A 115,343-nucleotide genomic window follows, 5' to 3' on the forward strand; every position below is an offset into this window, starting at 1 on the left:
AATGATTGGCTTGCTTGGCATTTTCCGCATTTTGTTTCACTGTTGATGCCAGTTCATCCATACTAGAAGCGGTTTTTTCAAGGTTAGCAGCCTGGTCTTCGGTACGACGACTGAGATCCGCATTGCCTTGAGCAATCTCCTTGGCAGCAATGTTGATCGATTCAGCAGCCGCTTTCACTGTGAGCACTGGTTCAATAATCATATCCAGGGTGTTATTCATGCCCTCAACAATCTTGCGGTAATCGCCAGGATGTTTTTCAGCATTGGCCCGTACAGTCACACGGCCTTCACGAGCAGCTTCAGCAAGCATCTGCGCATCCGCATTCAATGCTTTCAGGTTGCTGCGTACTTTTTCAATCGTTTTATTGATGTCGGCTTTCTGCCCAGGGAACTGCTCCAGTGGTGCATCAAAGTTACCATCGCCAAATGCTTGCACGCAGGCCATGGCTTTTTGGTTCAATTCAATGTGTCCGGCAACGATATTATTAATACTCTCTGCCAGCACTGAGAATTGGCCTTTGAACATATCGGCACGCAAAGTCATGTCGATATTGCCTTTTTCGTGTTCGGCATTGACCCAGTTAACAGAGTCCACAATGCCCTTCAGGTTGCCACGGATTCGGTCCACACTCTTGTTCATGGCGACTTTTTTACCTGGCATCGCTTCCAGCTGAGCAGTTAAGTCACCGCGGCCGATGCTGTCCATCACGGCAATGAATTTCTCAATTTCTGTCACATAGGTATTCACCATCGTATTGAGTCCAGTCGCAATGGTTTTAAAATCACCATCAAAATGCTGGGTATCCATACGTGTTTCTGTTTCGCCATTGGCATGATCGGCAGACATGGCTGATATTTCATGAATCAGTGTCTGGATATTGTTTTTTAATCCATCAAACCCTTGGTTAAGCACTGCGAGATCACCAGGCATTGCTTCGAGTTGTGCATTAAAATTGCCCTGCCCCAGTGCCTGTATAGACACGCCGGTCTTATGCAGCGTCTCGACATGCATGTTCAGCAGGCGATTCATGGCTTTTGCCATGTTGCGGTATTCGCCAGTAAACGCATCCAGATCAATCATTGCATGGATATTGCCTTTTGCATGCTCTGACTCAACAGATTCCATTTGCTGCTTCAAAGCGCCAAGCGTCTCTTTTGACAGGTTCAACGCACTAATCAGACCATCTTGTTCCAGCGCTGATGTATGGCTAAAGTCGCCATCCGCAATGGATTGTGCTATTGCACGTGCTTGGCTTGTAGTACGTTGGACTGACGCGACGAACAGCAAACTGGTCATCACCATGATAGGCACCATAATGCCGTACACAATCCAGTAATTATTGATAAGCAAAGGCGAGACCATGCAGATGCCAACGCTGGCAAGCAGGATCCCAAGCTGGGATGATAATTTTACATGGGAGAATTTCCCCACCAAGGCACTCCAGTTCTCTCCGGACATGTGTGCTACTCCTTTTTGATTCCAAATCCACTAATCGCCAATTCGTTTTTATTTATCGGCTTATGTCAGCGATTATTCAACATTTAAGGTGGATTTGAATCGCATGTAAAAAGGGAAATATACGCTCTGTTGCTGTAATTGCAAGCCTAAAGAAATCAGAATTGGCGAAATAGATTCTCAAAGCCAAGTGAAAAAAACAATCACAGAAACGCAATCCTGCCGAATCGAGTCAAGCTAAAAAATGACTCGTTGAGACGGGTGAAAAAACAAAACCGACTGCCTTGCAGTCGGTTTTGTTTTGTTTCATGTGGCTCTTTAGAACTCTTCCCAATCACTGTCATCGGTACCCGTTTTGGCCGTCATCTTGGGACTGCCGGACGAGGGATTTGGTTTATCAACATATCCCGTTGGCGCCGAGACTGACCTGCCACTGGTACGATGGTTATCAGCACCCGGCCTTGGGGCTGAAGATAGGCTGGCACTAACAGGCTTGAAGCCTCCATGATTGATATTGCCAGACCCACCTCCAATCCGCCCTTCGAGTTTGAACTGGCTGATAGCATCTGCCAACTGATTGGCTTGATCAACCAATGATTCAGCCGCAGCGGCTGCCTCTTCTACCAAGGCCGCATTCTGCTGTGTAGTTTCATCCATGCTGGTCACAGCCTGGTTCACCTGGTCAATCCCCGTGGTCTGCTCAGTAGACGCTGCTGAAATCTCGCTGATAATATCAGCCACACGCTGGACTGAGGAAACGACCTCTTCCATGGTGTTACCGGCATTCTCAACCAGCTTGGTCCCCTCGGTGGTTTTATTCACAGAGTCAGTAATCAGTTCTTTGATCTCTTTCGCAGCACTGGCTGAACGCTGTGCCAGGTTACGTACCTCGCCTGCCACCACCGCAAAGCCACGGCCCTGCTCCCCTGCACGTGCCGCTTCTACCGCCGCGTTCAAGGCCAGGATGTTGGTCTGGAAGGCGATACCGTCAATGACAGAAATAATGTCTTCGATCTTCTTGGCGCTTTCGTTGATCGCACTCATGGTGGCAACCACTTCATTGACGACCTCACCGCCTTTTACAGCCACGCCGGAGGCAGTCAGTGCCAGCTGATTCGCCTGTTTAGCGTTCTCAGCATTCTGTTTCACGGTAGAGGCCAACTCTTCCATGCTGGCCGCAGTTTGCTCCAGGCTGGAAGCCTGTTGCTCAGTACGGGCAGACAAGTCTGAGTTACCGCTGGAGATTTCATTGGCGGCAGTGGTGATGGTTTCCACCGCTTCTGTCACGGCAATGATCGGCTCTACGATCATGTCCAGGGTGTTGTTCACCCCTTCGATGATCTTGCGGAACTCGCCATTGTGTTTGTCGACATCCGCACGGACCGTAATACGGCCATCGTTTGCAGCTTCTGTCAGCAAGTCAGCATCAGCAACCAGCATGTTGACCGCATCAATACAGGTATTGAGGTTGTTCTTCAGCTCATTGAAGTCACCGTTGTAATGGTCGGTAATCCGTTCTGGGATATCGCCTTTGGAGATACGGTCTACGTAGTTCGCAGCCACATTCAATGGGCCAATCACCGAATCCAGGGTGTTGTTCACGCCTTCGACAATCTTGCGGAAGTCGCCATTGTGTTTGCCAGCATCGGCTCGGGTTGAGAGCTGGCCATCCACTGCTGCTTGTGACAGCATATTGGCGTCTGCTACCAGGGCGTTGACGGCGTCAATACACTGGTTCAGGTTGTCTTTAATGGTATTGAAGTCACCATTGTAGTGATCTGTGATCTTGGCTGGGATATGGCCTTGTGAAATGTCTGCCACGTATTTTGCAGCCACATTCAATGGGTTGATCACTGCATCCAGGGTGTCATTGACCCCTTGGACAATCTTGCGGAAATCCCCTTGGTGCTGGCTGGCATCTGCACGGGTAGACAGGCGACCTTCTACCGCAGCATGCGCCAACTCATCAGCATCATTCACCAGGCGCTTAATATTGGCGCGCACCTGTTCAATCGCTTCGTTAACAAACGCTTTTTTACCTGGGAACTGCTCAAGAGGCATGTCCAGATTGCCCTCACCAAAAGCCTTAACAACTTCGATGGCGCTTCGGTTCATAGCGATGTGGCCAGCAACCATGTTATTGATGCCTGCGGCCATTTCACCGTAGCCACCCTTAAAGCGGTTCTGGTCAACGGTACACTCAATATCTCCTTCGTCATGCTGCTGACTCACGTATTTGAGAGACTGTACCAGGCCATCCAGGGTGCGTTGTAGAACGCGGATGGAATAAGCCACACTGGATTTGTCATCGGCCGGCAAATCAATCTTCTGGTTCAGGTTACCCTCAACAAAGTTGTGGGCAATGACTGTCAATTCAGCAGGTTCCATCCCCAGTTGCTTGAACAGGTTACGCTTGATATAAAAGCCCAGAGAGACCACACCTGCCAATACGGCAATGGCAATCCCAATCAGCATGAGCACTGCTGTATTCTTCATGCTAGCTGCCTGCTCTGCACTTTGTTTGGCGAGCTGGTTGTTAAACTGTCTGTGTGTGCGAATAGCAGCTTGTACACCTTCAATTGCGGCCTGATTGGCAAGCAGCACATCCCGGGCTTCTGTTTTCTTGTTAGACAGGGATAGTGTTAACGCACTACTCCCTAACTCATCATAGGCTTTAATCGCCGCATAATCCGCTTCGAGCAGCTTTTTGTCCTGCGCGTCACTGATAAAATTGTCATAGCGCTTTAATGCAGTCATCAGATTGGCATGCGTTTCCGCCACGCGTTTCTCAATTAACTGCATTTTGTCATTATCTGTATTCAGCATATGCTGCCAAATCAGACTATTCAATTTCTCAAATTCGCTCAGCGTGTCATCAAGTATCTCTATGCTTGGCGCTGCCATTTCATTGGCAAAGTTGGTATATTTAAACACCCGTTCTGTTTGAAAATAGCTGATTCCGGCCAGCAGGAATAAACCCAAGGCGGTCACAGCAATCAGAATGTACATTCTCTTAGCAACACTCATAATTTAGACTCCACAATCCAATTTAATATCAATGCCTGTATTGGCTTTCTTATATTCTGCACTAATCTTTTTCGCCAGCATGTATTAATAAAGAGGACTTTAACCAGTTTATTCTTGTTAAAGTTTTGCTCAATGCTGACGTGTCCGTATGATCAAACTTTATAAAAAATCCCCCTATTTTCAGGGGGATCGCCTACTTAAAAAGAGAGGTTATTTTTTTGCTTTTGAAGCGTCAGCAACCTCTACCTTTTTCTTAGCAGCATTTGCCTCAGCAACGGCGTCGCCTTTCATGTGTGAGGAAGTCAATTCTGCACTACCCTCTTCATAACACACGCGACCCATCATCGAGACTGTGCATACCTCTGCAGCAAATGCGGATACAGAAAGTGTAGACAATGCAGCGATAGTCAAGGCTGTTTTCAAAGTTTGTTTCATAAAGTCTCCATACAATTTGAGAAATGGTGGTTATTGATTACCACCTGAGTTCTTTTACGGTGTTTTTTGTATGATCTTTAGATGCGAAGACAGATTTAAATGCTTGAATCGATGATAAAAAACGGCTGTCCTAGCAGCTACTTTTTATTTGGAAGTTAACCCTAAAATGCCTCCCAATTGCTATCAAAAATTGTAGCCATCCAAGACTTAGAGGAGGTATAGCTTGACAATGGGCACAAAAAATCCCCTTGAAGGGGGATTTTTAGCTCAAGAAATGAATTATTTCTTGGTTTTCTCAGCTTCGGCAACGTCTACTTTTTTCTTCGCTGCTGTTGACTCAGCCACTGCATTACCTTTCATGTGTGCAGCTGTCAATTCAGGGCTACCTTCTTCGTAGCATACACGCCCCATCATCGACACAGTGCAGATTTCAGCCGCAAATAGCGGCGTCATCAACGTTGATAATGCAATAATGCTTAATGTTGTTTTTAGGTGTTGTTTCATAAAGTCTCCATAAAATTTTTAACCATGGTTGAGGTGGTTTTTCACTACCACTTATTGTTAATAACGACAGACCCTATATTTTCTTTAGCGTTGTTACACAAAAATTACAATTCTATTTATTCATCATAAGTCCCTTTTTCCAAGTTGCTTGAAAGTGACTGATTGATGGTAGCTTTTGATTGTGAAACGGCTGACCAAGGCTCGCAGTTTTGACACCTCAACCAATGATTCTGCTAATGCTGGTGCTCCACTTTATCGAAGCCACTGAAATTTAATTGATGTGGCTTTCTTCACAGAGTCAAAGGCGCTAGTACTCATTCCAGTTATTGTCATCTGTACCAGTTCTGGCCTTTGGCGGCTGACCTAAGTAAGCTGGGCGCGCCTGATCTATTCGCACTGAAGGGTGCCCAGTTCGCGACGACGTATAGCCAAGGGATATCGATGCTGAGCTACCCAGAGCATGCTGTTTGAAACCGAATGCTTCTTTGTTATGCGATACCTCACCAATCCGCCCCTCTAGCTTAAATTGACTGATGGCATCGGCTAACTGGTTAGCCTGGTGTACCAGTGATTCAGCTGCCGCTGCCGCCTCTTCTACCAAGGCCGCATTCTGTTGCGTGGTTTCATCCATGCTGGTCACCGCCTGGTTCACCTGGTCAATCCCTGTCGACTGTTCGGTTGAGGCTGCTGAGATCTCGCTGATAATGTCAGCGACACGCTGGACGGAAGAAACCACTTCGTCCATGGTGTTACCCGCATTCTCAACCAGCTTGGTCCCCTCAGTGGTTTTATTCACAGAGTCAGTAATGAGCTCTTTGATCTCTTTCGCAGCACTGGCCGAACGTTGCGCCAGGTTACGTACCTCACCCGCTACCACCGCAAAGCCTCTGCCCTGTTCACCTGCACGCGCGGCTTCTACCGCTGCGTTCAAGGCCAGGATGTTGGTCTGGAAGGCAATACCGTCAATGACAGAAATAATGTCTTCGATCTTCTTGGCACTTTCGTTGATTGCACTCATAGTGGCAACAACCTCGCTAACTACCTCCCCGCCCTTCACGGCGACACCTGACGCAGTTAATGCCAGCTGGTTAGCTTGCTTGGCATTCTCAGCATTCTGTTTCACGGTAGAGGCCAACTCTTCCATGCTGGCCGCAGTTTGTTCCAGGCTGGATGCCTGTTGCTCGGTACGGGCAGACAAGTCTGAGTTGCCGCTGGAGATTTCATTGGCCGCGGTAGTGATGGTTTCTACCGCTTCTGTCACCGCAATAATCGGTTCTACAATCATATCCAAGGTGTTGTTCACACCAGCAATGATCTTGCGGAAGTCTCCATTATGTTTGTCGACATCTGCACGTACAGTGATACGGCCTTCTTTGGCAGCTTCCGCCAGCAGGTTGGCGTCATTCACCAATGAATTCACTGCATCAATACAAGTATTGAGGTTGTTCTTCAGCTCATTGAAATCACCATTGTAGTGGTCGGTAATCCGCTCTGGGATATTCCCTTTGGAAATATCTGCTACATATTGGGCCGCCACGTTAAGTGGATTAATGACGGCATCCAGAGTGTCATTGACGCCTTGTACAATCTTGCGGAAGTCGCCTTGATGCTGGCTGGCATCTGCACGGGTAGTGAGTTTGCCATCGACGGCTGCTTGTGACAGCATGTTGGCATCGGCAATCAGGGCATTGACGGCGTCTATACACTGGTTGAGGTTGTCTTTAATCGTGTTGAAGTCACCATTGTAGTGATCGGTAATCTTGGCCGGGATATTGCCTTTGGAGATGTCCGCCACATATTGGGCTGCGACATTCAATGGGTTGATCACCGCATCCAGCGTGTCATTGACGCCTTGAACGATCTTGCGGAAGTCGCCTTGATGCTTGCTGGCATCTGCACGGGTGGACAAACGCCCTTCTACCGCTGCGTGCACCAACTCGTCGGTGTCATTCACCATGCGGTTAATAGTTTCTATACACTGGTTCAGATTATTTTTAATGGCGTTAAAATCACCTTGATAGTCCGCCGTAATCTTTTCTGGAATTTCACCTTTTGCAATCTGTTCCACGTAGCTCGCAGCCACCCCCAAAGGCGTCACCACCGCATCCAGTGTTTCGTTAATTCCTTCAACTACTTTGCGGAAGTCCCCTTGATGTGGCTGGATGTCTGCCCGTGTAGAGAGATTGCCTTGCACAGCAGATTGTGCCAGGCCATGGGTATCATCAATGAGTAACTTAATCGACTTGACCATACTCTGCATGGCCGTCATTAACTGGCCAGTTTCATCCTGGCTATGCACTTCAATTACCACATCTGTTCTACCCAGTGATAAGTCTTGTGCAACCTGCGCGGCTTCACGTATCGGTTTTGCAATTTTTGCGGCCGAAAACCAGATCACAGCAATCCCGGCTGCCGTCACCATCAAACCTAACAATAACTGCCATAACGCCGCTTGATTCGCGCCGCTGGACAATCGTTGATCCAGCGCTTGCGCTTCTGCCAGCACCACAGCCGTTGGCACTTTAATCAGCACAGACCAGGGTTTGCCAGTACGACCCAACATAATGGGGGCTAGCGCCATCATTTCACCAGCCTGTTGATCAATCGCGGCCATATTGCGGCCAGACTGAATCTCTTGCAGATACTTTGCGCCGTTGTCGCCAACAATCTTGCCAAACGGTTGACCAATCAAGCCTGGATTACGGCTGTCAGCAACGATCAGCCCCATATTACTGACGATAATCACTTCGCTTTTACCGTCAAATAGATTCTTGCTGGCGCCTTCAGCGGTTTTTTGCACAAAGTCCAGATTGTAGTCGGTCCCGGCCACACCATAAAATTTGCCGTTCTTGATAATGGGCACCGACAGTGTGGTCAGCCACACAGATTTTCCCTGCACAATATATGGAAATGGGTCCAGGACACTTTCGGTCTGGGTTGCTTTGGGGCCAAGATACCAGCCGCCTTTCATCACCCCATTCGGGTGTTTATCCAGCGTGTCATACTCCACCAGTGGTTGCACCGCAATCCGTCCGCTTTCATCACGGTTCCAATACGGCGTAAACCGTCCGGTAAGGCTATTGTTGCCATCCCTACCGGTTTTAAAAGTGTCATCTTTACCATCAAGCGCATCCGGCTCCCAACAACTATAGGTGCCGTTGAACTCTGGATTTTGTTTCAGCACATTAAGCAAGATGGCATTAATCTGGTCACGCCCTAGTGCCACCGAACCTTCTTTGCTTAACACAAAAGTATGGGCCATGGTACGTGCCGCATCCAGTGCGACATCAAACTTGGCCTGGATTTTTCCAGCTTCTGAGCCGGCCAGATTCTTCAAGCTGTTTTTGGTACCTTCGTTGACTAACAACGATACGTTTTCAGACACCAGTTGCTGATTATTTTTAGCGGAAAGATAAGAGGAACCGACGAGGATGCTGCCGCTGACCAGAATGGACAGCCCGGCCATCAGGACGATTTTGCCCTGAATAGATTGAAAACGCTGAGACAACTGCATATTGACTTCCTTTGCATAAAAATAAATGGGGGGCGTGCATCGCTGACGCATTGCTCTTCCGAGTTATTTCTAGCTAGAAGTCAATAAATGACCATAAAGCCAATTTTTATATGAATAATAAAGTCTGTTTAGAAGACTCTTTATTCACTGTTTATGTAATGATTATCCCGCTAACGATCAAGATTCAAATCGAATGTGAAACGTACTTTTATGGTTCTGTTTAAAGTCATTCACAGGCATGATGGTTTACAAATCCTACCCGATGATGCCCTTACAGAAAAAACGGCTGCCAAAGCAGCCGCTTCTGGATGAGTGAGGTCAGAACTCTTCCCAATCCGAATCATCCGTGCCGGTTTTAGCCCTTGAACCCTGGCTGGAATATGACTGATGCGGTGGCATCGAAGGCGGACCACTCCGCGCGGGGGCATGCCCTCCATGTGACCGCTGGGCTGGCGAACTCACTGCCTGTCGTTTAAAGCCTGACTTGACCTGATGGCTAGACCCACCTCCAATCCGCCCTTCGAGTTTGAACTGGCTGATAGCATCTGCCAACTGATTGGCTTGATCAACCAATGATTCAGCCGCAGCGGCTGCCTCTTCTACCAAGGCCGCATTCTGCTGTGTAGTTTCATCCATGCTGGTCACAGCCTGGTTCACCTGGTCAATCCCCGTGGTCTGCTCAGTAGACGCTGCTGAAATCTCGCTGATAATATCAGCCACACGCTGGACTGAGGAAACGACCTCTTCCATGGTGTTACCGGCATTCTCAACCAGCTTGGTCCCCTCGGTGGTTTTATTCACAGAGTCAGTAATCAGTTCTTTGATCTCTTTCGCAGCACTGGCTGAACGCTGTGCCAGGTTACGTACCTCGCCTGCCACCACCGCAAAGCCACGGCCCTGCTCCCCTGCACGTGCCGCTTCTACCGCCGCGTTCAAGGCCAGGATGTTGGTCTGGAAGGCGATACCGTCAATGACAGAAATAATGTCTTCGATCTTCTTGGCGCTTTCGTTGATCGCACTCATGGTGGCAACCACTTCATTGACGACCTCACCGCCTTTTACAGCCACGCCGGAGGCAGTCAGTGCCAGCTGATTCGCCTGTTTAGCGTTCTCAGCATTCTGTTTCACGGTAGAGGCCAACTCTTCCATGCTGGCCGCAGTTTGCTCCAGGCTGGAAGCCTGTTGCTCAGTACGGGCAGACAAGTCTGAGTTACCGCTGGAGATTTCATTGGCGGCAGTGGTGATGGTTTCCACCGCTTCTGTCACGGCAATGATCGGCTCTACGATCATGTCCAGGGTGTTGTTCACCCCTTCGATGATCTTGCGGAACTCGCCATTGTGTTTGTCGACATCCGCACGGACCGTAATACGGCCATCGTTTGCAGCTTCTGTCAGCAAGTCAGCATCAGCAACCAGCATGTTGACCGCATCAATACAGGTATTGAGGTTGTTCTTCAGCTCATTGAAGTCACCGTTGTAATGGTCGGTAATCCGTTCTGGGATATCGCCTTTGGAGATACGGTCTACGTAGTTCGCAGCCACATTCAATGGGCCAATCACCGAATCCAGGGTGTTGTTCACGCCTTCGACAATCTTGCGGAAGTCGCCATTGTGTTTGCCAGCATCGGCTCGGGTTGAGAGCTGGCCATCGACGGCTGCTTGTGACAGCATGTTGGCGTCTGCTACCAGGGCATTGACGGCATCAATACACTGGTTCAGGTTGTCTTTAATCGTATTGAAGTCACCATTGTAGTGATCGGTAATCTTGGCTGGGATATGGCCTTGTGAAATGTCAGCCACGTATTTGGCCGCCACATTCAATGGGTTGATCACTGCATCCAGGGTGTCATTGACGCCTTGGACAATCTTGCGGAAATCCCCTTGGTGCTGGCTGGCATCCGCACGGGTAGACAGGCGGCCTTCTACCGCTGCATGTGACAGCATGTTGGCATCCGCAATCAGCGCCTGCACAGCATCAATACACTGGTTGAGATTGTTCTTGATGGTATTAAAATCGCCTTTATAAGCTTCCGTGATTTTGGCTGGAATTTTGCCTTTGGAAATATCGGCGACATATTGCGCGGCAACATTCAATGGAATAATGACGCCATCCAGTGTCTGGTTGATACTTTCTACCAACACCTTGTACTCGCCTTCAAACTGCTTGCTTTCACCGCGAGCACTCAGGTTACCGGCACTTGCCGAAACCGCAAGCTGTTTGGATTCCTTAACTAGCGTATGTATGGTTTGATTCAGTTTCCCTGCCGAAAGAATCACTTGGTCCAGCTCATCATATGGCGTCATGTCTTGTTGTATTGACTTGATATTGCCTTGCACCAGATCGTCCATCATCTTTTGGGCAGTGTTCGATTTGGTAATGATGTCCCTTGAAACGATATAGACAGTCCAAAGCACCAGGCACAAACTTAATCCGGCGATGGCCAGGGTAATATACAACTGCTGATTTTCCCCTGTTCCGCGCTTTTGCAGTGTGGCCTTCAATCGGTCCAAAAGCACATAATAGCGCTCATAAGCAATATCAATCTGAACGCTGGCCTGCTTGAAATACTCTTGAGAATCATACGACAGTGATTGATCATGCAAAATGGCCTGGCTCAATAATTGTTTTAGGTGCTCTGTGGCATCCAGCAGTGGTTGAATTTCCTTTGTATGACTTTGGTCGTAACGCGCCAATACATGCATGTTGTGCATAAACCGGCTATCAGTCTGCTCTATCGTGTTCACCAGGCCTTCCAGTTTCAGTCGCTCGTTCTCGCTGATCGATTGCTTGGCCAACACGCCAGCACCCAACCCTCGTACTTGCGCCATGACTTCAATCAGCGGAGGCACTTTCAACACTGCAGTGTCCATCATGTAATAGGACTCTTCCTTGGGATCCAGTGTTAACCCACTAATATCTGCCTTAATGACGGTGGCTTCTATCAGGAAATTAATGATTGCCGAGTGCTGGGCAAAACTTTCTTCCTTGCTGATTGCGGCGCTGGATAACCTGAGTGCCTTGTAGTTCTGGATGATGGTTTGCCATTTACCGGAAAACTCAACCCAATAGGGATCATCATGGCTCAACAAGTCTGAGGTGTCATGCAACAGGCGAATCGCTTCAATGTCCTGTTCCAGTTTGGACTCAATATCAGCGATCTTGGGCTGCAACTCAGTTTTGCCAGCAAGGTAATTTGCCATGAGTCCACGATGTTTCTGCATATCTTCAATCATGCCCATCAATGGTTTGATTAAATCAATGCCCTGGATTTCTGACTGGGTTGTTTGAAGATCAGCCTGATTCTTGAAAATATTGACCGCAGCCAGGTAGGTCAACGGCAATAAAATAATACATGCCATCAACGTCAGTTTTTTGGTGATTGAAAGCCTGTTAAGCATGACGCATCCTCTAAAGGTGAATTAATCGAATGCCATCAATCGATTAAACATTGAGAAAACGTAAATATGGGCATTCCAGCGTGAGAGGTTTCATTTCCGTGGCATGAAATGAGGCATACTTCGTTGCATGCACCTCAATCGTGTTGCATCTGCATATTGTTCTCGCCGTTTGGCGCGTTGTATTGATAGGCAATGGGATTGCCTGGATCAATACCCTGCATCTCAATGGTCACTGCCTCGTTGCAATTAACCACTTGGATAGATGGTGTGGACATATTAAGTGATGGGCATACATTTCAATTGCGGAAAAAAGCAGATGTTTTTATTTCAATCTATTTGGTATAGATTTTTATGCTGTTTTCATTGGATACCCGCATTGAAAATGACAAACTCCCCAGCGCTGCATGGCAACGACCGGGGAGGCTGTATGTGAAAGGATTAATGAATGCTAGAACTCTTCCCAGTCATTATCATCAGTGCCGTTTTTTTTGAAAGTAGCAGCGGTGGGTTTCGATATTGACGGGGGATGGCCTGCGCCCGAGATGACCCTGGATAAATTATCAATAGCCACATGCGTTTCTTTCGACTTTCTTGAGAAGTCCCCGCCAAGCAAGAATTTGGCTTTTTCGGTATTTTTCGCTTCGACACATTCAATAATGTCTCCAACACTTCGGTGGAAATGTGCATGTGCCTCTTTCAAATCACGATACTCTTTGCGATGACTGTGTTGTTTGCCTTCGCCATAAATCCATTTGCCTAAATCACATTTGTGATCGCTGGCGGCCTCTGCATGATTGATCGGCTCCTTATTGCGGCCGTTCATGTAATCAATCAGACGTGTTTTCCACTTTGCATGTGCTGTACTGGCATCATCCAGAGAGAACTTTTTTGTAGAAGCCCCTCCTTGGAAATGGCTTGTATGTAAATTAGCTTTCGCAGAAACACGTCGATGCTGAGGTTGGCTCGTGACCGCCCCCAAATGCCGCCCTTCCAGTTTAAACTGACTTACCGCATCTGCCAGCTGATTGGCCTGATCCACCAGTGATTCAGCTGCCGCTGCCGCTTCTTCGACCAATGCCGCATTCTGTTGCGTGGTTTCATCCATGCTAGCCACGGCCTGGTTCACCTGGTCAATCCCTGTGGTCTGTTCAATAGAGGCCGCAGAAATTTCACTGATAATGTCAGCCACACGTTGGACTGAGGAGACGACCTCGTCCATGGTGCTTCCGGCATTTTCAACCAGCTTGGTGCCTTCTGTGGTTTTATTCACAGAGTCTGCAATCAGCTCTTTAATCTCTTTCGCAGCACTGGCTGAACGCTGTGCCAGGTTACGTACTTCCCCTGCCACTACCGCAAAGCCACGGCCCTGTTCACCAGCGCGTGCCGCTTCTACCGCTGCGTTCAACGCAAGGATGTTGGTCTGGAAGGCAATGCCGTCAATGACAGAAATAATGTCTTCGATCTTCTTGGCACTTTCGTTGATCGCACTCATGGTCGCGACAACCTCGCTGACCACTTCCCCGCCTTTGACTGCGACACCTGACGCAGTTAAGGCCAATTGATTTGCTTGTTTGGCGTTGTCGGCATTCTGTTTCACGGTAGAGGCCAACTCTTCCATGCTGGCCGCAGTTTGTTCCAGGCTGGACGCCTGCTGCTCGGTGCGCGCAGACAAATCAGCGTTACCGCTGGAGATTTCATTGGCGGCAGTGGTGATGGTTCCCACCGCTTCTGTCACGGCAATGATTGGTTCTACAATCATATCCAGCGTGTTGTTCACGCCTTCGACAATTTTGCGGAAATCGCCTTTATGCTGGCTGGCATCAGCCCGTACGGAAATACGGCCTTCGCCTGCAGCTTCGGTCAGGCCATTGATGTCCCCAATCAGCCCTTTCAGGTTCGCGCGAACTTGCTCAACCGTATCGTTGATCTCGCCTTTTTTACCTGGCCAGCGCTCAAGTGGAATGTCAAAATTGCCTTCACCAAACCCCTTCACGACTTGCATGGATTGCTGGTTCATGTCCAACAAGCCAGTGACCATGTTGTTGACCGACTTGGCCAGCGTACTGAAATCGCCTCTAAACATGTCGTCACGTAGCAAGGCATCAATTTCACCTTGTTCATGCGCATTACTGACCCAGTTCACGGAATCAATCAAGCCTTTGAGGTTACCGCCAATCTTCTTGACACTCTTGTTGATAAACGCTTTTTCGCCGGGGAATTCTTTGATAGTAGCGGCGAAGTTACCTTCACCAAATTGCAAAATGCAATCAGTCACGGTTTTATTTTCTTCAATATATTCTTGCACCATGCCGTTCACCCCTTCAGCGAGTGAACTGAAATGTCCTTTGTATTTGGCAGGGTCAATAAAATAGCTGATATTGCCCTGACGATGGGCAGCAGACATCTGGTTTAAATCAGAAATGATATTGGTCAAATTGGCTCTGACTTGTTCAATATCACGGTTGATCTCAGCTTTTTTTCCTTTGAATGTCTCAAGCGGAATGCCAAAATCACCATTGCCAAAGCCGTTAATCACAGCCATCACCTTGCGGGTCGAGGCATGTTGGTCATCCAGCATTTGATTGACCCCTTCGGCCATGTCTTTAAACATGCCTTGGTGTTGAGCACTTTGGATGCGGCGATCAATCTCACCATTGGCTTGCGCATGCGCGACATCCTTCATTTCGCTGATGACTTTTAGCACATGTTGCCGCATGCGTTGTAGCTGGTAGGCAACACTGCTTTGGTCATGTTCAACCAGAGGTACGGCAAAATCAGAATCTCCTTCGCCAATTTTTTTAGCAAACTCAGTGAGTTCCAACGGATCCGCGCCTAAACGGTTAAGCAGGGATTTAGAGATTGAAATAGCCATCCATCCAGCGATAACAATGGCAATCCCCAACGCAATTTGCATGAGTATGGAAAAACCGGAAGCGACAGACTTGGCTTGCGCTGAAGCCTTGTTGTTCAATGCCTCCTGATAATCAATAAACTGGTTAATGGTTTTTAGCCACTCTACAAACAAGGGCTTGGCTTCACTCATTAACAGACTTTTCGCTTGCTCCTCATCACCTGCATGGCGTAAGGCAATCACACGCTCAATCACCGGTAATGTTTTAGCCTCGATAGACTTGATGTGCGTGAGAATTTCCTTTTCATCTGCCGTAACAGCCGTATCCTCTTTAAAAATAGCATCCAGCTTGGCCGCACTCTCTTCATAAGCCACCGCCAATCGGCGGATATCACTGATGGACTTGTCCACGTCAGCACTGGATGCCTCAAGCGTCACATCACGTAAACTAATCGCCCGGTCATGCACGCTGCCGCGAAAATTGATGGCATAGCGCTGTTTAACGCTATTCACATCATTGATTTCTGTCAGCGTATCGTCGATTTCACTTACACGGTCAATCCCAATAACAGTTAATCCTGCCATCAGCAGAATCATGCTACCAAAGCCGACCATCAGGCTTTTCTTTACTCTCATGTTTCCAAACATTTACCCATCCTCAGTGTTTGATGACGCCTCTGACAAGTGCCTGTTTAGAAAGTAAAAAGATCAATATCATGCATATCGCCAGACATGTCTTTCCAAAACAAACACCTTTTCGAAAATATATTGCTATATTGCAGTTTTCCGTGCCTCAAGCATCCCTGAAAGAAACACTTAAAACCTATCCTTTTTAGGTGTTTGATTTATCCCCTTAAAATGCAAATATGATCTAGTCGGCATCATAAAAAAACCGGCTGTTTAGCAGCCGGCTTGTTATTGAGATGAATGACTAGAACTCTTCCCAATCCGAATCGTCAGTGCCTGTCTTTGAATGGACTCTGGTCGCACTGGCGGAAGGTTTCGAGGTCTGCTGTTTTTTGACATGGCCAGAGCGCGAATCAGCAGCAGGCCTCGGTGCTGAATATCCACGGCTATCAGAAGTTGATTTGGGCGTTGCAGTGAAGCCGGTATTACCTTTTCCTTCCAGCTTGAACTTACTGATCACATCTGCCAGCTGATTGGCCTGATCAACCAATGATTCCGCCGCAGCCGCAGCCTCTTCTACCAATGCCGCATTCTGCTGGGTGGTTTCGTCCATGCTGGTCACCGCCTGGTTCACCTGGTCAATCCCTGTGGTCTGCTCAGTAGACGCTGCTGAGATCTCACTGATAATGTCAGCCACTCGCTGTACAGAGGAGACGACCTCGTCCATGGTGCTACCGGCATTCTCAACCAGCTTGGTGCCTTCTGTGGTTTTATTCACAGAGTCGGTAATCAGCTCTTTGATCTCTTTCGCAGCACTGGCTGAACGCTGTGCCAGGCTACGGACCTCGCCCGCCACGACCGCAAAACCACGGCCTTGCTCGCCTGCACGTGCCGCTTCTACCGCCGCGTTCAAGGCCAGAATGTTGGTCTGGAAGGCAATGCCGTCAATGACAGAAATAATGTCTTCGATCTTCTTGGCACTTTCGTTAATCGCGCTCATGGTGGCAACGACCTCACTGACTACCTCCCCGCCCTTCACGGCGACACCTGACGCAGTTAATGCCAGCTGGTTAGCTTGCTTGGCATTCTCAGCATTCTGTTTCACGGTAGAGGCCAATTCTTCCATGCTGGCCGCAGTTTGCTCCAGGCTGGAAGCCTGTTGTTCAGTACGGGCAGACAAGTCTGAGTTACCACTGGAGATTTCATTGGCGGCAGTGGTGATGGTTTCCACCGCTTCAGTCACGGCAATGATCGGTTCTACAATCATGTCCAAGGTGTTGTTAATGCCATCTATAATGTTTCGGTAATCACCTGGGTGCCGTGACACATCTGCGCGTAAAGTGACACGTCCTTCCTTGGCTGCTTCAGCCAGCATAACGGTATCAGCATTCAAGGCTTTCAAGTTGGCTCGTACTTGCTCAATGGTGTCATTGATAAAGCCTTTTTTACCAGGGAATCGTTCCAGAGGTGCATCAAAATCGCCTTCGCCCAAGCCCTTCACACAGGCCATGGCTTTTTTCTTCACGGCAATATGCCCATCCACCATCTGATTAATACCACTTGCCATGCTGCGATAAGCACCATCAAACCTGGACACATCAATCTGAACGTCAATATCGCCAGCATCATGCTCGGCACTCATGTGGTTCATTTCAGCGATCAACGTATTCAACGCGTCAATACACTGGTTCAGGTTGTCTTTAATGGTATTGAAGTCACCATTGTAGTGATCAGTAATCTTGGCTGGGATATGGCCTTGTGAAATGTCTGCCACGTATTTAGCCGCCACATTCAAGGGTGTAATCAACGCATCCAGTATCTGATTGATACCCTCGCCGATTTCTTTGACAAATCCCACCGGCAGCTTGCTGATATTAACACGCTCTTTAAGATTACCTGCCGCAGCAGCATTGACCAGCCTGAACACTTCCTGCTGCCCTATATGCTCCGCTGTTTTATCTTCCCATTGCGTCATGCGGCCAAGATACTCTCCTTGAGCATTGAATGCAGATATCACGGCAACCTGTATTTTCTTACCGTAAAGTGAAAGCTCCATCAACTTGGGTGTTTTTGAGACCTCTTCAAATGTGGAGCGAATATCCTCAGGCAGATAACTCGCCAAATTCTGACCAATCATGCCCGCTACTTTAAATTCGGGGTGAGTCTTGGCAATCTCATTTGCCATCTCCTCCCAAAGCTTACGCGCCGAGTCATTCATGTATTGCAGTTGCTGGTGACTGTCACTATAGGTAAAGGCGGTAGTACTCTGATCGAGTGCTGCTTGTAATCGACCTGCTTCTTCTGCCATTTTTCTGGAGTCGTTCACATCAAATCCGATCTTGATTTGCATGGATTTGAGTGTCTTCATCAAACTGCCAACTTCATCATTGCCACGGGTATCGATTTTGCAGTTGAGCTCTCCACCCGCCAGGCCTTGAATGGCATCTGTCATGACAGAAACGGATTTTTTCAACTTGAGCGTGAACAAGCCTCCAGCCACTAAGGCTGCTGTCAAACCTAGCCCCATCCCTAACCAGGCATCAGGATGATGACGATAGAGATCAAAACCAGACATCACAACGACCGGAGTCAACATTGCGGCTGAAAGCTTATACAGAATCGGCAAGTCTTGCACTTTTGCAATCAGCGTTTCGCTCCAGGCAGGCTTTGGCATTTTACCCTCGCGCATTTGCTGATAGAGCCTTTCCGCCTGCTCAATCTGCGCACGGGTCACTTTATTACGCACAGACATATAGCCAATCACGGTGTTGCCTTCACGGATGGGTGCCACATTGGCCTCAACCCAGTAATGATCACCATTTTTACAACGGTTTTTCACCAAGCCATTCCATGGTTTTCCTGCCTTCACCGTACGCCACAAGTCTTCAAATGCCGCGGCTGGCATATCCGGATGACGAATAATGTTATGATTTTTTCCGACCAGTTCGGACTCGCTGAATCCGCTGATCTCAAGAAACTCCCGATTGATATAGGTAATTGCCCCTTTCAAATCGGTTTTGGATACGATAGAGGCCCCCTCTTTAAGCTCAATCTCTTTTTGAGTGACTGGTAAGTTGATTTTCATAATCATATCTCTTTCGCAAACTTGTACTTTCACTAGGACGAAATTACATTTTTTACTTCTATCATTCAGTCTAATCCATTGCTGTAAAATCAAATGCGCAAAAGAAACGGGTATTGTTGCTTTTAATACCTCCTTTAGCAAAAGAAAAAGCCGACCAGCAGGTCGGCTTTTCAAGAGGTCAGACAATCAGAATTGGGGCGCTGAAAGCAGTATTGACGATGCATCACATTGGATAACCAATCAGTAGAGAGGCCCAAAGTTTCAATGCCTCAATGAGCTTTTCAACCATCGTATGAATTGTATCCATCATGCGCCCCTTTTTTTGACCGCATTAAATCATTAGAACTCTTCCCAATCCTGATTATCGGTGCCAGTTTTGGCAGCTTTAACGGGTGGGTGACTGGTTGCAGCAGCCGGCTTGGGCTGGCGCGCAGGCATGGAGGCTACTGGCGCGCGACTGGTCGCCGCAGGGCGGGCCGCATGCGACGTTTGACTTGAGCCACGCAGTTTAAACCTGTTCACTGTATCCATGAGGTTAGATGCTTGCTCTACCAGTGATTCCGCTGCGGCTGCCGCTTCTTCGACCAGGGCAGCATTCTGTTGCGTCACTTCATCCATATGGTTCACGGCATCATTGACCTGGTTAATCCCGGAGCTTTGTTCTGCAGATGCAGCCGTAATTTCGCTCATGATATCGGTCACGCGCTGTACTGAAGTGACGACTTCATGCATGGTTTCACCAGCTGTTTGCACCAGTTTAGTCCCATCAGCCGTTTTATTCACAGAGTCGGTAATCAACTCCTTGATTTCTTTGGCTGCACTGGCTGAACGCTGGGCCAGGTTGCGTACTTCACCAGCCACTACCGCAAAACCTCTTCCCTGCTCGCCGGCACGAGCGGCTTCTACCGCAGCGTTTAAGGCCAGGATATTGGTCTGGAAAGCGATTCCATCGATGACAGAAATAATGTCTTCAATTTTGTGGGCACTTTCATTAATGGCGCTCATGGTAGTGACGACGTTACCGACGACGTCACCGCCGCGAATCGCCACTTGCGAAGCTGCTTCTGCCATCTGATTTGCCTGGCGGGCATTCTCGGCATTCTGTCTGACTGTAGAGGCCAATTCCTCCATGCTGGAAGCTGTCTCTTCAAGATTAGATGCCTGTTGTTCCGTCCGACTAGAGAGATCATTGTTACCGCTAGAGATTTCATGTGCAGCCGTATTAATGGTTTCACCTGCTTCACGTACACGCACCAATATATCGCTGAAAGTATCCAGCAATTGGTTAATGGCGACCATTGTTTTCACGGCTGAACCTTTGGCTTTAGTCTCATCCAATCTGGAAGAAAGGTCGCCATCTACAGCATTTTCAACGACGGTTTTAATTTCATTTTCAAGCCGTTTTTCTTCTGTCAAATTCACCCACTCAACCACACTGCCAATACGTTCGCCACTTTCATCCATCAATGGGTTGGCAGTCAGACGGAAAAACATACTCCCGATTGGCAGCTCAGCCACATGCTTGCCGGTCAGGCTGGCCAGAAGATTGCGTTGATGTGCCGGGCTTTTGTGGAACAGGTCAAAGTTTTGACCGATCAGTTTGTCCGGATTAAAAGACGGGAATAATTCTTTAAAAGTACTTGCTGACTCGCGCATTAGTTCCAGTGTGCTTGAGTTCATATAAGTAATGATGCCGTCATTGTCAGCCACCATCAGGTTGTTTGAAGATGACTCCAGCGCCTGTTTGATCATGGCGGCTTCACGTGCTTTTGCCTTTTGCGCTTTATCTGCCAGTACCGCTTTTGTAATATCTGTTGCGTACTTAACTACTTTGTAAGGTTGGCCATCCAGTCCAATAATCGGGCTGTATGCCGCTTGCAACCAGATATCCTGGCCTTGTTTGCCATAGCGATGATAAACCCCGGCGTCCTCTTCACCGCGTCCCAGCTTTGCCCAGAAGTCTTGATATTCCTGGCTATTTTTGTAGCGCTCGCTCACAAACATGGCATGATGTTTACCAACGACTTCAGCCAGGGTGTACCCAGTGAGTTTGAGGAAATTGTCATTGGCATGCAGAATGTTGCCTTTCAGGTCAAACTGTATCACGCCTTGTGCTGCGTTGATCGCCGCCACCTGACCTTGCAGGTCTAACGCGAGTTGCTTCTGTTCTGTGACGCAGTACGAATACACTTTAACTTTGGCTGGCTCACCAGCATCGTCCTTCACTGGCACATAACTGGAGCTAAACCAATATTCCTTGCCTGATTTGGAAACACGACAAATCTCAAGCTTGCAATTCTGGCCTTGCCGCAGATTTTCCCACATTTGCTTATATTCATCGCTTTGTGAGGTCGATGCTTTAATCAGCATAGAAACATGTTTTCCAATCACCTCTTCGTGACTGAACTCAAGCGGGGCTAAAAACATGTCATTGCAGGAAAGAATATGGCCCTGCATATCGCACTCCATGACGCCAAAAGACTGATTCAAGGCGCTTTCTTCTTCCTGCAAAAGCAGGTTACGTTGTTTGTCAGCTGTGATATCCGTTAAGTAGGCCACCACTTTACGCAACTGTGTGCCTTGCATCACAGGCGCGTAATACCCCTGAAACCAGGTATCCTGTCGGCCTTTATTGACCAGCTTGAATGAGCCTACTTGAGATTTGCCTGACTGCAAGGCAGCCCAGAACTGTTCGTACTCTGGCGTATTGGATTCAGACTGGGGCAACAAGCTACGATGATGCTGCCCTACCAGTTCATTTGTTTGGTATCCCAGTGATTGACACAGATTGTCGTTGACATGGCTAATTTTGCCCTTGGCATCCAGCTCAACAATCGCTCTCGCTTTGTTGATTTCTGCCCTAAGTGCACTAAATTCAGCCACTTGGTTTAATGTATCCTGATAACCCCTAGTGCCTGCTGCCAACTTGTTAATGATGGTAGAAAACATTTTTTTATCCTTGAATTAGCTCTATTAAAGAGTGGCCGAATTTATGTTTTTTATTATGGTTGCCGGTTTAGTATTAATGTACCGCGCTATCTATCAGTTGCATTTCATCACTGGTCATCAGTTTCTCGATGTCAACCAGGATCAGCATTTCTTGCTCAATGGTTGCCAATCCAACGATGTATTTTGTGTCTATGCGGGTCACCAGTGAAGGCACTTCACGTAAGTGCTCCTCACGTAACTCACGGACATCGGACACGCCATCCACCACAATGCCAACAATGCGGCCATTGAGGTTGAGGATAATCACCACGGTGAATTCGTTATATTCGACCTTGCCCAAGTTAAACTTGATACGCAGGTCAACAATCGGCACGATCTTGCCGCGCAAGTTAATGACGCCCTTGATAAACGAAGGCATGTTGGCGATCTGGGTGACTGCATCATAGCCGCGAATTTCCTGTACCTTGAGAATCTCGATACCATATTGTTCGCTGCCCAGGACAAAGGTCAGGTACTCGCCAGCGGCTGTTTTCAGGCCGCTGCCTGCGTTACCGCTTAAGGCATTGTTCATTTCTGTCGTAGTGCTCATTGCATATACTCCTTATGCATTGATGTGATTTTTTGAGGTTGGGTAATTCTGGCTGGAAAAAGCAACGCCACCAGTCACGTAATTCGTGGTTTGCCCCATTTGGATGATCGCCGGGACATCCAGGATCAGTGCGACTGAACCGTCGCCCATGATGGTAGCGCCAGAGACGCCGGGAATACGTTTGAAGTTGGTTTCCAGGCTCTTGATCACCACTTGCTGTTGGCCGACCAGTCGGTCGACAAACAAGGCAGATTTTTTGCCATCTGCTTCCAGGATCAACAACACACCATCGGTCGGGTTGGTGATCTGGGTCGGGTGATTAAACAAGGCATGCAAGGCAATAATCGGCAGATATTCCCCACGCACGTGCACCATCAGGCCTTCGCCAGTCACCGTTTTCAGGTCCTCGGCGCGAGGCTGCAGTGTTTCTACAATCAGGTTTAAAGGCACGACGTAGACACTCTTGTCCAGAGAAACGGACATGCCGTCCAAGATTGCCAGTGTTAACGGCAATGAGATCGAAATGGTTGTGCCATAGCCCAATGCAGAACGGATCTCGATATTGCCGCCCATGGCAGTAATATTCCGTTTCACGACATCCATGCCCACACCTCGGCCCGAAACGTCAGTCACCACTTCTGCGGTAGAGAACCCTGGTGCAAAAATCAGGTTATATACTTCTGCATCTGTCATGCTTTCGTTGACAGGCAGGCCATTGGAAGCGGCCTTAGCCAGGATTCTATCGCGGTTCAAGCCGCCACCATCATCCGTCACTTCAATCACAATGCTACCGCCTTTATGTGCGGCAGACAGGGTCAGCGTTCCGTTCTCTGCTTTGCCCATCTGTTTACGCACTTCAGGTTTTTCAATGCCATGGTCGACACTGTTACGTACCAGGTGGGTCAATGGATCCACGATACGTTCAATCAAGCTCTTATCCAGCTCTGTGGTTGCACCACTGGTGACGAAATCCACTTTTTTGCCGAGTTTGCCAGCCAGGTCACGCACCATGCGTGGAAAGCGTGAAAACACGAAATCCATGGGCATCATACGAATAGACATGACAGACTCTTGCAGGTCACGCGTGTTACGAGTGAGCTGGCTCACGCTATTGATCAGCGCTTCGTTATCCATAGGATCCAGCGCATTGACACGTTGCTCAATCATGGCTTGTGTAATCACCAGTTCGCCCACCAGGTTAATCAACTGGTCAACTTTTTCGATGCCCACACGGATAGAGCTGCTTTCAGCATTTTGGGTAGCGGCAGGTTTGTCAGACTCGCGACGGGACTGGTTGCGGCGCTCTTCCTGTGCAGCAGGTGCTGCTGCCACAGGTGCGGCTGCGACCTCTTCTTTCGCTTTAGTCAACGCAGCGGCGGCATTGTCATCACCAATCATTTGCGCTTTGGGTGCATCAGGATGTGGCTTGAATGGGGCGAAGAAACCATATCCCTCTTCTTGCTGCTCCTGGCCATTTTCGGCAAACAGGCCATAGCCCATTTCTTCCGCCACTTTTACTTTACCATCATCGGCAGTGCCTTCAGCCGTTTTGATAATAGGGTCATCATCAAAGAAACCATAGCCAACATCGGCGTCTGCTGCCGGAGTGGCGGCCTCCACAGCCACTGCGGCCGGGGCAGTCGCTGGCGGTGCAGTTTCAGCCGTAACTGCTGTTTCACCAGCCACCTGGATCACTAGGGCATCGGCATCTACAATAAAGGAGCAAATAGAGACGATATCATCAGCGCTGGAATCGGTTTTCACCAGTAATGCATGCGCATTCTCACCACGTTGATAGGCGGCGACTTCACCCAGCAAGGCCAGCTCATCCTTCAGATTGACCAAGTCTCTTTCAGTCACCTGAGGTAAGCCAACGTCATACAGGGTAATGCCTTTTGCTTTTTCTTCATCTGTAATCGTCAGTGCGGGTTTTTCAGTGGCGACGACGAGTACTTCAGGTTCTGGCGTAGAGGCAGCAATCACCGGGTCGGCAGGAATCGCACTGTTACCTTCCGACAGTGATTTGAGCATCATGGAAACATCACTCACTTGCTCAGCATTGACTTCAGAACCATGGCGATGGCCGTCAACCTGCATTTTGATCACATCCTTGGCGGCTAAAAAGGCATCGACGTGTTCTGTGGTCAGCGCCATTTCATTCTTACGGATTTTATCCAGCAGGTTTTCCAGCACATGGGTAATTTCCGCCATGTCCATAAAACCAAAAGTCGCAGCGCCCCCCTTGATGGAGTGTGCCGCCCTGAAAATAGCGTTTAATTGCTCATTATCAGGAGACTCTACGTCAATACTCAGCAACAGGTGTTCTGCTTCAGCCAATAACTCTTCGGCCTCGTCAAAGAACACCTCATAAAACTGGCTCATATCCACTGTCATTGTTTACTCCAGTCCTTTACCTATCGATGCCTAAGCACCGATTACTTTTTGTACAACCTCAATCAGGCGTTTTGGGTCAAAAGGCTTGACCAGCCAGCCGTTGGCGCCGGCAGCTTTACCTTTGGCCTTCATCTCATCAGAAGACTCGGTAGTCAGCATCAGGATAGGCACGCGTTGGTAAGACGCCAGCGTACGTAAATTGGTGATCAGTGTCAGGCCATCCATGACCGGCATGTTTTGGTCAGTCAACACCAGGTCCACGGTTTTCTCTTTGGCCTTGTTCAGGCCATCCTGGCCATCCACTGCCTGCACAACATCATAGCCGGCGGCCTTTAGGCTAAAAGCCACCATCTGACGCAATGATCCGGAGTCGTCTACTGTTAAAATTGTTTTCGCCATGTTTGATTCGCCTTTTTCACTAATTTGTTAACGCCATTGTGATTAAAATAAATCGATGTCACCGGTAGCCAAATCCTGCTGGTTGACCGACTTGCGTAAATTGCCGGTCAGATGCTGGCTACCCTGATCAAAATTCTGGTTGAGCTGCATGATGAAATTCCTGATTTCTTCATGCTCGTCCTCTGCCGCCATCGGAAACTGATGGCTGGAAAGCTCATGTAATAATTCTTTCAACCCGTTCACGCGGTTAATGGTGCGCTGTAACAACTGGTTGGTCATGTCCTGAAACTGCATGCCGGTGACCACCTTGTTCACTTCCTGGCCAATATTGTCCTGGAACACCTGTAATTGCTGCATTTCTTCTGGCAGCAATTTACCTGCATCGGCCAACAGTTGTAATGCGGATTGCTGCTCCAGCAATTGGGCATATACCGTCATAAAACTTGCACTCAGTTTTTCGATCGCTTCATTGAGCAAAAAGGCTGTCTGCTGCAGATCGGTTTCGATCTCGAGCAAATGCCAGTCGCCATGACGCGAGACCGCGGCCAGTAATTCTCGTAGTTCTTCTATGGGCAATGTTTTCATAGTGGTCCTATCTTGCCTGATTCCCCTGGTTTTCAATCAAGAAATAAACCATGTAAAAATGATTCATTTCTTGTACGTAACGGCTAGCCACGTTCTATTGCGTTGGCTATTCCGGTTTTTTCTGCAATGCTTCCACCTGCGATTTATCCTGTTCACTCACAGAAATCTGTTCGTTATCCTTGAGCAAGTCCTCTTCGGTTTCTTTGTTCATGACGATGAGACTGATACGCCGATTAATCGGGTTAAACGGATTTTCCTTATCCATCATGATGGCTGAACCCAGGCCGACTACCCGCATGAGTTTGGTTTCATCCATGCCTCCCGCAATCAACTCGCGTCGAGAGGCATTGGCCCGGTCCGCTGACAATTCCCAGTTACTGTAGCCCTGATCTCCATGCGCATAAGCTGCTGCATCGGTGTGGCCAGACAGGCTGATTTTGTTATCTACCCCGTTCAGGGTTTTGCCAATTTCACGCAAAATTGTTTTGGCGTAAGGCTGCAATTCCGCTTTGGCGTTTTCAAACATGGGACGGTTCTGCTCGTCAATGATCTGTACGCGCAAACCTTCACTGGTGATATCCAGCTTGAGTTGGGACTTGAACTGTTGCAGCGTCGGGTTATCTTCAATCGCCTGCTCGATTTTGGCCTTGAGTGCTTCCAGTTTGACTTTTTCGGCTTGCTTCAACGCTTCTTTAACATCTTCAATTTTGACAGTCTTGAGTTTGCCCGGATCGCCTTCTACCGGTTTCACCTGGCCTTGTTTCTTGGTGACATCCTTACCACCCGTATTTCTCAATGCCGAGTCACTCTGGCCCAGTGACGGGCCCATGAGTACCATGTGCAAAGGCGTTTGAAAGTATTCAGCAATGCCCTCTTTTTGCGCTTTCGAAGTTGAGCCTAGTAGCCACATCAGCAAAAAAAACGCCATCATCGCTGTAACAAAGTCGGCATAGGCAATCTTCCAGGCACCACCGTGATGGCCGCCGCCGTTCTTTTTGATCTTCTTAACGATAATCGGGGCAATACGTTCTTCAGCCATGACGCTCTCCTGGCGGTCTTAATGTAATTACTTGGATTTGGCCTGTTTGACGTGCTCTTCGAGCTCGGTAAAGCCAGGGCGCTCGGTTGAGTACAATACTTTGCGGCCGAATTCCACTGCAATCGGTGGCGCATAGCCATTCAGGCTAGCCAGCAATACAACTTTAACGGTCTGGAAACTCTTGCTGGATTCTTCCAGCTTCTGTTCCAGCAAACCGGACAAGGGACCAATAAAACCATATGCCAGTAAAATACCGAGGAAAGTCCCTACCAGCGCATGGGCAATCAGGATACCTAGCTCAGCGGGTGGCAACGCCACGTTTTCCATGGTGTGTACCACCCCCATCACCGCAGCCACGATACCAAACGCTGGCAAACCGTCACCCAGTTTGGCAATACAATGCGCGGGTACATGGCCTTCCATATGGTGCGTTTCCAGTTCGTTATCCATCAGGTTTTCGACCTGGAAGGCATCCATATTGCCTGACACCATCAGGCGAAGGTAATCGCAAATGAACTCAATCAGGTGATGGTCGTGCTGGATGGAGGGATATTTACTGAACAAGGCACTGGATTCAGGATCCTCAATGTCTTTTTCAATCGACATCAGCCCATCCTTGCGGATTTTGGTCAGGATTTCAAACAGCAAGGCTAGTAAATCCATATAGAGCTGTTTGTTATATTTGGAACCTTTAAACAAGGTTGGGATTGATTTCATGGTGGCCTTGATCGCTTTACTGTCATTACCGACAATAAAGGCACCAAACGCACCACCGAAAATCATCATGACCTCCAGCGGCTGCCACAATGCGCCCAAGTGTCCACCGGCCAGTGCATAACCCCCAAAAATCATGCCACAAACGACTACGTATCCAATGATGACAAACATGCTTTACTCCGCTTTTAGCATTTAATATGGACAGCATATCAACCTGGCATGAAATTCATTTTTCCAAATAAAAGGGATTTAGCTAGCCAAATTGGTTGGCTAAGTGAACGAAGATCGCAGGGGTGAAATTAAATTTGGCAGAAAAATATGGAAGCAAAAACACACACTATTGTTGATGCGATCTTGCTAGGGCCTGTTAACGCTATTTCGATTGTCGATGTTGCCTCTGTCATCAGTGTTATCAAGGCGTGAGAAGCGCAGTTTGGTGATTCCCAACAAGCGTCGAGCAATGCGCAGAGCGCAGATGACAGAGGTAACCCTGCGGGCTGGAGTCATTGATTCGCTTCGCTGTCTATCGCTTATCCAGCAAACTACACTGCTCTCTTTCCGCCTTGCGTAACGAATAAATGCTCTCCAGCAGTGGCAACTGAAATAGCGTTAACAGGCCCTAGGAAAAGATGCATAACGAAACCACTCAAAATATCGTGGCCATTATTGGCTGGTGCTACAAGGATATTAGCCTATTTGATAAACGTACAAGGCTGGTGCGTTGACGGCAGGGTAAATGATTCGACTAGCATGGACATCAGGCACCGGAAACTCAGAACTGACAAACAAACTGCCTGGCTGCATCTCTTGTTGTACTTTTTGCCAGACGTCGTTCATGACCGCAGGCGAAAGATAGGCAAAGACCACGTCTAATTCTGCAAAATCCAGTTGGCGGTAGTCACCCAACGTAAACTTGACACTGGTACCTGAAAAGATGGCCCGTACAGCACTGATGGCCCACGGTAATGGTGCAATTTCGATGCCTGAGACATCATCGTGAATACGCTGTTTGGCGAGAAACATGGCAATATCGCCGATGCCACTACCAATATCCAGTACTTTCAGTGAGTGATCATCCGCATGTTGCTCCAAGATACGGTGCATGGCTCGCCAGGTGGACGGAAAAGAGGGATAAAACGGAACGCGGGTGTTATACACTGACCAGTAAAGCGCCAGGGTCATGATAAACCCGGCAAAATACACACCAGCAGGCAATGCGACCTGCTGCATGAACACGACAGCCAGCGGGAAAATGACATGGATCCAGCGCCACCACACCGGCATACCGGCTAATTTTGCCAGTAGGCTGACCATGCATATATGCAACAACAGCCAGCACCAGAGGGAATCCAGAGGAATCCCCAGGCTATGCAACTCAAACGCAAATACGCTGTTGATGACGCTGCCTGCGAGGCTCGTCAACAACAGCATACTCACACACTGGATCAGCAAGGCCTGCGCCCATAATCTTTTTGGCAAGAGACGCTGCATCCATGCTTGGGATGGTAACGCCTCTGCCGAGAGTTTTACTGAATGCATGCTAATCCTTCATTTCGCAGGAATCATCACCTGCTCACTACTTAAGCAGTCATAGACACCAGTTTGTAGCTGAGTTCTTTGGCTTTTTTGGTTTTGCCGGCACGTGAAGGCACGTGGCACAGGTTGCATACATAGTTCTGATTCAGGTCGTAGCTGTTGACGATGTATTGACCGCCACAGCAATGACAGACTTTGGTTGTCAGCATTTTGCTTTCGATAAAACGTACCAGCGTCCAGGCACGGGTCAGTGATAATACTGGTTCGTCTTGTTGGGCTGGATCAGGATTTTGTACTTGCTGTATATACAGGGTGTAGGCTTTAATGATGGCCTGGATACCGTCTACGCCAGCGTACTCCACCATAAAGCGGTAGATGTTATAGAAAATTGAAGAGTGGATATTAGGCTGCCAGGTCAAAAACCAGTCAGTAGAGAATGGCAACATGCCTTTAGGTGGAGAAACGCCTTTCATCTCTTTGTACAGCTTGATCAAACGCTCACGTGACAAAGTGGTTTGTGATTCCAGCAGTTGCAGGCGTGCGCCCAGTTCAATCATTTGCATGGCCAGTTGAATTTGTTCAGCCTCGTTGACTACACTCTTCTTTTGCATGATAACCCTCTTTTCTATTTCTAATCGTCAGATGGAAACGGGACAACCGTTATATAGTAGATTCTGCAGCCTGGGCAGACATCAACACTGCTGTGTGCAAGTGCGCTTGGGCTGGGTCTTTGGCGTAGCTGGTCAACATGCCCAGGATTTCGCTATCATCAAAACGGAAGCGAGTCAGCAACATATTGGTGTTACAGAGTTTAAGGAGTTGCAAGTTAGTCAGGTTTTCCAACAGGTCTGCGATTTCCTTATTAATACCAAGGCGGAAGATGGCAGTCGCTTTGTCAGCGCGGATCAGTTGTTGGGCCAACATCAGGTAGTTCAGGTTGGCATCCTTGATTTCAGCGAGTAAATCGTTTTGCATGTTCATGATCTTTTCTCCGTTTTTTAGCGTTGATTTAAGTACGCCTGAGCGTTAGGCGTACTTTGCGCGCAATCATGAACTGCAACAAGCAGGCTTTGTCGGTTTCTTTTGTAAGACAGACGAAAACGGCCACGTAGGTGTTTGTCTTACAAACGCTTACGTGGCTACTATCATAACTATAAATATCAATAAGTTATGATTTATATTTAAAGTTAAACTGCAATAAAAGTATGACTATCTTCGCAGTGTCTTGTCCTTTCCAATTCAAAAAATAATTAAAGTTTTCCGGTTGTATTCCGTAAACAACTGTTTTTTGTTTGCTTTAGTTTGCCTTTTCTCTTTCATCAATGCTTTTTGCCCTATCCCGGTTAACGACAGCACAAACTAAAACTTTAGGGTCGGGTTATAAAAAAATCTCAAAAATTTCATAAGGCATTGTTTTAAATATGAAAATAATTTTTTATTTTGCACTTATTAACATTTAAAGCAATGTAAATGATGGAAAGCGGTCAATAAGCCCTTTTATTCCCATGATAAAAATGCACTTATCTGTCCAATAATCACCCTTAAGAAATGCAACCTGTGTTGTATCCGTGAAACGAAAGAGTTTAGGACATGGCAGCTGAAGACAGCGATATGGAAAAAACCGAAGACGCGTCCCCCAAGCGATTGGAGAAGGCACGCGAAGACGGCGATGTTCCCCGGTCGCGCGAATTGGCTGCGTGTGCTGTGCTGTTTACCAGTGGTATGGCGATCATGATGTTGAGCCGCCCCATGGGGGATGCCATGAAGAATGTATTGCGGCAAGGTCTGAGCATAGACCGGGCCATGGCATTTGAACCGCAGCTGTTGATCGTACATATGGTGAAAGTGATTGAGCAGGCGATGTGGGCTTTTCTACCACTGGCAGTGATTATTGTTTCTGTGGCGGTGGCTGCCCCTATTCTGGTCGGCGGCTGGGTAATGTCACAGAAGTCTGTGGTGCCTAATTTTGGCAAACTGAACCCAATGAAGGGACTGGCTAACCTGTTCTCCAAGAACTCACTGGTTGAATTAGTGAAATCGATTGCTAAAACAGTGCTGGTGGCCTCGGTCGGTTATGCAATCGTCAAGAAAGACTTGCAGCCGATGCTGGGGTTGTCCCAGATGCCGTTGGAAGCCAGTATCAGCACTGTGCGCGATTATATGGTCACCGGATTTCTGACCATCGCTTCTGCATTAGTACTCATTGCCGTGATTGATGTGCCCTACCAGCTTTATCAATATGCACAGAAACACAAAATGACCAAACAGGAACTCAAGGATGAGTCCAAGGAATCTGAAGGTAGCCCTGAGATTAAAGGTCGTATCCGCCAACAACAACGCGAGATGGCCCGCAGAAGAATGATGAGTAACGTACCGCAGGCTGATGTGGTGATTACCAACCCAACCCACTACGCGGTCGCGATACGTTATAAAGAAGGTGAAAACGGTGCCCCTGTTGTGGTGGCCAAAGGGGCGGATGTGATTGCCCAAAAAATCAAGGAAATTGCTGCTGAACATCAAGTCATGACCTTGGAATCCCCAAAACTGGCACGTGCCTTGTATGCCCATGCCGAATTGGAGCGCGAGATTCCACAAACGTTGTATTCAGCGGTGGCTGAAATTCTGGCCTATGTGTTTCAACTGCGTGTATTCAATCAGCATGGTGGTGTGCGTCCGGTCATGCCGGTTAATGTACCAGTACCAGATGCATTGGATCCACATGCATTGAATGCCGCGCCTGCGACTGCAGCCGAGATTGAGTAATTGAAGGTTTAGGAGTTTAAGATGAACAACTGGCAACAATGGATGGGAAAACTGGATGGCCGCGCAGTCGCGGCACCACTCATTATTGTATTGCTGTTGGCCATGATGATCCTGCCGTTACCGGCCATCATGCTCGATGTGTTCTTCACTTTTAATATTGCGCTGTCTATCCTGGTACTGATGATAGGCTTGCAAACCACCAAGCCACTAGACTTTATCGCCTTCCCTACCGTGTTGCTGATGACCACCATGCTGCGTCTGGCATTGAATGTTGCTTCTACCCGTGTAGTACTGACTGAAGGCCACGCCGGACCGGATGCCGCTGGTAAAGTCATTGAGGCATTTGGTCACTTCCTGATCGGCGGTAACTACGCGGTTGGTATCGTGGTGTTTGTGATTTTGACCATTATCAACTTTACCGTGATCACTAAAGGTGCTGGTCGTATTGCTGAAGTGGGCGCACGTTTCACCTTGGACGCAATGCCAGGTAAACAAATGGCGATTGACGCTGACCTGAATGCCGGCCTGATTGGTGAAGATGAAGCCCGTCGCCGCCGTAAAGAAGTTGGCCAGGAATCCGAATTCTATGGCGCCATGGATGGTGCCAGTAAATATGTACGTGGTGACGCGATTGCTGGCATCATGATCATCCTGATCAATATTGTGGGTGGCCTGATTGTCGGTATGGTGCAGCATGACCTTAGTTTTGGCGATGCAGTTAAAAACTATACCATGCTGGCGATTGGTGACGGCCTGGTGGCCCAGATTCCTTCGCTGGTGATTTCTATCGCTGCCGGTGTGGTGGTTTCCCGTGTAGCCAACAATGAAGATATCGGCGGCCAGTTGATTACTCAATTGTTTGAGAATCCACGCGTCTTGACTATCACTGCGGGCATCATCGGCGGTATCGGCCTGATTCCAGGCATGCCTCACCTGGCGTTCCTGGGCTTGGGTGGCTTACTCGGTGGCATGGCCTATTCTGTCAAACAAAAACAAGAAAAAGCCAAACAACAGGCTATTCTGGAGCCTAAAGCAGAAGACAAGCTGGTCCCAGCCAGTGAAGCCGAAGAAGCGACCTGGAACGATGTGCTGCCTGTAGATACCATTGGACTCGAAGTGGGTTATCGTTTGATTCCACTGGTTGACAAAGGCCAGGGGGGCGAGCTGCTCAAGCGCATTAAAGGTATCCGCAAGAAATTCGCCCAGGAAATCGGCTTTTTGGCGCCTACAGTGCACATCCGTGACAACCTGACATTGAAACCGAATGCGTATCGCATCACGATGAAAGGTGTGGAAATGGCCACGGGTGAATCCAACTATAGCCAGATGCTGGCGATTGACCCAGGTGCCGTGACCGGCGAGCTGGAAGGCGCTAAAACCACCGACCCGGCTTTTGGCCTGCCAGCAGTATGGATTGAGCCTGAACGCAAAGAATATGCGCAAAGCCTGGGCTATACGGTAGTAGATGCTGGCACTGTGATTGCCACCCACCTGAACCATATCATTTCACTGAATGCCGGTGAACTGCTGGGCCGTCAGGAAGTGCAACAACTGTTAGATCATTTAGGCAAGGATTCCAACAAACTGATTGAGGAAATCGTCCCCAAAATGATCACTCTCTCCAGCCTGCAGAAAGTACTACAAAACCTGCTCAACGAAGGCGTGCATATTCGCGATATGCGCTCCATCCTGGAAACGATTGCCGACCACGCACAATATACACAGGATGCCAACGACCTGACCGCCATGGTGCGTATCAAGCTCGGCCGTGCCATTGTGCAAGACCTGTTCCCATACAGCAATGAAATTACCGCCATGACGTTGGATGGACAGCTTGAGAAAATGTTACTGCAAGCCTTGCAAAACAATCAGTCCAGCCAAAGTGTGATTGAACCTGGCATTGCCGAGAGACTGTCACAACAGACAGAAGTGGCAGCCAGACAACAAGAGCAAATGGGCCTGACGCCGGTATTACTGGTCGCTGCCCCACTACGCCAGGCTTTATCCAGATTTTTAAGAAGAACTGTCCCGCATCTCAGAGTGTTGTCACATGACGAGCTGCCAGACAACAAATCCATTCGTGTCACCAGTTTAATCGGAGCGCAATAATTATGAACATCAGAAGATTTTTTGGCAAAAATGCACGTGAAGCCTTGGCGCAAGTCAAGCAAGCATTAGGTGATGATGCCATTATTGTCGCGAACCGCAGTGTCAATGGTGGTACCGAAATCATGGCCATGCTGGAAACCGATATTGCGACTACATCGGGCCAGGCCGCAGCAGCAACATCGATGGATAACAGTCGTAGTCTGCTCGACTTTGTGACTGCCAAGGATCAGCCTCGCCAGGTAACGCCTCAGGCAAGCACTGCGCCTGCCATGCCCGCGAATGCCCAAGCAATTGAAGAAACAGCGGTACACGAATCAGCCATTATGGATATGCTGAAACAGCACAATCAACAGCAGGAACAGGCTTACCAGGTAGCCACACAAACCCTGGAAGAAAAAATGATGGGCATGATGCAGGAAATGCGGCAGATGCGCAGCCATTTTGAAACCCAGATGAGTGCCATGACCTGGCAACACCATTTGCAACACAGCCCGGCCAAATCCAAGGTGCTGAGCACTCTGCTCTCTGCCAGTTTCAGTGCTGCACTGTCGCGCCAGATTGCCGAAAAAATGCCTAACCATATTGATGTGAACAAGGCCCCAATGTGGGCGAAAGAAGTGATCAGCCGCAATCTGCATACGCTGGACGATGAAGATGCACTGCTGGACCGTGGCGGCATTTACGCCCTGGTGGGCCCAACCGGTGTGGGTAAAACCACCACCACGGCCAAGCTGGCAGCCCGTTATGTGATGAAACATGGCACGCAAAACCTGGGGCTGATCACGACAGACAGCTACCGGATTGGTGGTTACGAGCAACTGCGTATCTACGGCAAGATCCTGGGTGTCATGGTGCATGCCGTCAAAGATGAAGAGGACCTGAAAATTGCCCTGAATGAATTGAAAAACAAGCACATGATTCTGGTAGACACCGTGGGTGTCAGTCAGCGTGATCAGGCAGTGACTGAGCAGCTGTCAATGTTGAGCCGCGCCGACTCACCGATCCAGAAATTATTGTGCCTGAATGCAACCTCCACAGGCGACACTTTGACTGATGTGATGCGTAGCTACAAAAAACATGACATTGCTGGCTGTATCGTCACCAAACTGGATGAAGCCGCTGCTATCGGCAATGTGTTGGACGTGCTGATTCGCGAACGTATGCGCCTGTTCTATACCACCAGCGGGCAGCGCGTGCCTGAGGATATTGAAGTGGCAGACAAACAGGCACTGGTAGAACGCGTGTTGACACCACATCAGGCCAGCCTGCCTTATCAATATCTGGATGAAGAGTTACCCCTGGTGATATCCAGTATGATGCAAACGGCCGCACAGGAGCACTAGCATGTTTAATTACCGTGACCAAGCAGATGGTTTGCGCCGGATCATGGCCAAGTCCTCTGCCCGTATCATCAGTGTGATTGGGGCCAATGGTCAGCCTGCGACCGCCTGGATCCGCAACTTGGCCATGAGCATGCTAATGCCAGAACAGCGTTTGCTGTTGATTCATGCCCATCGCCAGCCTGCGACGCCCTACTCTTTACAGGCCATCGCAGCCAATAACAGCGCTATCAAACGTGGAATTATTAAACATCCGCAAGGGTATGATCTCAGCTGTTTGGCTGAAAATGACCTGTTAACCTCGCCTTTATCACAAGATTTAAAAACACAACTAGACGGTATAGTGAGACAACTTGCATATGACTACGATACCGTCATGATTGAAACACAGCTGGATACACAAGCGTATGACCTGACATTGCCCGTCAGCGCTGAGCATGAACTGGTGATTCAAATGGACAGAAGCGATACCGCCATCAAAGCGGCTTATGTGACCATTAAACATATCAGCCAGCAGCATGGTGACGTCCCGTTGAGCGTCGTCGTCACTGGGGCGAGTCATGATCAAGGCCAACAATACTTTATGCGTTTGAATCAGGTTTGCAAACAGTTCCTGGGCGTGACGCTTGAGTTTCTCGGCGCGATACCGGCCGATGAAACCAGATCAGCGTCAACAATGTCGGGCCACAGGGCTGACAATGCTTTACCTAATACTCACAAACCAGGCCAGACAGCATTGGCTTTTAAATCAGTGGCACATCGTCTCGAAAAGCAACGTAACACGATGCCTTCACTGGCAGTTGCCTGACGTAGAAGAGGAAAAACATGTATACCGCTAAAGGCACAACTCACAATACCGACCAGATGCTCAAACAGCATAGCGGCCTGGTCAAGAAAATGGCTTACCAGCTGAAAGCCAAACTGCCCTCATGCGTTGAGCTCGATGACTTGGTTCAAGCTGGCATGATAGGCCTGATGGATGCCATCCAGCGTTACGAAGATACGCATGGTGCACAGTTTGAAACCTATGCTTCACAGCGTGTACGCGGTGCCATGCTCGATGAATTGCGTGGTGCCGACTGGTTGCCGCGCGGCATCCGTAAAAACATGCGTGATATCGAAGTGGCCGTACAGCAACTGGAACAAAAGCTGGGACGGCCACCGACTGAATCAGAAATTGCCAAGCACATGAACTTCAGCCTCGAAGACTACTATGATGTGCTGAGCGATTGCCAGGGTCACCAGCTGATTTATTATGAAGATTTTCAGGATGACGACGGCGGCGAACATTTTCTGGACCGTTACGTCGATGACGACAGCAGTGATCCGGTGAAAGCGCTTTTGGAAAGCGACTTCCGCGAAGCTTTGATTGACTCGATTGAGCATTTGCCTGATCGTGAAAAAATGCTGATGGGCCTGTATTACGAACAGGAACTTAACCTGAAGGAAATCGGCGCAATCATGAATGTGTCGGAATCCCGCGTATGCCAGCTGCATAGCCAGGCGGTCGCACGCTTGCGCGCCTCCATGCGCGACAGGGCCTGGACCGGAGTCGCTTGATGGATTGGGGTAGCCTGGCCGGCCTCCTGATTGCCCTTTCCGGTTTGGTACTGGGTCAGGTGATTGATGGTGGTCACCTTAACTCATTGATGCAGCCGGCAGCGTTTGCGGTGGTGATGCTGGGTACAGCAGGTGCCGTACTACTGCAAACCGAGCTCAAGTCATTTATCAAAGGCCTGCGCATGTTGCGCCTGGTCTTTGTGCATCCGCACGACGACCGGAAAAAGCTCGCGATCAAAATCAACCAATGGAGTCAGCAAGCCCGCAAGGAGAGCGTGCTGTCACTGGAAAATTATATCAAGCGAGAGCAAGATCCATTTGTACGCAAGGGATTGCAGCTCCTGGTCGATGGCACCCCTGCTGACCGTATCCGTGAAGTCTGCGCCATTGATATGTATTACTATGAGATGCAAGAGCGTGAAGCCGCAAAGGTCTGGTCTGCCGCCGGTGGTTATGCCCCTACTGTCGGCATTCTTGGTGCGGTATTGGGACTGATCCATGTCATGGAAAACCTCTCTGATCCGGCGAAAATCGGGAGCGGCATTGCCGTTGCATTCGTAGCCACCATTTATGGGGTTGCCCTGGCAAACCTCGTTTTCCTGCCCATTTCAAACAAACTCAAAGGCCATATTCAGCATGAAATGTCGCGCCGCGAAATGTTGCTGAACGCCTGGGTCTCTATCGCCCGTGGCGACAACCCAAAACTGGTCAGTGAGCGTCTTGAATCATACCTGCATCTGCGGGGATCGTAATGTACAGACGCAAAAAATGGGACGATGAGGAAGAAAGCCACGAACGCTGGCTGATCTCCTATGCCGACTTTATTACCTTGCTGTTTGCTTTTTTTGTGGTGATGTATGCCACCTCAACCATCAACCTGAATAAATACCGTGCGCTTTCTGACGCGGTGGTGACGGCTTTTCAAGGCAAGCCAGGCCAGGTGACGACACTGGATGCGCAAACACAAACCAACTTGCAGAATCAGAGCTCTCTGCTTAAACCGTTGCCTTTAAGTTATTTGTACCAGGAAAAAAAGCAGCGCGACCAGGAAAAGGTTCATGCGATTGGCCAGCAACTAGCCAACACTCTTACTCCTTGGATTGAGCAGAAGTTGATTGCAGTGTACCAATCCGATCTTGGCATAGAGGTGGATATACAAAGCAGCCTGCTGTTTAATAGTCTCCAGGCCACCTATACACCACAGGCGCTGGCGGTATTGAATGCTGCCAGTGGCCAATTAAAAAATGAATATCGCACCATACAGGTAGAAGGTCACTGCGACAGGCATTTGTTTAATGGTCAGACGGATGCAGAAACCAAGCGTTGGGAACTGAGCGCAGCGCAAGCTGCACATGTGACCGCCAGCCTTGCGGGGCTAGGCATTGCCAGCAAATGGTTATCCGCAACGGGCATGGCAGAAACCAAGCCGGTTTCAAGTAGTGACAACGAGTTTGCCCAGGCGCTGAATAGTCGCATTACCCTGCGGATTTTAACGGCAGAAAGTAGTACACAGCAGAGTAGCAATATCGCGAACAGGCAAGAGATACAGCCAGCGATAACGCCCTCCCCGGCCTTGTCTGCGACTGAGCCACAAGTCTCGCCCGCGCAAGCCACGCCTTAAGTCAGTCTCACTTGCAACCATTCGCTAAATGCTTCTATCGGCATCGGTTTGCCGAATAAAAAGCCTTGATAACGACGGCAACCGTTATTCGATAACAACTCCAACTGTGCTTGCGTCTCAACACCTTCGGCAATCACATTGAGGTACATGCTTTGTGCCATCGCAATAATTGTACGCACAATGGTGCGGTCGTGACTGTCAGTGACGAGGTCATGCACAAACGAACGGTCGATTTTAAGCTGGTACAGCGGGAGTTTCTTCAGGTATTGCAAAGAAGAATAACCCGTTCCAAAATCGTCTAATGAAAACTGTATGCCCAGCTGGCTAAGTTCTTCCATAATCAACACAGCATCGTCTACGTTCTCCAGCAACAGGCTTTCTGTTAACTCCAAGCGCAATGCGTTCGGATTAATCTGGTGGCGCTGGATACATGCTTTGACCATGTCTACGAAGTCGGCCTGACGAAACTGGCGTGCACTGATATTCACCGACAAGCTGAGCTCCCGGGTATTTAAAGATTGCTGCCAGCAGGCAATCTGAGCACAAGCCTGGTCAAGTACCCATTGACCCATCTCAACAATGAGGCCACTGTTCTCCGCAACCGAAATAAATGCCAATGGGGAAATCACCCCGCGTTGGGGATGGTGCCACCTGAGCAAGACCTCTGCCCCGAACGGCCGCCCGGTATGGTCTACCTGAACTTGGTAATACAGACGTAATTGTTGCTGGGCAATGGCTTCACGCAAATCAGCTTCAAGCATGACCTTGGTTGCAATTTCGGTTTGCATTCCCGGCTCATAGAGACAAGCTTGATTGCGCCCGGCTTGCTTGGCCTTGTGCATGGCAATATCAGCTGCTTTCACATAGTCAGTCTCGCCAGGATCTGTTTCATTAAAACTACATAAACCCATACTCGCCGTGATCGACAGTTTCTGTGCCCCTATCTTGAACGGGCGCTGAAACACTTTTTGCAACTGGCGCTGCATGTGCCACATTTGCTCTGCAGCTTCGTCAGCATGAGATGCAAGACCAGACAAGAGCACGACGAACTCGTCTCCGCCCATGCAGGCGATGAAGTGGGGTTCAGCTGCCTTCTGCAAGCGCTCTGCGACTTGATGCAATAGCTGGTTTCCTGTGGTGTGGCCATGCGCCTCATTCACCCATTTAAAGTGATCGAGGTCTATATAAATCATTCCCCATTGGCCATGGGTTGCCTCTTTGCGCAATTGATGCAGGTGTTCATACACCTTTCTACGATTAGGCAAACCCGTGACAGGTTCATAGTAAGCCAGGCTCTGGATAGACTCTTGAGATAAATGGCGGTCAACGACAATACTCACGAGTTTTGCCGCCTGCTCTATCATGGACAGCTCAAACGCGCTCGGTGTTTGGGGTTGCCGATAATACATGGCAAACGCGCCCAGCACCTCTCCTTCAGCGCTTAAAATAGGTTCAGACCAGCCCGCCTGTATGCCAGACGCCCTGGCTGCTTCACGGTGATTGAGCCAGTACGGGTGCGTCATTACATTTTCTACAACGACGCGCTGTTTTGTCGCGATCGATGTCGCAAGCGAACCATTCCCCGTATCCAATTGCAGCTGGCGCAATGTTTGCAACATTGCCTGTGGCAATGAAGATGCAATCACTGTTTGCACCAGTTTGCCCAGGTTTCTCGTTAGCACAATCGCGCAATACACTTCTGTGTGTATGCGCTCAATATCATGCACAATTTTCTCTAAAATCCTGAGCGCATCCTGCTCTTTTAAAATCAGTTCCAGCAGAGAAAATTTAATGCGTTCATAAGCAATCGCACGTAATCTTTCCTGTTGGAAATCAGCCGCAGACGGAGTCTCATGTGTTGTCTGGCGAATCAATAGCAAGCAGCGCGACTCGCCAGTCACTGATTTAAAATAATGCGCACAGCATTCCAGCCAGCGATTCTCACTATCATGGTATGCCACGTGCAACGTACGATGCCTGATGTCAGGCGCTGGCGGAGACAAAATCGCCCTGACTGGGTCATGTGCCACCAAAGGAAGATATGTCCAAAGGTGACCTTCCAACGCAGGTGAATGACTGGCCAGCACTGAGAGGCAATGGCCCTGGTCGTCTGTTTCTACTGCAAGATAAAAACCGGAAGAATCAACTTGCGAGCACCATTTTTCAAATGAATGGTTCAAGTCATGGTCTGCCAAAACGACACCATTTGGCACGAGATTTACTGTAGACATCGCATACTTTCACAACCGCAGTGCAAAATCCAACTGCCGACACATAGGCACCCCTCTGCCTGTCGGTTGTTAAGATGCCACACCCCCGAAGAATTTTAGTTTGAAGCCCATCCTGAGGAGGGCTCCTTTTATATTGACAGTAATGTGTCCAAAAAGCCGTGTGTTGTCAAGAACAATGGCTGCCGACTCGTGACATCAGCTGCATTCAGTTAGATGTTTTTAAAGCAGGTCGCCATCTCGCAAGTATCAACATGGCAAAAACGATGCTGTATATCACTGGCTCAGTGACATCTTTTTTGACCAGCCACCAATAATGCAGCAGCGCCAGGACAGCGATGACATAAACCAGCGTGTGCAGGCTTTTCCAGCGTTGTTTAAGCATCTTGATCGCTTTCTGATTGGAAGTCGCAGCCAGCGGTAAGGTCAGGACGAATGCAGTGGCACCAACGAGCACATAAGGATGCTTGATAATGTCTTTCGCAATCGCTGGCCAGTCAAACTGGTAATCCAGCCATACATAGCTGGTCAGGTGCAGGCAAGCATAGGCAAACATCCACAAGCCCAGCAAACGACGTACTGCAATCAGCCAAGGCTGTCCGGTGAAATGCCGCAAAGGAGTGATGATCAGCGAAAGTAATAAAAACACCAATGCCCATGTGCCCGTAGAACGTTCGATAAACTCGATGGGATTGGCACCAAGATTTTCTGTCACCCCCAGAATGACCAACCGCAAAATAGGCAAGCTGGCACCAAACCAAATCATGGCTTTAAGCAGGCGTATCAAGACTATTGGTTTTTTTAAGGACAGCCTGTGAAGTATTAACATGAAAGGACCTCTAGAAATACTTTTTCAAGTCCATGCCGGCATACAACTGGCCCACTTCATCATAGCCATTAAACATCCTGGTTTTGATGCGTCCCGCAAACAACCCCGCACCGATGCGCTTTTCAGAGGACTGTGTCCAGCGCGGATGATCCACCGACGGATTGACATTGGCATAAAAACCATATTCGCGGGGACTAGCCTTCATCCAGGTGGTATTGGGCATGTGTTCAACAAAACGAATTGTACTGATCGCCTTGGCTCCTTTAAACCCGTATTTCCAGGGCACGACAAGGCGTACCGGCGCACCGTTCTGATTGGGCAAAACTTTGCCATACAAACCCACCGCGAGGATGGTCAATGGCTGCATGGCTTCGTCCATGCGCAATCCCTCAGTATAGGGCCAATCCAGCACAGGAATGCGGGCCCCTGGCATATGCCGCGGGTCGTTGTATGAGATCAATTCAATGTACTTGGCATTGCCCGTCGGCTGCGCCCAGTCAATCAGGGCTTTCAGCGGCAGCCCTAGCCATGGAATCACCATAGACCAACCCTCCACACAGCGCATACGATAAATACGTTCTTCTAGCGGCGCAAGCTTCATAAGCTGTTCAAGGCTGATCGTTTTGGCTTGCTTCACCGCGCCTTCGATCTTGATTGCCCAAGGGCTGGGTTTAAACAAGGTGGACTCACGTGCCGGGTCTTCCTTGCCGGTGCCAAATTCATAATAATTGTTGTAGCCGGTCACATCCTCAAAGCTGGTCAGCTTCTCTTCCTTGCCATAAGCGGTTTTCTGGAAATCCAGGCTTGAGGCAGCTTGCAGATGGGTGGGAAATAACACACTCGTCGCAGCCACACCTGCTACTTTCAGCAACTGACGACGCTGTTCAAACATTTCTTGTGGCGTGATTTCTGAGGGCAAAATTCCGCTGGGATTACGGCGGTTGTTATCTAATAGCATAGAGGTTCCTGTATGTCATTGATGATGCTTGTTTGTCGCGTATGACACGGAAACCTTACAGCAGATTCCCCAAGGGGGTCATTGCGTTTAAGATCTGGGCACCTCAAAAGAAAAAGGGCTCATCGTGAGCCCAATAAATTAATCACCAAGAATGATAATGCAACCAGATTCTGTTAACTCTGTCATCAGTGCACTCAATGTTTTGATGGCAGTTTGAACGTTAAAATGCGGTCGCCCTGTTTAAAGCCAAACAGGGAGTTACCGCCGCTCACCACCGCAATATACTGTTCACCATTGACTTGGTAGGTAATCGGCGGCGCATTCACGCCGTATTCAGATTGATATTGCCATACCCGTTGCCCGGTCTGGCTGTCATAGGCAGAAAACCTGCCATCCCCCTCCCCGCAAAACAAGATACCGCCTGCAGTCGCCAGTACACCACCGACCAATGGCTGGCTGGTTTTTTGTTGCCAGGCAATCTGGCCAGAACGCAGGTCAATTGCGCTTAACACGCCCCAGCGTTCATCGTTAGTGGGTTCGCTGGCGGCATAACGTATCGGTTTTTCGCCTGCCTTTACTTGAGTTTCGTGCACGGTGTATTTTATCGGGCTGTGCATGGCGGCCACATAAACGGTTTGCTGGTGCTCATTCAAGCTCACCGGTGACCAGTTGGCACCGCCAAGAATCCCCGGATATATAACGGTTCCCTCCGCACTTGGTTTTTTGAACAAATTAAGCTGCGGGACAAAAGCGGCAGATTTAGCCAGGAACCGACCCGTGGCTCTATCATGAATGTAAAACCAGCCTGTTTTACTTGCCTGGCCAACGGCAGGGATGCTTTTGCCTTGGTAATGATAATTAAACAGTACTGGCGGACTGGCCAGATCATAGCCCCATAAGTCATGTGGCACTTGCTGGTAGTGCCATTTGTATTGACCTGTCTCCGTGTCCAGGGCAACTAATGACACGGTATAAAGATTGTCTCCAGGCCTGGAAACATCATTCATTTGCGGCGAAGGGTTGCCAGTACCAAAATACAGTGTATGGGTAGCAGTATCAATCGCTGGCGTACTCCAAGCAGAACCGCCGCCAAAACGTGCCGCATCCGGGTATTCATTCAAGGCAGCCTTTTCTGATGAAATATCCCGGTCGAATTGGCTACCATCAGCTGTTTGCGTTGTAAACTGTCCTTCCCAACCCTGTTGCGGAATGGTATCGAACTGCCAAATCTGGTGACCATCGTTGATATCAAACGCTGCCAGGAACCCGGGGCGGCCGTAACGGCCAGTGACACCAATCACGGCTCCAAGTGGAGCGTCACTGCGTGGATTATCAATATGCAGGCCATAGCCCACACCTGTGATGCCGATGATCACCTTATTCCGATAAACCACAGGCGCCATGGCAATGCCTACGCCTGTGCCGCCCGTCACTTTGCGGGTTTTGTTTGGATCGCTGCCGTTCAATGCATCCTGGTGCTCAGTGTTGACCTGACTTCCGGCAACATCAATATCCCATAGCTTTTTACCGCTTGCAGCATCCAAAGCGATCAGTCTGGCATCGACAGTCCCTATAAAGACCTTACCTGCTGCGACGGCAACCCCTCTATTGGCTGGTCCGCAACACATGTTCCACTCAGCCTTGCGTGTATGCGTGTATTTCCATACTTGCTTGCCAGTAAAGGCATCTAATGCTAATACATGGTTAAAAGGCAAGCTGACATACATGATGCCATTCACCACAATAGGTGTGGCTTGAAAGGTAGCTTTTATTCCGGTTTCCACCGACCATGCAGCTTGTAATTGCGCCACGTTGTGTTGATTGATTTGTGTTAGGCTGGAAAAACGTTGTGACTCCAGATTCAAACCATAACTTGGCCAGTCAATGTTGCTATCACTAGTGACAACCGGTTTAACTGTATGCGTGCAAGCGAATAGCAGACAGGATATGCCTGCAACTACACCAGATAACAGAAGGTTTTTTAGGACTGTTTTCATATCATGCAACTCATAGACTATACAGGTTAGTATACACGTTATGATGATCCTGTTGAAACGCTCACTGGCCTCTTTTGAAAATTTTTTTTAATTGGTGAAACTAAATCTGGTTGGGAACAGCCATAGACAAGAATTGTTAACTTGTACAACAATCATAATCATGACAATTACATCGACAAAAACATCAATTGCATTACAACTGGCTGAAAAAGGATTACTGTCTGATGCAGTGATCCGCATGGGAATACGCAAACTTTGCCAATCCAGGTTACGCGAAATCGCCGAACAGGATTGCGAACGAACACAAGCTAACCTGATTGCATTTATAGAGCAGATGCAGCTTGCCGAGATTGCACCATTACCAGAAAAAGCGAATGCCCAGCACTATGAAATCCCGGCAGCCTTTTATCAATACTGCCTGGGTATCAACCGCAAATACAGCAGTTGCTTCTGGTTGCCTGACACACAAACGCTGGATGAAGCAGAGGAGCTGGCACTGGCACAAACCTGTGCGCATGCGCGCCTGGGTGGCCCCCTGCAAATTCTTGAACTAGGGTGTGGTTGGGGTTCACTGACCCTGTGGATGGCCAGCCATTATCCCGATGCCCAGATTACTGCCGTGTCAAACTCTGCTTCGCAACGCGAATATATCCTGCAACAAGCAAAAGATCGGGGGTTGTCCAATATTCATATCATCACCGCTGATATGAATGTCTTTGATATTGATCAGACGTTTGACCGGATTGTTTCAGTAGAAATGTTTGAACACATGCGCAATTACGCTCTGTTATATGCCAAGGTGGCTCGCTGGCTCAAGCCAGGCGGCCTCTTTTTCAAGCATATTTTCGTACACCGGAGCGCCGCCTACACTTTTGATGTCAAAGCAGAGGATGACTGGATGAGCCAGTATTTTTTTAGTGGCGGCATGATGCCCAGTGATCAATTGCCCCTTTACTTTCAGGACGATCTCAAAATCATTGATACTTGGCGCTGGAACGGGACCCACTATCAAAAAACAGCCAATGCCTGGCTGGAAAACATGGACAGCCATCATGCCGAACTGACACCGGTTCTACAGTCAATTTACGGGCAAGCGGATGCAGAGCGCTGGCGTCAACGCTGGCGTATATTTTTCATGGCATGTGCCGAGTTGTTTGGTTATAACCAGGGACAAACCTGGTGGGTCAGCCATTATCTGTTTTCAAAGAGATAAGCGAAAAGACTGAATATGCCCTCCTCCAAGCTGATCATCTTTAATTTTGTTTCATTTCAACTGCTGTGGTGGGCATGCGTGCTCTCTGCCGGGACTGGCAAAGAAGACACCCTGCTTTGCCTGATTGGTTTACTCACCTTGATGCATTTACACTGGATGGAAGGCTGGGAGCAATCCCTCCCTTTGATACTCACCGCGCTCACCGGCTGCATATTCGACCAAGTGGTCTATAGCATGGGCTGGGTCAGTTTTGATCTTCAGTCCGAGGCGATCAGTTATATCCCCAGCTGGATGATTGCATTATGGCTGGCTTTTGCGTGTACACTTAATGTTAGTATGCGCTGGTTACAGCATCAATTAGCCCTTGCCGCGCTACTGGGCGCCATTTTTGGCCCATTAGCGTATTTAGGGGCTGAAAAGTTAGGTGCTGTTACCTTACCCGGCCCAACATCAGACTTGGCCTGGATTGCACTGGAATGGGGTCTGGTATTGCCACTACTGCTCTGGATCCGTGCCACGTTCAACGCAACCCTGCAAGTGAGGCCAGTATGATTTACAGCTATGCTTTGATTGCCATTATTGCGTTTGCACTGACAGGCTGGCTGTTGAGTTTTGCGACGCATAAATACAGCCACGTCGATAGCATGTGGAGCCTGTTCATGCTCATGACGGCTTGTGTCAGCGCCATATTCATGCCGGATTTATCCCTGCGCGCCTGGCTGGTGCTGGTTGCCGTGAGTCTATGGGCATTCAGGCTGAGCATTTTTCTCACCTGGCGTAACTGGGGGAAAGAAGATCATCGGTACGATACCATCCGCAAAAATAACGAACCTCACTTCTGGTTAAAAAGCCTGTACATCATCTTTGGATTCCAGGCCCTCCTGGCCTGGGCAATTTCTTATCCTCTGTATGTGTCTATTACCAGCCATTCACCCATGCAATGGCTGGATGGTGCCGCAATAGTGTTATTTGTCATAGGTTTTTATTGGGAAGCCGTTGCCGACTGGCAATTAATGCAGTTTCGCCGCAAAAATATGGGCGCAGATGGCGTGCTGCAAACCGGACTCTGGCGCTACAGCCGCCACCCAAATTACTTTGGCGAATGCTTGATCTGGTGGGGGTTTGCCTTGTTTGGGGCCGCAACCGGTAATCCTTGGGTCTGGTTTTCCCCTGTGATCATGACCTTTTTGCTGCTCAAAGTCAGCGGAGTCAGCCTGATGGAGCAGACCATCCATAGCCGTCGACCAGGCTATGCCGAGTATGCCAAACGTACCAACGCATTTATTCCCGGGATTCCAAAATGAACGCGCGTATGATTGCTATGATCAAATACTTCGCAACCATCTTTGTCGTGTTTCATTTTATTGCTGTCGCCGAGGCTAAAGAATGGTCATTTGAGGTGTGGCTAGATAAGCAAAAGATTGGTACGCACAGTTTCACATTGAATCAAAACCAGTTACAAAGCCGGGCAAACTTCAAGGTCAAGGTGCTTTTTATTAACGCCTACCGTTACCAGCACCAGGCGGATGAAACCTGGCAAGGGGACTGTCTAAACGAATTGCGTGCCCATACCGAAGAAAATAAAGAAATCACAGACGTCATGGGCACGCAGCAAGGCAACCAATTTTTGGTTGATAAAAATGGGAAAAAGCAAACCTTACCTGCGTGCGTCATGACGTTTGCCTACTGGAATCCGGAGATTTTGAAACAACAACGCCTGCTTAATCCGCAAAATGGCGAATATCTGGATGTCAGTGTGATGGATGAAGGTAAGCAAGTCATGACAGTGAAAGGGCAACAAACCAATGTGCACCAATACCGTCTGAGAGGACGATACCAGGGCAAGGATAAATTGAAAATCACGCTGTGGTATGACGACCAGCAGGAATGGGTCGCTCTGGAATCCGTCACCCCAGAGGGCTATAAGATTATTTATAAACTTATTTAATCAATATGTTAAACAATTTTATTAAAGTGATTTGCATCATGAGTTTTTTAGGATTATCTGCTTGCCAATCTATGCCTCCCATCAAAACGGTGGCAGAAGTCGATCTTGACCGGTTTATGGGTGACTGGTTTGTGATTGCGGCAATCCCGACAATCATAGAAAACGACCCTTACAATCCGGTGGAACGTTATGAAAAGAATCCTGACGGCTCCATTGCCACCACATTCAGCTTTAATCAAAGCAGCTTTAACGGCAAATTAAAAACCTACCACCCCACCGGGTTTGTGGTGCCAGGGACAGGTAATGCAGAATGGCAGATGCAATTTATCTGGCCATTCAAGTCCGAATACCTGATTGCTTATTTGAGCGAAGACTATCAGCACACCATTATCGCCAGAAATAAACGCGATTACGTCTGGCTGATGTCACGCCAGCCTCATTTAAACCGCGAGACTTATGACGATTTAGTGTCCAAAATCCAGTCTATGGGTTACGACACCAGCAAGTTGCGGGCGTTTCCCCAGCAGCGACCAACAAAAAAATAGACGAATAAAAAAACAAGTAACAAATGACTTATCCCAGGAGAGGGGATTCCATGTCGCAGAGAATATACAGCTGTTTATGGCGGTTGATTGGCTGGCTCGATAATCACCGTTACCAGGCGCCAGCCTATGCGAATGCCAACAGCATAGATTGGTGGCGGGTGTTGCCGTTTGTCTCCCTGCATATTGCTTTAATTGCACTCTACTGGGTAGGCTGGAGTCCATTTGCAGTTTTTTTCGCCATTCTGATGTATCTCATCCGCATGTTTGCAGTGACTGGTTTTTACCATCGCTATTTTGCCCATAAGACATTCCAGACTTCACGTGCAGGACAGTTCATATTTGCATTGATTGGTGCCACGGCGGTACAACGTGGGCCCTTATGGTGGGCCGCACATCATCGCAATCATCATGTGCATGCTGATCAACCGCAAGACGTACATTCTCCGCATCAGCATGGGTTGTTATGGAGTCATTTAGGCTGGTTCCTGAGCCATGCCAATTTTAAAACCCAACTGGAACGGGTCAGGGAGCTGACCCGTTATCGGGAATTATGCTGGCTAGACCGGTTTGACAGCCTGGTTCCCATCGCGCTGGCTGTGTCGATTTATGCATTGGGTGATCTGCTAGCGCATTACGTGCCACAATTACACACCAATGGCTGGCAATTGCTGGTTTGGGGATTTATCGTATCTACGATTGCCCTTTATCACGCCACCTTTAGTGTCAACTCCCTGGCGCATGTCTGGGGAAAACGTCGTTATGCCACACGTGACCATAGCCGCAATAACTGGCTGATAGCGATCATCACGTTAGGGGAAGGCTGGCACAATAACCACCACCACTTTCCAGGATCGGCAAAACAGGGTTTTTACTGGTGGGAAATAGATTTGACCTATTACGGCTTGAAGTTACTGGCAAGCATGGGGCTCATCTGGAACCTTAAGCAGGTACCTTCGAATGTGCGTGAGCAACACGGCGAGATGAGGGGTTAACCATGAAAATTGCCATTATTGGCGGCGGGATCGCCGGCAATACCCTTGCCTATTATCTGCATCAAACCCATCAAATTACCCTGTTTGAAGCCAATGATTACCTAGGTGGGCACACCCACACGCACCAGGTTCAGGTGGCAGGTCAAACACACGCTGTGGATACCGGTTTTATTGTATTTAATGATAAAACCTATCCGCAGTTCGAGCGCATCCTGCGTGAAACCGGTGTTGCCTGGCGCGATAGCACCATGAGTTTCAGCGTGCGTAATGAGGTGACCGGGCTGGAATATAACGGCACCTCCCTGAACAGCCTGTTTGCGCAAAGGCGCAACCTGCTATCCCCTGCTTTTTATCGCATGGTGCGTGATATCTTGCGCTTTAACAAAGAATCCCTGTCACTGCTTGCGCCAGGCAATGAAATTCCACTGGGCGATTACCTGCAACAGCATGGATACTCACAGCAATTTATCCGCGACTATATCGTGCCCATGGGCGCTGCCATCTGGTCAACGGATGCGGAACAGATGTTGCAGTTTCCTGCCCGTTTTTTTGTGCGTTTTTTTCATCATCATGGCATGCTTACCATTGATGACCGCCCGCAATGGCGCACGATTGTTGGGGGCTCGGCTGCCTATCTGGAAAAAGTAACAGCCGAGTATCGAGAACGGATTCAATTGAATACATCTGTCGTGTCCATCAAGCGACTACGTGATGCGGTCACTGTCCACACTTCGGATGGCAAGTCACAGCAGTTTGATTATGTGTTTTTTGCTTGCCACAGCGATGAGGCATTAAAGATTCTTGGCGATGAAGCCACCGCAGCAGAAAAACAGATATTGGGCGCGATTCCCTACCAGGATAACACCGTGTACCTGCACACCGATGCCAGCCTGATGCCCAAACGTAAACTTGCCTGGGCGGCCTGGAACTATCATGTGACCGACAAGCCTAGTGGTAAAGTGCAAGTCACCTATAATATGAACATCCTGCAAGGCATACAATCTGCACAGCCCTTACTGGTAACACTCAATTACACCGATGCCATTGATCCTGCAAAAGTCATCAAAAAACTGCATTATCGACATCCTCTCTACACGCTAGAAGGAGCGCATGCGCAGACCAGACATGGAGAGATCAGTGGACACCACCATACTGGTTATGCCGGCGCTTATTGGCGCAATGGATTTCATGAGGATGGTGTGGTGAGTGCAATCAATGCCATAGAGCACTTTCAAAAGGCCATGGTATGACAGCCAATCAAGCGGCACAGTTACAACAATCCCCATGTGAGAGTACCGCATTACATAGTGCCATTTATACTGGCTGGGTGAGTCATCAACGCTTGCAGCCCAAACTGCATGGCTTTAAGTATCAGCTATTTATGCTCTACCTTGACTTGGAAGAACTGCCATTTTTGTTTAAAAACAATAGATTGTGGTCATATCTTAAAGTTAATCTTGCATACTTCCGACGACAAGATTATTTAGGGCCTGCTGAAAAACCATTGGAACTCTGCGTACGTGACCTGGTGGAAGAACAAACAGGCACACGTCCGCTCGGGCGCATAGGCCTGCTGACCCATTGCCGCTACTGGGGTGTTTGCTTTAACCCGGTGAGCTTTTATTACTGCCATGACCTGGATGGCAACCTGCAGGCCATCGTCAGCCATATCACTAATACGCCATGGAAAGAGCAGTTTGCTTATGTCCATGACGTCAAGCAAGACCACGCTTTACTGTTCAAATTACAGAAAGACTTTCATGTCTCACCGTTTATGCCCATGGATATCCAGTATCAATGGCAGTTTTCGCCCCCCGGTGAGACCTTGAATGTGCATATGCAAAACTGGCAGCAAGACAAGGCCATGTTTTATGCCACGCTCAAGATGCAACGCCAGCCCTGGCAAGCCAGCACGCTCAATCGCATGTTGCTCACCTATCCCTGGATGACATTGAAAGTCATTCTGGCAATTTACTGGCAAGCGCTAAAGCTATGGCTGAAAAAAATTCCTTTTTATCCTCACCCGGACCCACACGCTAGAATCGGAGATTAATCATGACGACGATGCCATCCCCTGCTCCATTGGTCGTTGACCCGCTGACCAAACCATTAAAATCCAAAAGTCGCGCTAAATGGGTGGCCAATTTAGCCAAATCGCAGGTGCTCAAACGACTACAACAACTCAGTATAGGCCAGTTAACGCTGATTGATGGTGCGGATCAATATGTGTTTGGGCAAGCAGTGAATGAAGCGCCTGCCGCCACCATTACAGTCCTGGATCCTCGTTTTTACGGTGAGATCGCCTTTGGTGGCAGCATAGGCGCCGGGGAAGCCTACATGCTAGGTTACTGGCAGGCTGATTCTTTAACCGACGTAGTACGCTTAATGGTACTGAATCAGTCGGTGATGGATACGCTGGAAGGCGGTTACCAATGGCTGAGCAAACCGTTATTGAAAGTCTTTCATTGGCTAAACAGCAATAGCGAGGCCGGTAGCCAGAAAAATATTGCGGCGCATTACGACCTGGGCAATGCTTTGTTCCAGTTATTCCTGGATCCCACCATGATGTACTCCTCGGCTATCTTTGACGAAGAGACTGCCAGCTTGCAAGCGGCTTCAGAACTTAAACTGAAAACCATTTGTGAAAAACTACAATTAACCCCTGCTGACCATGTGATTGAAATCGGCACCGGTTGGGGTGGCTTTGCCATCTATGCAGCCAAGCATTACGGCTGCCATGTCACGACGACCACGATTTCCGAACAACAATACTCCCTGGCAAAAGAACGCGTGATCGCAGAAGGCCTGCAAGACCAGATTACGCTACTCAAACAGGACTACCGTCATTTGCAAGGGCAATATGACAAGCTGGTCTCCATAGAGATGATAGAGGCTGTGGGCCATCAATACTATGACACTTACTTCAACAAAGTAAGCCAGTTATTGAAACCCGATGGCGTGGCGTTGATTCAGGCCATCACCATTGCAGACCAGCGCTACGATAGCGCTATCGGTTCGGTAGACTTTATTCAGCGCTATATCTTCCCTGGATCCAATATTCCATCCAATACCGCCATGCTAGTCAGCATGACGCGCGCCAGCGACCTGCGGCTGGTTGATTTGCAGGATATCGGCTTACATTACGCCACGACATTGCGTCACTGGCGGGAGAACTTCTTCGCCAATATTGAAGCAGTGAGGCAGCTGGGATATAGCGAAGCCTTTATTCGCATGTGGGATTTTTACCTGAGTTATTGTGAAGGCGGCTTTGCTGAATGTGCGTTGGGCGATGTACATCTGTTACTCGCAAAGCCTGGTTACCGGATCAAGCAGCGGGTGTAAGGTGCGCATGCGCATGATAAACTTGCGACCATGAGTACACACGCAGTATTGGAATGGCGGGATGGCCTGCCCTATTCCACAGCATTCGATGATGTCTATTTTTCCGTCAGCCCGGAACACCCCCAACATGGACTGGCTGAAACACGTTATGTTTTCTTACAGCATAACCAGTTGCAACAGCGCTGGCAGCAATTATCCACCGACAGACCCAGCCATTTTGTGATTGTTGAAACCGGTTTTGGCAGCGGGCTTAATTTCCTCTCTGCTTTACAACTTTGGCGCGAGACTGCACCGCCACAGGCTCATTTACATTTTGTCAGTGTTGAAATTGCCCCGTTTACCTTGCAAGACCTGCAAACGGCACATGCCCATTTCCCTGAGCTCGCTGAAGTCAGCCAGGCACTATGCAAGCAATATCGCTTGTTACAGCCTGGTTTTAATCAGCTTGAATTACCCGAATTTTCTGCCAGTTTGACGTTATATATCGGCGATAGTGCCCAATTATTGCCTCAGTTAAACTTCAAGGCGGATGCCTGGTTTCTGGATGGCTTTGCACCGTCTAAAAACCCACAAATGTGGCAGCCTTATCTATTTGAATGCATGGCCAGGTGCGCTCATCCGCACACAACCTTTGCAACCTTCACAAGCGCAGGACTCGTTAGACGGGGCTTGCAGTCGGCAGGTTTCCAGGTCGAAAAAACACGTGGATTTGGCAACAAGCGTGAGATGCTATGCGGGCAATGGCCAGCTGCTGTAATGAGCCAACCCACGCGACCACATTTGCCTAAAATAGCCATCATTGGCGCCGGCATTGCTGGTTGCAGCAGTGCATGGTTCCTGGCTAATTTAGGGTGTGAGGTGCACGTGTTCGAGCGGGCAGCGACCATCGCCAATGGCGCTTCTGGTAATCCACGCGGCATGCTCTATCCACGTTTAAACGCAGAAAAACCGCTCAATGACCACTTAGCCTGGCGCAGTTACAGCTTCAGCCTGAGGCATTATGCCAACCTTGATTTAGGAAACGATGGCTTTCAGGTGTGTGGTTTGGTACAGCTTGGCGGAAGTCCAAGAGAACTAAAACGCGTACAAAAAGTGGCTGCCAGATATGCTGACTTAGGCTTGTTACAGAAACTGGATGCGCAACAGGCCAGTGTTCAGGCCGGGGTCACATTGGCGCATGACAGTCTGTTTTTTGAGCATGGTGCCTGGGTGAATCCAAACATGGCTTGCATGCGCATGCTGCAGCACAAGAATGTCCACTTGCATGTGAGCCACGAAGTCACCGGCTTGGTCAAGCAAGCTTCTGGCTGGCAGTTGCAAATGAATGATGCCAAGTTGAGCGAGCATTTTGATGCAGTGATTATCTGCAATGCGGCCGAGGCCAACACGCTGCTGCCGGATAGTGGCATGTGGTTGAATCCTGTACGCGGGCAGATGGGGATGATTGCTGCACAACCGTCAATGAACAGCCTAAAAACCATTCTTTGTGGCGATGGCTACCTGACCCCTGAACATCAAGGCCAACACGCAATGGGGGCAACTTTTGCGCCGGGAGATAATGACACGGGTATTCGCGAAGAAGACAATCTGGATAATCTAGAGATGGTGAGTAGGCTAAGCGCAGACTTTAATCAAGCGCTGCACGCAGAAATCACTTTTGCACGCGCGTCGTTACGATGCGGATCGCCTGATTACCTGCCTTACGTAGGCCAGGTATTGCCGCTAGAGCCACTCAAATTACAAAATGCGCCCATCGAAAGAACTCAGGATTTGCCCTCTTCTCAAGGACTCTATGCGCATGTTGCGCATGGCAGCAAAGGCCTGATGACAGCGCCTTTTTGTGCGGCGATATTGGCAAGGCGCTTATTAATAGACTTTGGGCACGCTCTGCCACAACTCACTGAAGACAGTTTCTGGCATGGCTTGCACCCGCAGCGCCATGTGTTCAAGCAATTGGGGTGGCAATCGTTGATGCAGCCTTTTAGTGACAAGGTGCCGACATGAACTCTACTATTGAGCGATTACAAAAGAAACTGCAGCTTTCGCCGCAAGACCCAGAGCTACATTATGAATTAGGGCGCTGTTACCTGGCCCTCAGGCAGGCAGATGCCGCGGAGCAAGCGTTTAAGCAGGCGCTGCACTGGGCACAGGGTCATCCGCAAATCCTCATGCAGTTGGGCAATGTCGCCAGTATGAAAGGCAATGAAACTGTCGCTGCTGAGTATTTCAGGCAGTCATTAAAGCAGGATGCGCAGCAGGCCGACGTGCACTTTAACCTGGCCAACAGCTTACGTAAGTTAGGAGAACATGCATCTGCGATTCAACATTATCTGGCGTCTCTGCGCCTCTCGCCACAGGATGCCGAGTGTCATAACAACTTGGGCAATGCTTATCGCGAGCAAGGTCAACTGGATCTCGCGGTTGCTGCGTATGCACAAGCGATAAAACTTGATCCACAGTTAATGCATGCCAAAGTACACTGGATTCATCAAAAACAGCATATGGCCGATTGGCAAGGGCTGGAGGTCGCCATCGCAGAGATCCGGGAAGCAGTGAGATCACATGCTCAAGCGCGCATTCCTCCCTTTGCCTTTTTGGCCATGCCGGGAACGACTGACAAAGAGCAACTTGATTGTGCCAGCCTATGGGCGCAACAGCATTACGGTCATATCCAACCTTTACCAACACCTGCTTCTAAAGCCTCACCTGAGCGTATAAAGCTGGCTTATATTTCTTCTGATTTCCGCCGTCATCCTTTGGCTTACTTAGTCACAGATGTGATTGCAGCCCATGACCGCCATCAATTTGAAGTCACCCTATATACCAATGCCGAAGATGACCAATCACCGGAACGGCAAGCGTTTGTGGCAGCAGCAGATCAATGGGTGGACATCACGCATATGACGGATACAGAAGTTGCGACGCATATGCGTGATGCTGGCATCGATGTTCTGATAGACCTGACCGGTTATACACAACGTAGCCGCTGTGGAGTGACAGCATATCGGCCTGCGCGCAAACATATCAACTGGCTGGGCTATCCTGGGAGTATGGGCTTTCTTCATGGCAGACCATTGTTTGATGCTATCGTGATTGATGAAACGCTCAAGTCGGCTACATTGGCAGAACAGCCTGTTCTGCTACCCTGCTATCAACCTAACAATGCCCGCCGCCCGGAGGCGGATGCAGGAACGCGTGCACAGCATGGCTTGCCTGAACAAGGCTTCGTATTTTGCTGCCTGAATCAGAGTTTTAAGATCACGCCAGACATCTTTGCCAGCTGGATGCACATCCTTGAACAAGTCCCAGGCAGTGTATTATGGCTATTACAAAGCAATGTCTGGGCGACACGCAATTTGCAGCAACAAGCGCAGGTAGCAGGCATCGAGGCAAAACGATTGATATTTGCACCCCGTATGCCTATTGAGCAGCATATTGCCCGGCAACAACATGCAGACCTCATGCTGGACACCAGCCCTTATAATGCACACACCACGGCCAGCGATGCTTTGTGGCAAGGCATCCCGATAATCACGGTGGCAGGCGAGACTTTCCCGGCCAGGGTCAGCGCCAGCCTGCTCCATCGCGTTGGCCTGCCTGAATGTATCTGTGCCGATTGGAAAGCGCTTGAGCAACGCGCGATTGATTTGGCGCGCGACTCCGCTGCTCTGGCTGAACTAAAAACAAAATTAAAGAATCAAGCACAGGTATTATTTGAACCAGAAATTTTTTGCCGGCAATTGGAACAGTCATTGGTGCAATTATTATCTTGAACCAGGGCCTGTTAACGCTATTTCAGTTGCCGCTGCTGGAGAGCATTTATTCGTTACGCAAGGCGGAAAGAGTCACAGTAATAGATTTGGTGTAGCTGGCTACATAAGCGATAGACAACGTAGCGAAGCGAATAAATGGCTACAGCCCGCAGGGTTACCTCTGTCATCAGCGCTCTCCGCGTTGTTCGGCGCTTGTTGGGAATCACCAAACTGCGCTTCTCACGCCTTGATAGAACTGATGACAGAGGCAACATCGACAATTGAAATAGCGTTAACAGGCCCTAGCCAGACTCCCCCACACTGACCGACAACATTCCCGCAGCAAGGATACAACAGCCCCCAGCCATCTCAATCAGAGACATGGTTTCATGCGCCAAAAAATAGGCTGCAATGGCCGCCACAATCAGCTCGGACATAAATAAAACTGAGGCCTGAATGGCAGGGATTTTAGTGACGCCGTATTGCACCAGCAATGTGGCTGAGACCAGCAGCAAGGCAATGATAAACAGCGTGATAAAAACATGTGGCGTAGCTGCAGAGGCTACGACATACACCATGCCAGCGCTGCCAGATTGCCACAACAGTATCAGCAATGACAATGCAAAAACGCCAAGCCAGACCAGCATGCCTTTTGCTGCAATGGTCAAATGGGTTGAAAAACGTGTGATGACATTCGTCAGCGAAAAACCTATGCCAGCCGACAAGGCCAGCCAGTCAGAGGTCGATTGCGGCCAAGGCCATATCCATTGGCCATCCGTCAGCATCAGCACCGCTCCAAGCAAGGATAAGCCAATAGCCAGTAGTTGAGGTTTATGCCAGGGTTCATGTAGCCAGATTCTGGCGAGCAATAGCGTCCATAATGGTGACAGGTAAAACAGGAGCATGACACGCATCACTTCACCATCAATGATCGCCAGCACATAAGCCAGATTTGTCCAACCTGCCACCACACTCAGCCAATAAGCTGAAGCAGGCACGTGCGGGATACGTTTGAAGCGTGGCCAGAACAGCATGCCGCCCAGCAGCAAGGCCAAGCTGTAACTTAACAAGCTGGATTGTACCCCTGACAAGCCTATTTCATTTAATAACCGGTACGGATACCAGATAATGCCCCAGCACAAAGCACCATAAATCAGGGCGGCAGAAGCCATGTATTTTTGCCGGGAAGTTTTTTGTTTATACGACAGGCTCACTTATAATACACACCTATGAATCCAAATTTAAACCACCTTCAACCCTACCCGTTCCAGCGTTTGCGTGACCTGTTTCAGGGACTGACACCCAACCCGGCATTCAGCCATGTCAACCTGTCGATTGGTGAACCTAAACATGCCACTCCAAGCATCATCAGCGAAGCACTTGCAAACAACTTGAGTGGATTGGCCAGCTATCCTACCACAATCGGCGTGCCCGCTTTGCGTGAAGCGATCAATCAGTGGCTGCAACGCCGATACAAGATTCCAGCGCTCAACATCGACAAAGCCATACTGCCTGTGAATGGCAGCCGTGAAGCCCTGTTTGCGTTTGCACAAGCGGTGATTGATAGCAGTACGACTCAACAGCCGGTGGTGATTTCGCCCAACCCGTTTTACCAGATTTACGAAGGTGCGGCCTTTTTGGCAGGCGCACAGCCCTACTTTATCAATACCACACCTGACAACGACTATGTCATGGACCTAACACAAGTCCCTGTCGAAGTCCTCAAACGAACCCAACTGGTATTTGTCTGCAGCCCTGGTAATCCATCCGGTAAAGTCATGGATATCCAGGCTTGGAAAACTCTGTTTGAGTTATCAGATCAATACGGATTCGTCATTGCCTCAGATGAATGTTATTCGGAAATTTATTTCGATGAAGCACAACCTCCGGTCGGTGCACTACAAGCAGCGCATCAACTCGGTCGCGACGACTTTAAGCGCATCGTCATGTTCAGCTCTCTATCCAAACGCTCCAATGTACCTGGCATGCGCTCTGGTTTTGTCGCTGGTGATGTAGAGATTATCGAAAAGTTTGCCTTGTATCGTACCTACCACGGCTGCGCGATGAACCCGGCTGTGCAAGCTGCGAGTATCGTTGCCTGGAATGACGAAGAGCATGTCATTCATAACCGAGCGCTTTATAGCAAGAAATTCAATGCTGTAACGCCAATCTTACAAAAAGTTTGGCCAAAAACCCAATTACCTGATGCTGCATTTTATTTATGGATTAATACGGAAAAAGACGATACGCAGGTAGCCAAGCAGTTGTATCAAGAGTTGAATATTACGGTCTTACCAGGTTCTTTTTTGGCGCGGGAGGCCCATGGCCTGAATCCTGGTAAAGGATTTATTCGTATGGCACTCGTTGCCTCATATGAAGAGACAATCGCTGCTGCAGACAGGGTCAGCGAGTTTTTGAAATAAACATTAAAAACCTGCTACGGCATCAACAAAAAAGCCAGCGGCAATATAGCGCTGGCTTTTTTGTCATTGATCATTATAGATCAGGCAGACTTCCTGCGGACAATCAATCCGAGTATACCCAATCCCATTAACATCAGCGCGCTGCTTTCAGCTTCTGGTACTGGAGAAGCGCCTATGGCTGTTTGACCACTAATAGACCCTAAGGCAGAAGTAAATGAACCTTTGGCATCCAGCACTGAAGCGTTAAAAAACAAAGTATAGTTACCTGCAATAAATGAAGTAAAGCCCAGTGCAAACTGATTGGTGCTCGTATCCTTGTTCAGGCTCAACACTACATCACCTGCTGCATTTTTAATATCCAGGACAGTCGCTGTTGCTGAAATCGCATAACCACTGAGGACAAAGTTACCTGTTTCGCTCACAACAGGAATTGCCATACCTTTAGTCTGATTGAATGTATAAGTAGCGGCGAAAACACCTGAAGACATCGCAAGCAATGCCAAACCGATAACGCTTCTTTTAATTAATTGACGCATGATGATCACTCCGATATGAGAATAATTAGGCTGATTTAGATTTGCCAAAGGCAACTGCAACCGCTAACAAACCAAACAACATCATCATGTTGGTCTCTGGTTCTGGGACAGGCGTTGCAGGAATAAATGTACCCAGTGTTGTTGTGTATTGACCAGTCCACGCCCCGACTGCAGTGATATTCAAGTTATATAAACCAGGGATGAAGTTTGTGGTACTAAATTCCCAAACATCGGTAATGAAGTTCTGCGTAAAAGAATAGTTGGTAGTGCTGCCAGTCAAACTTATCGCTGTCACCCCAAAGCCATCAAATGAGGCATTAAACAACGTGTCATCGACGTTAATAGAGTAAGTTTGTGTACCACTCCCTGAAATATTTGTTGTTGTAGAGGTTGCACTAGCGGAACCTGCAAACATGAAAGCACTTGCAGCAATGATGCTGTATACAATTTTTTTCACAATCCATCTCCCAAATAAATAAAACACTCGGGAGTATGATGCTTTAAAGTAAGACTAACTAATATGACCCAGATGGGCTAATGCCAATAAAAAAGGCCATGTAAATACATGGCCTCTTAAAAAGTAAGAAAGATTACTGTTTCTTACGACGTGAGATCAAACCCATCAAACCTAAACCCAAAGCCATCATACCTGTCGTCTGTGGTTCAGGCACAGCCGCAGTCACTGCTGACAATGTATAAGTAAATTGACCAGATGCAGAGTTCAGGTTACCAAAAATATTGAATGAATAATTACCAGCACTTAACAATGTACCGCTTGCAAATGTGTTTGCAGGTACAGCTGTATCTGTCAGTGCAGGAACAAACAATGAATAACTACCTGTTAAACCACTAAAGCTGTAGCTAACAACTGAAGCCTCAGAAATAGAGAAATTCAATTGTTCAAAAAACATGCCTGGGTTAAACAGGTACTCAGTTGAGGATACTGAAAATGTCGCAGCATTGGCATTTACTGCAAATACTGAAGACATCAACAGCGCTGACAATACTGTCATTTTCTTCGCAAGCTTCATAAAATCTCCTAATAAATAAAAAGTACTATGATCAAACACTAAATTAAACAAATATAGTGAGAAAATTACACTCTTCTCCTACGTGCAATCATCCCAATGAGACCTAAACCCAATGCGGCCAGAGCAGCTGTTTGAGGTTCAGGCACTGCGGTTACCCCCAAGCTGTATCCCCCTCCGTTTTTCAGGGTTGTACCAGAAACGGAAAGTGTGTAAGTACCTGTAGCTAGTAAACTGATCCAGTCAGTAGAAACTGTATTTTGTGTAGAAGTCGTTGCACTCCATACCAAAATAGGAATTACGAATACGCTAGTATTTGTTGGGCCGGTGGTTGTAGTACCACTTGTGCTACTACCTGAAGGGCTTGTTAAAGTAACATTCAAATTACTGAAGCCGGAATTTGAGGTACCGCAAAAAATCAACAATGCGCAGCCAACAGAGTTGGAGTTCGTGTAATTCAGAGTAGCTGACAAGGAGTTAAACTCCTGCAAGCGCTGTGCATTCAAATTGAATGTGTAATTGTCAGTGAAAGTTTTGTCACCAGCATAGGTTTTGCTGACGCTAACACTGCCATCATCAAACAAATCTTGCGAAATGCTTGAGGTTGTTGTCGTTGGGGTGCTTGAAGAGGGTGTCCCTGCGTGAGCGACACCATTTACAGATAACAGACCTGCCAGTACCAAAGCATTTATTAATTTCATTTTAGTTCTCCCATAGTCACAATAAAAATCAGCGTAACAAAATTACAGTGAATTTTTCTTGCGGTATGTGAGTGTGCCGATGGCAGCCAAGCCCAACAACATCATCAGATTTGTTTCTGGCTCAGGCACGGCAGTAATAGTGGTTTTTAATGTGTACTGCCCACCAAAAAGACCTGTTGTTGTACCGGATACTTTAATGTAGTAAGCACCAGATGTCAGATTATTCAAATCTGTCACCAATGCATTGGAAGCATTGTATAACCCATAGGTAAAAGATGTATCAGAAATGTCATAAATTTGAGCCACTGAAAACCCGAGAGAACTTGAAGGGTCAGGATAACCAAACACCACTTCTTTCTCACTGATTTGGTAGCTTATTTTGCCCGGGCCAGCGAGCGTGAAATTAAAAATGTCATTAAAACTGACAGTCGGGCCCAGAATACCACCCGCCGCCACTACCATAGGCAACGTCGACGAACCTGCGCCGAGTGTTACAGTGGTCGCACCTGCATTTACAGCAAAAGAGGCTAAAGCCGCAATTGCTAGTCCTTTCACTATACTCATGTTAATTCTCCTCAATGTTATTAATACAATAATCAAATTCTTTTATCAGCAAAACTACCCATTTGGGCTAATTTTAATTAAAGCCAAGTATTGCGGGCGTTTCGTTATTCGTTATTAATTATCACAGCAAGAAATATACCAATATTACAGAAATATTAATGCCTTGATAATCAACAACTTATTCATTTTATCAGGATCCAAAAAGAGTTTTAGAGGCCGGTGACGCTCCAAATAAACCAGCCAACCCTCGGTGGCGCACTATTAACGTGCATTTTTACATACACCATTTTACACATAAGTCCCACCCATTTGTGAATTTTTTTTGACAGATATTAGTCTGGAGGCTATGCAGATCAGGCCGATCAACTGAAGAATGTAAAAAATAGCGTCTTTGCATCGACTGTACAAAGTACTGCCTTGATAGCTATCGACAGTATAGTTAAGCGTCAAAGCCTTGTTTTTGGCTGCACGAACGAGAACTTCTCCGTTTTTATCAATAAAAGCCGTGATGCCGTTATTACTTGCTCTTGCAATCATTTTTTGGCTCTCAATTGCACGGGCTTGGGTAAACTGCAGATATTGTTCAAGTCCGGCACTGTGTCCAAACCAAGCGCCATTGCTTACGCTGACGATATAGCTTGCTTCTCGCGCATATTCTGCCAGGTCAGCGCCAAAAAGATCATCATAGCAAATTGACACTGCGGCATTGTTAGCCCCAAGCAAAAATAATTGTTTTGTTTGGCCTACCGAAAAATCATTATGAGGCATATGAAACCAATGCTGGTAGATGGGCGAAAATAGAAATGGTAGCGGTACAAACTCCCCAAATGGCACTAGATGCGTTTTATGCTGAACCTGTAATCCGGAGACGCCATAATTCACCACGGCGTTAAATTTTTGCCGCGTTACGCCGACCTCTTGCCAATCAAGCATCCCAACAAGAATGTCAGCATGTTTTTCAAACGCCACCGCCATTAACTTGTCTTTTGTTTTGCCCATGGCTTGTGAGAGGAAAATAGGAAACGCTGTTTCTGGCAATACCAACACTTCTGCATCAGCCTGCTGCATTAAATCCAGATAACCCAAAATGATTTGCTTACTTTGCTCAACAGACCATTTGGTCTGCTGGGCGATATTCCCTTGCAACAAAGCTACACGAACAGGATCCCCCTTTGTCGTCCAGCTGACATGCTGCAGACCCATCGCAAGGGCAACAATCACTATCGTTGACAAAGCCCCTAGCCACCGTGTTTTACCTGCCCCCATCAATACATAGCAGAATGTAACGACCACTCCCAACAGGATTACGCTCAGACCGTATATCCCAGTGACAGGCAAATAACTAGTCAACAGTCCCCCAGGCACCTGCGTGTAGCCCATCGTCAACCAGGGAAAACCACCGCCTATATACCCTCTCAACCAATCTCCCGCTCCCCAGGCAAAAGGCAAACACCACAAGGCCCGCACATAGACAGTCAACCAAGTCGCCAACGCAGTAAAACTGGCCAGATATAAACACAATATCGCCGTAGACAAATAAGCCAGCCATAAGGGCATTTCACCAAAGTCATGCAGGGTCGTCACCATCCACGACAAACCAACCGCATACATCCCCAGGCCAAAGCAGAGACCCAGGCCAAACGCATGAAAAGATGTTTTACTCCGGCAAAGTAGCCAACATAAAACTAACAGTGTAATGAGAGGGAGACTATAAAAATAAAAAGGCGCAAACCCCAAAACGGTGAGCGCGCCTAGCAAAGCTGCAGTGCCAAATAAAAAGCCAGGTCTATGCCAATATCTCTTAAGGAAATTAATTATGCTAACAATGGGTGGTTTTACAACTTTGGACAAAATTTTAAACAACGTAGATTGACTATGATTATAACGAGCTAAGACTAATGCTTATACTGCGATTCAAATTCTATGAATTCATAACAGCTTTATGTCAGAGAAATTTGCCAATTTTCGATAAGGTATATCAAGTTGTAAATTCCCTATACCCTCTTTTGGGTAATCATTGAATAAATATAATTCACCTACTGATGCTGATTTTGCAGCTTGTAAATCAGTAATGTTATCTCCTATCATGAGAGAGCTTTCCATCTCAAGATTGAAATCTATTTTAGCCTGCATAAACATACCTGGACGTGGTTTTCGGCACTCGCATCTTGCAAGGTATTTTCCAAGACCACTTTCCGGGTGGTGAGGACAGTAATAAATATGATCAATTTTGGAATTGCGCTCTTGGAATTTTTGCTGCATCCATTCACTGAACGATTTAAACTGATCTTCCGTGTAATAACCTCTAGCGATACCTGCCTGGTTTGTGACAATAATCACTTTGTAGTTAAGATCGTTTGCTCTCTTTACCAATTCAAAAATACCATCAACAAATTCGCAATCCTCGGGTTTATGCACATACCCTTTGTCAATGTTGATAACGCCATCCCTGTCAAGAAATAAGGCTTTATTCAATGTGACTCACCATGGATGGAATTTTGGTCTGGGCAAGCTGGTAGTCGGAAGGTATACCTATATCAATAAAATCCGTGACGTCCCCATAAGCATGAATATTAAGATAAGAGCAATATTTCGCTAGAAAGTCAGTTTCGAAAGAAAACTTTTCCGGCAGCTCATATTCATCAAACACCGTCTTATCTAGTATGTAAACACCAGCATTGATCAAACCCTCCCCTGCATTCCCTTTTTCAAGAAAATTAGTCAGGACATTTGACTCATTTACAATAACAGTGCCGTATCTACTAGAGTCCGTAATTTTATAGGTTGCCAAGAGTACTTTTTGATTAGGATTTTTCTCGGCAAATTGAACATATGCAGCTAAATTGATACTGGCAAAAGTATCTCCGTTCATGATCATAACTCTATTTTGATTTATGACTTTGCAAGCTTTATTAATTGCCCCTCCGGTACCAAGTGGCTCAGTCTCAATAACATAATTAATCTTAATCTTCTGGAAATGATCTCCAAAAAATTCCTGGATTTGCTCGTGCAAATATCCGACCGACAAATAAACTTCTGTGATACCTTGCTCCGACAACTCTTTTAATAACCACCATAAGAAAGGTTTACCACTAATGTTCGCGAGCGGTTTGGGTAGATCAGGCACAACACTTTTAAGTCTTGTACCCATCCCACCCGCAAGAATTAATACCGGAATACTCATGATCTTGGAAAAATCTCCATTTCAACCAAGCCACAAATAATATGACCTAACAACAAGTGGCCTTCCTGTATCTTGGGAGTTTCAGTAGAGGGAATCTTGATTTCTATATCACACAATTCAGGACTTACCCAGCCATTTGCCCCAGTCAAACCAATGACAGTAAGCCCTTTTTCTTTTGCTGTTTTCATCGCAGCAACGACATTGACTGACTTACCAGAGGTTGAATAAGCCCAAAAAATATCCCCAGGCAACCCAACTGCCTGCACTTGTCTTGAAAATAACTTGTCATATCCATAATCGTTTCCGATTGCGGTCATGATGGAGGTATCAACTGTTAGTGCAAACGCAGCCAATCCAGGCCGATCATAATTAAAGCGGCTTACAAACTCTCCTGCAATATGTTGTGCATCTGCAGCACTACCGCCATTACCAGCTAGCAACACTTTATTTTGGCTTCTCAGACACTTACATATCACCTCTACAGCACGCTCAACAGCTGACAGGATTGTTTCATCTTTACCTATTAGTTCAAAAATCTGCACAGCCTTTGCTATTTCATTATCAATGAAAGTTCTCATTCTTTTCTCCAGGCATGAGAGCCAAAATCAGTAAAACTACAAGTGGATACTTGCCCCTCAAACTTGGAAAGCACCTTCATCAAGTTAGGGCGCAGAGTTGGCTCTACAAAAAACATAATGAAGCCACCACCCCCAGCCCCTGAAACTTTACCGCACGAAGCACCTGCCTTAATGGCGGCATCATAAATTTCATCAATCAGAGGATTGCTAATACTTTTTGCCATTTGCTTTTTAGAAGCCCAGCCTTGTTGCATTGAGCTCACAAATGCACTGAAGTCTGCTTTCAATATTGCTTCTTTCATTAATTGTGCTTCGGCTTTAACGGCGTGCAATGCATCTAAAGACTGTTTTTGCCCTGTTTTTATATTATTAGCTTGCTCATCAATAATTTTTGCAGACTCTCGTGAGACCCCTGTATAAAACAGTACCAATGAAGATTCAAGTTCAGCCTTAATATGTGGCTTAATCCTTAACGGATTTACAATCACTTTGTCTTTATAAAACTCCATGAAATTAAAACCACCAAAGGTTGCTGCATATTGATCTTGCTTACCGCCGGCAAACTTCAAATCCTCACGTTCAATTTTGTAGGCCAACTGAGCAATTTCATAATCACCCAGCGGCAAACTCAGTAACTCACAAAACGCTTGCACAATAGCAACTACCATTGTAGAGGATGAACCAAGACCTGAACCTGGAGGCGCTTCCGAATGTGTAATAATCGTCACCGGGATAGGAACAAAATTATTAAACTCTTTAATAACTCTGTTATAGACACCCGCATGTAGGTCTAACCCCGGAACTCTCTGAATCTCCGAAGACATATTCCCAACCCACTCTTTGCCGTTATCAGCCGCGATGAAGCTTACTTTGCCATCTGATCTCGTTTGAATAGTTGCGTAAGCATATTTATCAATAGTTACGTTTAGAATATGCCCTCCGAACTCATCTGAGTACGGAGAAACATCTGTACCGCCACCTGCCAAGCCTAATCGCAAGGGTGCTCTGGCTCTTATAGTTGTATTTTTCACTATCATGGCTTGCCTTTAAAAATTAAAATTTTTCCGCTTCTGAAAATAACTTTCCAACTGAGTCTTTGCCTGATAAAGACGGTAGCTCACTGATGGGCCAAGCAATTTTCAAATCAGGATCATTCCAAATAATGCAACGCTCATGTTGAGGCGCATAAAAGTCAGTCGTCTTGTACAAGAACTCAGCCGTCTCAGAAAGCACCACAAACCCGTGCGCGAATCCCTCAGGCACCCATAGCATTCGCTTATTTTCTGCACTAAGTATCTCACCTACCCATTGCCCAAACGTAGGCGATTTAGAACGCAGGTCTACGGCAACATCAAACACTTCACCCTGAGTCACACGGACAAGTTTTCCTTGCGGCTGTTGAATTTGATAATGAAGACCACGCAGTACATGTTTAGAAGATTTTGAGTGATTATCTTGCACAAATCTGGGGCGCAACCCTGTGGCTTCTGCAAACACATTCTCGTTAAAGCTTTCATAAAAAAAGCCGCGTGCATCCCCAAATACTTTAGGTTCAAAAACCACCACATCAGGAATTGCTGTTTTAATCGCCTGCATTAAAACACCCTCTCATTCACAATTTGCATTAAATACTGCCCATAGCCATTTTTCTTATAAAGCTCGGCTTGCTTCAGGAGTTCTTCTGCAGTGATATAGCCCATGCGGTAAGCGATTTCTTCAGGGCAAGCAACCTTGAGCCCTTGACGATTTTCAATGGTTTGAATAAACAATGAGGCCTCAAGCAAGGACTCATGCGTACCCGTATCCAGCCACGCATGGCCACGCCCCATCACCTTCACATTCAGTTGATTTTGTGACAAATATTGTTTATTCACATCGGTGATTTCTAACTCGCCTCTAGGTGAAGGCTTCATATTGGCAGCAATATCACACACCTGGTTGTCATAAAAATACAACCCTGTCACTGCATAGCGTGATTTAGGCTTGGTAGGTTTTTCTTCCAAACTAATCGCCTTGCCTTCAGCGTCAAACTCCACCACACCATAACGCTCAGGATCATGCACCGGGTAAGCAAACACTGTTGCGCCTTCAGTTTGCGTATTTGCAGCCTGTAGGCCTAAGGCTAATTCATGCCCATAAAAAATATTATCGCCCAACACTAAGGCACTCGGATGACCATTAATAAAGTCTTTGCCAATAATAAAAGCCTGGGCCAGGCCATCTGGTGAAGGCTGAACAGCATATTGAATATTCATGCCCCATTGCGATCCATCGCCCAGCAATTGCTCAAATCTTGGAGTATCCTGTGGAGTAGAGATCAGCAAAACATCTTTAATGCCAGACAGCATTAATGTGGACAAGGGGTAATAAACCATGGGCTTGTCATACACCGGAATAAGCTGTTTTGAAACCGCCTGCGTGGCCGGATATAAACGGGTGCCAGACCCCCCTGCCAAAATTATGCCTTTTCTATGTTGCGCCATCATGCATCCTTATAAAATTTGTTTCAGCACATGGGAAACACCGTGTTCCCAGTGTGGCAATTGCAGGTTAAATGTCCGCTGGAACAAGCTGGTGTCCAGACGTGAATTAGCCGGACGTTTAGCAGGCACCGGGTAATCACTGGTCGCAATCGGCTTGATGGTTTCCGGGTGCACTTTCATTGGCTTGCCCGCCTTGATTGCCTCAGCAATCACAAACTGGGCATAGGCATGCCAATTGGTCACGCCAGACGCAACCACGTGATATAAACCGAATGGGAAACCCTGCTGTCCTTGCTGCTTGATACGTCCGACCAATTGCGCCGTTACATCCGCCAGCAAGGCAGCTGAAGTCGGTGCCCCGTATTGATCAGCCACCACACTTAAACTATCGCGCTCAGCCGCCAGGCGCAACATCGTTTTGGCAAAATTGCCACCATGCGCACCGACAACCCAGCTAGTACGCATAATCAAACTCTGCTGGCAACTCTGTTGCAAAGCTAGTTCACCATCTCTTTTTGTCTGGCCGTACACGTTTTGAGGGTTGGTCGCATCACTTTCTTTGTAAAACTGCTCCCCTACTCCTTCAAACACATAATCGGTCGAATAATGAAACACGAACGCGCCTAGCTTTGCTGCCTCTTCCCCCATGATACGGGGCGCATCGGTGTTAACTTTGCGCGCCAGCATTGAATCATTCTCGGCTTTGTCTACCGCGGTATAGGCCGCAGGATTGATAATGCCATCTGGCTTGACCGTCTGGATAAAAGCCCGCAAGTCAGACTCACTAGACAGATCACAATCGTCAAGGTCAATAGCCACCAGTTCGGCCAAAGGCGCTAAACTACGTTGTAGCTCAAACCCCAATTGGCCGTTACATCCCGTCAGTAACAGCTTCATTGATATTGTTTCTCCACCCACTTCATATATTGCCCACTGGTGATGTTTTCAACCCAAGCCTGGTTATCCAGATACCACTGCACCGTTTTGCGTATGCCGGTTTCAAAAGTCTCAGCGGGTTTCCAGCCCAACTCTTTTTCAAGTTTGGTGGCATCAATCGCATAGCGTCTATCATGACCAGGGCGATCTTTGACAAAGGTAATTTGCGTTTTATAAGACTGGCCATCTGCACGAGGTTTCAACTCATCCAGAATATCGCAAATGGTATGCACCACCTCCAGGTTTGGCTTCTCATTCCAGCCACCTACATTGTAGGTTTCACCCAATCGTCCAGCAGACAATACACGACGAATCGCAGTACAGTGATCTTTGACAAACAGCCAGTCACGAATCTGCTGACCATCCCCATAAATCGGCAATGGTTTGCCATTAAGGGCGTTATGAATGACCAATGGAATCAGCTTTTCAGGGAAGTGGTAAGGGCCATAATTATTCGAACAATTGGTAGTTAATACTGGCAAGCCATAAGTATGATGATAAGCACGCACCAAGTGATCAGACGCCGCTTTAGAGGCTGAGTAAGGGCTGTTAGGCTCATAACGATTACGCTCGTTAAACGGCGGATCATTTTTCTCTAGAGTGCCGTATACCTCGTCGGTAGACACATGCAGAAATTTGAAAGCCGCCTTTTCATCATCTTCCAATCCACTCCAATACGCTCGCACTGCTTCCAGCAAGTGAAAGGTACCCACCACATTGGTCTGGATAAAGTCTTCAGGGCCATGAATCGAGCGATCCACATGTGATTCAGCAGCAAAATTCAATACTGCACGAGGCTTGTGCTCAGCCAGCAGTTTGCTTACCAACTCAAAATCACCAATATCACCCTTCACAAAAATATGTTTTTTGTTATCGGCAACGGTTTTCAAATTATCCAAGTTACCCGCATAAGTGAGTTTATCCAGATTGATCACTGGCTCATCCAACTTCTCCAACCAGTCCAATACAAAATTACTGCCGATAAAGCCGGCACCACCAGTGACTAAGATCATAAATAAAATTTACCCTAAATGAATGAAATAACTATGAATCAATGACTAAATTCAGGCCGACTTAATAAAGCCTCATAATCGCGCAAAATATAGTCCCAGCGAAAAGACTCATCAAATCGCTTTTCACTTTGTTGAGAAAGCTGTTTTTGCAAGGATGTATCTGAAATCAAACGCTCTATTTGTTGTGCGCAAGCTTGCTTGCCATCAAAAAATATAGCGCCATCACCACATACCCAGCGATTATAGGGATTGTCATGCGCCAATATTGCGTTACCCGCCCCCAAAGATTCTACCAATGATGGATTCGTGCCACCCACCTGATGTCCATGGACATAAAACATTGCGTAATAACGCAGTGCACTGACCACGGACTTCTCGTAAACTGCACCAATAAACACTACTTCATCAGAAGCTGCCGCTTTTACTGTTTTTTGGTACTCATGTGAGTCAAGGTATTTGCCCAAAACCACCAGTTTTTTACCACGCGGTTTTGCTGACCAAGCCTGAACAACTTCAAGAATACTATTTTCGGGCTCTGCCCTTGCAATTAACACAGCATACTCTTTAGGTTTTAAATCATATTGATCTAAGGCATGAATATCAGCTGAGTCAATTTTTTCCGCGCCATAAGCAATCGTAGTCACTTTATCGGGACTCACTCGCGTCGACAGATGCTCTTTGATTTTAGGATGATCCGCCACCAAATGATTTGCTAACCAACAGCCAGCCCAATCGTTCAACCAGAACCAAAACTTAGCCACCCCACCCCACTTTTGCCGCTTCCATTCAATACCATCCATATTCATCACATTTTTGATGCCTTTAATACGTAATAAGGCAGCAAAAATTGCAGTGTTATAGCCAAGCGTCAAGCACAACTCTTTAGATTTTGATGCATGCCAATTCGCTTTTAAATCAAAAATTATGGTTGATAAAGGTCCATCGCCTTTTACCGGGATGTTAACGCGCTTAATCCCTTGCCATTCATCCTCGTAAATATCACCTTTGCCTTGATGCTGGCAATACACAGTGACATTCCAATTTCTTTTTTGGAGATAAACAGCAAGATACTCGGCAAATGTTTCAAATCCACCATGTGCCGCAGGGACACCACGAATTCCCAGTATTCTTAAATTCATAACAATTGCCAATATTAAAATAATAAATATCTTACAAAGCTCTATGCCAATTCAGACTTAACTTTTTCAACAACTTCTTGAATCCGTTTCGTAGAAAAAAGCCTTCTAACCTGATCTCTCACGGGCAAATTAACATGTTCTTTTTCGAGCAGATAATTCAAAATTGACCTAGAAAAACTATTTGCATCATCAGCTATCGAAATAGTTTCCCTGACAGTTTCCGGGAGCCCATAAATACCTTGAGTTGTAGAAACTATTGGCTGATCTGTCATTATTAAATCAAGCATCTTTACCATGACCCCACTACCAGTTGCAACAGGATTCACCAGAACTTGAGACTGACACATTAATTCAAAGGAATTTGGGACATTTGCCCTTAATTCCACATTTGGGTTGCTCCTACAAAGAGACACAACAGAGTCAAGCGGAGAGGACCCGGCAATTAAAACTTTAACAAAAGGCATTTCTTGTTGAATCAAAGGTAAAACTTCATTAATTAGAAAGAATACGCCATTAACATTATTAGGTGTTTTTAAATTACCTAAAAACAAAATATCAAACTGTTTAGGTTGAGTTCTAATAGCTAATAGTTTGTCTTCATCAATCAAAGCAGACTCAGGCAAAGGTGTTAAAACCTCAATATTTCGCCCCCCTTTTGAGCGCCAATATTTAGCATCATCTACCGAGCAATCAAAAACCAATTTAGCATTATTAATTGCTTTATTTTCGTAGCTCTTAATCGAGTAAGTCTGGAACCATCTCTTCAACTTATTTCCAGAGTTAGTCAGTTGAGAGTACATGTATTTAAATTCGATATTATGAGAACGATAAAAATATGGCAGTTGGATTATTTTTTTATTAAATATCTTCCTATAAAACTCAACCATCCATAAACCTTCAATCCAAATAGCATCAGGCTTAGTTGAGGAAATTAAGCTTTTTACTGCTTTTAAATCATCGGAAATGGGAGTTCGAATAACTACGTGATAAGGAACATTAAAAACAATACTTCTGATAATGTTTGTGGCGTCATGTAATAATGAACGTTTTATCGGCAAACCTAAAGCAAGTATTTCTTTCTGTTTGCAGATATCTTGAAATGCAATATGTTGGTCGTGATCAACAATATCATAAAAATAAATTAAACTGATATCTGCCTGTTTAATAAAGCACTCGATCTTTCTCCAAACATCAGCACGTTGACCATGAATTGCTGGAAACGGAATTTCCGTAGTCAACATTAAAAATCTCATTCTTAACTCCTCGGTCGTACTTATTTTTAGTTCGGCTAAACTGTTATTAGTTACAATCTTGATTTAATAACCTTTGCGGGGACACCACCAATGACTGAGTTTGGTGGGATGACACCCCTTACAACAGCACCTGCAGCAACAACACATCCACGCGAAAGAAAAGCACCATCTAGAAAGGTTACCTTTGCCCCAACCCAACAATCATCCTCAATCACAATTCCCTCCCTCGTAACTCCTTGTTTTCTAATTGGAATATCAGGCAACGAAAAGTTGTGATTCTCAGAATGAAAGCTTACGTATTGGCCCATTATTACATTCTGCCCTATTGAGACACCTCCGGCAGCCCCAATATAAGAATAAGCACCGATTCCAGAATTGTCTCCAATCTTCAATCCAGCCCCCAAATTACTAATCACTCCACTGGCTTGTAATATTGAAAAGGGGCCAATTGAAACATTATTTCCGATACTAATACCATCCCTGCTTAATCCATCAATCGAAACATAATCCCCAATTGTTACCCCTTTACCAAGACATAAATATCTTCTATTTTTTATAGTCACATGTTTTCCGACAAAAACTCTTTGATTTAATTTGCGAGAATAACAAATGCCTCTCAGTAAATTACGTAATCGCTCTAGTGCAATTTGAAAGATTGTTAGTAATCCCAAATTTCCATCTAGCTTATAGCTTTCCCCTTTTATTTTTGAAGCACATTTCTCTATTATCGTCTTCAACATATCCTAAAACCTTTGCATGATCGCTTCAGATATTTTTTCCATACCAATGTCATTCGGGTGAGCGCCGACTCCAGCATTAATCATAGGTTTTTTATATTTCCCTAGATTAATATCCATAGTAGAAAGACCTTTTAAGCTAACGAAAGTGATCTGATTTTTTAGAGAAACATCCATCAAAAGATTATCAATATCAGTCCTCGTCCACCACGTTCCCAAAATAAATACTCTTGATTTTTTCAAATCAATCTTTTGGAGTAGATAATTAATCCGTTCAGAAAAAGCTTTCATTTCATTCGGGCTTATACCTTTAAAATTATCGCCAAGATAAATAACAATATATTCACTACTGTAATCAATAATATTTAGATTCTTTATTTGATCTAAGGAAATTGAAAGATTCTCCAATTGAGAAATATTCACAGGCTCAGCTGTAATCTGAATGTTCCTACGCTCAGCGATTTTTTTTGCTAATACATGACAATAATCAGTAGCCTGAGAGGAAGCGGCCATACCCCACTTACCATCCCAGCCAATATCGGCTTTAGGCAAATGAATTGTCATGCTATTACCAATACAGGTTAACCTTTCCGCATTACATATGGTTGAGACAAAAAGTGCGAAGCTAATAAATAGCGCTTTTAAGAATTTCATTTAAATACATCCGAAATAAGCTCTAAATATTCAAACCCATATTTTTTTGTAGGCTCGATTACTGAACCTTCCCCAAACTCATTCCAGCAGCAAATAACTGTCATTTTCATAGATTTTTCAGGGTATTCATCCATTATTTTTTTAGCGCGCTCTAAATGTAACTTGAATTGTTCAGGATTACTAAAAGACATGTCATGGCATTTGTCTTTACTTCCTTTCCAAGGACTTTTATCCCAGCCAGCAGTAATTGGTGTTATGTATGGGATATTTTGGTTTCTAAAAAACCACTCCCATTGATATTGATATCCATTAGACAACTCTTCGTAACTATGTGAAAACTCAAAAGGCGGTGATTGATCAAGTTTACCTGTGTGGTAGTTATATGCCGAATAGGCTGAATATGGTCCTTTTGTACCATAGGTTTTGAAAAATGGCTCGTAAGCGCCAACGCCTCCAACAAAATAAATACCTTTTAAACCGTTGGACTTAGCTATATTTTGAGCTAATTCAAAGAGTTCTTTAGTAGACTTACCGATCTTTTTCGCATTCTCTTCCAACATGCTTGCAGAAAATATATAGACTACCGGCCAGCCATTTATTGTTTGATATTTAGATTTTTTAAAATAATTTTGGCACCAATAACTGACCATTGACGCAAAATCCTGCTCAGATTTTGGCGTCACAGAATGATTTGCCCACAATAATGAGAATCCTACTGGATAATCATTAGACACTCGCAGGTATGATAATAACGCATGATCAAGATAGGTCTTACCTCCTCCCCAATACCAATCATAAACAACAAAGTTAACATGATATTTGGACATCCACTCGAGGTGAGTACGCGTAACATTGTCATCGCCTTCTTTATACCACCCAAGCAGTGGCTCTCTTTCTGGATAACCTTTAATAGGTTCCCAAGGGAAGGGAGACGGTGCGCCCAATTGGTTATCCTTCCAGCCGGGAAAATAATAAACTCCAACCTTATAATCTCCAGCCCGTGCTTCATCAGAGTATAAAAAGCAAGGGAATACGCCTAATAGGAAAAAAAATAAAATCATTGTTTTATCGATTAACTTTATCACTTCATAGCCTCATAAGTAATTAGTGTTTTATTTAGTTGACTGGCAATAGAAAACAATTCAAATTGTCGCTGCGCCCCCATATGCCCCATTCTTTTTCTTAGTTTTTTGTCAGCGGTGAGAGTGGTAATTGTATCAGCCAGCTTTTGAGCATTCTTTGGCTCAAACAATAGTCCTGTTTCTTCATGGATTACAATATCAAGTAAACCTCCATGTGCCGCCGCAATTACGGGCAAACTTGCTGCCATCGCTTCTATAGCAACCATACCAAAAGGTTCTGGCTCTGTTGAAGGCACAACAGCAATATCTGTTCCAAACCAAATGGGCCAAATATCGTCCACAAACTCAATGAAAGTCACATGCTTTTCAATGCCCAACGAATTTGCTAAAGCCTTTAATTGTTCTGGAAGAAACTCAAGGCCAGGAGCGGCACTCCCAACAATTACAAATTTCAGCCGGCTAATCCGGTTATTCTGTTTAATCAATGAAGCGGCCTCTAACAATAGCTCCTGGCCCTTCCATTTATTTAATCTACCCGCCAAAGTTATGACAAGATCATCTTCAGTAGCGCCGACAGTATGTCTAAATTTTTTGATTGATTCATCAGAAGGTCTTATAACATCTGGAAGACCATTAAAAATGACAACTGAGCGATTCGCTAAAGCAGGCTCTTCTGTAAGAAGCCATTTCTCGGTTAGAGTTGAATTCGACACTACCTTGTGAGAAAAAAGACGAATAATTAAGGGGAAAGTTTTACTCACGATTCTTGGAGTAAGAATAATTTCATGAACATGCCAAAGATGCTTTTTTCTTTTTAAAAAAGCCCATACAGCACCTGACAAGACTGCTAAAGTATTCGAATGAATGATATCCACATTTCGGTTATTAACGATCTTATTTATTTCTTTTAAAGATATAACCAACTCACCAAACAAACGTACTAAGCCACTCAAACTAAAAACTTTTCGACTAATTTTGGCTACTTTGGCGACATGAACTTCAACGTTAGACTCTTCGAGTGCTCGCTTTAATGGCCCATCATCGGGTAAAACAACAATAGGATGAAATCTGTTTGTCTGAAGCAGACCACGAGCTAAATATAAAATAACCTTATCAGAACCATACATTTCAGAAGATTGATGAACAAGTAATATATTTTTCATGATTAATATGAGCCCTAGCCTAATGAGATGGGCCTCATTTATATTTAATTGAAGGAGCAGACTTTAACGCTTTAGGAAAAGGATGCCTTTAACTGCGGCAATAGCTTGTTTCCATTTCCCTTTAACAGTGAACTTTAGTACATCAATACTTGCATAAAGCAGTACTGTAGGAAAAAAAATTGGATAAAATCGCCAAGTGAATTTGAGCCTATTTCTATATAAATAATAAATAGAGAGAGGAGAACCACCACTCGCAGAGGTGCCTATTGATGCACCTTCTTTGTGATAGACGACACTTTTTGGGGCATAACCAAGTTTAAATTTAGATTTTCCACGGGTTGCCCAATCGATTTCTTCTGAATATAAAAAATAATCTTCTTGCATCAACCCAACAGTTTCTACAAATGAGCGTCTTACTAGCATAGCAGCCCCAACTACATAGCTCATTTGCCGCTCGATCGTCTCATAATCAGTGGGTAGCAATTGTGGTGAGGAGAAAGCACCGATGTGAGCTGACCGACCAGTATATTTAGAGTAAACAGCCCCACCCATTGCTTGTAGTTTATTTCGCTCGTGGTAATACACCAAGGTCGATCCACATAAACCAATTGCCTGATTAGCCTTCATTCGCTCTACTGCATGATATAGAGCATCTGGTTCAATGATTGTATCGTTATTAAGCAACCAAATATATTCACAATTGTCTTGCTTTAAAGCAAATTTAATACCTATGTTATTACCTCCAGCAAAACCCCAATTACCCTGATTATCAATAATTGTTAGGCTTGTAATGGTTTCACGAGAGGAAGATTGAAGTTGCGATTTAGTAAAAAATTGATAATTTGCACTCCCTAAATTGATCTGTGCCCATTCTTCAATATGAAAAATGGAGTTATCTGAAGATCCATTATCACACACAACAACACAAAAATTAACATTTTTAGACTTGTAAAGACTATCCAGACATTGAATGGTATCTTTCCAGCCATTCCAATTTAATACCACGACATATACAGTCATTGGATACCTTTTGTTTTATTACCCATATAGGGGAATGTTGAAGCCATAAGCAACCAGAATAAAGTCATGTTATTAACGATAGATAAAATCGAGAATGTCGTTACTAATGCTAAGCAACTTGCTACGCAAGCACCCACGAATAATCCCTCGTCCCCTGTACGAAAGATTGCATATTTAAATCCTTTGAAACAAAAAACCACAATTAATAATAAAAATAATATCAGTCCAATATAGCCACTATCCAGTGCAATAGTTAACAGATAACTATCAATCGTATGAATTCCATTCGAATTCGTGATGCCCGCCTTAATAACTGCCATTCCTTGACCAAACCCCCAAAATGGGCTGTCCCACAATGCTTTTATTCCCATATTAATCATAACCATGCGCCATGAAGAGCTTCCAGATTCTGTGTGCCCGCCTCCGTAAGTTAACTCTTGTAAAATATAAGCACCGATTCCCATCCCGACAAATAGTATTGGTATGCCCAGAAGCGCTACGAATTTAGAAATCTTGCCGTGAACAATCGCTTTGCTCCAGAAAAGTGCACCCATAAAGGCAATAGCTACAACAAAACTCGCAATACCTGAACGTGAACCGGATTTAATAATTGCCAGAAAAGTAATCGGTAATATCAAAAATGACAACAACCTCCAAAATCTATTAAACCCATAAAATATGCCATAGATAGACATCGGAATAAGAGCTGCCGCAAATTGTGAAAAAACAATGGGATGATCGAAAGTAGATTGAACTCGATAAGCACCAGAACGTATTTTCTCGGCTGTAATTGTTGCGATAACCTTTGACAACTCTCCATCGGTATCTTGAGGTGCAAATCCGACAAAATAATTCTTTTGTTGGAAGGCCTCTACTAAACCAGCAAAACTAACAATAAAGCCAGCCAAAAGAATATAGTGAACCATTCTCTTTGGTCCTTCATCATATGACGCTATAACAAGACCAAAAAGTAAAAAAGAAGAAACGAAAATTGTTTCTCGCATGAATTCAAGAACTGACGAAACGGGATATTCACCTAAAAAATTTGCAATAAGACGCCATACCAACCAAATAATTGCAAGTTTGAATATCCAGCCACCGTTTTTAATCGTTTTATATAAGTTAGAACTAAAACTAGGGGAGTATGTTGCTGATAATATAATGACAATACAAGTTACAAACTCAGTTAATGTTAGAGGGTTTATTTTTGGCAATGGTCCTAAATTAAAAAAGAAGTATCGAGGCCAGACAATTGATAAAACAACAACAAGTGTGGTTAACCCAATTAATAATTGATTTGGGGCAGCATTAGATTTTTCCCTTAATCCCCAAGCGATAATAATTATAAAAAAGGCGAAGATGATCAATGAGAGGCGAACTACGAAACCTGGGGGAAAGAATAGAATGATTCCGGCAAATGCTAAGCAAAAGAGCCCAAGCATAAAGGCAAATATGACATTCGTAACAGCTTCTTTTTTGTATAGTTTAGCCATGATTTATTTAGCTGTTGAAATTAGCGTTTCCTGAACAACATCTTCATATTTTTTTAGCAAATGGTTAACTTGCTGCAATGCCTTGTCAATCTCATCTTTCAAGACTTCGCGATTTTCGAGGCCTTCGAGTATTTTCTTTATGGCTTCATCTTCAGAGTCTTTTTTACAATCTGCAATTCTGTGATATCCCAAGGAACCAAATAAACCATTAAATTTTCTGCTGTAAGCCATTGGAACAACGGGAACACCAGAAGAGAAAGCCGCCACACAAGCATGCATTCTCCCACCCACAAAGAAATCCATCCCTGCGATATAACCTTTAACCTCACTTGGCCTATTAAAAACTGGAGCCAGTATTAAGCGTGGATTTTTACTTGCCAATTCTTTGGCGACTGACCAATCATCTTCAACCGTAAGCTGGGAATCAACAACATGCGAAATAAGATGAATCTCCACATTGGGTAACTCTAAGAGTTTCTCTAGAAGTTTGATTACAGTATCCCGATAATTGATGCTTAAATTGAATTGGTTATTTTGCGTATATCCACCATTAAAGAGTAATCCAGATATATTCAAACCAAATTTAATCGCTTTACTGTCCTCAAATTGTTTTTTTGTGAATGGCAGCCTAAATGCTACATCTATAGACTCAAGAGCATTGGAACGAATGCCTATTTTCTCTAGGTAATCTTTAGAAAGAAAATCTCTAGCAAATACTTTTCTTGCCTTACGCATTACTTGCTTAGCCATTAATCTGGCAAATATATTTGAGAAAGGGCCAATAGTCTGGGGCGCCAAAATAACAGGGACACTTAATAAGTGAGCAATGTTTTTACTGAGCCATAAGTAGAAGAATCTTTTAAAGCCATAAATATCAGCAAAACTATCACCCTCACCAATATCAACAATAAAATCACATTGGCGCACTAACTTTAAAAAACTCTTATTGAACACTCTCGCAACATGACATTCAATTGAGTGGCCAGCGCTATTCAATTCATTTTCTAAAGACTCAATACCAAAAGCACCTGATCCTAGAATCAAGAAATTTACTTTAATATTATTCTTGTCAGCAATGGCTTTTATGATTGATATATTTGACTCAGTGAGTGCTCCAACACCAAGATTCCCTGATGCTAAGGAATGCCATAACAGGCCGACTGTTACTTCTTTATTTTTTAAATTCATTGCTTCTCGCCACTTGTCCGTTTAAATGTACCCCATGCATGCTTCACCCAAACTATTGGATTAATCATCGTCGAGGTTTTGAGCAAACCCAAATTTTTATATTTTACAAATCTGTGGTTAACCAACCCAGCTGCAATTATTCTCCCCAGTACAACCTTCTTACGAGTAACTTGATATGGTTGCATTTTTTCAATTTCATCGACATTCAATGAGCTAGCATCGATTGCTTTTTCATGCAGAGCTTCCTTAATTAAAGCTTCGCCAGCAGTAGTACGACTTAATATAAGACTACGCCCATCACGTTCAGTAAAATCGGGATATCCATCTTTACCATACCAAGCATCAGCACAAACTATATCGGCAAACTCACCTGTACCATCCGGGCATAACTTACAACGGAACTGCAAGGTTTTACCTAATATATTGCCCCATGATGAGTTGTAATCCATTTCAAATGACTGTCCATCATTTTGGATAGCTTTTGCCATACCAGGCCAGCCATCTCCACGGTATCGGAAAGATACCAATTTCGACTTGTCTGCACCCATTACATTTAAAACTTCATTAGTTGCATGGAGACTGGGCATACCTGCACACATAAACGAAATTAAATATTTTATTTGGTGAGCATATTTTTTATTCGCAGACAAGAAGTGCCGTAATCCAGCTACGTCACATGGCTTACCGATAAATGCAAATGTTTCACCAGACTTTAATAATTCAATAATTCTCTCTAATGGAGCTGATGGCGCATATCTTGATCCCGCAGCTCTAATGACATCATCTTTCGTTCGGCTTATTTGTAGAATATTCTTTAAAGGCTCTGCAGGACTTACAGCAGTTTGTGCAATAAAGTCTACCTTTTTTGTTTCAAGCAAATAAATCGCAAGGGCAGAAATTACCCCTCCAGAAGAGCCTTGCTTTCTTACGGTTGAATCGATGGAAAAACCCGTTCTTGTGTTAATAAGTGGGCCCCAAAGTGGGTGATATTGAATACTATTTGCTGAATGCTCTAGGTGGATTCCTGGACAAAACTCTTTAATTGCAGCCTGATCATTTTTTGATAATGGCTTTAAGACTACCGGTCGCAAGTAGCCTGAGTTGTTAATTTGCATTTCCAAAGCATTAGGTTCACTTATTGAGACACATAAACCACAACCAGTGCAATAACCTTTTGCTTTGATTTCATCAATAATTGTTGTCATTAGAAAACCAAAACTTTATAGCTTTAAAAAAGCTAGCGTTGAAATAGAAGTTGCTATTACGATATTTACAGTATTAAATCCAGAGGGAATATCCTTTCTAAGGACATTCAAGAAATAAATAACAAGTGTTACAAAATATGTGGCACTTAAACAAATTAACATACCTTTAAGCCCAAATCTAGGTAAAAGCCAAATTGACGATATTCCAAAAGTAATTAAAGACAGTATTTGAGAATAAACACGCACTTTCTGTTTACCATATGCTGTAAGAAGTACTCCTTGAGAGGCCGCAATATATCTAATCCAAACGAGCAGCCCAACATATGGCCACAGTGAGCTGATTTCATCATACTTCTGGCCATAGATGTAATGGGAAAAAGAACTACCTAGAAAGGTGAAAAAAGCCCAACCTATTCCGCCAAAAACTAACATCTTTGTGTTCAATATGGAGGAGTATTTTTTATTTACTGTTCTATCCTTCATATTCGCAGCTAAAGTTGGAAGGTACACATTAGATAATACTGGAGCAAATTGCATTGCTCCTTGGAGCCATTTTGTGGCTGCTTGATATAAGCCCACCCCAACCAAACCAAGAAAATGATTGACTACAATTGTATCTACCTGTTGAAAAAAGTTGGTAAAGCCCGTATCTGCGGCATATGGGATGCCTTTCTTTAGGCTGCTTTTAACTTCTATGCTTTTGCATTGGAATTTGACAGGCCCAATATTTTTAAGATACGCAATAAATGAAATAAATATATAAATTAGTTTTGAGATTACAAATCCTATTGCAACAGTAATTACAGTTGGATGAACCAGCATAATAATTACCAATACAAAAAAATGTATAACCGCACCAAGTGTAGCTATATTTGTTTCTTCCTTAAATTTACCTACCCCTCGAAATGCTGAATTCAAGAACTCGCTAAATGAATTCAGTAAAGTAGAAATTAATAAAATCCAGAACACTTGCTCAGTAACGTTATCTTTAGGAAAAAATATGAAGTATATGTAGCAAATTAATATGACCATGCCTGATAAAACGGCTTTAGAGACCATAAAACTTCCGACTAAGTCATTGACCTGCGATGCATCAATGCCTATTTCTCTTAAAAGCTGCTGAGAGAATCCGTAATCTACGATAAGCGCAAATAAGGAGGCTAGCGTAAACGCATAAGCAATTAATCCAAAATCATGTGGCCCTAAAAATCTAGCCATTAGAACAAAGACTATAATGCCTGAAATCATTTTTATGGCTGTTGTTAAGCCCATAAATAAGGTGCTTCTGAACATACTAGACTTCGTTATCCTGAAATCTATAGCCCTGCTATCGATTTCAAATCATTTGGTGAAAGGGCTGCTAATAAATCATTAATAAAAGCATTCTGTTTCTTAAATGCCAATTCTGGATCAGTATTTATGGAAGATGTACGAAACAGCAAGCCATCTGGAATGACGCCATGCAACCCATAATTTAGTTTTTCAAGTTTGGTTTCTTTATTACCAATCACAACCTTATTACCGATAGTTGTCCAATAAGTAATTGGTTCCACTCTAGGGCCCATGGTTCCAACCAAACGTTTAACCTTAACTGTCCCCTTAGATGTCGACAAATCGCCTGTTTTCCATGGGCTAATTTGGAAACCTTGTGCGGGGTAACATACCTCAGGATAATGAAGCCCTGTGCTATCACTTTGATCTTCACCGTAAGCTATGACCAACATCACTATCTCATCTTTATCATTCATATAGGTTCTTGATAAAGTTTGGTTATAAATCTTGTGAATTAAAGATTCAAGATGAGGATTAACGATAGGTTTAATTCCAGTATCGATTTCTTTCCAGGAGCCAAACTGCTTGGGTATTATTTGCTCAAGAACAAAACCTTGGCGATCGCTCGCCATTTTATGGGTGGGTCGCAAATTGATCGCGGCTATTGCCGCAAAAATCATAAGCAACATTAAGATGATTTTTTTTAATACCATTGGGCTACTCTTTTTCCAGTTTTGCAACCACCATTTTTTGAATCAAGGTATCGATAGTAATAATTAATATAAGCGCGACCATAAATAGCACGATCCCTGCAAAGCCATGGACAAAGCCTTGTCCAACTTCATCGCCGAAATAATAAGTAATCAAGGTAATGGCGATCACTCGTATGGTGTTTGCTGTAAATGAAATGGGAATTATAAAAAGCGCCAATACTACGTTTCTTGCTAAAGAGTCATGCTTAACCAAATTAAGATATAGCAAACCTAAAGCCTCTAGTGATATCAATGTATGCATACCGGCACATGCATCAGCCACCAGAAGCTGATATTGCCCAATTTGCAAAACAACACCCGTGCGTGCGATTGGATAATCAAACCAGTAGAGCACATGCTCTGCCACTTGTGATACTGCTATTTTCATTGGCATGGTGACTGCATCAACAAAAAAACCAGGTAGAGGCACCATAAACAACATAAAAAAGAGCGGAAACCATAACGCTAGTAAAACCTTCCAACCTTTGAACAGCAAGATAAGCGACGCAATTAACATAATCTGCGCGAACATATCCAGGATTAAAATGTCTTGAGATCTGCCAATTACGTAGCACAACAAGGCAAAGAAAAACAGTAACCACCCAGAAAAATTGGCCGACTTGGAGGGTAAATAAAACGCCTCACGTTTATCATAAAATAAATAAAGTACTACCATTAAGACGAGCGGACCATGCGCTTGATCAGCTTCGCTCCAAATGTTATTGAACAAATTATGATAGGTGGGCGAAATAAGAACAATAAATCCAATCATTAAGGGCCACCAAGCCTTTAAAGCTGATTGAATTTGTTCTTGAGTAACTCTCAAGTTCATAGATTACCTAGTAATTATTCGACACTGCACCAATAATATTGGCACCAGCTCCATCTATCTGATTTTTCAAAAGTTTGAATCGATTAATAGAAGTATGATGAAGTCTTGACACCAATACAGCTCCCCGTGAAATCGAAGCTAACATTTGCGCATCAGATCCTGCAGAAAGCGCTGGACTGTCGATAATTATCACGTCGAAAATAGAGCTGGCGTATTTGATTAATTGGGGGAAGTTTTGCCTGCCAATCAATTCCTGCGGGTTTGGTGGCACAGTACCGGCACCCAGTACAGTTAGGTTTGGAAAATCAGGGATATTAAATAGGGCCTCAGCACCTGGAGTACGATCAGCCAAAATGTCCGACAAGCCAAAAGACTGCTTCAGATTGAATATTTTGTGCTGACGCGGCTGTCGCATATTACCGTCAATCAACAATGTTTTTTTACCAAGCTGCGAAAACACAACAGCCAAATTGGCTGAAATATAGCTAGCCCCATCTCCTGAGTCGGAAGCGACCACAGTTAAAGCCTTGAACCCTTCATTCAACCAGCGAAACATAATCTGGCTTCGTAGCGCCCTGAAACCCTCAACCTGAGTTGAAAAAGGTTGGTATGCTGCAACCAAATCAGCACTATACTGAGCATTTGCAGCGGGCAGATAAGCATAGTCGAACTGACGGGACAGAACTTGCTGCAAGTCATCTTCCGTGATCAACCCTAACTGCTTGGCTGCATCGCCAAACTTGATACCCTCTTCTTTTTGTCTACGTAAAATACGGTCAGTATCCTCTGGGGTTATTTTACCCATATCCAACAACAAACGCCCTATACTAGAGACGTTTTCATGTGTTTTGGAATCAATGATTTGCTGACTCATATTAATAACCTTTGGCAAAACGCGGTAACAGCCCGCTTTTTTTTGTTTTAGAAGTATTTGATTCGATCATTGCAAGCAAGGGCAACTCAACTAACTCTATAATATCTTCAGTACTACGTACTTTTCTGTTCATCATTTCAGATAAAAGCGCGAAAGCGATTCCCAACATTCCGCCGAGGAAAATCGACAAAATTGTATTGAGTAATAATTTAGGGCTTGAATGCTTGTCTGGAGGAATTGCAACATTGAGAATGGATATATCGCTCTCGTTCGCCTTCCCTTCGATACTAGTCTGATTCAATCTTTGCGTGACATTGTTATAGGCAGTTTGCGCGGTTTCGACATCTCGCTGCAACACAATTAACTGGTCACGAGAGCGATTTAGGTCTAACACTTTCTGCTTTTGTGCTGCCAAGGCTGCTTTTAGCAAAGCCTCGTTTTGAGAGTAAATACGGGCACTACCGCCTACGCTACTACCGATTCTAGATACTTCAATATCCAATTGAGATTTCAGTTTATCTACTTCAGCTTGTGCCGCTTGATATTGAGGGTGGTTCGTGCCAAGACGATTACCTGCCTCAGCTAATTTAGAAGTCGCCTGTGCCAGCGCGACTTTAAGATTCTGAATGACCGGACTGGCAGCGACGTCAGGAGATGCATCACCGTTTGCATTTGCATTTTTTTGCCGGGAAGATGAATCCAGTGCCTGCGCTTGAACCATAATCAACTGATTTGCCAATTGGTTCAACTTGGCATTTTCAACGTCCAGATTTTCAGCGATACTAGTTAAGCCATTTTCCTGTTGGTATTGGGATAATCTAATCTGAGCCTGTTCAAGTTTTTCCCGATAGATTTTTGCCTGAGTTAACAAATACCCTGCTGCTTTTTGTGAAGGTTCAACCTTTAAGCGCAAGCTCGCCTCTTGATAAGCATCTGCAAACGCATTGGCAATTGCAGCAGAGAACTGAGGATCGCTGCCAGTGTAACTAATCTCGAGAATACTACTTTCACGTGAAGGCTTGACATCCAGTTTTTTTAGCAACAGATCAGCCAACCAGTCTTCAATATTCAGTGACCCTTCAGATGCCTCTTCAAACTGTTGCTTAATCACCGGGCTATTGGTCAAACCCAAGTTCTGGACGACTTTCACAGCGACTGCGTGACTTGTGATGATATCCACTTGAGTAGCCATATATCCTGGCATCAATTGGGCTTGCATTACCATGCCACTCAAGGGATCAACGCCTTTGTAGTTAACAACTAATGACGTTGTTGCCGTATAATTTTTAGGTAAAACCAAGCTAATCGATATTGTCGTACCAACAATAATCAGAAACGTCCAAATAATAATTTTGGCTCTTGCTTTAAGTATCAGTAGAAATTGCGAAAAATTCATAGTATTTGCCTTTGCTTAGAGCAAGCTTTCCTCGATATACAATACGTCTTCATCTTGCAATACGCTGGTTAAGCTCGGTGTTTGCTTGATGACTTCATTACGCTCGTCTTTACGGTGAAGTTTGACTGAGCGCTGGGTACCTCGTATGGTTAAACCACCCGCTTTGGCAATGGCTTGCATCACAGTCATGTTTTTATCAATTTTATACATACCTGGGCGCTGCACTTCACCGTAGACATATACTTGGGGCGCTTTTGGCACATAGAGCACATCACCAGGATAAACCTGTTTGTTTTGTGCAGAATTCGGCGATTTAAACAGCTCATCTATATTGATTTGCTCGGTCACAGGTGACCCGGAGATGGAAGTGGTATAAAACATCACCTCACCAGCATTTTCATTAGGGCCGCCAGCCACAGAAATAAAATCACTGATTTTACGCATGCCGCCCTGAATGCCATATTTGGCTGGACGCAATAATTGCCCCACCACAGCCACATCGCGTGAGCCCACATAGATGGTTTCACCGCCGACCACAGTGATGTCATCATTGGCATGCTGGTTAATCACATCATACAAGTCAAATTCGCTGCGTTTATCCCCACGGACTACTGTCACGATTTCAGAACCTTCTGGCGTGATACCGCCTGCTTCTGCAATCATGTCTTTTACGTCAGAAGGTCTGGTGACGGGATAACGGCCAGGTTTAAGTACCCCGCCAAGTACTGAGACTGTTTTGCTCAAAAACTGGATCACTACCACGGACACTTGTGGATTAGCAATATAACCGCCGCGTTGCAATTGCTCGGCAATTTTCTTTTCAGCCTCAACACTGCTCAGGCCACCTACCCTCACCTCGCCGATGAGCGGGAAAGTCAAAATGCCGTTTTCTGCAATGCGAATTTCACGCGTCAGTTCTGCATCGCCATAAACAGTGACTTTAACAAAGTCACCGGTGCCTAAGGTGTAATCTGCCAGCACAGGCAGTGAAAACAACAGCGTGAGTAAAAACAGGCAGCGTGTAAACAATTTCATATCTAGCTCTCGAGTAATTTTGATTCTATGAAAAATAAACGATACGTTATCGGCAAATGAATAACCGGTCTATAGCCCTTTTAAGCCATGATCAAGACTATTTGTTTTGTCAGTGGCAGAAGTTGGAGAGGCTTTAGCCGTGGCATTTGCTTCTTCTTGCTTCAGATTCGGATCTAGCACTTCAATCTGCGCCAATTTTTTTAGCCGTTGCACTTCATCCAGAATCAACTGCTGACGTTTACGCTCATTGACCGCTTTGGTGGCCATATCTTTGGCTTGCTGTTCGGAGAGGGGTACGTCAGCAATATTGGCAATGCTACGTGCGACGACTTTGATATCATCATGCATAAACAATAAATCGCCGACTTTGAGCTGATCTGCCAGGCCGACTGCTTGTTTGGGCAATGCTTCGGTCGGAATGGTTTCTTCTGCGAGCTCAAAATGTATTTGGTGACTATTGAGCCAGACTTTCAACTCCTCGGCATTGCTGACCAGCGTTTGTAACTGGTTAGTATCGACCTTGGCCGAGTCATTAGCAAAGATAATATCCGACGTGGTGAACACTTTACGGTGACTAAACACCTCAGGGTGCTCAACCATGAATTGCTGTACTTCTTTTTCAGTGGCAGGCCCTAAAGCAGACACTTTTCGTGCCAAATATGCCTGTGCATAAATTTGTGCACGGGCTGCATCCACCAGTTGCATGACTTCCGGGGTGCGATCAAGGTTAAGCTTTTGCGCCTCTTGTACTAATAACTGGCGATCAATCAGGCTACCAAGCATTTGCTTGGCCACTTTTTGCGGATTAGCCACCGGCACTTGCAGGCGCTTCATTTCACCATTGATTTGATGTACCGTAATTTCGTCGCCATTGACCTTGGCCACCACCTGTGTTTGCTTGCCGAGTGGATCACTGTTGCTGCAAGCGGCCAGCGTGGCTAATAACAGGCTTGTCATTACTTTACGTTTCATGGTTTTTGATTCCTGTTTTTTCTAAGGTAAAAGGCTCTGGTTGCAAATTCATGACTGATTAATATTTAACAGTGTTGAATTGAAAAATGTCTTAAATTTTTAAATCCAGGGTAACACTGGTGGTGACGTCATTGAAATCAAAATTGTTGTAGCCATTGGAGGCATCGCGCGACGATTTGGAGGTGTTAAGAATCAAGCCAATATTTTTGATGGGCTGCCAAGTCACGGAGGCTCCCAAACTGCGTTCATCGTCGGTACGGGAAGGCAGACCTGCTACCACAGGTTGCTTGAAATCGCGCTGTGCATAACGACCGTTGATGGCAAAAATGAGTTTTTCACTGTAAAAATAACTGAGGTTTGCTGTAAGCGCATCCGTGGCTGAATAACTACTATAAGGCGTATCAAACTGACCGATTGTGCGCGAGAGTTCTGAATTAAGCTTCAGTTTGCCGGTCAGCAAGAGATCGTAGCGGATAAACCCTAACCACGAGTCATAATCGCGCACGCTGAAGGTATCATACTTACGCGACAAATAAGCCAGTTTGGTACTTAGGTTACTTTTACCAGTCGCTTTAAACACGGTGTCCCACTCAAACTCGTCTTCAGTATATCCATTATCTAGCACACCAATAAGACTGGCCGGACGCTGAAAATCGCCGGTGCGTTTATGCCCTAACAGGGTCATGTTGGTCCCTGAGGCGAAATTGTAGCGGGCACCATAATCAAATGCGGTGAAATCGAAATCAGGGATGGCATTGAATGTTGCACTGTTAGTGGCACTGTATTCAGTGAAGCCGGCAATCAAGGCCCAGACTTTATGCGGCGAATATTCGGCCCTAAACTGGTTGGTCTCGGTGGTGCGAATATTTTGGGCCAACGTTCTAAAGTCGGCAAAGCCTGCCAGTGCTTTAGATTTGCTGGTTGATAGTGTGCCTGTTAAAGCCGGTGTCAGCGTCCAACGCCAGGCAGCATCATAATTGAGTGTGTTGAAATCGAGAAAGTCATTACGCTGATATTTGTTGTCTATGTAATTGAGATTCACAATAAAACGTTGTTGCGAGTAGCTTTTATCAAGTTTGACCCCCGCCGTATAGGTGGTAATCTGGTCAGAGATTTCATTATTACTTAAGCGAAACAGGTTGTTATCCCAGGTTTTATTAACCGCAGCGTTGAATTGCAGGGTGTCGAATTCATCTGCCATTGCACTTGAAGCCATCGTACTTGAACCATAGATCACCGATAAACACCACCAAATAAATTTGGGCACCCTTGGAGATAATTTAGCGTTTTTAGGTTTTATAGACATGCAGTGGCCGTGTTGGTTAAAAATGAGGCGATTGAATTACCAAATGATTTGTGCACAAAAGGTGATTTTAATTAAAGCTTAAGAGCCCTGTTTTCATTATAGTCACGCGAGCAGCATCAGGCACCACAAATGATAAACCATGATGAACAACTATTATTAAATTTTTTTGACAGATTACCATGTAAATTCAAGTGATGCACCTGTACAAAAGGACGATTGCAAGAATCGTGCATTGATGCCACTATCGCAGTTGCGTTAAACTTAAAAAATATTAAGAAATAATTGGCTACGCGGGCAAATTGCTGCGTTGCACGGTACTGAGACCTTACCGTACTTACTGTTTGGGTTATTGTGTTCCGTGCGCCTTACACTTTAAATCCCGTTCGCTGACTTTTTTGTATTTCTTTAACATTGAAGCCCCAACACAATAATTACTAATTTCACATATGGCGACTAAACCTCCGATCAGAACACTCTCCGGCTTTTCATCTGGCGGGAGTAATCCACTTTACATGCTTGAGTCTCTCGTTGAGCCCTTGGTAATGGTGTTTGTGCTGTGGGGATTGTTTATTTATACCGAAAACCGCATTCCGATGTCCATTTTTATTACATCGATCGTGCTGTTTTCGATTTCTTTCCCTAGCGGCGCCAAAATTCGCAAGGGTTTTGCCAAGATGTGCCGGGATGTGATTGGTCAATGGCTGGTGATTGCCACCTTTTTGCTGACCTTTGCTTATATCACTCGTTACATCACCTTATATAGCGAAAAATTAATTCTCGCCTGGTTGATTTTGACGCCAGTTGCCCAAATCATGGCCTTGCAAATATTAAAGTGGGCCAGCCCCAAATTGATTGAGTGGCAAGGACCGCGACAAAACACTTTGATTATCGGCTTGAATGAGCAAGGTCTGCTTTTGGCGGATAATCTGAAACGTGATTATTATCAAAGAATCAATATCCTGGGATTTTTTGAGGACCGTGCACCTAACCGGCTTCCACAAATAGATGCCTATCCAGTACTTGGCAGTTTGAATGAACTGAGCCATTACTTGAAGTCACATACCGTGCATAAACTCTACATCGCATTGCCGATGTCCAGTCACCCCCGTATCTTGAAATTGCTGGATGACCTCAAAGACACGACAGCTTCCATTTACTTTGTGCCTGACATTTTTATCACCGACCTGATTCAGGGGCGCGTTTCGGATGTCAACGGCATTCCTGTGGTTTCTGTGTGCGATACGCCATTTACCGGGATGGATGGCTTTATCAAACGTACGGCAGATGTTTTATTTTCATTGTTTGTGTTGATTTTGATTTCTCCCATTTTGATCGGTATTGCGATTGCGATTAAGGCCACCTCCCCAGGCCCGATTATTTTCAAGCAACGTCGTTATGGCCTGGATGGGCAACAGATTTTGGTGTACAAGTTCCGCTCCATGACTGTCACGGAAGACGGTGCAACGGTCACACAGGCCACCCGAAATGACCAACGCATTACGCCACTGGGGGCTTTTTTGCGTAAGACCTCCCTGGATGAGTTGCCGCAATTTATCAATGTGTTACAGGGCCGCATGAGTGTGGTTGGGCCACGCCCGCATGCGGTGGCGCACAACGAGGAATATCGTAAGCTGATTAAGGGTTATATGGTACGCCACAAGGTCAAACCCGGGATTACTGGTTGGGCGCAGGTGAATGGTTTCCGCGGTGAAACGGATACCCTGGAAAAAATGGAACAGCGCGTGCATTATGACCTTGAGTACCTGCGCAACTGGAGCCCGCGCCTGGATATGTTGATTGTAGCCAAAACGGTATGGTTAACCATTGTGGGCCAGGACGGCGCTTATTAGGGAAAGCAGACAATCAAATAAAAAACCGGACAATTTGTCCGGTTTTCTATTTTTGATGTTGGGCAATCAGTGCCAGCGCCTGCGCTACCCAATCTTTTTGCAAACAATCCAGCACATGCACATCATCCATACCGCGCAACCAGGTGAGCTGACGTTTGGCTAGCTGGCGCGTAGCATACACACCATGCTCCCCCAGCGTTGGCAAGTCAATGTCCCCATGTAAATACTGCAGCACCTGGCGATAGCCGACACAGCGCATACTAGGAGTATCCATCGTCAGTTGGGGATATTCAATCAGCAGCCTTTTCACCTCATCCACAAAACCCTGTTTCAGCATGAGTTGAAAGCGTTCGGCAATCCGCTGATGTAGCACACTGCGGTCGCTTGGCATCAAGGCCAGTTTAAGGATATTGAATGGCAGCGAGACTTTTTGTGACTGCGCGCGCAAGACGCTCATGGGTTGTCCACTAATGCGGTACACCTCTAATGCGCGCTCTATGCGCTGGGAGTCGGTGGTGTGTATTTTAGCGGCGACAGTCGGGTCGATGCTGGCTAACTGGGCATGCATGGCCGGCCAGCCTATTGTGCTTGCTTCGGCTTCAATTTGCGCGCGAACGGCGGCATCTGCTTCTGGCAAATCACTCAAGCCATGCTGCAAGGCATTGAAATAGAGCATGGTCCCGCCGACGAGCACGGGGATACGGCCCTGCTGCGTGGCCTCGTGCATCAGTGCCAAAGCATCCTTTGCAAATTGCGCTGCTGAATACTGTTCTAACGGTGAAATGAGGTCGATTAAATGATGCGGGGCCTGGCGTAGCGTCTCGGCATCAGGCTTGGCAGTGCCGATATCCATACCTTTGTAGACTAGGGCCGAGTCTACGCTGATGATGTCTACCGGGAAGCGTTGACACAAGGCGATAGTGGCGGCCGTTTTACCACTGGCAGTTGGCCCCATCAGAAAAACGGCTGGAGGCAAACGCTTGTTAACTACTATGGACATAAAACATTAAAAGGACATGCATCATGCATCAATCATCAATGTCACTCAAGAATACACGTTTATTTATCGTACTTTACGTAACTAAAACGCAGATCATCCTGCGGCGTCCCTTCCAGGGCTGAACCTGCCTGTGGTTGCCATTGAATGACCTCTTCAATTTTACGCGCCAGTTCAATGTCTTTCATGGTGATGCCTTTTGCGCTATGCGTGCATAGCTTGACGATGACAAACGCATACGATACCGTTAAATCAGGATGATGCCAGGCTGCTTCTGCCAGGTGTCCAATGGTGTTGACCACCATGAGCGTGCCTTTCCAGCTATTGGTTTTGTACTTGCGGCGTATCCAGCCATCCTCATAAAACCAGTGTGGCAATGATTCAGAAAAATGTTGTTGAATTTCCTGCTCGGTAAGAACTTGGTCGGTCATGGCCTTCTCCTCGTCGTTTTTTGAGAGGCTAACAGTATACTCCTGTGGAGCCTAAGCTTAATGAGGAAAATCTTGGTTTAAGGTGTCAAGGAAGCACACATCGCGGTGATTACGGTTAAATCTGCACTGGTACCAGGATTCAATTTCTGCTGTTTGAGCGCCTGGTCCCATGCCAGCAATGCCGGCATTGCGTGTTTGGGATTCTCCATGGCTAGCAAAGCCTTGTATTGGGCCTGCGACTCTTGTTTCACACTTGTCGCCGTTTCAGCACCATATTTACGCGCAATATGACTATCGGGAAACGTGGACAGCCAATATAAATACACCGCTGTCAATGCCCACGCCGGGCGTTCCCAGCGTGCCATCAGCTCGCGATAAAGTGGCAACGCTTGCGAGAAGATGGTTTCATAACCATCGACATATTGCCGCGCTACCGTATCATGCGCGCTTGCCAGCCGCATTGCTTCCAGCAAATCAATTTGCGGCACTTGTGAAATATCATGCTCTTCACGTTGCCCCATCCCTGCCGGGCTCACCAGTCGTATGCCTTCATAGACGCACGAAGCATCGGCCATCGTGGTTTGTTGCAGCACTTGTTGCAAGCCATTTTTTAAATCTAATTGCGGATACTCTTTTAGTGCCTGGACGATTGGCCCAGCGAGCAATACGATTCCCAGATTTGTATTGCAACCTACCTTGTCATAAGTGGCTTGTAGTGCATCCAATATCCGTTGCCCTAAAGAACGCACACCAAACGCCTGGTCGTCACATAAGGCTGGTGCAGAAACCTCTGCACTCAGAATAAAATCCTGGACCTGCATGCCATGCCCATCGGCAAAAATATGCACGTTGCCGGGTTTGAGCGCCTCAAGTTCTGCCAGGCAGGCATTGAGGTAGGCTTGTTGTACTGAAATGCGCATAAGCAATGTTCTACAGCTTTACCAGACGCAACAGGTCATTGACGAGCACGTCAGCAATCTCAAATGGGGTAATGCTTTGCAAGCCGCGCCAGGCTGGGATGCTGTTGACTTCAATCACCCATAACTTGCCATGTTTGTCGCGCATGATATCCACGCCTGCATAATCAATATTAATGGCTTGTGCTGCCTTGACGCCAAGCTCAGCGACATCCACCTCGTGACAAACAGTACAGCGTGCGCCACGGGCGACATTATGTAACCAGCCCTCCCCTTGCCGCTTCATGGCTGCCACCGGCTCACCGCGAACAACAAATACACGATAATCATGCTGATGCTGGCCACACTCGATTTTTTCTTGCAGATAATACACTCCATCGACAAAGGGATCTTGCGGTAGCGCAAATTGCTGCGGATGCTCTATCAAACGTACGCCTTTGCCCTGGGAGCCAAACAGCGGCTTGATCACCAGAGACTTACCGGCATCCAGCGCCTGCTGCATCAAGGGATGGGCAACGCCGCGATGTTCGCATATCCAGGTGGCAGGTGTGGCAACGCCCTGCTCTGCCAGCAATTGGCTGGTCAGGCCTTTGTCTACGGTGATTTCAATGGCACGCGCCTGGTTGTAAATCGTCATGCCCTGACGTTGCAGGGTATGCAGGATATTCATGCGCGTAATAATTTGCTGCGTCGTGCCAGCGGCAACACCTCGCACAAAGGCGATCGGTGCGCTCTGTGTCAAACCTGGGATATGTACTTTGACCTGCTGATCCACAATACTGACGTGGCAACTATCCAATGACACCATCAATGCCTGCCAGCCTCGTTTGGCAAAGGCGTGCGCCAGGCTTTGTCCGTGCCAGCCGCCAGCCTGGGCGACTTCATCGGTAAAAATAGGAACGACGTTCATGTCAGCATTGAAATGATCACGCGGGACCCATGCATTTTGCACAGAATCCCGCGTCTATGACTTTATAAGACTGTAAATTTAACTTCCAAAGGATTGATTTAGAAGGGTTTCATTAAACTGCCCGCCAAAGAAAGTCTTGCCGGACTTGAGATTAGTCACACTGACCTTGGCTGGTGAAAACAGCATGGGGTCAATCTGATAAAAGTCCATATTGACGGCTTTGAACACCTCTGCAAATGGGCGACCGTAATCTTTGGATGAAGAGGAAGGTAGTTGCTGGGCGAGTTGTTCCGCTGCAGTATCATCGGTATTCACAAACAGTTGCACAAAGCCGCCAAACAGGATCGCATCATTGGTACGGCCCATGCCCACGATAAAGTCTGGTGAGGGCGCCGGTACTGGCGCGACACCATAACCATCGACAATGGCATTCAGGTCAAAATGCAAAGTATGGCATTTATGCAGTGCCACTTCGAGCACACGTGCAGTCACTTGCAAGGAACCGGCCACACTGCGGGTTGGGGTCAGGATAAATGTCAGCTTATTAGCTGGCAAGCCAGTATCCCTGGCCACTTTTTCTATCACTTGTACAGGCGGCACCTTGTCGGTTTCTAGCACCAACACCGTTTGCTCACCTTTGTCGGCGTAGTGAATGTCTTTGAAGACATCTTCACGCTGGGCTATCGAGCGGGCCGGGCCGCTGCCCAGTGAGAAGAATTTTTCGTGTGACAAAGCCCAGCCGGCATACTGGCTGCCCAGACAGGCAATCACCGGTTGAGTAGCCGTCACCATGACACTAAGTGGCCAGTGGGCAAATTGCGGCACTTGCTGCAATGCCACTTTACCTAAGCCACCCATGCAAATTTCGGCGATGATGCGCCCTGCTTCCAGGCCGCCAGTGGCCTGTATACCTGCGTCCACAATGGTGGCGCCTGTTTCATGTGTAGACACTGCGCAGCCCAAGGCCGGGGCATTGGCAATAAGGTGCGCCACCAGTGGTGCGCTATATTGTTGAACGCTAATGGATGTTGAATTCGATGCGGTTACAGACATAAGTCCCCCATAGTTTCTCTAATCGTGTTTTCTTATCTTGCAAAGCCTGTAGCATTTCCCTGTCTGAGCCCCCTTCTGCATATAGACTGCACACGGGCAGGCCTGCGGCAATCATGCCAACACTGGGCCGGTCTTCCAACCAGTCAGGAAAGTCTAGATCACTTGCGTTAATCTCTTGCCGTGCATACACAATACAATGACTGGCATGCGTCTTCATGGACTCTTGCAAAGGCATCATGTTGCCACGGCAACTGTCCAGATGCGCTTTGATCAATGGCAACTCGGCATACAGCCGCATACTGGCGCTCAGTCGGGGGTTCACCTCTATGAGATGCAACTCGCCCTCATGCCAGATGGCATCAATACTGTTAATGCCAACTAATCCCAAGCCTGGCAAGACTGCCTGCAATAACGCTGTGGCAGCGACAGTTAGCCCTGGATCATGCAAGCGCTTCACGCCAGCATAAGCATAGCTCCCTGCGCGTTGCTTGAGTGCATGTACGCCAATCAATGTGAATGTCTGTTGATGTGCGACAAACAATATGCCCACTGCTTGTCCTGGCTGAAAGGCTTGCCAGTAACTTTTTGCAGTGACTGTTGCTGCAGGTGACCAGTCTTGCACATGCATCCCACCACATTGCCCCGCCTGTTTATGCAGCCAACGACCTTCAAGCGGCTTTTGCATTGCGATGCGTGGCGACTGGACGCCGTGCGCATCACAATAATTTTTCAGCCATTGTGGATTTTTGACCTGGGCCACGGTTTCCGGTGTATTGCCAAATACTGCATGGCGTGTGAATAACTTTACATATGCCGCTTGATCTGCTTCCAAACCAGAACCAAGTAGAACGGCATCTGGCTTGAAACTATCCAATACTTCCAGCAACCCGGACATTTCATTGTTGACATCCGGTCCGCAAAAGCCTGGCCAGGGGTATACCAATGTTGCAGATTGTTGCGTATCGTTATCCGCAAACGCGTCCACAGCCAATACGCTAAAGCCTTCTTGTTGCGCCATCTGACTATAAATACGCGCGCTCTGTGACAATACAGCCAATCGCAAGAATCGCTTTACTCCACGTGTGCACAGGCATATTCATATGCCTGGTGGTAATCAATGTGCATGGGGCTTTCGCTTTGTAGCATTTGCTCCAGCAATTTATTCTGTGTGACATATTTCAATTGGCCAATCGCCAAGGCGCCAAAACCGGCCACTTGTGTGCCTTCAATCAGTCCACCATCAGAGAAAGTGTCTACGCCCTCAATGCCAGAAGGAGGAACTGCGTTAACATCTGCCACGACTTTCAGTGATTTGGAGTTGGCGAATTGCTTGATTTCAAGGACGCGAATACCAGCTGGTGTCGCACACAAGGCCACTGTCGCCTCATTTAACACAGCCACTTTAGCAGCTTCTGTACTGCCATCCACCACTTTAAGGTTGACATCATAATTGGCTGATAATTTATCGACATATGCCTGCATGCTGGCCACATCCGAGTGCGCCACCATCAATACAGTTGCCCCCTGGCGAGCTGCGATGAGTGCTGCTGTCGAGCCCACGGTACCACTGGCACCAAAAATAGCGACTTTTTCCTTGCCCAAACCACTACCAGACTTTTGCAAATAAAAATCGACTTTGGCCAGCATGGCTGCTGCCGTGGTAAAGGCACCGGACGGATCAGAAAAAGTATGGCATTCAAATGGCTTGAACATGGCACTGCGTGCCTGCTTCTGCATTTCAAGCGCCACCTGGATATCGCGGCCACCAAAAAATAAGGCTTGCTGCTTTAATCCACTCGGGCTGCGTGAAAAAATGGCATCCTGCGTCAACGCGACGATTTCATTCAAAGTCACATCGGTGTAAGAAATAATTTTTTCATAGCCAGCATCAAAGGCCATATTCACATCAAATGGACTGGCATTCTTGGCAGCAGTGAACAAATGCATAATACTGGTTTTTTTCATTCTTCCCCCCGGTACGGTTCGTTAACAATATCTTTCGCCAATATACACATATCCAGACCAGTTCAAAATAAAGAGTAGACCTTAAAAGCCATAACTTTTCAAAATTATCTTAAGAAAATTTAATCTGCGCCATTCCCTAATACAATATTGGCTGACTGATTCATGGCTGCTGTGACGATAAAACCCAAGGAGGCTTCATTAGCATGCGCATGGAGCAGCTGCATTTGCATAGCGACCGCTTCTGCACGCGAAGGCAGCAGCACAAATCCTGTTGGTCCCCAGGACGTTTGCCCAATGCCGTCATAACCTTGTTTTTTAATGGATTGTAAAATGCTCCCCACGCTTGAACTGGCATAGGCACCCCCCTGTGCAGGCGCGAAATAATCTGCATTATAAGCTTGCAAATCACCAAGAAAACGGCTGAAGGTGGCAAAATCCTGTTCGATCAAGGCAGGCAAACCCTGGCTCAACAGCTGTTGCTGGATAACTTGTGTGGCGGTCAGCGATTGTGGCTCAAGCTGTTTAAATGCGTTTTTTTCACCTTGACCATGCAATCCATCGCGACTGTTGTCAACAATGAGTAAAAAGTGCCAATCTGATGGGAAAGCATGTTGCGCAATTAAGGGCGGCACCTCTGTATGCGGCCCGCGTCCACCATCTACCACAAACCCACCATGTTCAAACGTCGCAATGCCAATCCCTGAACGGGCACCGCGCTGGTGCGTTGCTGCGATCTTCGCTGCATTCACTGGCAGACCCAACAGGGTATTCACCGCGACGCCCAATGCCAGTGCCATCTGCGTGCCTGAGCCGAGGCCACCATGGCGAGGGACGGCCTGCTTGATGGTTACATTCAGTTCGGCATTGATTCCGTAAGCACTCAGGTGATGCTGCAACCTCCCGGACACCCATGGATCCAATGGAGACTGCTGCGGGCCAAGCCCCACGGCCAATGAAGTTTGAAAGGCATCAATCGCCACGCCCACACTGCCAAACTGGCGTTGGCTTTGCTGGCTCAAGTTAAAAAAACCGAGATGTAAGCGACCATATGTGGTCACGCTGACCACGCGCTCTACAGGAATCACTGCATTCATGGCGTTTTATTATATAGATGCTAAAAAAATTGGAATGGCAATGTCATGGCGACGTGACATTAAAACATGATTTTGGCATAATGGCCGCTATAAAAGTCATTCTACAATCAGACTATGTCCGGCAAACGGCCTCTACTGATCGAATTTTAGTCCATTGCACTCCGCGATAGATGATCACCAGTTTTAAAATAATTAAGGGTTTTATATGGTAAGTCATGTTATTCCATTTGAGAATCTAAGAAACACCGATGTGCCGTCCGTTGGGGGCAAGAACGCTTCCCTGGGCGAAATGATCTCTCAGCTCACAGCCAAAGGCGTACGCGTTCCTACCGGGTTTGCGACCACTGCCGATGCTTACCGCGAGTTTCTGGCCCAAGGTGGCTTGAATGACAAAATCAATGACTTGCTGGACAAACTGAATGCAGATGACACTCAGGAATTGGCGCGCGTAGGCTCAAAAATCCGCCAATGGATCATGGAAGCAGAGTTTCCACCGGCATTGCAGGCAGCGATCGCCGACAACTATGCCAAACTGATTGAGAAATCAGCACCAGGGACTACCTTTGCTGTACGCTCTTCCGCGACTGCCGAAGACTTGCCAGACGCTTCTTTTGCCGGTCAGCAAGAGTCTTTCCTGAATATTCATGGTTTGGACAACATTAATCACGCCATTAAAGAAGTGTTCGCCTCGTTGTATAACGACCGTGCGATTTCCTACCGCGTACACAAAGGCTTTGTGCATGCTGATGTCGCCCTGTCCGCTGGCGTGCAACAAATGGTGCGGTCAGACATCGGCTGTGCCGGTGTGATGTTTACCATTGATACTGAGTCCGGCCACCGTGATGTTGCTTTTATCACGTCTTCGTATGGTTTGGGTGAAACCGTGGTGCAAGGTGCCGTGAACCCGGACGAGTTTTACGTCCACAAGCCATTGCTTGCGCAAGGCAAACCAGCGATTGTGCGCCGCACCATGGGTTCAAAACTGATCAAAATGGTGTTTTCAGATGCCACACAAGCCGGTAAATCCACGCATACCGTGCCAGTCGATGCTGCTGAATCTAATCGCTACTCGCTGAACGATGCAGATATCCTGGAATTGGCAGGCTATGCCATGATTATTGAGCAACATTATGGCTGCCCAATGGATATCGAATGGGGTAAAAATGGGCTGGACAACAAACTGTATATCCTGCAGGCGCGCCCCGAGACCGTTAAATCGCAGGAGTCAGCCAGCAACGTCACCGAAACCTTCAAGCTGCAGAAGCATTCTTCTGTCCCTGTGGTGGCTGGCCGTGCCGTGACGCAGAAAGTAGGCGTTGGCCCAGTGCGTATCGTACTGGACCCAGCTGAAATGCACGAAGTACAACCTGGTGACGTATTGGTGGCAGATATGACTGACCCGAACTGGGAACCAGTCATGAAGCGCGCCAGCGCCCTAGTCACTAACCGTGGTGGCCGCACTTGCCACGCTGCCATTATTGCGCGTGAACTCGGCATTCCAGCCATTGTTGGTTCAGTCAATGCGACTGACTTGCTGCGTGATGGCGAAGTCGTGACTGTTTCTTGTGCCGAAGGTGAAACTGGCTTTGTGTATCACGGTGCATTAGAGTACGAGGTTTCTACGCAAGCCAATAGCGAACTGGCGAAACCACCATGCAAGATCATGATGAACGTTGGTAACCCGGATATGGCATTTACCTTCGCTCAAACGCCGAATGACGGTGTGGGCTTGGCGCGTTTGGAGTTCGTCATCAACAACATGGTGGGTATTCACCCGAAAGCCATCTTGAACGTTGATGCGATGCCTAAAGCGATGCAGGCAACCATTCATAACCGCGCACGTGGTTACGCCAGCCCTAAACAGTTCTATATTGATAAAGTGGCTGAAGGTGTGGCAACGATTGCTGCCGCTTTCTATCCAAAACCAGTCATCGTGCGTACTTCTGACTTCAAGTCTAATGAGTACAAGAAACTGGTTGGTGGCGACATCTATGAGCCAGATGAAGAAAACCCAATGATTGGTTTCCGTGGTGCAGCACGTTATATGGCCGAAGACTTTAAAGAGTGCTTTGCCATGGAGTGTATTGCCATGAAGAAAGTGCGCGATGAAATGGGCCTGACCAATGTGGAATTGATGATTCCATTCGTGCGCACACTGGAAGAAGCAAAAGCAGTGACCGACATCATGGCTGCCAACGGCCTTAAACGTGGTGAAAACGGCCTGCGCCTGATCATGATGTGCGAAATACCTGCTAACGCCCTGCTGGCTGAACAGTTCCTGGAGTACTTCGATGGTTTCTCTATCGGCTCCAATGACTTGACTCAACTGACTCTGGGTATGGACCGTGACTCCGGTATCCTCGCAGACGGGTTTGACGAGCGTAATGATGCAGTGAAAGTCCTGCTGAAAATGGCGATCAACACCTGTAACCGCCTGGGTAAATATGTTGGTATTTGCGGCCAGGGCCCTTCCGACCATGAAGACTTTGCCGAGTGGCTGGTCAAGGAAGGCATCCAGTCTGTGTCATTAAACCCAGACACTGTGGTTGCCACCTGGCAGCGCCTGACAAAAAAATAAGCCGTTAAGCATTATTAGTCACTACTTGAGGCACCTGTATGAATCACCGTTCTGTGTTTATTGTTTCTGATGGTACGGGGATTACGGCAGGTGCCTTAAGTAAACTTCTGGAACATTTTCCCAATACCCAGTTCACAACGACCCGCCTCCCCTTTACGGATAATGACGAAAAGGTGCAGGCAGCGTTTGAGCATATCCAGAAAGTGGGCGATCAGGACGGTATTCGCCCGATAGTGATCATGTCGATCGGCAATGGTGAACACCGTAACCACCTCAAGCAAGCCAACGCTTATTTTATTGATTTATTCCACCGCTTTATTTATCCCCTGGGGTCTGAACTTAATCAGGAACCACTGACAGGTGCCAGCATTGCTTACAGTGTCAAAGGGCATAGTTACCTGGAGCGCATGGAGGCGATCAACTTTACGCTCAATCATGACGACGGCATGACCAACTCTGGTTTGGATGAAGCTGATGTGATTTTGATTGGCGTCTCCCGTTGCGGCAAAACACCGACCAGTATCTACTTGGCCATGCAGTTTGGCATCAAGGCAGCCAATTACCCATTGATCCCGGAAGACTTTGAGCGCGGCTCTTTACCCGCAGCGGTAGAAAAGAATATTGACAAGATTTTTGGGCTGACCATTAAGCCCGAACGTCTGCACTCTGTGCGCAGTGAGCGTCGTCCAGACAGTTTTTATGCTTCTTTGGACAATTGCCGCAAAGAAATTGCGACAGCAGAAGAAATGATGCGTCGTTATAACATTCCATGGGCAGACTCTACCAGCCGCTCTATTGAAGAGCTTTCTGCCCTGATCCTGCAAAAAATTCGCCAGCGCTAAGGCTGGCGTTTTTTTCTATAGCAATCCAAGTTTGGCAATCAAGCGGCAATCGCCATCTCGTGGCCTTGCATGGCCGGAGATTTTACAGCTTGTGGCTTGAGCATATCACTACGCCAAAAGTAATAAAACTCACGGGAAACACTGAGGAAAGTATGCTGGGAGCCCAGCGCATTGAACAGCGGTAAATTCCTGTCCACCATCTGGCGATAGCTATGCGATTGTTTATAGGGCACCTGACGCAAGGAGAGCAACAGGCACTTGGCCATGCGCATGCGTTCTTTAAATACTGCAGGCTCGAACCCACGCACCATGGATACCTGCTTAAACGTATCCATCACTTGCTCTTCTTGGCTAGTCATGGTGGTTTTATCCAGGTCGTACCAATGTTTGAACAACTCATCCTGGGTCGCCATGGTCACTGGCGTAGTACCGTTGAAGACTTTCGCCTGGCTCATGGCGGCAATGGCCTTGATATCACGCACCCAGAACGAGAAAAACTCGCGAACGACAGGCAATATGGCTGGAATCTCGGCCGGATCCATGCTGGCAATAAAGCGGTCAACGGCCTGCCGGTAATGGCTACCGTCACAAGGAATGTCTTTCAGGAACGCACTCAGGCGAATAATCACAAACTCACGTTGAACCAGCACACGCTGACTCACGCCTTGACCGGTAAGCAGTTTGACATAGGCCTTTTGTGCTTCTTCTTCTCTGGTCATTTCCATATGAACTCCCGTTATTTATTCTGAAGAATGCGCTGCCATCTGACAGGCATTGACAGTTTCATCTTAAAACAGGCCTTGGTGGTTCAAATATCGAATGAAGGCGGTAAAAATCCCATAATTCGGTGCTTGAGGCAGAGCTATGCCTTGTCGTTGATTGCGCTGGCATTCGCTTGCGGTTGGTGTGTCAGGCGCAATAACAAGGTGCTCAGCAACGTCATCATGAGCATCGCCACCGCGAGAGTCAATGTGGAATGCCAGACGAAAGGCACGATCACTGCCGAGCAAACTGTGGAACAAAGCATTTGCATGAACGCCTGTGCAGAGGCTGCCGTCCCGCGCACTTTGGGATAACAATCGAGGGCGGCAATAGACAATACCGGCATCGCGGTAGCCATGCCTATATTAAAGAGTGCAATGGGCAAAATCGCCAGCCACCAGGCGTGATGAATGCCATCGCCAGCCCATAACTGGACACAGACATTCAAACTGGCAATCAAGACCATCCAGGCAAATGCGTACCGCAAAGCCCTAGCCGGGGCAATCTTGCCAGCGGTATGGCGAGATATCCAGGAGCCCAACATCATGCCGGTCACCGTCGGGATAAACAGGTAACCAAATTGCTGGCTGTTCAAGTGTAAATGCTCGACCAGGAATACCGGGCTTGCCAATACATAAATGAAAAAAGCGGCAAAGTTAAGCCCCAGACAAGCAATCAACGCCAGGAAAACACGATGCCTAAGCATTTTGCCATAGGTATGGGCAATCCCTGCCAATGAAAAAGGCACACGCTTTTCTACGGTCATGGTCTCTGGCAGGTAACGTACCGCCATCCATAAAGCAACCGCTGCATACAAGGATAAAAACAGGAAAATGGCTTGCCAGTGGATTCCCAGTAACAGACCACCCAAAATCGGCGCAACCGCTGGTGCAATGCCGAATAACAGTTGCACGGTCGCCATGACGCGCTGCGCTTGGGCACCCGAGAAGAGGTCTCGCACCATGGCACGCGCCACGGTGTTGCCCGCCCCACCACTCACGCCCTGCAACGCCCTGAACAGCCACAAGGTTTGCACATTGGGCGCGAAGGCACAGCCCAGGCTTGCCAGCACAAAGATAGCTAACCCCCATTTAATAGTTGTAATGCGGCCAATGGCATCAGAAATGGCCCCATGGCACAAGGTCATGACGGCGTAGGGCAATAAATAAAAAGTTAAGCTCTGCTGTATTGCCAGTTCATCCGCGTCAAACTCAGCCGCCATGACATGGAAAGCTGGCAGGTAGGTATCAATTGCAAAAGGCGCTAATGCAGCCAGTGCTGCCAGAACCAGCACGAGTACTGAAGAACGAGATTTCAAAATGAAAGACTTTCTTAAAAAAATACAGGTGCCTGATGGGCACCTGTGGATCATAAATCATATTGCAGCCGTTGGCTAAAAATCGTTTGCTAAGGCAGAGCGTGGAACTGCTCTATACGCTCTTTATCGCCTTCCACATATTTTTTAGAGTTCTTGTCCGTCCTGAAAATAATGGGCTGTTCGCGCAAGAACGGTTTTTGAGAATTGGCCAGTGCTTCATCAATCAAGTGACGGTTTGGCGACTTGGTACACACCGGATCCGCCATTTCAGCATCTCCGCTCAGCAAATAGGATTGGCAGCGGCAGCCGCCCAGATCATTCTCTTTCTCGTCACAACTGCGGCAAGGCTCTTTCATCCATTCCATCCCGCGGTATTTATTGAATGCGGGTGATTCTTTCCATGCCCATTCCAGACCATTCTCCTTGACATTAGGGAACTCAAGACCGGGCAAGACCCTTGCAGAATGGCAAGGCAACACATCACCGTTGGCAGTGACAATCATGAACACCTCACCCCAACCATTCATGCATTTTTTGGGCCGGTCAGAAAAATAATCCGGCACGACAAAAAACACTTTCATCTTGTTGCCGACACGTTCCCTGAAAGCATTGGTCGCCGCCTCAGCATTCGCCAACTGCTCGCGAGTAGGCATCAACTGATCGCGGTTGACCAGGCTCCAGCCGTAGTACTGGGTATTGGCCAGCTCAACGTAATCCGCGCCAAGGGCTTCAGCCATTTCGAGAATTTTGCCGACTTGGTCAATGTTATAGCGGTGTATCACCACATTGAGCACCATCGGGTAACCATGGGACTTAATCATAGCCGCCACTTTCTTCTTCAACTCAAAGGTGCGCGTATTGGTGATAAAGTTGCTGATATCTTCGGTCACATCGTGCATGGAGAGCTGGATGTGATCCAGCCCCCCTTCTTTGAAGGCCTGGATGCGTTTTTCAGTCAAGCCAACCCCAGAGGTAATCAGGTTGCTGTAATAACCTAATTTGTGTGCTTCAGCCACAATCTCTTCGATATCATCGCGCAACAATGGCTCACCACCTGAGATGCCCAGCTGAATGGCGCCCATCTTACGTGCGTCACGCAAGGCGCTGATCCATTGTTCAGTCGTTAATTCGTTTTTTGTGTGTTTGTCATAATCGGTGGGGTTATAACAAAACGCACAATGTAGCGGGCAACGATAGGTCACCTCTGCCAACAACCAGAGGGGTTGTTTCTGTGTCACGCTTGCTGCAACGCCATTATTTAACTGTGCCATGATGCCCTTCCTTTCGGATTAATTCACCTTGCGTAACCAGGCTTTACCCACAGCGATATCAAACATGCCCAGGATATCGCTTTCAATGTCTTCGGCATCTGGAAAAGTATTCTTCAAGTCAGCCACAATCTCACCGACACTTGTTTTACCGTCCACCCGTTTGAGAATCTCACCTGCACCACCGTGCAACTTGATCATGCCTTCGGGAAACAGAATGACATAGCTTTGCTGCGCTTCTTCCCACTGGAAACGGTGATGCAAGGCGATGGCATATATGTCTGAGTGCTGAATATTGTTTTCCATGTTTTACTTTCAATAACGCCGTTGTCGAACCACTTAGCTTTCGATGTGTATCACTGGCTGGCGTAAATAATCACGCCCTTCTGTTTTGATCTCGGTACAGGCTAGCATGATAGAGTCGGCAATCACCCATAACACATTCAATTTAAATTGCAGAATCTCCAGCGCTTTCATCTGCATTTCGCGTGATGTACTGAAATAATCCAGCGTCACACTTAAACCCTGCTCTACATCGCGTCTAGCTTCCGTGAGGCGCTTCTTAAAGTACATCAGCCCTTCTTCTTTTACCCATGGATACATGCTGGGCCAGGAGCTGATACGTTGCTGATGGATATGCGGCGCAAACAGTTCAGTCAGGCTGGAACAGACACTTTCCTGCCAGGGGCGTTGCTTGGCAAAATTAATATAGGCATCGACGGCAAAACGGACGCCAGGGGACACCAGTTCCAGGCTAGTCACTTGCTCACGGGTCAATCCAACTGCTTCACCTAGTTTAATCCAGGCTTCGATACCGCCAATCTGGTCATCCACGCCATCATGGTCAGTAATGCGAACGATCCATTGCTTGCGCACTTCCTTATCTGGGCAGTTAGATAAAATCGCCGCATCTTTCATGGGGATGGCGATCTGGTAATAAAAGCGGTTGGCCACCCAGCATTGCAGCTGTTCTTTGGTCAACTTGCCTTCATACATCATCACGTGAAACGGATGATAAATATGGTAACCCTGCCCTTTTTCGCGAAGCTTTGCCTCAAACTCTTCACGGGTCCATGGCAATTGTGCCTGAGTCACTGCGTTCATTGTTCTCTCCTATAGAATGATGTCCATGCCGTCATATGCCACCTCGATCTTATGATCATCGAGGATCGCACGCTCGGCGGAATCTTCCCTTAATATCGGGTTGGTATTGTTGATGTGGATCAGCACCTTACGCACCGGTTTATTCACACCAAACTTGTCCAACTCTTCTATCATGCCGCCCGGGCCAGATTGTGGATTATGGCCTATGCTGCGCGCTGTCTTGGTCATCAGGCCCATATCCAGCATTTCGGTATTGGTCCAGAAGGTGCCATCGACCATGATGCAGTCTGCCTGATTCATCAAGGGTGGCAGATGCGGCTCAATTTCAGCCAGGCCCGGTGAATACCAGCATTTTTTGCCGGTAGAAATTTCTTCAATCAGCACACCGATGGTATCGCCCGGATGCGGGTCATTACGGTGCGGAGAATAAGGTGGCGCGGCACTTTTGAGCGCCACAGCCGTAAAACGCAAGTTAGGGACACCTGGAATCTCAAAACTGTGTGCATGGCTGATATCGTTGGCATCAATCGGGATTTCGTGATGGTTGATGCCACAATAATGGCCAAGAATATTTAAAATCTGGTTACCTGACGTGAGATCACCATAGACGGCTTTGGTACAGTAAATCTCACGCTTTACTTGACCCTCACGCAACATGAACAAACCCGTCGTGTGGTCAATTTGCGCATCAATCAGCACAATCGCTTGTATACCGGTATCCCGAATGCCACGGCCAGGCTGTAAAGGGGCAAACTCCTGGATTTGCTGCAAGACATCCGGAGAGGCGTTGAACAAGACCCAATCAACACCATTGCTGGAGACACAGATGGACGATTGTGTGCGTCGCTTGGCTTTGATCGTGCCTTTACGCAAGCCATCACAATTTTGACAGTTACAGTTCCACTGCGGAAAACCTCCGCCAGCGCCAGCCCCTAATACGTGTATATGCATAATCGCTCGTTATTTCTATTAATCATGAATGTGTCGATGAGTTTCACCTCATCATACAACAATTGTGAATGACCTACTGTTTCACAGCTATCAGCTGTTACTGTTTAAGTAGACTCGCATCATACGCATGCGTTGCATGAACAGCCTGCAATTGACAATGATTCCCTGCTCATGATTTTCATGAGCGCATCAATCACTGGCATCGGCGCGCATAAAAAAGCCGTGCATAAAGCACGGCTTTTCATACACACATCACTTATTCAGCAGCGGCATGCTTGTCACGGCGGGCCTTAACTGCAGCAGCCAGCGTTTCCAGCACAGCCACTGAGTCCTCCCATCCTAAACAGGCATCGGTGATGGATTGCCCATAATTAAGGCTGCAGCCTGGCGAATGATCCTGTCGTCCTTCGTTCAAATGCGACTCTAGCATGATCCCGATAATGCGAGCATCACCACCCGCTATTTGGCTGGCCACATCATTCACCACCGAAATCTGGTTTTTATATTGCTTCTGGCTATTGCCATGACTGCAATCCACCATCAATACCGGTGCCAGACCTGCGTCGGCCAATTGGTCACAAACTGCGGCCACACTAGGCGCATCAAAATTAGGCGCTTTACCGCCGCGCAAAATCACATGGCAGTCCTCATTGCCCTTGGTGGCAAAAATCGCAGATTCACCTTCTTTAGTCACTGACAAGAAGTGATGTGGACTAGCTGCCGCTTTGATGGCATCAATGGCCACTTTTACACCACCATCAGTGCCGTTTTTAAAGCCCACTGGGCAAGATAAGCCAGAAGCCAGTTCGCGGTGAATCTGAGACTCTGTCGTCCGCGCGCCAATCGCCCCCCAACTGACCAGGTCAGCGGTATATTGTGGAGAAACCACATCGAGAAACTCTGTGGCCGCAGGCATGCCGATTTCATTCACATCGAGCAGAAAGCGACGAGCTTTTTCCAGGCCAGAATTAATATCATAAGTGCCATCCAGATGCGGATCATTGATCAGCCCTTTCCAGCCTACGGTGGTGCGTGGCTTCTCGAAATATACCCGCATCACAATCAATAACTCACCACCCAGCCGATTGCGTACCTCCAGCAGGCGTCTGGCGTATTCCATACCAGCTTCAGTGTCATGGATAGAGCATGGCCCCACAATCACCAGTAAGCGGTCATCACCCTGATGCAGGATGTGATGGATGGCACTACGCGTTTTGAGGATATTTTGTGTGCTGACCGTACTTTCCTGCAAGCGAGACAACAACTCCGCGGGCTTTACCAGCGGTTTGATTTCAAGCACGCGAACATCATCGGTCGCTAATTTTTCGTATACAGTCATGAGGTTAAAATATTTTCCAGCACTTCCAGGAAGCGCGCATTTTCGCTAAACAAACCGATGCTCACGCGCAAATAATCCGGCATTTCATAATTGGCCACTGGCCGTACAATCACCCCTTGTTTCAGCAAGGCTTGGTTGACGGCACTGGCATTGGTCACCTTAAAGCTGACAAAGTTGCCGAAGGAAGGAATGTAGCTCAAACCCATTTTTTCGAGGCCTTGCGTGATTTGCGCCATGCCGGCCTGATTGGCAGCATAACTACGCTGCACAAAATCGTCATCCTGCAGCGACACCGTCGCCGCCACCTGTGCTAGGCTATTCACATTGAATGGCTGGCGCACACGGTTCATCAAATCTGCCAGATCGGCATGCATCAGGCCAAACCCTACACGTAAACCAGCCAAGCCGTAAGCCTTGGAGAAGGTACGTGAAATGATCAGGTTCTCGAACTCTGCTAGCCAGCCAATCGCTTCCGATTTATCAGCCGCAGAAAGATATTCGTCATAAGCCTCATCCAGAACCACCAGAATATTTTTAGGCACCTGGCGCAGAAAATCCTTTAATGCCGCCTTGCTAATCAGCGTACCTGTTGGATTATTCGGGTTAGCCACAAATATCAATTTGGTTTTTGGGGTAATCGCCTCTAAAAAAGCAGGCAAATCATGACCAAAATCAATGGCAGGCACCACAACACCGGTGGCTCCCACTGCTTGGGTCACCAGTGGATAGACGGCGAAAGCATGCTGCGAATAAATGGCTTCATCTCCGGCCGTCAAAAAGGCACGCGCAGCCAGTTCCAAAATATCATTCGAACCGTTGCCAAAAACGATTTGTGCAGGTTGAACGCCATATTTTTCGCTGACCGCATCGCGCAGGGCAAAGCTGTTACCGTCAGGGTAACGCGCAATCTCATAAATCGCTTCTTCAACTGCCATTTGCGCCTTGGGGCTCATGCCCAACGGATTTTCATTGGAGGCAAGCTTGACGATATCCGCCTCGTTCAAGCCCATTTCGCGGGCCAACTCACTGATAGGTTTACCCCCTTGGTATGGCGCAATGGCACGAATATTGGCAGGGGACAATGCTGATAAATTTGACATAATCAAAAATTAAATGATGGCGGCTGGGTAAGAACCCAACACTTTAAGGAAAGTCGCGCGCTCGGCCAGCTCTTTGAGCGCTGCCTGCACCGAAGGCTGCTGTTGATGGCCTTCGATATCGACAAAGAAAACGTAATTCCACAGATTCTGGCGCGATGGCCGCGACTCCAGCTTGGTCATGCTCACACCGTGTCGCGACAAGGGCTCCAGCAATTGCAGGACGGCACCTGGTTTGTTATGCGCGCTCATGACCAAGGATGTCTTATCCTGACCTGAAGGCGCAACGCCATGATTACCCAACACCAGAAAACGCGTGGTATTTTTCGGGTCATCTTCAATATTTTCAGCCAGGATATTGAGGTCAAACAACTCGGCAGCACGCTTGCTGGCAATCGCCGCAGCAAACGTACCTTGCGTGGCAACAAGCTCATGAATCATCTGTGCAGCACGTGCGTTGCTCGTCACTGCCTCACGTTGTGCACTCGGTAACACTTTGTTTAGCCATTCATGACATTGCGACAAAGACTGTGCGTGAGAAAACACATGCGTAATCTGTTGAAGATCCTGCTGCGCAGATAACAGGCAATGATGGACCGGTAAAGTCACCTCGCCTACCACTTGTAATGCACTGGCTAATAACAAGTCCAGGGTAATACCAACCGCGCCTTCGGTGGAGTTTTCTACAGGAACGACGCCATAATCGGCCTGACCTGCCTCAACGGTACGAAAAACTTCATCAATACTGCCGCAAACAACCGCCTGGCGGCCTTCACCAAACTGCTTGAGTGCGGCTTCTTCACTGTAGGTGCCCAGTGGGCCCAGAAAAGCAATCGCAAGCTCTTTTTCCAAAGCACGGCAATTGGACATGACCGCCCGAAAAATATGGCTAACTGCCTCCGGTGACAGCGGCCCTTCATTTTCTGCTTGCAAGCGGCGAATAATCTGCGCTTCACGCTCAGGACGATAAATCACACCATCATCCTTTAAATGGCCGATTTCACGTGCCAGCTTGGCACGCTCATTGACGAGCGCTAGAATCTGCACATCAATCGCGTCAATCTTATCTCTAAATTGTTTTAATAAATCAGACATTTAAAGTTTAATATTCGTGTATTTTATGAATTGCTTTTTTCAAATTCCTGCATGAATTCAACCAATGCTTTAACGCCTTCAAGAGGCATGGCGTTATAGATACTGGCTCGCATGCCCCCCACCGAGCGGTGACCTTTGAGTTGCAACAGGCCGCGGGTATCGGCTGCTTTCAAAAACAGTTCGTTCAGGGCTTCATCACGCAATCTGAACGGGATATTCATGCGGGAACGATAGGCACGTTGAATCGGATTGTAATAAAAATCCGTTTGATCCAAATAGTCATACAGCAGATTGGCTTTGGCAATATTGATTTTCTCAATGGCTTCCACGCCGCCTTGCGCCAGTAACCACTCAAAAACCAGCCCCGCAATATAGATGCTGTAAGTAGGCGGCGTATTGATCATGCTTTGATTTTCGGCCTGGGTTTTCCAGTGAAAAACCGCTGGCGTTAATGGCGATGCTCGATCCAACAAATCTTCACGCACAATCACCAGGCATAAGCCAGCCGGGCCGATATTTTTCTGTGCGCCACCATAAATCACGCCATATTTGGAGACATCTACCGGGCGCGACAAGATATGGGAAGACATATCCGCCACAATAGGAACACCATGGGTTTCCGGCACATCCAAAAACTCAACGCCATTGATCGTTTCGTTCGTGCAGTAGTGTACGTAGGCAGCATCTTTATTCAACTGCCATTCAGAAAATGGCGGCACATGGGTAAACCCATCAGCTTCTGCTGAAGCTGCAACATTGATCTGTCCGTAGGCTTTGGCGTCCTGTACGCTACGTTTGCTCCACGAACCAGTGACTACGTAATCCGCTGACTTGCCGTTGAGCAAATTCATGGGAATGATCGCGTTTTCTCCGATGGCGCCGCCTTGCAGGAATAAGACTTTGTAATTGGCCGGAATCGCCATCAACTGACGCAAATCGGCTTCAGTTTTTTCCAGGATACTGGTGAATTCCTTGCCGCGATGCGACATTTCCATCACGCTCATGCCTGAGCCATGCCAATCGAGCATTTCTGCCTGAGCGCGTTCAAGAACTGGCTTTGGCAAGACTGCCGGACCGGCAGAAAAATTAAAAATCTGTTTCATGCGTCTGTTTATTCTTCGCTGTCATCACCATCATCGTCGGTCTCTACAATTTTCTCCAGACCGGATAATTTTTCACCTTCACCCAAATTAATGAGGGTCACGCCTTGTGCGGCACGGCCCATATCGCGGATTTCCTTCACGCGGGTACGGATCAGCACACCACCGGTGGTAATCAGCATAATTTCGTCTTCTGCGGTCACCAGTTTTGCCGCAATCGCCAGGCCATTACGCTCACTGATCGCAATCGCCTTCACGCCTTGCGTACCACGGCCAGAATGACGGAACTCAGACAAGACCGTACGCTTGCCGTAGCCGTTTTCGGTCGCGACCAACACAGATTGCTGGTCATTCTCTGCAATGAGCAAGGACAATACCTGCTGTTTGGCAGCCAGTTTCATGCCACGCACACCGCGGGTTGCACGGCCCATCGGGCGTACATCATCTTCAGTAAACCAGACCGCTTTACCGCCATTGGAAACCAGCACGATATCGTTCTGGCCATTGGTGACTTCTGCACCGATCAGATAATCCCCCTCGTCCAGGTTAATCGCAATAATGCCGGATTTACGCGGATTGGAGAACTCAACCAAAGAGGTTTTCTTGACCGTGCCCATGGCCGTGGCCATAAACACATAATGATTTTCATCAAACTCTTTGACTGGCAGGATGGCATTGATTTTTTCGCCCTCTTCCAGTGGGAACAGATTCACAATCGGCTTACCGCGGCTGACGCGGCTGCCTTGTGGCACTTCATACACCTTGAGCCAGTATACGCGGCCACGGCTGCTGAAACACAGGATGTAATCATGGGTATTGGCCACAAACATCTTGTCGATAAAGTCATCTTCTTTGGTCGCAGCTGCCTGTTTACCGCGGCCACCACGTTTTTGCGCACGGTATTCATCGAGAGGCTGCGATTTAACATAGCCGGTATGCGAGAGCGTCACCACCACATCCTGAGGCGTGATCAGGTCTTCCAGCGATAAATCTTGTGTGTTTTGCTCGATTTCAGAACGACGCTTGTCACCAAACTGTTTCTGGATTTCGTTCAACTCTTCGACAATGATCGCCGTGACGCGCTCAGGTTTTGCCAGGATATCCAGTAAATCAGCAATGATATCCATCACCTCTTTGTATTCGTTGACGATCTTGTCTTGTTCCAGGCCAGTCAAGCGTTGCAAACGCATTTGCAGGATTTCCTGCGCCTGTACATCAGACAGTTTGTAGCCTTGCGGTGTCAGGCCAAAATCGACTGACAAACCTTCCGGGCGCGAAGCTTCCATCGCCGCACGTTTAAGCATTTCCTCAACCACTGGAGAATTCCAGCTACGGGCCATCAATTCTTTTTTCGCTTCCGGCGGGGTTGGCGCGGCTTTGATGATGGCAATCATCTCGTCAACGTTGGCCAATGCCACCGCTAGGCCTTCGAGCACATGACCACGATCTCGCGCTTTGCGCAGCTCGAACACGGTTCTCCGTGTCACAACTTCGCGGCGGTGACGCAAGAAAGCCTCTAGCATTTGCTTGAGGTTCAGCAAGCGTGGCTGGCCATCCATCAAGGCTACCATATTCATGCCGAAGGTATCTTGCAGCTGAGTTTGCTTGTAGAGGTTATTTAAAATGACCTCTGGGACTTCGCCGCGCTTGAGTTCAATGACCACGCGCATACCGGACTTGTCAGACTCGTCGCGCAGGTCAGAAATACCTTCGATCTTTTTCTCGTTGACCAGCTCGGCAATTTTTTCAATCAGGGTCTTTTTGTTGACCTGATACGGTAACTCATCAATGATGATCGATTGGCGCCCCCCTTTTTCCAGGTCTTCAAAGTGGGTGCGACCACGCATCACTACACGGCCACGACCAGTACGATAGCCCTCTTTGACGCCAGCCGTGCCGTAAATAATACCGGCAGTCGGGAAGTCTGGCGCCGGGATAAATTCAATCAACTCATCCACACTGATTTCGGGGTTCTTGAGCAGTGCAAAACAGGCGTTGAGCACTTCATTCAGGTTGTGTGGCGGGATATTGGTTGCCATGCCCACTGCGATACCCGAGCTACCGTTAATCAGCAGGTTAGGAATACGCGTTGGCATGATCAGCGGCTCTTGCTCGCTGCCATCGTAGTTAGGGCCAAAGTCTACGGTCTCTTTTTCAATATCCGCCAGCAATTCATGCGCGATCTTGGACATACGGATTTCGGTATATCGCATCGCCGCCGCATTATCGCCGTCGACAGAACCAAAGTTACCCTGGCCATCGACCAGCATGTAGCGCAAAGAGAAATCCTGCGCCATACGCACGATGGTGTCATACACCGCAGTATCGCCGTGCGGGTGATACTTACCGATCACGTCACCGACAATACGGGCTGACTTTTTATAAGGTTTGTTGTAATCATTAGACAGCTCGTGCATGGCGAACAACACGCGCCTGTGTACTGGCTTGAGACCATCACGAACATCGGGAAGCGCACGACCTACAATCACGCTCATGGCGTAATCGAGGTAGCTACGGCGCATCTCGTCTTCTAAACTGATAGGCAGGGTTTCTTTAGCAAATTGATCTGGAGACTGACTCATTCTTGACCCAAATTATAGTTAAAAGTTATCACCTGATTTTAGCATATCTAGCGCAATCCCGCTCGGCAAATCGCGGTCAAGAAACTGATTACAAGAAGCGTGGAGGATCAGCTAGACCGCCAGAAAAAACAAAGGGAGCAAGAATGCTCCCTCAAAGATTAATAAACCGTGCAGCAGTAAATCACTGTGTCAGCAGTTGCAAATCCGCTTTCAAATCTTCAATATGTTCCAAGCCCACCGCAATTCTCACCAGATTATCCTTAATGCCCGCTTCAGCCCGTGCCTCGGCAGTGACGCGGCTATGCGTAGTGGTCGCCGGGTGCGTGATAGTTGACTTGGCGTCGCCCAGGTTGGCCGTAATCGAAATCAGGCGCGTCGCATCGATCAAAGCCCACGCTGCCTCCTGTGCAGTTTGCCCAGCACGCGGCTTGACCTCAAATGTCACGATACCCCCACCCAAGCGCTGTTGCTTTTGCGCCAGCGCATATTGCGGGTGTGAGGGTAAACCTGGGTAATACACGCGCTCAACGCCAGGCTGCTGTTCAAGCCATTGGGCCAATGCCAAGGCACGGGCAGCATGCGCTTCCATACGCACCTGCAAGGTTTCAAGACCTTTCACGAATACCCAAGCATTAAATGCGCTCATGGTCACGCCAGCAGTGCGCAAAAAGGCATACACCGGCTCGATGATGGCCTTGCTGCCAAGTACAGCTCCACCCAGCACCCTACCCTGACCATCGATATACTTGGTGGCGGAATGAATGACGATATCCGCGCCCAGCTTGAGGGGTTGCTGCAAAGCTGGCGTACAAAAGCAGTTATCTACTGTCAGATAGGCGCCAGCCGCATGTGCCACCTCAGCCAATTGGGCAATATCGCCGACTTCAGTCAAAGGGTTAGACGGCGTTTCAGCAAAAAACAGTTTGGTATTGGGTTTGGCTGCTGCTTTCCAGGCCTCGACATCGGTC

Annotated in this window: 98 protein-coding genes (2 of these 98 cut by a window edge); 22 read left to right on the forward strand and 76 right to left on the reverse strand. The window is 47.0% G+C overall.

Translation table 11 applies throughout. From position 1 onward, the window contains the following. The 19 genes from ACJ67_RS07780 to flhD form a co-directional block, all read right to left on the reverse strand. Positions 1–1,459 carry the 5' portion of a methyl-accepting chemotaxis protein gene (locus ACJ67_RS07780; protein WP_049638583.1) on the reverse strand. 647 nt of this gene lie to the left of the window's left edge, so 1,459 of the gene's 2,106 nt are visible here — the first part of the coding sequence; it begins with the start codon at positions 1,457–1,459; the stop codon falls past the left edge of the window. Between the two features lie 315 nt (positions 1,460–1,774). Continuing rightward, a complete protein-coding gene (locus ACJ67_RS07785; protein ID WP_082163958.1) occupies positions 1,775–4,483 on the reverse strand; it encodes a methyl-accepting chemotaxis protein in 2,709 nt (902 codons plus the stop codon). Positions 4,484–4,693: 210 nt separating this feature from the next. After that, positions 4,694–4,918, reverse strand: a complete 225-nt coding sequence (locus tag ACJ67_RS07790) for a hypothetical protein (RefSeq protein ID WP_049638585.1) — start codon at positions 4,916–4,918, stop codon at positions 4,694–4,696. A 279-nt stretch (positions 4,919–5,197) separates the two neighbouring features. Further along, positions 5,198–5,422 (reverse strand): hypothetical protein, encoded by a 225-nt coding sequence (locus ACJ67_RS07795; protein ID WP_049638586.1) that lies wholly within the window; start codon positions 5,420–5,422, stop codon positions 5,198–5,200. A gap of 307 nt (positions 5,423–5,729) precedes the next feature. Then, positions 5,730–8,936, reverse strand: a complete 3,207-nt coding sequence (locus ACJ67_RS07800) for a methyl-accepting chemotaxis protein (protein ID WP_197080588.1) — start codon at positions 8,934–8,936, stop codon at positions 5,730–5,732. Positions 8,937–9,254: 318 nt separating this feature from the next. Further along, positions 9,255–12,335 carry a methyl-accepting chemotaxis protein gene (locus ACJ67_RS07805; protein ID WP_049638587.1) on the reverse strand — a complete coding sequence of 1,027 codons (3,081 nt, stop codon included), beginning with the start codon at positions 12,333–12,335 and terminating at the stop codon, positions 9,255–9,257. 134 nt (positions 12,336–12,469) lie between these two features. Next, positions 12,470–12,610: a hypothetical protein gene (locus tag ACJ67_RS14825; RefSeq protein ID WP_156171659.1), complete on the reverse strand. Its 141-nt coding sequence runs from the start codon at positions 12,608–12,610 to the stop codon at positions 12,470–12,472. A gap of 173 nt (positions 12,611–12,783) precedes the next feature. Then, the gene (locus tag ACJ67_RS15180) at positions 12,784–15,822 is read right to left on the reverse strand and encodes a methyl-accepting chemotaxis protein (protein ID WP_049638588.1); all 3,039 of its coding nucleotides are present in this window, start codon (positions 15,820–15,822) and stop codon (positions 12,784–12,786) included. A 295-nt stretch (positions 15,823–16,117) separates the two neighbouring features. Then, positions 16,118–18,898, reverse strand: a complete 2,781-nt coding sequence (locus tag ACJ67_RS07815) for a methyl-accepting chemotaxis protein (RefSeq protein ID WP_082164118.1) — start codon at positions 18,896–18,898, stop codon at positions 16,118–16,120. 339 nt (positions 18,899–19,237) lie between these two features. Next, positions 19,238–21,847: a methyl-accepting chemotaxis protein gene (locus ACJ67_RS15185; RefSeq protein ID WP_049638589.1), complete on the reverse strand. Its 2,610-nt coding sequence runs from the start codon at positions 21,845–21,847 to the stop codon at positions 19,238–19,240. 73 nt (positions 21,848–21,920) lie between these two features. Then, a complete protein-coding gene (locus ACJ67_RS07825) occupies positions 21,921–22,436 on the reverse strand; it encodes a chemotaxis protein CheW (protein ID WP_018985225.1) in 516 nt (171 codons plus the stop codon). A gap of 12 nt (positions 22,437–22,448) precedes the next feature. Then, the gene (gene cheA, locus ACJ67_RS07830) at positions 22,449–24,830 is read right to left on the reverse strand and encodes a chemotaxis protein CheA (protein WP_049638590.1); all 2,382 of its coding nucleotides are present in this window, start codon (positions 24,828–24,830) and stop codon (positions 22,449–22,451) included. Between the two features lie 30 nt (positions 24,831–24,860). Continuing rightward, positions 24,861–25,229, reverse strand: a complete 369-nt coding sequence (locus ACJ67_RS07835) for a response regulator (RefSeq protein ID WP_019882300.1) — start codon at positions 25,227–25,229, stop codon at positions 24,861–24,863. A gap of 42 nt (positions 25,230–25,271) precedes the next feature. After that, a complete protein-coding gene (locus ACJ67_RS07840) occupies positions 25,272–25,814 on the reverse strand; it encodes a hypothetical protein (protein ID WP_049638591.1) in 543 nt (180 codons plus the stop codon). A gap of 106 nt (positions 25,815–25,920) precedes the next feature. Continuing rightward, positions 25,921–26,853 carry a flagellar motor protein MotB gene (gene motB / locus ACJ67_RS07845; protein ID WP_049638592.1) on the reverse strand — a complete coding sequence of 311 codons (933 nt, stop codon included), beginning with the start codon at positions 26,851–26,853 and terminating at the stop codon, positions 25,921–25,923. A gap of 27 nt (positions 26,854–26,880) precedes the next feature. After that, a complete protein-coding gene (gene motA / locus ACJ67_RS07850; protein ID WP_049638593.1) occupies positions 26,881–27,741 on the reverse strand; it encodes a flagellar motor stator protein MotA in 861 nt (286 codons plus the stop codon). 516 nt (positions 27,742–28,257) lie between these two features. Next, entirely contained in the window at positions 28,258–29,109 is an 852-nt protein-coding gene (locus tag ACJ67_RS07855) for a class I SAM-dependent methyltransferase (protein WP_231587123.1), read from the reverse strand. Between the two features lie 41 nt (positions 29,110–29,150). After that, on the reverse strand, positions 29,151–29,717 hold the full coding sequence (gene flhC, locus ACJ67_RS07860) for a flagellar transcriptional regulator FlhC (RefSeq protein ID WP_049638594.1): 567 nt from the start codon (positions 29,715–29,717) through the stop codon (positions 29,151–29,153). 49 nt (positions 29,718–29,766) lie between these two features. Beyond that, positions 29,767–30,087 (reverse strand): flagellar transcriptional regulator FlhD, encoded by a 321-nt coding sequence (gene flhD / locus ACJ67_RS07865; RefSeq protein WP_018985217.1) that lies wholly within the window; start codon positions 30,085–30,087, stop codon positions 29,767–29,769. Positions 30,088–30,696: 609 nt separating this feature from the next. On the opposite strand from flhD, the gene flhB reads away from it, so the two are divergent. From flhB to ACJ67_RS07900, 7 genes are read left to right on the forward strand one after another with little or no spacing between them, the layout of a single operon-like run. Continuing rightward, positions 30,697–31,869 (forward strand): flagellar biosynthesis protein FlhB, encoded by a 1,173-nt coding sequence (gene flhB, locus ACJ67_RS07870; protein ID WP_049638595.1) that lies wholly within the window; start codon positions 30,697–30,699, stop codon positions 31,867–31,869. Between the two features lie 21 nt (positions 31,870–31,890). Further along, entirely contained in the window at positions 31,891–33,978 is a 2,088-nt protein-coding gene (gene flhA / locus ACJ67_RS07875) for a flagellar biosynthesis protein FlhA (protein WP_049638596.1), read from the forward strand. A gap of 2 nt (positions 33,979–33,980) precedes the next feature. Beyond that, complete coding sequence (flhF, locus tag ACJ67_RS07880) at positions 33,981–35,321, forward strand: flagellar biosynthesis protein FlhF (RefSeq protein WP_049638597.1); 1,341 nt, start codon at positions 33,981–33,983, stop codon at positions 35,319–35,321. Between the two features lies 1 nt (position 35,322). Then, complete coding sequence (locus ACJ67_RS07885) at positions 35,323–36,126, forward strand: hypothetical protein (RefSeq protein WP_049638598.1); 804 nt, start codon at positions 35,323–35,325, stop codon at positions 36,124–36,126. 17 nt (positions 36,127–36,143) lie between these two features. Beyond that, entirely contained in the window at positions 36,144–36,878 is a 735-nt protein-coding gene (locus ACJ67_RS07890; protein WP_049638599.1) for an RNA polymerase sigma factor FliA, read from the forward strand. Continuing rightward, entirely contained in the window at positions 36,878–37,630 is a 753-nt protein-coding gene (locus tag ACJ67_RS07895; protein WP_049638600.1) for a flagellar motor protein, read from the forward strand. The genes ACJ67_RS07890 and ACJ67_RS07895 overlap by 1 nt, the downstream gene beginning before the upstream one ends. After that, complete coding sequence (locus ACJ67_RS07900; protein WP_049638601.1) at positions 37,630–38,499, forward strand: flagellar motor protein MotB; 870 nt, start codon at positions 37,630–37,632, stop codon at positions 38,497–38,499. The genes ACJ67_RS07895 and ACJ67_RS07900 overlap by 1 nt, the downstream gene beginning before the upstream one ends. Here the strand turns inward: ACJ67_RS07900 and ACJ67_RS07905 are convergent. The 4 genes from ACJ67_RS07905 to ACJ67_RS07920 form a co-directional block, all read right to left on the reverse strand. Beyond that, positions 38,496–40,730, reverse strand: a complete 2,235-nt coding sequence (locus ACJ67_RS07905; RefSeq protein ID WP_082163960.1) for a bifunctional diguanylate cyclase/phosphodiesterase — start codon at positions 40,728–40,730, stop codon at positions 38,496–38,498. The genes ACJ67_RS07900 and ACJ67_RS07905 overlap by 4 nt on opposite strands. Before the next feature lie 205 nt (positions 40,731–40,935). Then, positions 40,936–41,556 (reverse strand): sulfite oxidase heme-binding subunit YedZ, encoded by a 621-nt coding sequence (locus ACJ67_RS07910; RefSeq protein ID WP_049638602.1) that lies wholly within the window; start codon positions 41,554–41,556, stop codon positions 40,936–40,938. 10 nt (positions 41,557–41,566) lie between these two features. Beyond that, positions 41,567–42,514 (reverse strand): protein-methionine-sulfoxide reductase catalytic subunit MsrP, encoded by a 948-nt coding sequence (gene msrP / locus ACJ67_RS07915; RefSeq protein WP_049638603.1) that lies wholly within the window; start codon positions 42,512–42,514, stop codon positions 41,567–41,569. A 194-nt stretch (positions 42,515–42,708) separates the two neighbouring features. Next, on the reverse strand, positions 42,709–44,511 hold the full coding sequence (locus ACJ67_RS07920) for a PQQ-binding-like beta-propeller repeat protein (protein WP_197080589.1): 1,803 nt from the start codon (positions 44,509–44,511) through the stop codon (positions 42,709–42,711). A gap of 160 nt (positions 44,512–44,671) precedes the next feature. On the opposite strand from ACJ67_RS07920, the gene ACJ67_RS07925 reads away from it, so the two are divergent. Genes ACJ67_RS07925 through ACJ67_RS07975 form a run of 11 tightly spaced genes read left to right on the forward strand, consistent with a single transcriptional unit; the run spans position 44,672 to position 56,324 of the window. Then, on the forward strand, positions 44,672–45,724 hold the full coding sequence (locus tag ACJ67_RS07925) for a cyclopropane-fatty-acyl-phospholipid synthase family protein (RefSeq protein WP_049638604.1): 1,053 nt from the start codon (positions 44,672–44,674) through the stop codon (positions 45,722–45,724). A gap of 15 nt (positions 45,725–45,739) precedes the next feature. Beyond that, complete coding sequence (locus ACJ67_RS14515; RefSeq protein WP_053092890.1) at positions 45,740–46,276, forward strand: DUF2878 domain-containing protein; 537 nt, start codon at positions 45,740–45,742, stop codon at positions 46,274–46,276. Continuing rightward, positions 46,273–47,028 carry a DUF1295 domain-containing protein gene (locus tag ACJ67_RS07935; RefSeq protein ID WP_049638605.1) on the forward strand — a complete coding sequence of 252 codons (756 nt, stop codon included), beginning with the start codon at positions 46,273–46,275 and terminating at the stop codon, positions 47,026–47,028. Before ACJ67_RS14515 ends, ACJ67_RS07935 begins: the two co-directional genes overlap by 4 nt. Positions 47,029–47,036: 8 nt before the next feature. Continuing rightward, positions 47,037–47,672, forward strand: a complete 636-nt coding sequence (locus ACJ67_RS07940; protein WP_231587124.1) for a DUF6134 family protein — start codon at positions 47,037–47,039, stop codon at positions 47,670–47,672. A 38-nt stretch (positions 47,673–47,710) separates the two neighbouring features. Further along, on the forward strand, positions 47,711–48,217 hold the full coding sequence (locus ACJ67_RS07945; protein ID WP_231587125.1) for a lipocalin family protein: 507 nt from the start codon (positions 47,711–47,713) through the stop codon (positions 48,215–48,217). Between the two features lie 50 nt (positions 48,218–48,267). Next, entirely contained in the window at positions 48,268–49,209 is a 942-nt protein-coding gene (locus tag ACJ67_RS07950; protein WP_156171661.1) for an acyl-CoA desaturase, read from the forward strand. 2 nt (positions 49,210–49,211) lie between these two features. Further along, complete coding sequence (locus ACJ67_RS07955; RefSeq protein ID WP_049638608.1) at positions 49,212–50,459, forward strand: NAD(P)/FAD-dependent oxidoreductase; 1,248 nt, start codon at positions 49,212–49,214, stop codon at positions 50,457–50,459. Continuing rightward, a complete protein-coding gene (locus ACJ67_RS07960; RefSeq protein ID WP_049638609.1) occupies positions 50,456–51,262 on the forward strand; it encodes a DUF1365 domain-containing protein in 807 nt (268 codons plus the stop codon). Before ACJ67_RS07955 ends, ACJ67_RS07960 begins: the two co-directional genes overlap by 4 nt. Positions 51,263–51,264: 2 nt before the next feature. Further along, complete coding sequence (locus ACJ67_RS07965) at positions 51,265–52,551, forward strand: cyclopropane-fatty-acyl-phospholipid synthase family protein (RefSeq protein ID WP_049638610.1); 1,287 nt, start codon at positions 51,265–51,267, stop codon at positions 52,549–52,551. Positions 52,552–52,581: 30 nt separating this feature from the next. Then, entirely contained in the window at positions 52,582–54,555 is a 1,974-nt protein-coding gene (mnmC, locus tag ACJ67_RS07970) for a bifunctional tRNA (5-methylaminomethyl-2-thiouridine)(34)-methyltransferase MnmD/FAD-dependent 5-carboxymethylaminomethyl-2-thiouridine(34) oxidoreductase MnmC (RefSeq protein WP_049638611.1), read from the forward strand. After that, positions 54,552–56,324, forward strand: a complete 1,773-nt coding sequence (locus ACJ67_RS07975) for a tetratricopeptide repeat protein (protein ID WP_049638612.1) — start codon at positions 54,552–54,554, stop codon at positions 56,322–56,324. Before mnmC ends, ACJ67_RS07975 begins: the two co-directional genes overlap by 4 nt. A gap of 281 nt (positions 56,325–56,605) precedes the next feature. Here ACJ67_RS07975 and ACJ67_RS07980 read toward each other — a convergent pair whose 3' ends face one another. After that, positions 56,606–57,517: a DMT family transporter gene (locus tag ACJ67_RS07980; RefSeq protein WP_049638613.1), complete on the reverse strand. Its 912-nt coding sequence runs from the start codon at positions 57,515–57,517 to the stop codon at positions 56,606–56,608. Between the two features lie 15 nt (positions 57,518–57,532). On the opposite strand from ACJ67_RS07980, the gene dapC reads away from it, so the two are divergent. After that, complete coding sequence (gene dapC / locus ACJ67_RS07985) at positions 57,533–58,726, forward strand: succinyldiaminopimelate transaminase (RefSeq protein ID WP_049638614.1); 1,194 nt, start codon at positions 57,533–57,535, stop codon at positions 58,724–58,726. Positions 58,727–58,806: 80 nt separating this feature from the next. Here dapC and ACJ67_RS07990 read toward each other — a convergent pair whose 3' ends face one another. The 32 genes from ACJ67_RS07990 to epsL form a co-directional block, all read right to left on the reverse strand. After that, the gene (locus ACJ67_RS07990) at positions 58,807–59,262 is read right to left on the reverse strand and encodes a PEP-CTERM sorting domain-containing protein (RefSeq protein WP_049638615.1); all 456 of its coding nucleotides are present in this window, start codon (positions 59,260–59,262) and stop codon (positions 58,807–58,809) included. Positions 59,263–59,287: 25 nt separating this feature from the next. Then, entirely contained in the window at positions 59,288–59,719 is a 432-nt protein-coding gene (locus ACJ67_RS07995) for a PEP-CTERM sorting domain-containing protein (protein WP_049638616.1), read from the reverse strand. Positions 59,720–59,852: 133 nt separating this feature from the next. Next, positions 59,853–60,293 (reverse strand): FxDxF family PEP-CTERM protein, encoded by a 441-nt coding sequence (locus ACJ67_RS08000; RefSeq protein WP_049638617.1) that lies wholly within the window; start codon positions 60,291–60,293, stop codon positions 59,853–59,855. Positions 60,294–60,358: 65 nt separating this feature from the next. Then, entirely contained in the window at positions 60,359–60,991 is a 633-nt protein-coding gene (locus ACJ67_RS14635; RefSeq protein ID WP_082163962.1) for an FxDxF family PEP-CTERM protein, read from the reverse strand. Positions 60,992–61,033: 42 nt separating this feature from the next. Further along, positions 61,034–61,555, reverse strand: coding sequence for an FxDxF family PEP-CTERM protein (locus tag ACJ67_RS08005; protein ID WP_049638618.1), 522 nt, complete (start codon positions 61,553–61,555; stop codon positions 61,034–61,036). Between the two features lie 288 nt (positions 61,556–61,843). After that, the gene (lnt, locus tag ACJ67_RS08010; protein ID WP_156171662.1) at positions 61,844–63,418 is read right to left on the reverse strand and encodes an apolipoprotein N-acyltransferase; all 1,575 of its coding nucleotides are present in this window, start codon (positions 63,416–63,418) and stop codon (positions 61,844–61,846) included. A gap of 66 nt (positions 63,419–63,484) precedes the next feature. Further along, positions 63,485–64,030 (reverse strand): D-glycero-beta-D-manno-heptose 1,7-bisphosphate 7-phosphatase, encoded by a 546-nt coding sequence (gene gmhB / locus ACJ67_RS08015; protein WP_049638620.1) that lies wholly within the window; start codon positions 64,028–64,030, stop codon positions 63,485–63,487. Then, the gene (locus ACJ67_RS08020) at positions 64,023–64,739 is read right to left on the reverse strand and encodes a nucleotidyltransferase family protein (RefSeq protein ID WP_049638621.1); all 717 of its coding nucleotides are present in this window, start codon (positions 64,737–64,739) and stop codon (positions 64,023–64,025) included. The genes gmhB and ACJ67_RS08020 overlap by 8 nt, the downstream gene beginning before the upstream one ends. Then, on the reverse strand, positions 64,736–65,317 hold the full coding sequence (locus ACJ67_RS08025; protein ID WP_049638622.1) for an SIS domain-containing protein: 582 nt from the start codon (positions 65,315–65,317) through the stop codon (positions 64,736–64,738). The genes ACJ67_RS08020 and ACJ67_RS08025 overlap by 4 nt, the downstream gene beginning before the upstream one ends. Further along, positions 65,314–66,354 carry a dehydrogenase gene (locus tag ACJ67_RS08030; RefSeq protein ID WP_049638623.1) on the reverse strand — a complete coding sequence of 347 codons (1,041 nt, stop codon included), beginning with the start codon at positions 66,352–66,354 and terminating at the stop codon, positions 65,314–65,316. The genes ACJ67_RS08025 and ACJ67_RS08030 overlap by 4 nt, the downstream gene beginning before the upstream one ends. A gap of 16 nt (positions 66,355–66,370) precedes the next feature. Next, positions 66,371–66,913, reverse strand: a complete 543-nt coding sequence (rfbC, locus tag ACJ67_RS08035; RefSeq protein WP_049638624.1) for a dTDP-4-dehydrorhamnose 3,5-epimerase — start codon at positions 66,911–66,913, stop codon at positions 66,371–66,373. Next, positions 66,913–67,800 (reverse strand): glucose-1-phosphate thymidylyltransferase RfbA, encoded by an 888-nt coding sequence (gene rfbA, locus ACJ67_RS08040; protein WP_049638625.1) that lies wholly within the window; start codon positions 67,798–67,800, stop codon positions 66,913–66,915. Before rfbA ends, rfbC begins: the two co-directional genes overlap by 1 nt. A gap of 9 nt (positions 67,801–67,809) precedes the next feature. After that, entirely contained in the window at positions 67,810–68,697 is an 888-nt protein-coding gene (rfbD, locus tag ACJ67_RS08045; RefSeq protein WP_049638626.1) for a dTDP-4-dehydrorhamnose reductase, read from the reverse strand. Next, on the reverse strand, positions 68,694–69,749 hold the full coding sequence (gene rfbB / locus ACJ67_RS08050; protein ID WP_049638627.1) for a dTDP-glucose 4,6-dehydratase: 1,056 nt from the start codon (positions 69,747–69,749) through the stop codon (positions 68,694–68,696). The genes rfbD and rfbB overlap by 4 nt, the downstream gene beginning before the upstream one ends. Before the next feature lie 38 nt (positions 69,750–69,787). Further along, positions 69,788–70,888, reverse strand: coding sequence for a DUF1972 domain-containing protein (locus ACJ67_RS08055; protein WP_049638628.1), 1,101 nt, complete (start codon positions 70,886–70,888; stop codon positions 69,788–69,790). Between the two features lie 41 nt (positions 70,889–70,929). Further along, positions 70,930–72,141, reverse strand: coding sequence for a glycosyltransferase family 4 protein (locus ACJ67_RS08060; RefSeq protein WP_049638629.1), 1,212 nt, complete (start codon positions 72,139–72,141; stop codon positions 70,930–70,932). Positions 72,142–72,191: 50 nt separating this feature from the next. After that, complete coding sequence (locus tag ACJ67_RS08065) at positions 72,192–72,881, reverse strand: DapH/DapD/GlmU-related protein (RefSeq protein ID WP_049638630.1); 690 nt, start codon at positions 72,879–72,881, stop codon at positions 72,192–72,194. Positions 72,882–72,884: 3 nt separating this feature from the next. Further along, on the reverse strand, positions 72,885–73,532 hold the full coding sequence (locus ACJ67_RS08070; protein ID WP_049638631.1) for a hypothetical protein: 648 nt from the start codon (positions 73,530–73,532) through the stop codon (positions 72,885–72,887). Then, entirely contained in the window at positions 73,529–74,617 is a 1,089-nt protein-coding gene (locus ACJ67_RS08075; RefSeq protein ID WP_049638632.1) for a glycoside hydrolase family 99-like domain-containing protein, read from the reverse strand. The genes ACJ67_RS08070 and ACJ67_RS08075 overlap by 4 nt, the downstream gene beginning before the upstream one ends. Beyond that, entirely contained in the window at positions 74,614–75,777 is a 1,164-nt protein-coding gene (locus ACJ67_RS08080) for a glycosyltransferase family 4 protein (protein ID WP_082163964.1), read from the reverse strand. The genes ACJ67_RS08075 and ACJ67_RS08080 overlap by 4 nt, the downstream gene beginning before the upstream one ends. Before the next feature lie 63 nt (positions 75,778–75,840). Then, positions 75,841–76,797, reverse strand: coding sequence for a glycosyltransferase family 2 protein (locus tag ACJ67_RS08085; RefSeq protein ID WP_049638634.1), 957 nt, complete (start codon positions 76,795–76,797; stop codon positions 75,841–75,843). Continuing rightward, the gene (locus ACJ67_RS08090) at positions 76,794–78,290 is read right to left on the reverse strand and encodes an O-antigen ligase (RefSeq protein ID WP_049638635.1); all 1,497 of its coding nucleotides are present in this window, start codon (positions 78,288–78,290) and stop codon (positions 76,794–76,796) included. The genes ACJ67_RS08085 and ACJ67_RS08090 overlap by 4 nt, the downstream gene beginning before the upstream one ends. 3 nt (positions 78,291–78,293) lie before the next feature. Then, entirely contained in the window at positions 78,294–79,478 is a 1,185-nt protein-coding gene (locus ACJ67_RS08095; RefSeq protein ID WP_049638636.1) for a polysaccharide pyruvyl transferase family protein, read from the reverse strand. Continuing rightward, positions 79,475–80,683 (reverse strand): Coenzyme F420 hydrogenase/dehydrogenase, beta subunit C-terminal domain, encoded by a 1,209-nt coding sequence (locus ACJ67_RS08100; RefSeq protein ID WP_049638637.1) that lies wholly within the window; start codon positions 80,681–80,683, stop codon positions 79,475–79,477. The genes ACJ67_RS08095 and ACJ67_RS08100 overlap by 4 nt, the downstream gene beginning before the upstream one ends. Before the next feature lie 15 nt (positions 80,684–80,698). After that, complete coding sequence (locus ACJ67_RS08105) at positions 80,699–81,976, reverse strand: oligosaccharide flippase family protein (RefSeq protein ID WP_049638638.1); 1,278 nt, start codon at positions 81,974–81,976, stop codon at positions 80,699–80,701. A gap of 23 nt (positions 81,977–81,999) precedes the next feature. Further along, the gene (gene epsI, locus ACJ67_RS08110) at positions 82,000–82,668 is read right to left on the reverse strand and encodes an exosortase-associated protein EpsI, B-type (RefSeq protein WP_049638639.1); all 669 of its coding nucleotides are present in this window, start codon (positions 82,666–82,668) and stop codon (positions 82,000–82,002) included. A 4-nt stretch (positions 82,669–82,672) separates the two neighbouring features. Beyond that, positions 82,673–83,539, reverse strand: a complete 867-nt coding sequence (xrtB, locus tag ACJ67_RS08115; RefSeq protein ID WP_049638640.1) for an exosortase B — start codon at positions 83,537–83,539, stop codon at positions 82,673–82,675. A gap of 7 nt (positions 83,540–83,546) precedes the next feature. Then, positions 83,547–84,413: a chain length determinant protein tyrosine kinase EpsG gene (gene epsG, locus ACJ67_RS08120; protein WP_049638641.1), complete on the reverse strand. Its 867-nt coding sequence runs from the start codon at positions 84,411–84,413 to the stop codon at positions 83,547–83,549. Position 84,414: 1 nt separating this feature from the next. Then, on the reverse strand, positions 84,415–85,809 hold the full coding sequence (gene epsF, locus ACJ67_RS08125) for a chain length determinant protein EpsF (RefSeq protein ID WP_049638642.1): 1,395 nt from the start codon (positions 85,807–85,809) through the stop codon (positions 84,415–84,417). Positions 85,810–85,824: 15 nt separating this feature from the next. Then, positions 85,825–86,844: an SLBB domain-containing protein gene (locus tag ACJ67_RS08130; protein WP_049638643.1), complete on the reverse strand. Its 1,020-nt coding sequence runs from the start codon at positions 86,842–86,844 to the stop codon at positions 85,825–85,827. 69 nt (positions 86,845–86,913) lie between these two features. Beyond that, positions 86,914–87,816, reverse strand: coding sequence for an EpsD family peptidyl-prolyl cis-trans isomerase (locus ACJ67_RS08135; protein WP_049638644.1), 903 nt, complete (start codon positions 87,814–87,816; stop codon positions 86,914–86,916). A gap of 91 nt (positions 87,817–87,907) precedes the next feature. Next, positions 87,908–89,032 carry an XrtB/PEP-CTERM-associated polysaccharide biosynthesis outer membrane protein EpsL gene (epsL, locus tag ACJ67_RS08140; protein ID WP_231587126.1) on the reverse strand — a complete coding sequence of 375 codons (1,125 nt, stop codon included), beginning with the start codon at positions 89,030–89,032 and terminating at the stop codon, positions 87,908–87,910. A 536-nt stretch (positions 89,033–89,568) separates the two neighbouring features. Between epsL and ACJ67_RS08145 the strand changes: the two genes are divergently transcribed. Beyond that, positions 89,569–90,972, forward strand: coding sequence for an undecaprenyl-phosphate glucose phosphotransferase (locus ACJ67_RS08145; RefSeq protein WP_231587127.1), 1,404 nt, complete (start codon positions 89,569–89,571; stop codon positions 90,970–90,972). Positions 90,973–91,018: 46 nt separating this feature from the next. On the opposite strand, the gene miaA is transcribed toward ACJ67_RS08145, so the two are convergent. The 8 genes from miaA to ACJ67_RS08185 form a co-directional block, all read right to left on the reverse strand. Beyond that, complete coding sequence (miaA, locus tag ACJ67_RS08150; RefSeq protein WP_049638647.1) at positions 91,019–91,972, reverse strand: tRNA (adenosine(37)-N6)-dimethylallyltransferase MiaA; 954 nt, start codon at positions 91,970–91,972, stop codon at positions 91,019–91,021. A 59-nt stretch (positions 91,973–92,031) separates the two neighbouring features. Continuing rightward, complete coding sequence (locus ACJ67_RS08155; protein ID WP_049638648.1) at positions 92,032–92,400, reverse strand: 4a-hydroxytetrahydrobiopterin dehydratase; 369 nt, start codon at positions 92,398–92,400, stop codon at positions 92,032–92,034. Positions 92,401–92,477: 77 nt separating this feature from the next. Then, positions 92,478–93,320 carry a triphosphoribosyl-dephospho-CoA synthase gene (locus ACJ67_RS08160; protein ID WP_049638649.1) on the reverse strand — a complete coding sequence of 281 codons (843 nt, stop codon included), beginning with the start codon at positions 93,318–93,320 and terminating at the stop codon, positions 92,478–92,480. A 10-nt stretch (positions 93,321–93,330) separates the two neighbouring features. Then, positions 93,331–94,227, reverse strand: coding sequence for a RimK family alpha-L-glutamate ligase (locus tag ACJ67_RS08165; RefSeq protein WP_049638650.1), 897 nt, complete (start codon positions 94,225–94,227; stop codon positions 93,331–93,333). A gap of 78 nt (positions 94,228–94,305) precedes the next feature. Then, positions 94,306–95,280, reverse strand: coding sequence for a methenyltetrahydromethanopterin cyclohydrolase (mch, locus tag ACJ67_RS08170; protein ID WP_049638651.1), 975 nt, complete (start codon positions 95,278–95,280; stop codon positions 94,306–94,308). Further along, the gene (locus ACJ67_RS08175; protein WP_231587128.1) at positions 95,246–96,343 is read right to left on the reverse strand and encodes an ATP-grasp domain-containing protein; all 1,098 of its coding nucleotides are present in this window, start codon (positions 96,341–96,343) and stop codon (positions 95,246–95,248) included. The genes mch and ACJ67_RS08175 overlap by 35 nt, the downstream gene beginning before the upstream one ends. An 8-nt stretch (positions 96,344–96,351) precedes the next feature. Beyond that, positions 96,352–97,245, reverse strand: a complete 894-nt coding sequence (locus ACJ67_RS08180; RefSeq protein WP_049638652.1) for an NAD(P)-dependent methylenetetrahydromethanopterin dehydrogenase — start codon at positions 97,243–97,245, stop codon at positions 96,352–96,354. A 119-nt stretch (positions 97,246–97,364) separates the two neighbouring features. Then, the gene (locus ACJ67_RS08185) at positions 97,365–98,339 is read right to left on the reverse strand and encodes a hypothetical protein (protein ID WP_049638653.1); all 975 of its coding nucleotides are present in this window, start codon (positions 98,337–98,339) and stop codon (positions 97,365–97,367) included. Between the two features lie 205 nt (positions 98,340–98,544). Here ACJ67_RS08185 and ppsA point away from each other — a divergent pair, with 205 nt between their 5' ends. Both ppsA and ACJ67_RS08195 read left to right on the forward strand, forming a co-directional pair. Beyond that, positions 98,545–100,917 carry a phosphoenolpyruvate synthase gene (ppsA, locus tag ACJ67_RS08190; RefSeq protein WP_082163968.1) on the forward strand — a complete coding sequence of 791 codons (2,373 nt, stop codon included), beginning with the start codon at positions 98,545–98,547 and terminating at the stop codon, positions 100,915–100,917. Between the two features lie 38 nt (positions 100,918–100,955). Next, a complete protein-coding gene (locus ACJ67_RS08195; protein ID WP_018985153.1) occupies positions 100,956–101,759 on the forward strand; it encodes a pyruvate, water dikinase regulatory protein in 804 nt (267 codons plus the stop codon). A 38-nt stretch (positions 101,760–101,797) separates the two neighbouring features. Here ACJ67_RS08195 and ACJ67_RS08200 read toward each other — a convergent pair whose 3' ends face one another. The 12 genes from ACJ67_RS08200 to ACJ67_RS08255 all read right to left on the reverse strand — a co-directional run. Continuing rightward, positions 101,798–102,484 carry a hypothetical protein gene (locus ACJ67_RS08200; RefSeq protein ID WP_049638655.1) on the reverse strand — a complete coding sequence of 229 codons (687 nt, stop codon included), beginning with the start codon at positions 102,482–102,484 and terminating at the stop codon, positions 101,798–101,800. Positions 102,485–102,621: 137 nt separating this feature from the next. Continuing rightward, on the reverse strand, positions 102,622–103,842 hold the full coding sequence (locus tag ACJ67_RS08205; RefSeq protein ID WP_049639833.1) for a multidrug effflux MFS transporter: 1,221 nt from the start codon (positions 103,840–103,842) through the stop codon (positions 102,622–102,624). Between the two features lie 86 nt (positions 103,843–103,928). Then, complete coding sequence (pqqE, locus tag ACJ67_RS08210; protein WP_049638656.1) at positions 103,929–105,110, reverse strand: pyrroloquinoline quinone biosynthesis protein PqqE; 1,182 nt, start codon at positions 105,108–105,110, stop codon at positions 103,929–103,931. Between the two features lie 18 nt (positions 105,111–105,128). Continuing rightward, the gene (gene pqqD, locus ACJ67_RS14830) at positions 105,129–105,413 is read right to left on the reverse strand and encodes a pyrroloquinoline quinone biosynthesis peptide chaperone PqqD (RefSeq protein ID WP_018985149.1); all 285 of its coding nucleotides are present in this window, start codon (positions 105,411–105,413) and stop codon (positions 105,129–105,131) included. A 33-nt stretch (positions 105,414–105,446) separates the two neighbouring features. Next, positions 105,447–106,211, reverse strand: a complete 765-nt coding sequence (gene pqqC / locus ACJ67_RS08220; protein WP_049638657.1) for a pyrroloquinoline-quinone synthase PqqC — start codon at positions 106,209–106,211, stop codon at positions 105,447–105,449. A 9-nt stretch (positions 106,212–106,220) separates the two neighbouring features. Further along, the gene (pqqB, locus tag ACJ67_RS08225; protein WP_049638658.1) at positions 106,221–107,162 is read right to left on the reverse strand and encodes a pyrroloquinoline quinone biosynthesis protein PqqB; all 942 of its coding nucleotides are present in this window, start codon (positions 107,160–107,162) and stop codon (positions 106,221–106,223) included. Positions 107,163–107,418: 256 nt separating this feature from the next. Continuing rightward, the gene (locus ACJ67_RS08230; RefSeq protein WP_049638659.1) at positions 107,419–108,501 is read right to left on the reverse strand and encodes a 3-deoxy-7-phosphoheptulonate synthase; all 1,083 of its coding nucleotides are present in this window, start codon (positions 108,499–108,501) and stop codon (positions 107,419–107,421) included. Continuing rightward, positions 108,498–109,601, reverse strand: coding sequence for a histidinol-phosphate transaminase (gene hisC / locus ACJ67_RS08235; protein ID WP_049638660.1), 1,104 nt, complete (start codon positions 109,599–109,601; stop codon positions 108,498–108,500). The genes ACJ67_RS08230 and hisC overlap by 4 nt, the downstream gene beginning before the upstream one ends. 9 nt (positions 109,602–109,610) lie before the next feature. Further along, positions 109,611–110,693 (reverse strand): prephenate dehydratase, encoded by a 1,083-nt coding sequence (gene pheA / locus ACJ67_RS08240; protein WP_049638661.1) that lies wholly within the window; start codon positions 110,691–110,693, stop codon positions 109,611–109,613. 23 nt (positions 110,694–110,716) lie between these two features. Further along, a complete protein-coding gene (gene serC / locus ACJ67_RS08245; protein ID WP_049638662.1) occupies positions 110,717–111,796 on the reverse strand; it encodes a 3-phosphoserine/phosphohydroxythreonine transaminase in 1,080 nt (359 codons plus the stop codon). 8 nt (positions 111,797–111,804) lie between these two features. Further along, entirely contained in the window at positions 111,805–114,375 is a 2,571-nt protein-coding gene (gene gyrA, locus ACJ67_RS08250; RefSeq protein WP_049638663.1) for a DNA gyrase subunit A, read from the reverse strand. 181 nt (positions 114,376–114,556) lie between these two features. After that, on the reverse strand, positions 114,557–115,343 hold the 3' portion of the coding sequence (locus tag ACJ67_RS08255) for an O-succinylhomoserine sulfhydrylase (protein ID WP_049638664.1). It continues 398 nt past the right edge of the window; the window shows 787 of its 1,185 coding nt (coding positions 399–1,185); its start codon lies off the right edge, out of view; it ends in the stop codon at positions 114,557–114,559.

The sequence above is a fragment of the Methylophilus sp. TWE2 genome (genome assembly GCF_001183865.1).
GTDB lineage: Bacteria > Pseudomonadota > Gammaproteobacteria > Burkholderiales > Methylophilaceae > Methylophilus.

What these genes read in the sequence shown, in the direction of transcription:
- pqqE (WP_049638656.1), bottom strand. Translation starts at nt 105,110, where the DNA reads ATGGCACAGTTAAATAATGGCGTTGCAGCAAGCGTGACACAGAAACAA.
- ACJ67_RS08105 (WP_049638638.1), bottom strand. Translation starts at nt 81,976, where the DNA reads ATGTTCAGAAGCACCTTATTTATGGGCTTAACAACAGCCATAAAAATG.
- ACJ67_RS07890 (WP_049638599.1), top strand. Translation starts at nt 36,144, where the DNA reads ATGTATACCGCTAAAGGCACAACTCACAATACCGACCAGATGCTCAAA.
- flhB (WP_049638595.1), top strand. Translation starts at nt 30,697, where the DNA reads ATGGCAGCTGAAGACAGCGATATGGAAAAAACCGAAGACGCGTCCCCC.
- ACJ67_RS15185 (WP_049638589.1), bottom strand. Translation starts at nt 21,847, where the DNA reads ATGTTTTCTACCATCATTAACAAGTTGGCAGCAGGCACTAGGGGTTAT.
- ACJ67_RS14515 (WP_053092890.1), top strand. Translation starts at nt 45,740, where the DNA reads ATGCCCTCCTCCAAGCTGATCATCTTTAATTTTGTTTCATTTCAACTG.
- rfbD (WP_049638626.1), bottom strand. Translation starts at nt 68,697, where the DNA reads ATGAAGCTGTTACTGACGGGATGTAACGGCCAATTGGGGTTTGAGCTA.
- ACJ67_RS08095 (WP_049638636.1), bottom strand. Translation starts at nt 79,478, where the DNA reads ATGAATTTAAAAAATAAAGAAGTAACAGTCGGCCTGTTATGGCATTCC.
- ACJ67_RS08060 (WP_049638629.1), bottom strand. Translation starts at nt 72,141, where the DNA reads ATGAGATTTTTAATGTTGACTACGGAAATTCCGTTTCCAGCAATTCAT.
- ACJ67_RS07885 (WP_049638598.1), top strand. Translation starts at nt 35,323, where the DNA reads ATGTTTAATTACCGTGACCAAGCAGATGGTTTGCGCCGGATCATGGCC.
- ACJ67_RS07960 (WP_049638609.1), top strand. Translation starts at nt 50,456, where the DNA reads ATGACAGCCAATCAAGCGGCACAGTTACAACAATCCCCATGTGAGAGT.
- ACJ67_RS08160 (WP_049638649.1), bottom strand. Translation starts at nt 93,320, where the DNA reads ATGCGCATTTCAGTACAACAAGCCTACCTCAATGCCTGCCTGGCAGAA.
- ACJ67_RS08025 (WP_049638622.1), bottom strand. Translation starts at nt 65,317, where the DNA reads ATGAGAACTTTCATTGATAATGAAATAGCAAAGGCTGTGCAGATTTTT.
- rfbC (WP_049638624.1), bottom strand. Translation starts at nt 66,913, where the DNA reads ATGCAGGCGATTAAAACAGCAATTCCTGATGTGGTGGTTTTTGAACCT.
- ACJ67_RS07975 (WP_049638612.1), top strand. Translation starts at nt 54,552, where the DNA reads ATGAACTCTACTATTGAGCGATTACAAAAGAAACTGCAGCTTTCGCCG.
- serC (WP_049638662.1), bottom strand. Translation starts at nt 111,796, where the DNA reads ATGAAACAGATTTTTAATTTTTCTGCCGGTCCGGCAGTCTTGCCAAAG.
- ACJ67_RS08165 (WP_049638650.1), bottom strand. Translation starts at nt 94,227, where the DNA reads ATGAACGTCGTTCCTATTTTTACCGATGAAGTCGCCCAGGCTGGCGGC.
- ACJ67_RS07900 (WP_049638601.1), top strand. Translation starts at nt 37,630, where the DNA reads ATGTACAGACGCAAAAAATGGGACGATGAGGAAGAAAGCCACGAACGC.
- ACJ67_RS07905 (WP_082163960.1), bottom strand. Translation starts at nt 40,730, where the DNA reads ATGTCTACAGTAAATCTCGTGCCAAATGGTGTCGTTTTGGCAGACCAT.
- epsF (WP_049638642.1), bottom strand. Translation starts at nt 85,809, where the DNA reads ATGAATTTTTCGCAATTTCTACTGATACTTAAAGCAAGAGCCAAAATT.
- ACJ67_RS07855 (WP_231587123.1), bottom strand. Translation starts at nt 29,109, where the DNA reads ATGCATTCAGTAAAACTCTCGGCAGAGGCGTTACCATCCCAAGCATGG.
- epsI (WP_049638639.1), bottom strand. Translation starts at nt 82,668, where the DNA reads ATGGTATTAAAAAAAATCATCTTAATGTTGCTTATGATTTTTGCGGCA.
- pqqD (WP_018985149.1), bottom strand. Translation starts at nt 105,413, where the DNA reads ATGGAAAACAATATTCAGCACTCAGACATATATGCCATCGCCTTGCAT.
- ACJ67_RS08135 (WP_049638644.1), bottom strand. Translation starts at nt 87,816, where the DNA reads ATGAAACGTAAAGTAATGACAAGCCTGTTATTAGCCACGCTGGCCGCT.
- cheA (WP_049638590.1), bottom strand. Translation starts at nt 24,830, where the DNA reads ATGACAGTGGATATGAGCCAGTTTTATGAGGTGTTCTTTGACGAGGCC.
- ACJ67_RS08065 (WP_049638630.1), bottom strand. Translation starts at nt 72,881, where the DNA reads ATGTTGAAGACGATAATAGAGAAATGTGCTTCAAAAATAAAAGGGGAA.
- miaA (WP_049638647.1), bottom strand. Translation starts at nt 91,972, where the DNA reads ATGTCCATAGTAGTTAACAAGCGTTTGCCTCCAGCCGTTTTTCTGATG.
- ACJ67_RS08100 (WP_049638637.1), bottom strand. Translation starts at nt 80,683, where the DNA reads ATGACAACAATTATTGATGAAATCAAAGCAAAAGGTTATTGCACTGGT.
- ACJ67_RS07920 (WP_197080589.1), bottom strand. Translation starts at nt 44,511, where the DNA reads ATGAAAACAGTCCTAAAAAACCTTCTGTTATCTGGTGTAGTTGCAGGC.
- ACJ67_RS08130 (WP_049638643.1), bottom strand. Translation starts at nt 86,844, where the DNA reads ATGAAATTGTTTACACGCTGCCTGTTTTTACTCACGCTGTTGTTTTCA.
- xrtB (WP_049638640.1), bottom strand. Translation starts at nt 83,539, where the DNA reads ATGAACTTGAGAGTTACTCAAGAACAAATTCAATCAGCTTTAAAGGCT.
- ACJ67_RS07815 (WP_082164118.1), bottom strand. Translation starts at nt 18,898, where the DNA reads ATGAAAATCAACTTACCAGTCACTCAAAAAGAGATTGAGCTTAAAGAG.
- ACJ67_RS07965 (WP_049638610.1), top strand. Translation starts at nt 51,265, where the DNA reads ATGACGACGATGCCATCCCCTGCTCCATTGGTCGTTGACCCGCTGACC.
- motB (WP_049638592.1), bottom strand. Translation starts at nt 26,853, where the DNA reads ATGGCTGAAGAACGTATTGCCCCGATTATCGTTAAGAAGATCAAAAAG.
- ACJ67_RS08030 (WP_049638623.1), bottom strand. Translation starts at nt 66,354, where the DNA reads ATGATAGTGAAAAATACAACTATAAGAGCCAGAGCACCCTTGCGATTA.
- ACJ67_RS07940 (WP_231587124.1), top strand. Translation starts at nt 47,037, where the DNA reads ATGATTGCTATGATCAAATACTTCGCAACCATCTTTGTCGTGTTTCAT.
- ACJ67_RS08005 (WP_049638618.1), bottom strand. Translation starts at nt 61,555, where the DNA reads ATGAGTATAGTGAAAGGACTAGCAATTGCGGCTTTAGCCTCTTTTGCT.
- hisC (WP_049638660.1), bottom strand. Translation starts at nt 109,601, where the DNA reads ATGTCAAATTTATCAGCATTGTCCCCTGCCAATATTCGTGCCATTGCG.
- ACJ67_RS08200 (WP_049638655.1), bottom strand. Translation starts at nt 102,484, where the DNA reads ATGGAAATGACCAGAGAAGAAGAAGCACAAAAGGCCTATGTCAAACTG.
- ACJ67_RS08230 (WP_049638659.1), bottom strand. Translation starts at nt 108,501, where the DNA reads ATGACTGTATACGAAAAATTAGCGACCGATGATGTTCGCGTGCTTGAA.
- motA (WP_049638593.1), bottom strand. Translation starts at nt 27,741, where the DNA reads ATGTTTGTCATCATTGGATACGTAGTCGTTTGTGGCATGATTTTTGGG.
- ACJ67_RS07935 (WP_049638605.1), top strand. Translation starts at nt 46,273, where the DNA reads ATGATTTACAGCTATGCTTTGATTGCCATTATTGCGTTTGCACTGACA.
- ACJ67_RS14825 (WP_156171659.1), bottom strand. Translation starts at nt 12,610, where the DNA reads ATGTCCACACCATCTATCCAAGTGGTTAATTGCAACGAGGCAGTGACC.
- flhF (WP_049638597.1), top strand. Translation starts at nt 33,981, where the DNA reads ATGAACATCAGAAGATTTTTTGGCAAAAATGCACGTGAAGCCTTGGCG.
- ACJ67_RS08145 (WP_231587127.1), top strand. Translation starts at nt 89,569, where the DNA reads ATGGCGACTAAACCTCCGATCAGAACACTCTCCGGCTTTTCATCTGGC.
- ACJ67_RS07955 (WP_049638608.1), top strand. Translation starts at nt 49,212, where the DNA reads ATGAAAATTGCCATTATTGGCGGCGGGATCGCCGGCAATACCCTTGCC.
- ACJ67_RS07805 (WP_049638587.1), bottom strand. Translation starts at nt 12,335, where the DNA reads ATGCTTAACAGGCTTTCAATCACCAAAAAACTGACGTTGATGGCATGT.
- ACJ67_RS08000 (WP_049638617.1), bottom strand. Translation starts at nt 60,293, where the DNA reads ATGAAGCTTGCGAAGAAAATGACAGTATTGTCAGCGCTGTTGATGTCT.
- epsL (WP_231587126.1), bottom strand. Translation starts at nt 89,032, where the DNA reads ATGGCTTCAAGTGCAATGGCAGATGAATTCGACACCCTGCAATTCAAC.
- pqqC (WP_049638657.1), bottom strand. Translation starts at nt 106,211, where the DNA reads ATGAACGCAGTGACTCAGGCACAATTGCCATGGACCCGTGAAGAGTTT.
- ACJ67_RS07895 (WP_049638600.1), top strand. Translation starts at nt 36,878, where the DNA reads ATGGATTGGGGTAGCCTGGCCGGCCTCCTGATTGCCCTTTCCGGTTTG.
- ACJ67_RS08180 (WP_049638652.1), bottom strand. Translation starts at nt 97,245, where the DNA reads ATGAAAAAAACCAGTATTATGCATTTGTTCACTGCTGCCAAGAATGCC.
- ACJ67_RS08055 (WP_049638628.1), bottom strand. Translation starts at nt 70,888, where the DNA reads ATGAATTTAAGAATACTGGGAATTCGTGGTGTCCCTGCGGCACATGGT.
- ppsA (WP_082163968.1), top strand. Translation starts at nt 98,545, where the DNA reads ATGGTAAGTCATGTTATTCCATTTGAGAATCTAAGAAACACCGATGTG.
- ACJ67_RS07950 (WP_156171661.1), top strand. Translation starts at nt 48,268, where the DNA reads ATGTCGCAGAGAATATACAGCTGTTTATGGCGGTTGATTGGCTGGCTC.
- ACJ67_RS07835 (WP_019882300.1), bottom strand. Translation starts at nt 25,229, where the DNA reads ATGGCGAAAACAATTTTAACAGTAGACGACTCCGGATCATTGCGTCAG.
- ACJ67_RS07990 (WP_049638615.1), bottom strand. Translation starts at nt 59,262, where the DNA reads ATGCGTCAATTAATTAAAAGAAGCGTTATCGGTTTGGCATTGCTTGCG.
- ACJ67_RS08020 (WP_049638621.1), bottom strand. Translation starts at nt 64,739, where the DNA reads ATGAGTATTCCGGTATTAATTCTTGCGGGTGGGATGGGTACAAGACTT.
- ACJ67_RS08155 (WP_049638648.1), bottom strand. Translation starts at nt 92,400, where the DNA reads ATGACCGACCAAGTTCTTACCGAGCAGGAAATTCAACAACATTTTTCT.
- dapC (WP_049638614.1), top strand. Translation starts at nt 57,533, where the DNA reads ATGAATCCAAATTTAAACCACCTTCAACCCTACCCGTTCCAGCGTTTG.
- ACJ67_RS08085 (WP_049638634.1), bottom strand. Translation starts at nt 76,797, where the DNA reads ATGACTGTATATGTCGTGGTATTAAATTGGAATGGCTGGAAAGATACC.
- flhD (WP_018985217.1), bottom strand. Translation starts at nt 30,087, where the DNA reads ATGAACATGCAAAACGATTTACTCGCTGAAATCAAGGATGCCAACCTG.
- epsG (WP_049638641.1), bottom strand. Translation starts at nt 84,413, where the DNA reads ATGAGTCAGCAAATCATTGATTCCAAAACACATGAAAACGTCTCTAGT.
- pqqB (WP_049638658.1), bottom strand. Translation starts at nt 107,162, where the DNA reads ATGCATATACACGTATTAGGGGCTGGCGCTGGCGGAGGTTTTCCGCAG.
- ACJ67_RS08195 (WP_018985153.1), top strand. Translation starts at nt 100,956, where the DNA reads ATGAATCACCGTTCTGTGTTTATTGTTTCTGATGGTACGGGGATTACG.
- ACJ67_RS07825 (WP_018985225.1), bottom strand. Translation starts at nt 22,436, where the DNA reads ATGAGCACTACGACAGAAATGAACAATGCCTTAAGCGGTAACGCAGGC.
- mnmC (WP_049638611.1), top strand. Translation starts at nt 52,582, where the DNA reads ATGAGTACACACGCAGTATTGGAATGGCGGGATGGCCTGCCCTATTCC.
- ACJ67_RS07840 (WP_049638591.1), bottom strand. Translation starts at nt 25,814, where the DNA reads ATGAAAACATTGCCCATAGAAGAACTACGAGAATTACTGGCCGCGGTC.
- ACJ67_RS07790 (WP_049638585.1), bottom strand. Translation starts at nt 4,918, where the DNA reads ATGAAACAAACTTTGAAAACAGCCTTGACTATCGCTGCATTGTCTACA.
- ACJ67_RS08070 (WP_049638631.1), bottom strand. Translation starts at nt 73,532, where the DNA reads ATGAAATTCTTAAAAGCGCTATTTATTAGCTTCGCACTTTTTGTCTCA.
- ACJ67_RS07785 (WP_082163958.1), bottom strand. Translation starts at nt 4,483, where the DNA reads ATGAGTGTTGCTAAGAGAATGTACATTCTGATTGCTGTGACCGCCTTG.
- rfbB (WP_049638627.1), bottom strand. Translation starts at nt 69,749, where the DNA reads ATGATCTTAGTCACTGGTGGTGCCGGCTTTATCGGCAGTAATTTTGTA.
- ACJ67_RS07795 (WP_049638586.1), bottom strand. Translation starts at nt 5,422, where the DNA reads ATGAAACAACACCTAAAAACAACATTAAGCATTATTGCATTATCAACG.
- ACJ67_RS14635 (WP_082163962.1), bottom strand. Translation starts at nt 60,991, where the DNA reads ATGAAATTAATAAATGCTTTGGTACTGGCAGGTCTGTTATCTGTAAAT.
- gyrA (WP_049638663.1), bottom strand. Translation starts at nt 114,375, where the DNA reads ATGAGTCAGTCTCCAGATCAATTTGCTAAAGAAACCCTGCCTATCAGT.
- ACJ67_RS08090 (WP_049638635.1), bottom strand. Translation starts at nt 78,290, where the DNA reads ATGGCTAAACTATACAAAAAAGAAGCTGTTACGAATGTCATATTTGCC.
- ACJ67_RS15180 (WP_049638588.1), bottom strand. Translation starts at nt 15,822, where the DNA reads ATGAGAGTAAAGAAAAGCCTGATGGTCGGCTTTGGTAGCATGATTCTG.
- flhC (WP_049638594.1), bottom strand. Translation starts at nt 29,717, where the DNA reads ATGCAAAAGAAGAGTGTAGTCAACGAGGCTGAACAAATTCAACTGGCC.
- ACJ67_RS07910 (WP_049638602.1), bottom strand. Translation starts at nt 41,556, where the DNA reads ATGTTAATACTTCACAGGCTGTCCTTAAAAAAACCAATAGTCTTGATA.
- ACJ67_RS07925 (WP_049638604.1), top strand. Translation starts at nt 44,672, where the DNA reads ATGACAATTACATCGACAAAAACATCAATTGCATTACAACTGGCTGAA.
- ACJ67_RS07800 (WP_197080588.1), bottom strand. Translation starts at nt 8,936, where the DNA reads ATGCAGTTGTCTCAGCGTTTTCAATCTATTCAGGGCAAAATCGTCCTG.
- msrP (WP_049638603.1), bottom strand. Translation starts at nt 42,514, where the DNA reads ATGCTATTAGATAACAACCGCCGTAATCCCAGCGGAATTTTGCCCTCA.
- ACJ67_RS08185 (WP_049638653.1), bottom strand. Translation starts at nt 98,339, where the DNA reads ATGAATGCAGTGATTCCTGTAGAGCGCGTGGTCAGCGTGACCACATAT.
- mch (WP_049638651.1), bottom strand. Translation starts at nt 95,280, where the DNA reads ATGTCTGTAACCGCATCGAATTCAACATCCATTAGCGTTCAACAATAT.
- ACJ67_RS07945 (WP_231587125.1), top strand. Translation starts at nt 47,711, where the DNA reads ATGAGTTTTTTAGGATTATCTGCTTGCCAATCTATGCCTCCCATCAAA.
- flhA (WP_049638596.1), top strand. Translation starts at nt 31,891, where the DNA reads ATGAACAACTGGCAACAATGGATGGGAAAACTGGATGGCCGCGCAGTC.
- pheA (WP_049638661.1), bottom strand. Translation starts at nt 110,693, where the DNA reads ATGTCTGATTTATTAAAACAATTTAGAGATAAGATTGACGCGATTGAT.
- ACJ67_RS08080 (WP_082163964.1), bottom strand. Translation starts at nt 75,777, where the DNA reads ATGAAAAATATATTACTTGTTCATCAATCTTCTGAAATGTATGGTTCT.
- rfbA (WP_049638625.1), bottom strand. Translation starts at nt 67,800, where the DNA reads ATGGCGCAACATAGAAAAGGCATAATTTTGGCAGGGGGGTCTGGCACC.